At 45.6% G+C, this 115343-nt stretch carries 102 protein-coding genes and 3 tRNA genes (1 of these 105 running past the window's edge); 56 read left to right on the top strand and 49 right to left on the bottom strand.

What is annotated here, in order from left to right:
• The 3 genes in view from Q4549_RS12230 to Q4549_RS12220 are tightly spaced (at most 6 nt apart) and all read left to right on the top strand, a layout consistent with a single transcriptional unit that may run on beyond the window.
• Positions 1-8: the final stretch of a YdbH domain-containing protein gene (locus tag Q4549_RS12230; protein WP_303552127.1), read on the top strand. It extends 1678 nt beyond the left edge of the window; only the last 8 of its 1686 coding nucleotides appear in the window; its start codon lies off the left edge, out of view; its stop codon occupies positions 6-8.
• A gap of 2 nt (positions 9-10) precedes the next feature.
• Positions 11-166: a YnbE family lipoprotein gene (locus Q4549_RS12225; protein WP_174235933.1), complete on the top strand. Its 156-nt coding sequence runs from the start codon at positions 11-13 to the stop codon at positions 164-166.
• A 6-nt stretch (positions 167-172) separates the two neighbouring features.
• A complete protein-coding gene (locus Q4549_RS12220) occupies positions 173-499 on the top strand; it encodes a YdbL family protein (RefSeq protein ID WP_303552124.1) in 327 nt (108 codons plus the stop codon).
• On the opposite strand, the gene Q4549_RS12215 is transcribed toward Q4549_RS12220, so the two are convergent.
• From Q4549_RS12215 to Q4549_RS12205, 3 genes are all read right to left on the bottom strand, one after another.
• The gene (locus tag Q4549_RS12215) at positions 496-819 is read right to left on the bottom strand and encodes a hypothetical protein (protein WP_303552121.1); all 324 of its coding nucleotides are present in this window, start codon (positions 817-819) and stop codon (positions 496-498) included. The two genes, Q4549_RS12220 and Q4549_RS12215, sit on opposite strands and share 4 nt — an antisense overlap.
• The gene (locus Q4549_RS12210; RefSeq protein WP_137672456.1) at positions 816-1127 is read right to left on the bottom strand and encodes a DUF1820 family protein; all 312 of its coding nucleotides are present in this window, start codon (positions 1125-1127) and stop codon (positions 816-818) included. The genes Q4549_RS12215 and Q4549_RS12210 overlap by 4 nt, the downstream gene beginning before the upstream one ends.
• Before the next feature lie 260 nt (positions 1128-1387).
• The gene (locus Q4549_RS12205; protein WP_174235929.1) at positions 1388-1531 is read right to left on the bottom strand and encodes a hypothetical protein; all 144 of its coding nucleotides are present in this window, start codon (positions 1529-1531) and stop codon (positions 1388-1390) included.
• 281 nt (positions 1532-1812) lie between these two features.
• Between Q4549_RS12205 and Q4549_RS12200 the strand changes: the two genes are divergently transcribed.
• Both Q4549_RS12200 and Q4549_RS12195 read left to right on the top strand, forming a co-directional pair.
• A complete protein-coding gene (locus tag Q4549_RS12200; protein ID WP_303552118.1) occupies positions 1813-2202 on the top strand; it encodes a SirB2 family protein in 390 nt (129 codons plus the stop codon).
• Between the two features lie 13 nt (positions 2203-2215).
• Positions 2216-2446, top strand: coding sequence for a hypothetical protein (locus tag Q4549_RS12195; RefSeq protein ID WP_303552115.1), 231 nt, complete (start codon positions 2216-2218; stop codon positions 2444-2446).
• Here Q4549_RS12195 and Q4549_RS12190 read toward each other — a convergent pair.
• The 5 genes from Q4549_RS12190 to def form a co-directional block, all read right to left on the bottom strand.
• Positions 2443-3897 carry a TrkH family potassium uptake protein gene (locus Q4549_RS12190; RefSeq protein ID WP_137672611.1) on the bottom strand — a complete coding sequence of 485 codons (1455 nt, stop codon included), beginning with the start codon at positions 3895-3897 and terminating at the stop codon, positions 2443-2445. The two genes, Q4549_RS12195 and Q4549_RS12190, sit on opposite strands and share 4 nt — an antisense overlap.
• A gap of 15 nt (positions 3898-3912) precedes the next feature.
• Positions 3913-5289 (bottom strand): Trk system potassium transporter TrkA, encoded by a 1377-nt coding sequence (trkA, locus tag Q4549_RS12185; protein WP_303552112.1) that lies wholly within the window; start codon positions 5287-5289, stop codon positions 3913-3915.
• A 68-nt stretch (positions 5290-5357) separates the two neighbouring features.
• Positions 5358-6680, bottom strand: coding sequence for a 16S rRNA (cytosine(967)-C(5))-methyltransferase RsmB (rsmB, locus tag Q4549_RS12180; RefSeq protein WP_303552109.1), 1323 nt, complete (start codon positions 6678-6680; stop codon positions 5358-5360).
• Complete coding sequence (gene fmt, locus Q4549_RS12175) at positions 6673-7629, bottom strand: methionyl-tRNA formyltransferase (RefSeq protein ID WP_303552106.1); 957 nt, start codon at positions 7627-7629, stop codon at positions 6673-6675. Before fmt ends, rsmB begins: the two co-directional genes overlap by 8 nt.
• Before the next feature lie 26 nt (positions 7630-7655).
• Positions 7656-8156, bottom strand: coding sequence for a peptide deformylase (gene def, locus Q4549_RS12170; RefSeq protein ID WP_137672450.1), 501 nt, complete (start codon positions 8154-8156; stop codon positions 7656-7658).
• A gap of 101 nt (positions 8157-8257) precedes the next feature.
• Here def and Q4549_RS12165 point away from each other — a divergent pair, with 101 nt between their 5' ends.
• From Q4549_RS12165 to Q4549_RS12145, 5 genes are all read left to right on the top strand, one after another.
• Positions 8258-9334 carry a LysM peptidoglycan-binding domain-containing protein gene (locus tag Q4549_RS12165; protein ID WP_303514607.1) on the top strand — a complete coding sequence of 359 codons (1077 nt, stop codon included), beginning with the start codon at positions 8258-8260 and terminating at the stop codon, positions 9332-9334.
• A complete protein-coding gene (dprA, locus tag Q4549_RS12160; protein WP_303552104.1) occupies positions 9335-10438 on the top strand; it encodes a DNA-processing protein DprA in 1104 nt (367 codons plus the stop codon).
• A 2-nt stretch (positions 10439-10440) separates the two neighbouring features.
• Complete coding sequence (locus Q4549_RS12155) at positions 10441-10914, top strand: DUF494 family protein (protein ID WP_137672447.1); 474 nt, start codon at positions 10441-10443, stop codon at positions 10912-10914.
• A gap of 128 nt (positions 10915-11042) precedes the next feature.
• The gene (locus Q4549_RS12150; RefSeq protein ID WP_303514602.1) at positions 11043-11621 is read left to right on the top strand and encodes a type I DNA topoisomerase; all 579 of its coding nucleotides are present in this window, start codon (positions 11043-11045) and stop codon (positions 11619-11621) included.
• Between the two features lie 135 nt (positions 11622-11756).
• Positions 11757-12128 (top strand): hypothetical protein, encoded by a 372-nt coding sequence (locus Q4549_RS12145; RefSeq protein ID WP_303552101.1) that lies wholly within the window; start codon positions 11757-11759, stop codon positions 12126-12128.
• A 91-nt stretch (positions 12129-12219) separates the two neighbouring features.
• On the opposite strand, the gene glnG is transcribed toward Q4549_RS12145, so the two are convergent.
• The 4 genes from glnG to glnA form a co-directional block, all read right to left on the bottom strand.
• Entirely contained in the window at positions 12220-13629 is a 1410-nt protein-coding gene (glnG, locus tag Q4549_RS12140; protein ID WP_137672444.1) for a nitrogen regulation protein NR(I), read from the bottom strand.
• A gap of 12 nt (positions 13630-13641) precedes the next feature.
• Positions 13642-14697 (bottom strand): nitrogen regulation protein NR(II), encoded by a 1056-nt coding sequence (gene glnL / locus Q4549_RS12135; protein WP_137672610.1) that lies wholly within the window; start codon positions 14695-14697, stop codon positions 13642-13644.
• 75 nt (positions 14698-14772) lie between these two features.
• Positions 14773-15315, bottom strand: coding sequence for a DUF4124 domain-containing protein (locus tag Q4549_RS12130; protein ID WP_303514596.1), 543 nt, complete (start codon positions 15313-15315; stop codon positions 14773-14775).
• A 104-nt stretch (positions 15316-15419) separates the two neighbouring features.
• Entirely contained in the window at positions 15420-16826 is a 1407-nt protein-coding gene (gene glnA, locus Q4549_RS12125) for a glutamate--ammonia ligase (protein WP_137672442.1), read from the bottom strand.
• A 340-nt stretch (positions 16827-17166) separates the two neighbouring features.
• On the opposite strand from glnA, the gene typA reads away from it, so the two are divergent.
• Complete coding sequence (gene typA, locus Q4549_RS12120) at positions 17167-18990, top strand: translational GTPase TypA (RefSeq protein WP_303552099.1); 1824 nt, start codon at positions 17167-17169, stop codon at positions 18988-18990.
• 71 nt (positions 18991-19061) lie between these two features.
• On the opposite strand, the gene Q4549_RS12115 is transcribed toward typA, so the two are convergent.
• From Q4549_RS12115 to Q4549_RS12105, 3 genes are all read right to left on the bottom strand, one after another.
• Positions 19062-19892 (bottom strand): PEP-CTERM/exosortase system-associated acyltransferase, encoded by an 831-nt coding sequence (locus Q4549_RS12115; protein ID WP_303552097.1) that lies wholly within the window; start codon positions 19890-19892, stop codon positions 19062-19064.
• Positions 19893-20240: 348 nt separating this feature from the next.
• The gene (gene cls / locus Q4549_RS12110; protein WP_303552095.1) at positions 20241-21689 is read right to left on the bottom strand and encodes a cardiolipin synthase; all 1449 of its coding nucleotides are present in this window, start codon (positions 21687-21689) and stop codon (positions 20241-20243) included.
• Between the two features lie 108 nt (positions 21690-21797).
• Positions 21798-23357: a SulP family inorganic anion transporter gene (locus Q4549_RS12105; RefSeq protein ID WP_303514589.1), complete on the bottom strand. Its 1560-nt coding sequence runs from the start codon at positions 23355-23357 to the stop codon at positions 21798-21800.
• Between the two features lie 195 nt (positions 23358-23552).
• Between Q4549_RS12105 and Q4549_RS12100 the strand changes: the two genes are divergently transcribed.
• From Q4549_RS12100 to Q4549_RS12080, 5 genes are all read left to right on the top strand, one after another.
• The gene (locus tag Q4549_RS12100; protein ID WP_303552093.1) at positions 23553-24443 is read left to right on the top strand and encodes a virulence factor BrkB family protein; all 891 of its coding nucleotides are present in this window, start codon (positions 23553-23555) and stop codon (positions 24441-24443) included.
• A complete protein-coding gene (gene dtd / locus Q4549_RS12095; protein ID WP_303552091.1) occupies positions 24440-24877 on the top strand; it encodes a D-aminoacyl-tRNA deacylase in 438 nt (145 codons plus the stop codon). Before Q4549_RS12100 ends, dtd begins: the two co-directional genes overlap by 4 nt.
• 190 nt (positions 24878-25067) lie before the next feature.
• A complete protein-coding gene (locus tag Q4549_RS12090; protein WP_137672435.1) occupies positions 25068-26069 on the top strand; it encodes a LacI family DNA-binding transcriptional regulator in 1002 nt (333 codons plus the stop codon).
• Between the two features lie 194 nt (positions 26070-26263).
• Positions 26264-27607: a GH1 family beta-glucosidase gene (locus tag Q4549_RS12085; protein WP_303552089.1), complete on the top strand. Its 1344-nt coding sequence runs from the start codon at positions 26264-26266 to the stop codon at positions 27605-27607.
• A gap of 2 nt (positions 27608-27609) precedes the next feature.
• Positions 27610-28707 (top strand): ABC transporter ATP-binding protein, encoded by a 1098-nt coding sequence (locus tag Q4549_RS12080; RefSeq protein ID WP_303552087.1) that lies wholly within the window; start codon positions 27610-27612, stop codon positions 28705-28707.
• A gap of 63 nt (positions 28708-28770) precedes the next feature.
• Here the strand turns inward: Q4549_RS12080 and Q4549_RS12075 are convergent, their stop codons facing one another.
• Together Q4549_RS12075 and Q4549_RS12070 are read right to left on the bottom strand one after the other, a co-directional pair.
• Positions 28771-31185 carry a glycosyl transferase gene (locus Q4549_RS12075; protein WP_303552085.1) on the bottom strand — a complete coding sequence of 805 codons (2415 nt, stop codon included), beginning with the start codon at positions 31183-31185 and terminating at the stop codon, positions 28771-28773.
• A gap of 16 nt (positions 31186-31201) precedes the next feature.
• Positions 31202-34429, bottom strand: a complete 3228-nt coding sequence (locus tag Q4549_RS12070) for a GH116 family glycosyl hydrolase (RefSeq protein ID WP_303552084.1) — start codon at positions 34427-34429, stop codon at positions 31202-31204.
• Positions 34430-35311: 882 nt separating this feature from the next.
• Here Q4549_RS12070 and Q4549_RS12065 point away from each other — a divergent pair.
• On the top strand, positions 35312-36529 hold the full coding sequence (locus Q4549_RS12065) for a carbohydrate porin (RefSeq protein ID WP_303552082.1): 1218 nt from the start codon (positions 35312-35314) through the stop codon (positions 36527-36529).
• An 89-nt stretch (positions 36530-36618) separates the two neighbouring features.
• Positions 36619-37578 carry a MalM family protein gene (locus Q4549_RS12060; RefSeq protein WP_303552081.1) on the top strand — a complete coding sequence of 320 codons (960 nt, stop codon included), beginning with the start codon at positions 36619-36621 and terminating at the stop codon, positions 37576-37578.
• Positions 37579-37774: 196 nt separating this feature from the next.
• Here the strand turns inward: Q4549_RS12060 and Q4549_RS12055 are convergent, their stop codons facing one another.
• Entirely contained in the window at positions 37775-39046 is a 1272-nt protein-coding gene (locus tag Q4549_RS12055; RefSeq protein ID WP_303552079.1) for a DUF945 family protein, read from the bottom strand.
• Positions 39047-39152: 106 nt separating this feature from the next.
• Here Q4549_RS12055 and Q4549_RS12050 point away from each other — a divergent pair, with 106 nt between their 5' ends.
• The 3 genes from Q4549_RS12050 to Q4549_RS12040 all read left to right on the top strand — a co-directional run bounded on the left by Q4549_RS12050 (position 39153) and on the right by Q4549_RS12040 (position 41626).
• Positions 39153-39575: a hypothetical protein gene (locus Q4549_RS12050; protein ID WP_303552077.1), complete on the top strand. Its 423-nt coding sequence runs from the start codon at positions 39153-39155 to the stop codon at positions 39573-39575.
• Positions 39576-39681: 106 nt separating this feature from the next.
• Positions 39682-40593: a bifunctional GNAT family N-acetyltransferase/hotdog fold thioesterase gene (locus Q4549_RS12045; RefSeq protein WP_303514564.1), complete on the top strand. Its 912-nt coding sequence runs from the start codon at positions 39682-39684 to the stop codon at positions 40591-40593.
• A gap of 121 nt (positions 40594-40714) precedes the next feature.
• Positions 40715-41626 carry a LysR substrate-binding domain-containing protein gene (locus tag Q4549_RS12040; RefSeq protein ID WP_303552075.1) on the top strand — a complete coding sequence of 304 codons (912 nt, stop codon included), beginning with the start codon at positions 40715-40717 and terminating at the stop codon, positions 41624-41626.
• Positions 41627-41628: 2 nt separating this feature from the next.
• Here the strand turns inward: Q4549_RS12040 and Q4549_RS12035 are convergent, their stop codons facing one another.
• From Q4549_RS12035 to glpD, 9 genes are all read right to left on the bottom strand, one after another.
• Positions 41629-43902, bottom strand: a complete 2274-nt coding sequence (locus tag Q4549_RS12035) for an AsmA-like C-terminal region-containing protein (protein WP_303552073.1) — start codon at positions 43900-43902, stop codon at positions 41629-41631.
• Positions 43903-44034: 132 nt separating this feature from the next.
• A complete protein-coding gene (gene arnF / locus Q4549_RS12030; protein WP_303552071.1) occupies positions 44035-44466 on the bottom strand; it encodes a 4-amino-4-deoxy-L-arabinose-phosphoundecaprenol flippase subunit ArnF in 432 nt (143 codons plus the stop codon).
• A complete protein-coding gene (locus tag Q4549_RS12025) occupies positions 44457-44816 on the bottom strand; it encodes an EamA family transporter (protein ID WP_303552070.1) in 360 nt (119 codons plus the stop codon). Before Q4549_RS12025 ends, arnF begins: the two co-directional genes overlap by 10 nt.
• On the bottom strand, positions 44816-46465 hold the full coding sequence (gene arnT / locus Q4549_RS12020; protein ID WP_303552069.1) for a lipid IV(A) 4-amino-4-deoxy-L-arabinosyltransferase: 1650 nt from the start codon (positions 46463-46465) through the stop codon (positions 44816-44818). The genes Q4549_RS12025 and arnT overlap by 1 nt, the downstream gene beginning before the upstream one ends.
• Before the next feature lie 19 nt (positions 46466-46484).
• Positions 46485-47399: a 4-deoxy-4-formamido-L-arabinose-phosphoundecaprenol deformylase gene (gene arnD, locus Q4549_RS12015; RefSeq protein ID WP_303552068.1), complete on the bottom strand. Its 915-nt coding sequence runs from the start codon at positions 47397-47399 to the stop codon at positions 46485-46487.
• 2 nt (positions 47400-47401) lie between these two features.
• Positions 47402-49378, bottom strand: a complete 1977-nt coding sequence (arnA, locus tag Q4549_RS12010; protein WP_303552067.1) for a bifunctional UDP-4-amino-4-deoxy-L-arabinose formyltransferase/UDP-glucuronic acid oxidase ArnA — start codon at positions 49376-49378, stop codon at positions 47402-47404.
• Between the two features lie 48 nt (positions 49379-49426).
• The gene (gene arnC, locus Q4549_RS12005) at positions 49427-50413 is read right to left on the bottom strand and encodes an undecaprenyl-phosphate 4-deoxy-4-formamido-L-arabinose transferase (protein WP_303514542.1); all 987 of its coding nucleotides are present in this window, start codon (positions 50411-50413) and stop codon (positions 49427-49429) included.
• Positions 50403-51578 (bottom strand): UDP-4-amino-4-deoxy-L-arabinose aminotransferase, encoded by a 1176-nt coding sequence (gene arnB / locus Q4549_RS12000; RefSeq protein ID WP_303552066.1) that lies wholly within the window; start codon positions 51576-51578, stop codon positions 50403-50405. Before arnB ends, arnC begins: the two co-directional genes overlap by 11 nt.
• 220 nt (positions 51579-51798) lie before the next feature.
• Positions 51799-53340, bottom strand: coding sequence for a glycerol-3-phosphate dehydrogenase (glpD, locus tag Q4549_RS11995; RefSeq protein WP_137672416.1), 1542 nt, complete (start codon positions 53338-53340; stop codon positions 51799-51801).
• Between the two features lie 191 nt (positions 53341-53531).
• Here glpD and Q4549_RS11990 point away from each other — a divergent pair, with 191 nt between their 5' ends.
• The gene (locus Q4549_RS11990; protein ID WP_303552065.1) at positions 53532-54275 is read left to right on the top strand and encodes an MBL fold metallo-hydrolase; all 744 of its coding nucleotides are present in this window, start codon (positions 53532-53534) and stop codon (positions 54273-54275) included.
• Here the strand turns inward: Q4549_RS11990 and Q4549_RS11985 are convergent.
• Complete coding sequence (locus Q4549_RS11985) at positions 54272-55060, bottom strand: DeoR/GlpR family transcriptional regulator (RefSeq protein WP_137672414.1); 789 nt, start codon at positions 55058-55060, stop codon at positions 54272-54274. The genes Q4549_RS11990 and Q4549_RS11985 overlap by 4 nt on opposite strands.
• Before the next feature lie 230 nt (positions 55061-55290).
• Here Q4549_RS11985 and glpK point away from each other — a divergent pair, with 230 nt between their 5' ends.
• Complete coding sequence (gene glpK / locus Q4549_RS11980) at positions 55291-56805, top strand: glycerol kinase GlpK (protein ID WP_303552064.1); 1515 nt, start codon at positions 55291-55293, stop codon at positions 56803-56805.
• Between the two features lie 188 nt (positions 56806-56993).
• A complete protein-coding gene (locus Q4549_RS11975; protein WP_303514529.1) occupies positions 56994-57935 on the top strand; it encodes a LysR family transcriptional regulator in 942 nt (313 codons plus the stop codon).
• Here the strand turns inward: Q4549_RS11975 and recG are convergent, their stop codons facing one another.
• Positions 57936-60017 (bottom strand): ATP-dependent DNA helicase RecG, encoded by a 2082-nt coding sequence (gene recG / locus Q4549_RS11970; RefSeq protein WP_303552063.1) that lies wholly within the window; start codon positions 60015-60017, stop codon positions 57936-57938.
• A 95-nt stretch (positions 60018-60112) separates the two neighbouring features.
• Here recG and Q4549_RS11965 point away from each other — a divergent pair, with 95 nt between their 5' ends.
• The 3 genes from Q4549_RS11965 to Q4549_RS11955 all read left to right on the top strand — a co-directional run bounded on the left by Q4549_RS11965 (position 60113) and on the right by Q4549_RS11955 (position 61787).
• Positions 60113-60640, top strand: coding sequence for a RodZ domain-containing protein (locus tag Q4549_RS11965; RefSeq protein WP_303514523.1), 528 nt, complete (start codon positions 60113-60115; stop codon positions 60638-60640).
• 123 nt (positions 60641-60763) lie between these two features.
• A complete protein-coding gene (locus Q4549_RS11960; protein ID WP_137672409.1) occupies positions 60764-61285 on the top strand; it encodes a DUF2058 domain-containing protein in 522 nt (173 codons plus the stop codon).
• 187 nt (positions 61286-61472) lie between these two features.
• Entirely contained in the window at positions 61473-61787 is a 315-nt protein-coding gene (locus Q4549_RS11955; protein ID WP_137672408.1) for a DUF496 family protein, read from the top strand.
• A gap of 54 nt (positions 61788-61841) precedes the next feature.
• Here Q4549_RS11955 and Q4549_RS11950 read toward each other — a convergent pair whose 3' ends face one another.
• Complete coding sequence (locus Q4549_RS11950) at positions 61842-63575, bottom strand: PAS domain-containing sensor histidine kinase (RefSeq protein WP_303552062.1); 1734 nt, start codon at positions 63573-63575, stop codon at positions 61842-61844.
• A gap of 695 nt (positions 63576-64270) precedes the next feature.
• On the opposite strand from Q4549_RS11950, the gene Q4549_RS11945 reads away from it, so the two are divergent.
• The 4 genes from Q4549_RS11945 to Q4549_RS11930 all read left to right on the top strand — a co-directional run bounded on the left by Q4549_RS11945 (position 64271) and on the right by Q4549_RS11930 (position 67958).
• The gene (locus Q4549_RS11945) at positions 64271-64981 is read left to right on the top strand and encodes a hypothetical protein (protein ID WP_303552061.1); all 711 of its coding nucleotides are present in this window, start codon (positions 64271-64273) and stop codon (positions 64979-64981) included.
• 983 nt (positions 64982-65964) lie between these two features.
• On the top strand, positions 65965-66276 hold the full coding sequence (locus Q4549_RS11940) for a hypothetical protein (RefSeq protein ID WP_303552060.1): 312 nt from the start codon (positions 65965-65967) through the stop codon (positions 66274-66276).
• A gap of 29 nt (positions 66277-66305) precedes the next feature.
• The gene (locus Q4549_RS11935; protein WP_303552058.1) at positions 66306-66665 is read left to right on the top strand and encodes a hypothetical protein; all 360 of its coding nucleotides are present in this window, start codon (positions 66306-66308) and stop codon (positions 66663-66665) included.
• A gap of 990 nt (positions 66666-67655) precedes the next feature.
• The gene (locus tag Q4549_RS11930; RefSeq protein WP_303552056.1) at positions 67656-67958 is read left to right on the top strand and encodes a hypothetical protein; all 303 of its coding nucleotides are present in this window, start codon (positions 67656-67658) and stop codon (positions 67956-67958) included.
• Between the two features lie 58 nt (positions 67959-68016).
• Here the strand turns inward: Q4549_RS11930 and pntB are convergent, their stop codons facing one another.
• Positions 68017-69417: a Re/Si-specific NAD(P)(+) transhydrogenase subunit beta gene (gene pntB / locus Q4549_RS11925; RefSeq protein WP_137672404.1), complete on the bottom strand. Its 1401-nt coding sequence runs from the start codon at positions 69415-69417 to the stop codon at positions 68017-68019.
• A 13-nt stretch (positions 69418-69430) separates the two neighbouring features.
• Positions 69431-70990, bottom strand: coding sequence for a Re/Si-specific NAD(P)(+) transhydrogenase subunit alpha (locus tag Q4549_RS11920; RefSeq protein WP_137672403.1), 1560 nt, complete (start codon positions 70988-70990; stop codon positions 69431-69433).
• 415 nt (positions 70991-71405) lie between these two features.
• On the opposite strand from Q4549_RS11920, the gene Q4549_RS11915 reads away from it, so the two are divergent.
• Both Q4549_RS11915 and Q4549_RS11910 read left to right on the top strand, forming a co-directional pair.
• Positions 71406-71849, top strand: coding sequence for a hypothetical protein (locus Q4549_RS11915; protein WP_303552051.1), 444 nt, complete (start codon positions 71406-71408; stop codon positions 71847-71849).
• A 730-nt stretch (positions 71850-72579) separates the two neighbouring features.
• Entirely contained in the window at positions 72580-72705 is a 126-nt protein-coding gene (locus Q4549_RS11910) for a hypothetical protein (RefSeq protein WP_255437773.1), read from the top strand.
• A gap of 109 nt (positions 72706-72814) precedes the next feature.
• On the opposite strand, the gene Q4549_RS11905 is transcribed toward Q4549_RS11910, so the two are convergent.
• Positions 72815-73699, bottom strand: coding sequence for a LysR family transcriptional regulator (locus Q4549_RS11905; protein WP_303552049.1), 885 nt, complete (start codon positions 73697-73699; stop codon positions 72815-72817).
• 115 nt (positions 73700-73814) lie between these two features.
• Here Q4549_RS11905 and Q4549_RS11900 point away from each other — a divergent pair, with 115 nt between their 5' ends.
• The 6 genes from Q4549_RS11900 to Q4549_RS11875 all read left to right on the top strand — a co-directional run bounded on the left by Q4549_RS11900 (position 73815) and on the right by Q4549_RS11875 (position 79013).
• Positions 73815-74996: an MFS transporter gene (locus Q4549_RS11900; protein ID WP_303552046.1), complete on the top strand. Its 1182-nt coding sequence runs from the start codon at positions 73815-73817 to the stop codon at positions 74994-74996.
• Positions 74997-75055: 59 nt separating this feature from the next.
• On the top strand, positions 75056-76348 hold the full coding sequence (locus tag Q4549_RS11895; RefSeq protein ID WP_303552043.1) for a condensation domain-containing protein: 1293 nt from the start codon (positions 75056-75058) through the stop codon (positions 76346-76348).
• A gap of 141 nt (positions 76349-76489) precedes the next feature.
• On the top strand, positions 76490-76747 hold the full coding sequence (locus Q4549_RS11890) for a GrxA family glutaredoxin (protein WP_137672398.1): 258 nt from the start codon (positions 76490-76492) through the stop codon (positions 76745-76747).
• 174 nt (positions 76748-76921) lie between these two features.
• The gene (locus tag Q4549_RS11885) at positions 76922-77119 is read left to right on the top strand and encodes a DUF4250 domain-containing protein (protein WP_235836167.1); all 198 of its coding nucleotides are present in this window, start codon (positions 76922-76924) and stop codon (positions 77117-77119) included.
• Between the two features lie 58 nt (positions 77120-77177).
• Positions 77178-77771, top strand: a complete 594-nt coding sequence (locus tag Q4549_RS11880) for a hypothetical protein (RefSeq protein WP_303552040.1) — start codon at positions 77178-77180, stop codon at positions 77769-77771.
• Positions 77772-77981: 210 nt separating this feature from the next.
• On the top strand, positions 77982-79013 hold the full coding sequence (locus Q4549_RS11875; RefSeq protein WP_303514498.1) for a porin: 1032 nt from the start codon (positions 77982-77984) through the stop codon (positions 79011-79013).
• Positions 79014-79186: 173 nt separating this feature from the next.
• Here the strand turns inward: Q4549_RS11875 and argA are convergent, their stop codons facing one another.
• Complete coding sequence (gene argA, locus Q4549_RS11870) at positions 79187-80518, bottom strand: amino-acid N-acetyltransferase (RefSeq protein WP_303514496.1); 1332 nt, start codon at positions 80516-80518, stop codon at positions 79187-79189.
• A gap of 182 nt (positions 80519-80700) precedes the next feature.
• Here argA and Q4549_RS11865 point away from each other — a divergent pair, with 182 nt between their 5' ends.
• Positions 80701-81423, top strand: a complete 723-nt coding sequence (locus Q4549_RS11865) for a TetR/AcrR family transcriptional regulator (RefSeq protein WP_303514494.1) — start codon at positions 80701-80703, stop codon at positions 81421-81423.
• Here the strand turns inward: Q4549_RS11865 and Q4549_RS11860 are convergent.
• Positions 81415-81627 (bottom strand): hypothetical protein, encoded by a 213-nt coding sequence (locus tag Q4549_RS11860; RefSeq protein WP_137672393.1) that lies wholly within the window; start codon positions 81625-81627, stop codon positions 81415-81417. The genes Q4549_RS11865 and Q4549_RS11860 overlap by 9 nt on opposite strands.
• Positions 81628-81799: 172 nt before the next feature.
• Between Q4549_RS11860 and Q4549_RS11855 the strand changes: the two genes are divergently transcribed.
• Complete coding sequence (locus Q4549_RS11855; RefSeq protein ID WP_137672392.1) at positions 81800-82624, top strand: HDOD domain-containing protein; 825 nt, start codon at positions 81800-81802, stop codon at positions 82622-82624.
• A gap of 49 nt (positions 82625-82673) precedes the next feature.
• On the opposite strand, the gene Q4549_RS11850 is transcribed toward Q4549_RS11855, so the two are convergent.
• The 4 genes from Q4549_RS11850 to Q4549_RS11835 all read right to left on the bottom strand — a co-directional run bounded on the left by Q4549_RS11850 (position 82674) and on the right by Q4549_RS11835 (position 89297).
• Entirely contained in the window at positions 82674-85820 is a 3147-nt protein-coding gene (locus Q4549_RS11850) for an efflux RND transporter permease subunit (RefSeq protein WP_303552037.1), read from the bottom strand.
• Positions 85821-85857: 37 nt separating this feature from the next.
• Positions 85858-87021 carry an efflux RND transporter periplasmic adaptor subunit gene (locus Q4549_RS11845; RefSeq protein WP_303552034.1) on the bottom strand — a complete coding sequence of 388 codons (1164 nt, stop codon included), beginning with the start codon at positions 87019-87021 and terminating at the stop codon, positions 85858-85860.
• 18 nt (positions 87022-87039) lie between these two features.
• Complete coding sequence (locus Q4549_RS11840) at positions 87040-88443, bottom strand: efflux transporter outer membrane subunit (RefSeq protein ID WP_303552032.1); 1404 nt, start codon at positions 88441-88443, stop codon at positions 87040-87042.
• Between the two features lie 128 nt (positions 88444-88571).
• Positions 88572-89297, bottom strand: a complete 726-nt coding sequence (locus tag Q4549_RS11835; protein ID WP_303552030.1) for a gamma-glutamyl-gamma-aminobutyrate hydrolase family protein — start codon at positions 89295-89297, stop codon at positions 88572-88574.
• Positions 89298-89432: 135 nt separating this feature from the next.
• On the opposite strand from Q4549_RS11835, the gene Q4549_RS11830 reads away from it, so the two are divergent.
• On the top strand, positions 89433-90929 hold the full coding sequence (locus Q4549_RS11830; protein WP_303552027.1) for an aldehyde dehydrogenase: 1497 nt from the start codon (positions 89433-89435) through the stop codon (positions 90927-90929).
• A gap of 8 nt (positions 90930-90937) precedes the next feature.
• Here the strand turns inward: Q4549_RS11830 and Q4549_RS11825 are convergent, their stop codons facing one another.
• Positions 90938-91129 (bottom strand): hypothetical protein, encoded by a 192-nt coding sequence (locus Q4549_RS11825; RefSeq protein ID WP_137672386.1) that lies wholly within the window; start codon positions 91127-91129, stop codon positions 90938-90940.
• Between the two features lie 503 nt (positions 91130-91632).
• Between Q4549_RS11825 and Q4549_RS11820 the strand changes: the two genes are divergently transcribed.
• The 3 genes from Q4549_RS11820 to Q4549_RS11810 all read left to right on the top strand — a co-directional run bounded on the left by Q4549_RS11820 (position 91633) and on the right by Q4549_RS11810 (position 93168).
• Positions 91633-92172, top strand: a complete 540-nt coding sequence (locus Q4549_RS11820) for a hypothetical protein (protein WP_303552025.1) — start codon at positions 91633-91635, stop codon at positions 92170-92172.
• A 110-nt stretch (positions 92173-92282) separates the two neighbouring features.
• On the top strand, positions 92283-92708 hold the full coding sequence (locus Q4549_RS11815; RefSeq protein WP_303552022.1) for a pentapeptide repeat-containing protein: 426 nt from the start codon (positions 92283-92285) through the stop codon (positions 92706-92708).
• 91 nt (positions 92709-92799) lie between these two features.
• Positions 92800-93168: a VOC family protein gene (locus tag Q4549_RS11810; protein WP_303508196.1), complete on the top strand. Its 369-nt coding sequence runs from the start codon at positions 92800-92802 to the stop codon at positions 93166-93168.
• 125 nt (positions 93169-93293) lie between these two features.
• Here Q4549_RS11810 and speB read toward each other — a convergent pair whose 3' ends face one another.
• On the bottom strand, positions 93294-94214 hold the full coding sequence (gene speB / locus Q4549_RS11805; RefSeq protein ID WP_303552020.1) for an agmatinase: 921 nt from the start codon (positions 94212-94214) through the stop codon (positions 93294-93296).
• 200 nt (positions 94215-94414) lie between these two features.
• On the opposite strand from speB, the gene Q4549_RS11800 reads away from it, so the two are divergent.
• Complete coding sequence (locus Q4549_RS11800; RefSeq protein WP_303552017.1) at positions 94415-95551, top strand: efflux RND transporter periplasmic adaptor subunit; 1137 nt, start codon at positions 94415-94417, stop codon at positions 95549-95551.
• The gene (locus Q4549_RS11795; protein WP_303552014.1) at positions 95548-98634 is read left to right on the top strand and encodes an efflux RND transporter permease subunit; all 3087 of its coding nucleotides are present in this window, start codon (positions 95548-95550) and stop codon (positions 98632-98634) included. Before Q4549_RS11800 ends, Q4549_RS11795 begins: the two co-directional genes overlap by 4 nt.
• Positions 98635-98710: 76 nt before the next feature.
• Here Q4549_RS11795 and Q4549_RS11790 read toward each other — a convergent pair whose 3' ends face one another.
• Genes Q4549_RS11790 through Q4549_RS11760 form a run of 7 tightly spaced genes read right to left on the bottom strand, consistent with a single transcriptional unit; the run spans position 98711 to position 106128 of the window.
• Positions 98711-99253 (bottom strand): cupin domain-containing protein, encoded by a 543-nt coding sequence (locus tag Q4549_RS11790; RefSeq protein WP_137672381.1) that lies wholly within the window; start codon positions 99251-99253, stop codon positions 98711-98713.
• A 27-nt stretch (positions 99254-99280) separates the two neighbouring features.
• Positions 99281-100126 carry an ABC transporter permease subunit gene (locus Q4549_RS11785; protein WP_137672380.1) on the bottom strand — a complete coding sequence of 282 codons (846 nt, stop codon included), beginning with the start codon at positions 100124-100126 and terminating at the stop codon, positions 99281-99283.
• Entirely contained in the window at positions 100126-101052 is a 927-nt protein-coding gene (potH, locus tag Q4549_RS11780) for a putrescine ABC transporter permease PotH (protein ID WP_303516828.1), read from the bottom strand. Before potH ends, Q4549_RS11785 begins: the two co-directional genes overlap by 1 nt.
• A complete protein-coding gene (gene potG / locus Q4549_RS11775) occupies positions 101049-102188 on the bottom strand; it encodes a putrescine ABC transporter ATP-binding subunit PotG (RefSeq protein WP_137672378.1) in 1140 nt (379 codons plus the stop codon). The genes potH and potG overlap by 4 nt, the downstream gene beginning before the upstream one ends.
• Positions 102189-102248: 60 nt before the next feature.
• Positions 102249-103358 carry an extracellular solute-binding protein gene (locus Q4549_RS11770; RefSeq protein ID WP_303552010.1) on the bottom strand — a complete coding sequence of 370 codons (1110 nt, stop codon included), beginning with the start codon at positions 103356-103358 and terminating at the stop codon, positions 102249-102251.
• Between the two features lie 47 nt (positions 103359-103405).
• On the bottom strand, positions 103406-104764 hold the full coding sequence (locus Q4549_RS11765; protein ID WP_303552007.1) for an aspartate aminotransferase family protein: 1359 nt from the start codon (positions 104762-104764) through the stop codon (positions 103406-103408).
• Positions 104765-104796: 32 nt separating this feature from the next.
• On the bottom strand, positions 104797-106128 hold the full coding sequence (locus Q4549_RS11760; RefSeq protein ID WP_303552005.1) for a glutamine synthetase family protein: 1332 nt from the start codon (positions 106126-106128) through the stop codon (positions 104797-104799).
• 233 nt (positions 106129-106361) lie between these two features.
• On the opposite strand from Q4549_RS11760, the gene Q4549_RS11755 reads away from it, so the two are divergent.
• The 3 genes from Q4549_RS11755 to Q4549_RS11745 all read left to right on the top strand — a co-directional run bounded on the left by Q4549_RS11755 (position 106362) and on the right by Q4549_RS11745 (position 110180).
• Complete coding sequence (locus tag Q4549_RS11755) at positions 106362-107732, top strand: glutamine synthetase family protein (RefSeq protein WP_303552002.1); 1371 nt, start codon at positions 106362-106364, stop codon at positions 107730-107732.
• A gap of 51 nt (positions 107733-107783) precedes the next feature.
• Entirely contained in the window at positions 107784-109061 is a 1278-nt protein-coding gene (locus Q4549_RS11750) for an FAD-binding oxidoreductase (RefSeq protein ID WP_303551998.1), read from the top strand.
• Between the two features lie 147 nt (positions 109062-109208).
• Complete coding sequence (locus Q4549_RS11745) at positions 109209-110180, top strand: aldo/keto reductase family oxidoreductase (protein ID WP_303551996.1); 972 nt, start codon at positions 109209-109211, stop codon at positions 110178-110180.
• Positions 110181-110232: 52 nt separating this feature from the next.
• Here Q4549_RS11745 and Q4549_RS11740 read toward each other — a convergent pair whose 3' ends face one another.
• Positions 110233-111570 carry an MATE family efflux transporter gene (locus tag Q4549_RS11740; protein WP_303551994.1) on the bottom strand — a complete coding sequence of 446 codons (1338 nt, stop codon included), beginning with the start codon at positions 111568-111570 and terminating at the stop codon, positions 110233-110235.
• A gap of 177 nt (positions 111571-111747) precedes the next feature.
• Here Q4549_RS11740 and Q4549_RS11735 point away from each other — a divergent pair, with 177 nt between their 5' ends.
• From Q4549_RS11735 to Q4549_RS11710, 6 genes are all read left to right on the top strand, one after another.
• The gene (locus tag Q4549_RS11735; protein WP_303551992.1) at positions 111748-112227 is read left to right on the top strand and encodes a GNAT family N-acetyltransferase; all 480 of its coding nucleotides are present in this window, start codon (positions 111748-111750) and stop codon (positions 112225-112227) included.
• Positions 112228-112246: 19 nt separating this feature from the next.
• A complete protein-coding gene (locus Q4549_RS11730) occupies positions 112247-112693 on the top strand; it encodes a DUF3291 domain-containing protein (protein WP_303551989.1) in 447 nt (148 codons plus the stop codon).
• Between the two features lie 89 nt (positions 112694-112782).
• A complete protein-coding gene (locus Q4549_RS11725) occupies positions 112783-114324 on the top strand; it encodes a glutamate synthase-related protein (RefSeq protein ID WP_303551987.1) in 1542 nt (513 codons plus the stop codon).
• 151 nt (positions 114325-114475) lie between these two features.
• Positions 114476-114552 (top strand) — tRNA-Arg (locus tag Q4549_RS11720).
• Between the two features lie 29 nt (positions 114553-114581).
• Positions 114582-114657, top strand: a tRNA-His gene (locus Q4549_RS11715).
• 245 nt (positions 114658-114902) lie between these two features.
• Positions 114903-114979: transfer RNA gene (locus Q4549_RS11710), tRNA-Pro, on the top strand.
• Positions 114980-115343 lie beyond the last annotated feature (364 nt).

The following is a 115343-nucleotide window of genomic DNA, read 5'->3' as shown; positions in this document are numbered from 1 at the left end:
CACCTTAACCATGGTACTCGGCCTTGCGGCCTGTACTCCTAAGGTTGAAGTGGCGGTAGATAAACCAATTACGGTTAACCTCAATGTAAAAATTGATCATGAGATTCGAGTGCGTGTAGATAAGCAACTTGATGATTTATTTAGTGACGATAGCGGACTGTTTTAGGAGAGCATGATGAAATGGAATAGCTGGATATTAGTCTTACTGTTGAGCTTAAGCTTTTCTGTAGCGGCAATTGATTTAGATGACGCCAAAACCAAAGGCTGGGTAGGCGAGCAAAGCAACGGTTTATTAGGTGTAGTAAGTCACAGCGGTGAAGTGACAAGCTTGGTGGAGAGTATTAACCAAAAGCGCTTGGCTAAATACAAGCAGATAGCTAAAGAGAACGGCTTAACAGAGCAACAAGTGGCAACCTTGGCAGGTAAAAAAGCCATTGAGCGCAGTAATAGTGGCGCTTATGTGCAATCACCGTCGGGCGATTGGCTGAAAAAACCTTAGTGTTGGTGTAGGTAGTGAGTGATTTCGCTCACTAGCTGCTGATAGCAACGCAAAGTGTTCTCTAAATCTACTGCTAGTTGTTCGCTGTGTTTTAATTGTTGAACGCAGCGGTTTAGAGTCGGGCTAGCCACTAGCGCCGCTATTCCTTGCAACTGCAGTAACAATCCGTCAGGACATTGCTGATTACTGACTGCTAGTTGAAGTTGTGCTAATTCTTGATCGCTACCGGCGATAAAATCTGTCAGCCAATGTTTTAGTAGGTCTTGGTGACCAAATTGGGCTTTTAGTTTAAACCAATCAATGATTGAATCGTTGCTCATTGTTTAGGGGTATACAGATTTGAGGGGAAGGGGGTAATGGTGGCATCTTCATGAATTTTGGCAAGCCCTAGTTTATCTACTTCATCAATGCGCAATATATTGTGCATAGGCACAAACGTTTTCGACACTCCAGAAAACTCTGTTTTCAACTTCTCTACCGCAGGGTCAACGATCAGTTGAGCGCGCGCATCAAATACAAAATCTGCAAGCTCAACAAAACCCATCAGGGTGCCTTGATTAACCTGCCTAGCGTACAACTCGTAGGTTTTTCCATTACTAATAAAGCTTACTCGGTATAACTGCGACATTCCGTTACTCGCTGGGTGATAAGTTAACAGCTTTGATGCTTTATAAATCTACCTATAAATAGGCATTAAAGATATTAATTGTAACTACAATCGCAAGCCGAAAGCTAGCGCTGCTGCTGCAAATTCACAATCTTTACAAAGCGATTTAACTATTTGTTTTAGGTGGGCTTTATGGGTTTATGTTTTTTGTTATTAGGGGTGAAAACTGAGGCTTGTTAGTAAAGGTTTAAACAAAATCGGCAGCCTAGGCTGCCGATTTTTTATTTATCTTCTGAATCTATTGGATCAAACTCGGACATTTCATTTGGGTCTACACCCAATTCTTGGCAGGCATCTAAAAATGAGGCCCCAGTGTGGCACATCAAAATATCGATGGCAGGTAGCATATTTGGCGCTTCTGACATGACCGACTCCGGCATTTGTTAATGAAAAGATAATAAAGTAGCAACACTCTCCCATAGTTTAGCAGATCGCCCAAGAGAGCTAGATCACGTTATTTGTGATGAATTGGTGGCGAAATCGGCAAAACGGAAAGGTTAATGTGAGGTATGCCCTGTTATTGTTTTTATAATCAGGCACCTAGCTTTAGTTATTGAATTGTTACTGATGAAAAAAGTTTGTGGTATTAAAGCCAAGTTAATACACTGAGCGCTGTGATAATTGTTTACTAAAATAAGGATATGAAATGCTCGAGTACTACCCAATGGTAAAACACCTGCATATGACCTTGGCTATGCTCAGTATTCTCGGCTTTATTTTTCGTTGGATTTTAGCGCTTCTCAAATCACCCATGCTCAATAAAAAATGGCTGAAAATTACCCCACACATCATTGATACCTGCTTGTTAGTGGCTGCTATTTTATTGTGTGTTATGTTGCAGCAATACCCTATTGCTCAAGATTGGCTGAGCGCAAAAGTAGTGTTGCTGGTGGTATATATTGTGCTGGGTATATTTGCTCTTAAGCGCGCGCCAAATCAGTTGGTACGTTTAGTGGCGGGCTTAGCGGCAATAGCGGTATTTGCTCAATTGTTGGCCGTGGCGTTTAGCCGCTCGCCTCTTGGCATGTTTGCATAGGCTGGGCTGATTTATGTTACTTGGGGCGCTGCGTTCTTTATTGCTCACTTTGTGGCGCTTTTCTACCATCTACAGCATTGTAGTGATTACCTTGTTGTATTGCCGTATCGCTGGCGTTGATTTTGAAACAGTGGATACCGGCAGTAATCAGCACAAAATGATTATTATTGGGCTGTACTTTGTCTACCTAGGGGTTTGGTGGTGGGCGAACCCTTATCTCTTGCGAGGTCGTCGCCAAGCTTAACGATAGCGCCAGTAAGCAGGTAAAAATAGCACCAATACTGTGAGCACTTCTAAGCGGCCTAATAACATCCCCAATGATAACAACCATTTGGCCGAATCAGGCAGCAAATGGAAGTTATGGTCGGGGCCGATCACTCTTCCTAATCCTGGCCCTACATTGGCTAAAGCGGTCATTGCGCCAGACAGCGCAGTAATGGGGTCTAAACCCAGCAAGGCTAAGCCACTGGCGAGTAGAATTAAGGTGAAGAAAAAGGCGAAAATAAACGCTACCAGTGAGCGTACATGTTGCTCGCTAACTAATCGGCCGTTGTAGCGATGAGGGTATATACCATTAGGATGTACCAACTGCTTTAACTGGCGCGAGAACAAGCCGCTGGCCAGCTGAAAACGGAAAATCTTAATCCCGCCAGAGGTTGAACCAGAACACGCTCCCACCAGCATCAAAAAGATAAACAGTACGGTCGTAAAGTTACCCCAATGACTAAAATCAGTTAAGCCATAGCCAGTGGTCGTGACGATAGAGATAATATTAAAGATACTGATGCGCAATGCATCCAGCAGCGAAAATGTGCCGTGTAACCACAGCCATAAGCTCATCATTCCGCCCACTACTGCGATTAGAATGATAAAGCCTCTTACCTGCGCGTCGCGCCAAATATAGTGTATATCTTTATGGCGAAGTGTTTGCACCAATAGTAAAAATGGCAAACCACCTAATAACATAAAGGCGCTGCCCACCCAGTGGCTGGCATTGCTAAAGTGCGCCATTGATTCGTCTGAAGTGGAGTAGCCGCCGGTGGATATGGTGGTCATGGCATGGTTAATGGCTTCAAACCAATCCATGCCGGTTAAGTGGTAGGCCAGCGCGCATAGCATCGATAACAGCAGATAAACTTTGAGAATATTGCTGGCCACATTTTTAGTTTTAGGGGTATTTTTGTCAGACCAATCGGAGGATTCGGTTTGGAATAAACGCATACCGCCAACATTTAAAAATGGCAAAATGGCTACGCTTAAAACAATAAAGCCGATACCGCCTAACCATTGCAGCATAGAGCGCCATAGTAGCGCGCTTTTGGGCATCTCATCCAAACCTGCCAGTACCGTTGAGCCCGTGGTGGTGAGGCCAGACATGGTTTCAAAAAAGGCGTCGGTAAAGCTGATGTGGTCGATACGATACAGCGGCAGTGCCCCAAATACACAGGCCACTAGCCATACGGTGGTGGTAAGCAGAAACATGCCACGAACTGACAGTTTAAAAGATGGCTTTTTCCCCCAGCGAATCAGAGCAAAGGCCACGGTTTGGGTCACTATGATGGTGTAAAAGAATTCAACGTAACCGGATTCGTCGTAAGCCATGCCTAAAGCAAGCGGGGCTAGCATGAGTAGGCTGAGTTTAGACAGCACAATGCCTGTAACAAACATGATGGGCCGAAGATCGGGGGTAATCATCATGTGAAATTTAGCCTACAGGAAGAATGGGCTAGGTTGGAATAAACGCTCTACTTCAGGGATAAATTTCTTATCCACTAAAAACATCACCACGTGATCGTCTTGTTCAATAACAGTATGGTCGTGGGCAATAATGACTTCGTTCCCCCGCATTACTGCGCCAATGGTGGTGCCTGGAGGAAGTTTTAGATCGCCTACGCTGCGCCCGACCACTTTCGACGTGTTGCTATCGCCATGGGCAATCGCTTCAATCGCTTCTGCTGCGCCGCGTCGTAGCGAATACACGTTAACGATATCGGCGCGACGTACATGAGTGAGTAGCGCTGAGATGGTGGCTTGCTGAGGAGAAATGGCGATGTCGATGGTGCCGCCTTGCACTAATTCAACATAAGCGCCTCGTTGAATCAGCACCATCACCTTTTTAGCGCCCATGCGCTTAGCGAGCATGGCCGACATAATATTGGCTTCATCGTCGTTGGTTACCGCAATAAATACGTCAACTTGCTCAATGTTTTCTTCGCTCAGTAACTCTTGGTCTGAGGCGTCACCACAAAACACAATAGTATTGTTGAGCATTTCAGCCAGTTGTTCGGCGCGGCGTTGGTTTCGTTCAATCAGTTTAACGCTGTATTGGCTTTCTAGGCGCTTCGCGAGCGCTGCACCAATATTTCCCCCGCCTACAATCATTAAACGGCGATAGGGCTTCTCAAGCTTCTGCAGCTCGGCCATCACCTTACGAATGTGGTCACTGGCGGCAACAAAAAACACTTCATCATCGGCTTCAATCACCGTAGTGCCCTGAGGGCGAATGGCTCGACCTTGACGAAAAATAGCCGCCACACGGGTTTCGATATCGGGCATGTGGTCACGCAATACCGATAAGGCATTACCCACTAACGGGCCGCCGTAATAGGCTTTAATCGCCACCAAACCCACTCGGCCACGAGCAAATTGCATCACTTGCAAAGCGCCGGGGTAGTCAATTAAGCGGCTGATGTAGTCGGTTACCAGCTGTTCAGGCGCAATGAGATGATCCAGCGGCACTGCTTCGTTGCAGAATAGCGCGTCTTTCTCCGCGAGTAATTCTTCTGAGCGGATCCGTGCGACTTTGTTTGGGGTATTGAACAGAGTATACGCTATTTGGCAGGCTGCCATGTTGGTTTCGTCGCTGTTGGTGACTGCCACTAACATGTCAGCATCGTGAGCCCCTGCTTCGCGCAACACGCTAGGGTGGGCGGCATGGCCAAATACTACCTGTAAATCAAACTTATCTTGCAGCTCACGAAGGCGGTCTTGATTGGTGTCTACCAGGGTAATGTCTGATTTCTCACCCACTAAGTTTTCCGCTAGCGTGCCGCCTACTTGGCCCGCTCCAAGAATAATGATTTTCATTTGCTAACAATACCTTAAGCGTTTATTGCTATTTTTTAGTGTTACCGTTGTAAACGGTAAAGGCAAGCTTAACTGAGGCTTTTACGCAAACGCGCATAATAAAAACCATCCATGTTATTGTCGCCGGGTAAAAGTTGCCAACCGGGTTGTTCGGCTGTTTCATCAGGGTTAATTGGAATTAACTCTGCATCCTCAGTTTGTTGCAAAAAGGCGGCAATTTGCTGGCTATTTTCATCGGGCAATACCGAACAAGTGGCGTACAACATGATGCCGCCGGGTTTCAGTTCGTGCCACAGTGCCTGCAAAATCTCTTTTTGTAGCTTCACTAGCTCGGCGATATCGGCTTCTCGGCGCAACCATTTAATGTCTGGGTGGCGGCGAATAACCCCTGTGGCCGAACAAGGGGCGTCTAATAAAATGCGATCGAAAGGCTGTTTGTTCCACTCTTCAGGCTTACTGGCATCGGCGCAATGCAAAGTGGCCTTTAAGCCAATTCGCTCTAGGTTTTCGGTAACTCTATTGAGGCGCGTTTGCTCAGTATCTACTGCTACCAATTCGCTTAACTCGGGTTGTAGTTCCAAAATATGGCAAGTCTTTCCTCCAGGAGCTGCGCAGGCATCAAGCACTCTTTCACCGGCTTGTGCGTCTAGCAGGCTGGCGGCCATTTGCGCAGCGCCATCTTGAACTGAGGAGGCACCTTCAGCAAAGTTAGGAAGCTTGAATACGGCTTGCGCTTTTTCTAAACATAGTGCTTGTTTAGCTAAATCAGAGGATTGGCTGGCTATTTCTAACTCGCTGAGCTGAGTCTTGTAGTCATCACGTTGGCCCTGTAAGGCATTTACCCTAATCCACATTGGTGCATGTTGGTTATTGGCGTCTAATATGTCTTGCCAGCGGTTTGGATAAGCGGCTTTTAAGCGTTTGGTTATCCAGCTTGGGTGGCAATATTGTAAGCTGTCGTTGGCGGTAAGTTGTGGCTCTAACTGCTCACGTTGACGTTCTGCGTTTCGCAATACACCATTCACCAGTTTTTTTAAACTATGCAGCTTTAGTTGGCCGGTAGCAGATACAGTTTCTGATACCGCTGCATGGGCCGGAACGCGCATATAAAACAGTTGGTACAAACCCACCATTAACAAGAAATGGCCATTGCGAATTTTGCCTTTTAAGGGCTTGTCCATGAGCTGCTGCAGCACCGATTCAAAGCGCGGCAACCAACGTAATACGCCAAAACATAGCTCTTTCACTAAGGCATGATCACGAGCGACTACTTGAGGCAGTACGCGTGGCAACATTTGACTCAGTGACTGACCTTGGTCAACCACTTGAAATAGAATGTTAGCCGCAGCGGCACGGGCATTAATTTGTTTTACTTGTGGCTGTTCAGCCATTTGCACTCTCCAATTGAGTACCTACTTCAAACCACTCTTTGCGCGAATTTAATACGTCAGCTGCAGAGAGCGCTTTTTTACCTGGGAGTTGGATCTGTTCTAAACGCAAGGCATCTTTGCCGGTGGCTATAGTAATGCCGTGTTTATTGGCGCTAATAATTGTACCCGGCACCTGATGGCTAGCGTCGGCTACTACACTGGCTTGCCATACTTTAATGTTCTGTTCAGCTAGCGTGAAATAACTCACTGGCCATGGATTAAATGCTCGAATGCAACGTTCGATAAACTCAGCATCTTGTTGCCAATCAATACAGGCTTCAGCTTTGCTCAGCTTTTTAGCGTAGTTAGCATCTGCATCATCTTGTGGTGTTGCAGTCAGTTCGCCTTTGGCGATGCCATCTACAGCTTTAATGAGAGATTGTGGGCCTACTTCAGCGAGCCTATCGTACAGTGAGGCGCTGGTTTCATCACTCGCTATCTCTATTTGCTCTAATAGCAACATGTCGCCAGTGTCTAAGCCAATGTCCATTTGCATAATGGTGACACCTGAGTGGCTATCGCCAGCCCAAATTGCGCGCTGGATTGGCGCAGCCCCGCGCCAGCGTGGCAGTAACGAGCCGTGTACGTTGATGCATCCCAAACGGGGCGTATCAAGGATGACTTGCGGTAACAATAAGCCATAAGCCACTACCACCATTAAATCGGCGTTAAGCGCTGCCAATTGCTGCTGAGCGTCTTCACTTTTGAAGTTTTCTGGTTGGAATACTTCAATATTGTGTTGCTCGGCGAGTTGCTTAACCGGGCTGGCTTGCAGCTTCTTGCCTCGGCCTGCTGGGCGATCGGGCTGCGTGTAAGCCGCAATCACTTGATGTTGACTATTGATAAGGGCTGAAAGGTGGCGCGCTGCAAAATCAGGCGTGCCAGCAAAGATGATCCGCAATGGCGTCATGCTGTTTTCCACAAATTGGTTAAGGCTTACTTGCGGCGAGCAAGTTTTTCTAGCTTGGTTTTTACCCGCTGGCGTTTAAGCGGCGACAAGTAATCGATAAACAACTTACCTTTTAGGTGGTCGAGTTCGTGCTGCACACAAATCGCCAGTAAACCTTCCGCTTCAAAAATTTGCTCATTGCCGTCGACATCCAAAGATTTAACTTTGATTTTTTCGGCTCTAGGCACTTGCGCGCGATACTCAGGAACAGACAAACATCCCTCTTCGTTAAGCGCGTCGCCGTCGGCTTCAATAATTTCTGGGTTTATTAGCGCAAGTCGTTGATCTCGCTCCTCAGAGACGTCGATTACAACAATTTGCTGATGAATGTTGACCTGTGTCGCAGCTAGGCCAACTCCTTCCTCTAGATACATGGTTTCAAACATGTTTTCGATTATAGTTCTAAGATTATCATCAATATTATTAACGGGTTGCGCTATAGTACGCAAACGCTCGTCTGGAAAACACAATACTTCGAGTACAGCCATAGCTTCTGTCTTTAATTAGGTTTTGGTAGATTGGTGGTAATTCTAGTCATTTATGTGACTAAAAAACAGCTTTGGATATAGGGATGTCGCTGGGAGACACTATGAAAGGGAAAAAATTAGTTTGGCTTTGGGCCTCTTTGTTGTTGTTAGTTGGAGGCGCAATTGCTGACACTTTAAAATTAAAGGAGGATTTTCCCGAAGTTTACGTTGTAAAAAAAGGTGATACTTTGTGGGACATTTCTGCTTTGTATCTACACTCTCCTTGGTTGTGGCCACGTTTATGGCAATTTAACCCGCAGGTAGAAAACCCACATTTAATCTATCCTGGTGATCGTTTATCACTGGTATATGAAAATGGCGAGCCACGTTTAGTGCGCAAACGCATTGTTAAAGTTACGCCAAAAGCGCGTATCGAAGAAAAAGCTCCTCCGATTCCAACGGTACCACTGGCTTCAATTAGTGCCTTTTTGACACATGACCATATTGTTGATGAAGATACCTTGAAAGGCGCTCCTTACGTACTAGGCGACAATGATGCGCAATCGCGTATTGCTATTGGCCGTGCCATGTATGCGCGTGGAGAAACCAAGCCTGGGCAGTATTACGGTATTTACCGTGTTGGTAACAAATACCGCGATCCGGAAACCAAAGAAGAGTTAGGCCAGATTCTTACCTTTATCGGTATTGGTGTATCTGAACGCAAACATGAAGATAACATTACTCAGTTTAAAGTCACTCAAGTACTAAAAGAGATTAACCAAGGCGACATCATGTTGGAGCTGCCTGACCAAGATCGCCTACCTGCTTACTTTGTTCCTAACAACAAGCAGATAGAAGAGAGTGGTTATATTATCTCTGCGGCAACCGATACCTCTGTAATGAGCCGCTACGATGTAGTGATTATTAACAAAGGGACTCGTGACAACGTGGCCCCAGGCGATATGTTTGCCGTGGCTCAGCCGGGTAAGGTGATGATTGATAAAGTTAAGCGTAAATCTTATGAAGATACGGCCAACCATTTTGACCGCATGTTTAATAACGACGAGCAACGCGTTAGCTTACCTAACGAAAAAGTCGGCGAGCTGATGGTATTTAAGTCTTATGAAAAACTAAGCTATGCCATTATTACTGATAGTAAAGTGATTCTTCGTCCTAACTATTTGGTGGAGAACCTATAGTTGCTACCGAGTTTATCGGTAGTTCAATATCTACTGCTTGCAGGTGTGCCGAGGTTTTCGGTACAGCGCCTGCAAGCGGCTTTATCTCATTGCTCCATTGACCAACTGCTCAGTGCTGATGAAACTCAGTTACAGGCTTGGCAATTTAGCCCGCAACAAATTTCTGCCCTTCGTCAACCCAATCGAGCTCGTATTAACTTAGCGCTAGCGTGGTTAGAACAAAGCGATTGCCACCTTATAGGCTGCTTTGATGCCTTATATCCAGAGTGTTTACGCAATATTCAGCGCCCACCGCTTTTACTGTTTGTGCGTGGTAATCCAGCGCTCTTAGCTCAACCTCAATTGGCGATGGTGGGAAGCCGTCATGCAGGTTTATCGGGGCTTAATCATGCAAAAGATTTTGCCCAGCAGTTGGCTCAGCAAGGATTAACTATTACCAGTGGCATGGCCTTAGGCATTGATGCTGCCGCACATAAAGGCGCGCTGTTGGCTAGGCCAGACGCTACCATTGCCGTGGTGGCTACAGGACTAGATAGGGTTTACCCGAAGCGACACCAGCAGCTAGCGCACGAGATTGTGCAGCAAGGCGCTATAGTGAGCGAGTTTTGGCCTGGTACAGCGGCTAAAGCGAATCACTTCCCTCGTCGTAATCGAATTATTAGCGGTTTAAGCCAAGCCGTGTTGGTGGTGCAAGCAGGCTTGCCGAGTGGTTCGCTGTTAACGGCTAATTATGCGGCGGAGCAAGGCCGCGATGTGTTCGCGGTACCGGGTTCAATAGACGACCCTTTACACGCAGGCTGCCACCATTTGATTCAGCAAGGAGCTAAATTGGTCACTTCTCCGGTCGATATAATGGAAGAGCTAGGCGGATTTGGCGGTCAAAGCCCATTGGCTTTACCCGCGGTGGAGCAAAATATACAGGAACAAGATTTGCCTTATCGTCAATTGTTGGATAACGTATCTTATGAGACGACGTCAATTGATGAACTCGTCTTAAGCACTCAACAACCTGTTGATGCTGTACTCGCTCAGTTAACTGAGCTTGAGATATTGGGTGTTGTGGCCGTTGTGCCAGGTGGTTACGTCAAGCTGAGGAGGAACTAACTATGTTTGATATCCTCATGTATCTATTCGAAACTTACATTCATAGTGATGTAGAGCTGTTGATGGATCACGATGAGCTCACAGAAGAGCTCAGTCGCGCAGGGTTTCATAAAGAAGAAATCTATAAGGCATTAGATTGGTTGGAGCAACTTGCTGCCCTGCAAGATAGCGACAAGCAGCCTTATTTAAATCCTTCTGAGATTCCCTCATTAAGGGTGTATACCACACCTGAAATTGCCAAATTAGACGTGTCTTGCCGAGGCTTTTTGTTGTTCCTTGAACAAATGAAAGTACTCAATGCAGAAACCCGTGAAATGGTAATTGACCGAGTGATGGAGCTAGATGGGCCAGAACTTGAACTGGAAGACTTAAAATGGATCATTTTAATGGTGCTGTTTAATGTTCCAGGTAGTGAATCGGCTTATCAACAAATGGAAGAACTATTATTCGATTTGGGTGATGGTCCACTGCATTAGGGCTTAAGTACACCGCTGCCAAGCGGTGTTACGCCAACTTATCATCTCGATAGAGCTTTGCTTGCGTCGAATCAATAGCCTATTGGCGCTATTTTGTTATGCTTAGCAAAGTTCAACGAGGTGTAAGCATGTCTAAGATTGATCCTAAATTATTTTCCGCACACGAGCACGCCTTAGAAAAAGAATACGATGTTTGCCCCAAATGTGGTGGCGAGCTGCAACATCGCAATAGCAAATCGGGCCCCTTCTTAGGGTGTAGCCAATATCCAAGTTGTGACTACAGCCGAGCATTGCACCAACAAGATCATTCGCTAGAGAAAGTACTGCCTGGAACTGAATGCCCTAAATGTGGTGAGGAGCTGATGCTACGCCAAGGGCGTTACGGCATGTTTATTGGTTGTAGCGCGTTTCCAAGTTGTCAGCACATTGAGTCAGCACAACCGCAAGCAGAAAGCGCCCCCGAGATTACTTGCCCCTCTTGCAACAAAGGTAAGCTTGCTTCTCGCCAATCACGTTTTGGTAAAACCTTTTATGCCTGTAACGCCTATCCTAAATGTTCATATGCAGTAAATGATCAGCCCATCGCTAAGCCTTGCCCTGATTGTGGTTGGAAGTTATTAGTACTGAAGAAAACTGCAGCAGGAAAGCGAGAAGTGTGCCCGCAAAAATCTTGTTCTTACAAAAGCGCGCCTCTAGTTGAGTTATAAGTTTTAGTGTTCTGAACTTTAGGAAATAGCTCTTAATAGAGATAAGTTGCCTATAATCGAAGAAGCTTCGATTGAGCAGGTAGAAAAACTAAAGTGATAATAGATAACTTTTATACTTTACGAACAGACCAACAAGTGATGATTATTAGTATTATTGGCTCTTGGGACGTGAAGACTGCTGAGGCATTTATTAAGGACTATAAAGCCTACGCTAATGGCTTGTGCCATGACAATTGGGCTCACTTCGTTTACTTTGATGACTGGACCTTGGCCGTCCCAGAAGTTGAACCATTAATCCATGAGATGCTGGAATGGGCGATAATGCGAAATATGACTCATTCGGTACGTATCTACAAAAAAAACACATTAAAAGACTATCAACTGCAAAGGATGATAGGGCAGCAGCCAGAAGATCATATTAATCGCAATTTTTCTTCAGCAGCAGAAGGTTTTGAGTTTTTAGCTGAAAATGGCTTTACAGTAGGGCAAGCCTCAATCGTTGCCTAAGTGGTGGCAAAGTCTCTTATGATTTTTTCTATTCGCTTTTTTTTAGTAAAGCTTAACCAACGCGGTTAAGCTTTACTCGGCATGCTGCAACTTAAGCTTCAACATCTAGCTCTTTTAACTTGCGAGTTAGGGTGTTTCGGCCCCAGCCTAATAATCGAGCGGCCTCTTGCTTGTGGCCATGAGTATGCTCAAGTGCTGTGGTAAGCATGATGCGTTCAAAGTCTGGCATGGCTTCACCTAATATATCAATTTGCCCAGATACCAATTGCTGAGACACCCAACTTTTGAGTAGTGAGCGCCAGTTAGTATCGGCACTTTCCCCTTGCTCGGTAATAACTGGTTGGCTTAACTCTGGCGGTAAGTCTGCTGGTAATACTTCTTGACCGCTAGCCATCACCGTTAACCAGCGACAAACGTTTTCTAGCTGCCTTACATTACCAGGCCAAGCCAGTTGCATCATAAAGCGCTGAGTGTCTTTGTGTAGCAGTTTACTTTCTACATTCAGCTCTTTGGCGGCAATTTCTAAAAAGTGTTTGCCTAATGCGGGAATATCTTCACGGCGTTCACACAATGAAGGTAAATGAATACGAATCACGTTTAAGCGGTGGAATAAATCTTCACGGAAATCACCTTCAGCCACTTTTTTCTCTAAGTTCTGGTGAGTGGCTGCAATTATTCTTACATCCACCTGTACTGGAGAATGACCGCCAACCCGGTAAAACTGCCCGTCTGCTAATACCCGTAATAAACGGGTTTGAATGTCTAAGGGCATGTCACCAATTTCATCAAGAAATAGGGTTCCGCCATTAGCTTGTTCAAAGCGACCGTGGCGAATATTGTTGGCGCCGGTAAATGCACCTTTCTCATGGCCAAACAACTCAGATTCAATCAAGTCCTTTGGAATGGCTGCCATGTTAAGCGCAATAAAGCTGCCGCTGGCGCGTGGGCTATGTTTATGTAGGGCATGTGCAACAAGTTCTTTACCAGTACCCGATTGGCCATTAATAAGCACTGAGATACTGGAGCGCGATAAGCGACCAATCGCTCGAAACACCTCTTGCATAGCAGGTGCTTCACCAATAATTTCGGGTGCTGGAGAGCTAGGTTTGTTATTTGCCTTGCTGCCTTTTTGCTCCCTAGAAACGGTGACCGCACGCTCGGTTAGCGAAACGGCTTCGTCAATATCAAAGGGTTTTGGTAAATATTCAAATGCACCACGTTGGTAGGCATTTACCGCGCTATCCAAATCCGAATGGGCGGTCATGATAATCACCGGCATTTCTGGGAAATGGCTTTGAATTTTTTCCAGTAGGCTTAATCCGTCCATGCCTGGCATACGAATATCTGAAATGACTACGTCAGGTTGTTCATAGTCTAATTGCTGTAGCATCATTTCGCCGTCAGCAAAGCTTAGGCAATCATAGCCTGCCGTTTTTAACGCTTTTTCTAACACCCACCGAATAGAGCTGTCGTCGTCAACGACCCATATAGTTGCTGCCATGTTAGTACATCCTTAACGTCGTAGTGGAAGGTGAATGGTGAACTCGGTATGTCCTGGCCAGCTGGCGCATTCAATCTTCCCTTTATGCTGATTTATTAAATTCTGTGCGATTGATAAACCTAAACCTGTACCGCCTTCACGCCCGGTTACCATGGGGTAAAACAGGGTATCGAGTAGTTCAGTAGGTATCCCCGGGCCGTTATCTATAATTTTGATTTCTGCGGCCAGCTTAAAACGCTGCCCGGCAATTGTTGCTTGATGGGCGGTGCGGGTAACTATGTCTATCTTGCCACCACTTTCGCCCAGAGCTTGCACAGCGTTTTGTACAATATTGAGAAAGGCTTGTAAGAGCTGCTCGTGATCCATTTCAAAATCTGGAATGCTTGGATCGTAGTCTCGCTCAACACTTATCCCTGAAGGCAAATCAAGTTTGACCAACTGACGGACCTTTTCGAGTACCGAATGCACGTTGTGTAGCTCATGTAAGCCAGGGCGCTGTGGCCCTAACAAGCGATCGACCAGTTTTCGCAGCCGATCGGCTTGCTCAATGATAATGCCGGTGAATTCTTTGAGTTCTGGATTAACTAGCTCTTTTTCGAGCAACTGTGCCGCGCCGCGCAGCCCGCCTAACGGGTTTTTAATTTCATGGGCTAAGCCACGAACTAATTCTTTTGCGGCTTGTTGCTGGGCGTGTTGGTATAACTCTTGGGAAATTTTCTTCTGTTGGCCGATAGCGCGCATTTCTAGCATCAATAAGTTGTATTGCTGACTATTAATGCGCGTGGCCGAGAGCTCGACTAATGCATGGTGGCTATCAAACACTAAGGTCACTTCGTTATCGGTAAAGCTCTGTCCAGAGCTACACACGCTGCCAAGCTTGCTTAGGTCTAGAGAGCTGTGTTTAACCTGCATGGCAAGCGGCTCGTCAATAAGCCGCTTGGCACTTTGCCCGAGTAACTGTTCGGCAGAAGCGTTTACGTATTGAATTTTTAACTCAGCATCAAGCAGCACGATGGCGGTAACTTGATTTTCCAATACTAAACGTTCTAAGCCAGAGATCTCTAACACTACTCTCTCCTGAATGCGCGCACCAAGTTGGTGCTTCTGCACTGAGTTTAACCTCAAAAGGCAGAGAGTTGCTAGTTAGCCTCCCCCTGCTGCAGCTGCTCCAGCGCCAAATGCGTTAGCGCGGTGCAAAAATACGGTAATGGGTTTAGACGATGCAATTTCCTTGCCCGAATCATCAACCAACTGCACATGAATAGTATGAGCACCACGATCAATATTGGTGAGGTTAAAGCTCCCCATTTTAGTGATTTGCCCTTGGGGTACACCATCAAGCACCAACTTGTAGCCCATGCTATTTAACGGCAGTGGCGTAGTGGTTGCTGTAATCGAAATTTTGCCTTCGTTGTCGCGAATGGTTTGTTCATGACTTGGGCTGGTGATTTGTACTTGATACTTAACTGGTTTTTGTTTCTTTTTCAGGGGCGTACGCGGAGTTGCCAAGGGGCCATCGGTGGCTGGCGGAGCAACGTCTACCTGTAGTTCGGTAGCGCCAACTTGGGGGCGATCTGAAAAGTGGGTGATGCCATTCTCATCTACCCATTGGTAAATAGTGTCGGCGGCTTGAACACTTACTAGTCCGAAACTGATAAAAAAAATGATAGCAAACCATTTGCTCATTGATAATTCCTCCATTCAACCTGCTAACGGTGGGCAAAAACCTATTGAAAAGCAATAAAAAAACCCGCTTTAAAGCGGGTTTTTTAAGCTGTGTAACGTTTTGTTTATACGCTGTAGTACAATTCGAACTCAACTGGGTGAGTTGTCATGTTGATGCGTTCAACGTCAGCTGATTTCAATGCGATGTAAGAATCGATGTAATCGTTGCTGAATACGCCGCCAGCAGTTAAGAATTCACGGTCTGCATCTAGGCAAGCTAGTGCATTCTCAAGTGAGGTCGCCACTTGTGGAATTTCAGCCGCTTCTTCTGCAGGTAGGTCGTATAAATCCTTGTCCATAGCATCGCCAGGGTGGATTTTGTTTTTGATCCCGTCAAGGCCAGCCATCAACATTGCAGAGAATGCTAAGTATGGGTTAGCTGTTGGGTCAGGGAAACGTACTTCGATACGACGCGCTTTAGGCGAAGGTACTACTGGAATACGGATAGAAGCAGAACGGTTACGTGCTGAGTAAGCTAGCATAACTGGCGCTTCGAAACCTGGTACCAAACGCTTGTAAGAGTTGGTAGATGCGTTAGCAAAAGCGTTAATCGCTTTAGCGTGCTTGATGATACCGCCAATGTAGAACAATGCAGTTTCAGATAGGCCACCATATAGGTCACCAGCAAACAAGTTTTCGCCGTCTTTCCAAATTGATTGGTGAACGTGCATACCGCTACCGTTATCACCAACAACTGGCTTAGGCATGAAAGTCGCTGTCTTACCGTAAGCGTGAGCTACGTTGTGAACAACATACTTAAGAACTTGAGTTTCATCAGCTTTTTCAACAATTGAGTTGAATAAAGTGGCGATTTCGTTCTGACCAGCTGTTGCTACTTCGTGGTGGTGCGCTTCAACAGTTTGACCCATTTCTTCAAGTACTAAACACATTGCTGAGCGTAGGTCTTGTGAAGAATCAACTGGTGCTACTGGGAAGTAACCGCCTTTAACGCCAGGACGGTGACCAGTGTTACCGTCTTCAAAATGCTTGTCTGAGTTCCAAGACGCTTCATCAGCATCAATTTTGTACATAGAACCTGACATGTCAGTTTTGTACTTAACGTCATCAAACAAGAAGAACTCTGGCTCAGGACCGAAGTATGCAGAATCTGCAATACCGGTAGAACGCATGTATTCTTCAGCGCGCTTAGCTACAGAGCGTGGGTCACGGTCGTAACCTTGCATAGTTGCTGGCTCAAGAATGTCACAACGAAGGTTTAGAGTGTTTTCTTCTGTGAACGGGTCTAGTACTGCAGTCGCAGGATCAGGCATTAATACCATGTCTGATTCGTTAATGCCTTTCCAGCCTGAAATAGAAGAACCATCAAACATTTTGCCGTCGGTGAAGAAATCTTCGTCAACCTGGTGAGATGGAATAGATACGTGTTGCTCTTTACCTTTAGTATCGGTAAAGCGTAAGTCAACAAATTTAACCTCTTGCTCTTTAAGCAAAGCTAAAACTTCTGCAGACATGTTTTTAACCTCCGGTGTCATCAAAATTGATGGTTCAATCGATTTAATAGTATTTATAACGAATTAACGCTGTTGTGTTGCTTGAAGCTAAAACTGTGCCAACACATAAGATATTGATATATATGGTTGTTATGGGAAGGGGCATCAATTTAGTGCAATGCGATGCACTTTTGTGGTGCTGTTCTTGTCCATTTTGGTGCGTTAAGTTTCTAGCCGCACTTATCATACCCTAAGTGGGTAGGAGAAAAACCGTGATCAACTTAAAACTATGAGAAGTTGTCGTTTATATGTACAATAGCGCACTTTTTACTTTTACCTCATTATAAAAGGGCTGAGAGCCGTGCTAGATAAGTTAAGAAACATCGCCATTATTGCTCACGTTGACCACGGGAAAACGACCCTAGTTGACAAGTTATTGCAGCAATCCGGTACGCTAACTACTCGTGGTGATGCTGAAGAGCGAGTCATGGACTCTAACGACATTGAGAAAGAGCGTGGTATTACCATTCTTGCAAAAAATACTGCTATTGAATGGAACGACTACCATATCAACATTGTTGATACTCCTGGACACGCCGACTTCGGTGGAGAAGTAGAGCGTGTTATGTCTATGGCTGACTCAGTGTTGTTACTTGTTGATGCCCAAGAAGGCCCAATGCCGCAAACACGCTTTGTAACACAAAAAGCGTTTGCTCAAGGCCTTAAGCCAATCTTAGTGATCAACAAGATTGATAAACCAGGTGCTCGCCCTGATTGGGTTATGGATCAAGTATTTGATTTATTCGATAACCTTGGCGCAACTGACGATCAGTTAGACTTTAAAGTGGTTTATGCATCAGCGATTAACGGCTGGGCAACCATGGATTTAGATGAGCCATCAGACAACATGGAACCATTGTTCCAAGCAATTGTTGACAATGTTGCTCCTCCAGCTGCTGACCCAAGTGGCGATTTCCAGATGCAAATTTCTCAGTTAGATTACAACTCTTATGTTGGTGTTATCGGTGTAGGCCGTATTACCCGCGGTAGTGTTGTGCCTAACCAACAAGTGACTGTAGTGGGCGCTGACGGTAAAACCCGCAATGGTAAAGTTGGCCTTGTGCTAAGTTACTTGGGCCTAGAGCGTCAAGAAACACAGAAAGCTGAAGCCGGTAACATTATTGCTATTACAGGTCTTGGCGAGCTTAAAATCTCTGACACCATTTGTGATACCAACAACGTTGAAGCCTTAACGCCACTGAGTGTTGATGAGCCTACGGTTAACATGACTTTCCAAGTAAACAACTCTCCGTTTGCTGGTAAAGAAGGTAAATTTGTTACTTCTCGAAACATTCTTGAGCGTTTGCAAAAAGAAATGGTTCATAACGTTGCTTTACGTGTTGAAGAAATGGACGATCCGGATAAATTCCGCGTATCTGGCCGTGGTGAGCTTCACTTAGGTATCCTTATCGAAAACATGCGTCGTGAAGGTTTTGAGCTTGCGGTATCACGCCCAGAAGTAATTCTGCGTACAGTAGATGGCAAACTTGAAGAACCTTACGAAACAGTAACCATTGATGTTGAAGAAGCGCATCAGGGTAGTGTTATGGAGCAAATGGGCTTACGTAAGGGTGACCTTACTGATATGGCGCCAGATGGTAAAGGCCGTGTACGCATGGACTTCTTGATGCCAAGCCGAGGCTTAATGGGTTTCCAAACTGAATTCATGACGCTAACTTCAGGTTCAGGTTTGATTTACCATACTTTTGAACGTTACGGCCCACATAAGGGCGGTACGATTGGTCAACGTCAAAACGGCGTACTGATCTCAAATGCTACCGGTAAAGCACTGACCTACTCGTTGTATAACCTACAAGATCGTGGTCGTTTGTTTACTCAACACGCCGACGAAGTATACGAAGGTCAAATTGTGGGTATTCACAGCCGTGATAACGATTTAACAGTAAACTGTCTGAAAGGTAAGCAGCTAACTAACGTACGTTCTTCAGGTACTGATGAAGCACAAGTACTAACGCCACCGATTCTTATGACTCTTGAGCAAGCGCTTGAGTTTATTGATGATGACGAGCTAGTAGAAGTGACGCCTGAAAGCATTCGTATTCGTAAGCGTTTGCTTACTGAAAACGAGCGTAAGCGCGCGGGTCGCCCACCTAAGGCACAATAAGCAAGCGCTTATTACTTGATTGAAAAAAGGCAGCTTAGGCTGCCTTTTTTAGTTTTTGTAAAAAGTTTTTGTTAAGCGGGGGCGTTGGCGAGAAAGCCTATTTTAGGGTTAACGCTTTGTTTAATCAGCTCGAACAAAGGTTGATACAACAAGGGGAGTTGCTCTTGAAAACGCTCAAGAGTGATGTGGTAAGCGGCTCTAATACCGTGGTAATCAATATTTGGACTAATGCGCGTCATCTTAATGCCAAACAAGGACAAGCTTCGGGCGAGTTTGGGTTCAACCATCACGTAAGCGTGTTTAATACCACTTTGTTCTGCAACAATCGATGCTGCTAAATACAAACTCATGGTGATATAGGGAAAGGTGCGCATTTCTTTTTGACTAAACTCCGCCAAAGTAATACCTGATGGCCTAGCCCCACTCCTCGCGTCGATTTTTCTGCGACGAAACTGCGTATCCAAAGCAACTCGTGACACTTCACAAACACTTTCTCTGGCAAAGTTATCTGGGTGCAGTGCCTGATGAGTAATGGCCGAGCCACAGGCATCCAAAATAGGCAGGCTTTGCTGACCTTTTGGGTGCACCATTCTTAAGCAACCGGCATCAAGCCCGCTGGTTAAATGTTGTACTCGGCAATACTGTGAGTAGCTATCGTAGTTGTCTTTTTCCTGCTGCAGCTTATTGCTCGGTTCAAATTTAAACTCTTCACAATAAACACGATGGCGTAATTGATAGACCTTCTTCACTTCAGAATCGTTACTCGCGATACTCGCTTGAAAAAAACGTTGGTAGCGTTGCGCGAGTTCTTCGCCTTGGTGCTGAAGTGCTAATTGCTTAACAGAGGAGGCGCTTAGTTGCAACTTACGCGGAGCAATGGAGCTGGGATGTTGGTGACTCACATGAAAACCTAGATTAATCCTATAAATCGCCAAGCATAACGGGCGAAAATGTATAATTATGGGGGGATTGATTACATGCTCAAATGGCTATTTAGTCACTTTATTTAGATGTTTTTGTGATTGAAATGTGCGGTAGCTCAGTTTATAGGTGCTGAAAGCCTTATTCATACTATAAATGTATTGTAGTGGATGATAGTTGGGGGTTGGGCATTTAAGGCTTGTCAGCTAAGCCTTGCATTAATGTATTCTAGCCTTAGCTCGAACGATGACTTCCTGTAAGAGTATTGCGCTTGAATAAAAATTCAGTAGTGAATAATGTGCCTTGCTAGGAATTAGGCCGTTTGATTGCTACAGCAAAGGACTAAAAATATGGATAATATTTTCCATCAACCGTCGATAAACGGGACGTTTTCGCCAGGCAATGGCATCCACTTTACTGCTCTGTTGTAAGTAGTGTTGCATGATTCTGTATAAATCTTTGGCGTAATCTTTGTCATCAATAATCGATGTCACTTCAAAGTTAAGCCATAAACTGCGCATGTCTAAATTTACGGTGCCCACCAAAGCAACTTGTTGATCGATTAGCAGGCTTTTGGTGTGTAATAAACCGCCATTGAATTTGAAGATATTAACGCCAGCATCTAATAGTTGCTGATAAAAGGAATGGCTGGCGTACCGTACCAAAAAGGAGTCATTTCTTGCGGGTAAAATTAGGTTAACTTCTACCCCGCGATTAGCGGCTGTCACTAAAGCCATTTGCAGGCTTTCATCAGGTACAAAGTAAGGGCTGGTTAATACAATTTGTTGCTTGGCTAAATATAAAGACGAAAGCAGTAACTGAATAATATGGTCGCCAAAGATGCCAGGTCCTGAAGGCATAATCTGCATGAGCTGTTGGCCAGCAGAGGCGGCAGGGGAGACTAAATCCAATTGCTCGATAAGTGCTAAGCCAGTTTCCATTTCAATATCGTAAGCGACCACCGCTTGCAGGTTTACTGCCGCGGGGCCTTCGACTCTCAACATCAAATCAACCCATTGGCCAAGGCCGCGCTGCTGATTAAATAAGCGTGGGTCTACGAGATTCATAGAGCCGGTATACGCCACGTGTTGGTCAATGGCAGCAATTTTTCGGTGCAGCCTTAAATCTATCCGTTGTAGTAGCATTCGAATGGGGTTGGCGTGTAATGCTTCAATCACATTGACGCCAGCATGTTCTAGTTGGTTTTTTTTCTCGGAGCTTAAAAACTCTCTTGAGCCTACCGAGTCAGCCAGTAAGTATACACTTACTTTTCGTTGGGCAGCATGCGCCAAAGCGTCTAACAAGGGCTCGACTAATCCACCGAGTTGTACAATGTAAAACTCAAGGTAGATGGTGGTTTTTGCTTGGTGTATATCTTGCGTTATCTGGCTTAGCGTAGAGAGGGAATCTTCAAGGTTTTGTAATAAATTTCCTCCCAATATTGGCAAGCCAAGCAAGCGCCGGGTTAGTTTATTTAGGGGTTCTGCTTGTTCTGAACAGGAGCGCTCTACAGCGTGGGGGGAACGCTTGAACTGGTGTACACTTTGTTTGTACTTGGTTTCCATTACTCGCGCTCGTCTAGCGCGCAAGCGGCCCAAATAGCGCTCACCAAATAGCTGGTAGCAAATAATACCCAGTAAAGGTACTGCAAAAATCAGTAGTAGCCAAGTAAGGGTTACGCCTACTGGGCGGCGTTTTAACATCACTTGCAGGGCCACTGCAATAATCAGCAAAACATAAATGAGCAAACCTAAGTCAGACAAAAATGAATCTAGCACTGTGGCCCCTAACCCTGCACAACCTCTGTTTAATCTAGCATGCGAGCACAAAAAAAGCCGTTAACTCACTCGGAGTTAACGGCTTTATCTTGAAGAGGTTTAACGCGCTTAGTTGTCTAGCGTATCGCTGGCAACTTTGTAGCTAGGATCTTCAATCAAGTTCACTTCAACCGCGCTGCCTGCTTTAGTTAGTAACTTGCGACATTCAGGGCTAAGGTGCTTAAGGTGCAGAGTTTTACCGGCTTTTTCGTAACGCTCAGCCAAGGTATCAATGGCTTCAATTGCAGAGTGATCACTCACTCGCGATTTAGCAAAATCAATCACTACATCTTTTGGATCGTTGGCTGGGCTAAATAAGTCTAAGAAGTTAGCCGCAGAACCAAAGAACAATGGGCCATCTAGTTGATACACCTTGTGGTCTTCATCATCGCTAGACGTAGTCACGTAGATGTGTTTTGCGTGGTTCCAAGCGAATACCAAAGCCGACACAATTACACCAATCACTACGGCTACTGCCAAGTCAGTGAATACAGTGACAACCGATACTAATACAATCACAAAGAAATCTGCTTTTGGTACCTTGTTAATCATGCGCAAACTGGCCCACTCGAAGGTACCTAGTACAACCATGAACATCACACCAACTAGAGCAGCTAAAGGAATCATTTCAATTAGCGAAGAGCCAAATAAAATGAAGCCTAATAAGGCTAAAGCAGCGGTAATACCAGACAGCCGACCACGACCACCAGAGCGAATGTTGATCATGCTCTGACCGATCATTGCACAACCGCCCATACCGCCAAAGAAGCCTGTTGTTACATTAGCCACACCTTGGCCAATACATTCTTTGTTACCGTGACCACGCGTGCCTGTCATCTCATCAACTACCGTTAAGGTTAGTAGAGACTCAATCAAACCAATTGCCGCCAATACTAGAGCATAAGGGAAGATGATTTTTAGGGTTTCTAAGTTGAAAGGCACACTTGGAATAGAAAAGCTTGGCAGGCCGCCGGCAATTGTCGCATTAGCGTCGCCAGTCATACTACGTACAAAATCTACTACGGTGCGGGTATCCAAATTAAGCACATGCACTGATACCGTTACCCCCACAATGGCGACTAGAGAAGCAGGTACTGCACTGGTAAGCTTCGGTAAAAAGTGGATTACTGCCATAGTAATCGCCACTAGGCCTAACATAATCCATAGTTGGCTACCTTGCATCCATTCCATTTCACCAAAGGCATTAGGCACTTGAAACTGCCCTAATTGCGCTAAGAAAATCACAATGGCTAAGCCATTAACAAAGCCTAGCATTACTGGGTGGGGTACCATGCGAATAAACTTACCGAGATGGAATACCCCCGCAAGCACTTGCAGGATCCCCATTAATACCACGGTGGCAAATAAATACTGTACCCCGTGGTCTGCGACTAGGGCGACCATTACTACCGCAAGTGCGCCAGTGGCACCAGAAATCATCCCCGGGCGACCACCAATTACAGCGGTAATTAAACCCACCATAAAGGCCGCGTATAAACCGACTAAAGGTTCTACACCAGCAACAAAAGCGAAGGCTACTGCTTCGGGAACAAGCGCAAGCGCTACAGTTAAACCAGAGAGTAGGTCGTTTTTAACCGTAGCTCCCCGAAATTTAGGAAATTCAAACATGGTTCTTAGGATCCAAAAAAGAACAAAACGAAATGGGGCGGGAGTCTAGCACTTTATGTGATTCAGTTCAAAAAAACATCAGCTTTTGTTTAGCTTTTTTTTGTTAAATAAGAGGCTTAAGCCCTTGTTAAACTTGAGTTGAGCGCATATCTGAGTCATTCTTTAGCCATAAAAAACAAAGGAGTGAAATTAATCATGAGTGGCCGTTTAAAAACGCTTGATTGGCAAGGTTATTTTGCCACCGCAAAAAGCTTTAGCCATTTTCTGATTCAGCGTATCAAACAAGAAAAACTCACGATGATTGCCGGCTCACTTGCTTATGTCACGTTGCTGTCGTTGGTGCCTTTGGTGGCGGTTACTTTTTCAATTATCAGTGCTTTTCCGGTGTTTGCTGGATTTCAAATTCATATTGAAGATTTTGTCTTCAGCAACTTTGTGCCAGCCTCTGGCGAGGTGGTTAAAGAGAATCTGCGCGGTTTTGTGGAGAACGCTTCAAAAATGACCGCGGTAGGAATAGCCGCATTGGCGGTGGTAGCACTGATGTTGATTTCTACCATCGACAAAAGTTTGAACATGATTTGGCGAGTAAAGGTGAAGCGACGCTGGAGCAGCGCATTTCCTATGTATTGGATGATTCTTACTTTAGGCCCCTTGTTAATGGGAGGCAGCTTAGCCTTAAGTTCATATATTTTCTCTATGCAGTTGTTTGCCGATGAAACATTGTTGGGAATATGGAATCAACTGTTACGTATGGTGCCTTTGTTGTTTTCCATTGGCGCGTTTTGCTTGTTGTACTTATTGGTGCCTAACCAATCAATTCGTTTTAAACATGGTTTAACCGGTGCGGTTGTCGCCGCTTTGCTATTTGAGTTGGGCAAGCGTGGTTTTGCCTTATATGTGGCTTCATTTCCTTCTTACCAAGTGATCTACGGTGCCTTAGCAAGTATTCCCATATTATTTGTATGGGTTTATGTGAGTTGGGTAGTGGTATTGATAGGCGCAGAGATCACCGCCGCCCTTGGCGAGTTTTCACAACAGCAGCAACAAGCACAACAGATAGATAGCAACATAGAGGAGTCGTTATGATTGCTTTAATTCAACGGGTTCAGCAGGCCAGTGTCACAATTAGTGGTGAAACAAGTGGCAGTATTGGCCCTGGTTTATTAGTTTTGCTAGGCGTTGAACAAACCGATGATCAAAGCAAAGCGGTGAAGCTTTGTGAAAAGGTTATTAAGTACCGCATTTTTGCCGATGAAAACGGTAAAACTAACCTGAATGTGCAGCAAGCTGGGGGAAGTTTATTGGTGGTGTCGCAATTTACTTTAGTGGCCGATACCGATAAAGGCTTGCGCCCCGGGTTTTCTAAAGGGGCTACGCCGGAGCAAGCTAAACATCTTTACGAACATTTTGTAAGTACCTGTAAAGACCGCGGCCTAGCCACCGAAACCGGTGTCTTTGCAGCCGACATGCAAGTGTCTTCAGTAAATGACGGGCCAATGACTTTTTGGCTTCAAATCTAATTTTCACCAATGAAATCGAAACTTTGCGGCGGCTCACATATCAGATTTGCTGCCCCCAAAGGCAATTGACATAAATAACTGCAATCAGTCATATTAAGAGAAAGCGCTTTCACGGGAATAGGTTAACTCTGACTGTGCCCAGAGAAACTATAGTGTCAGCGCTTACTAATACAGCGAGGCTAAAGTAATAATGGCAACGATCAAGGAAGTCTCTGATCTAGCGGGTGTATCGCAAGCAACCGTATCTAGAGTGATGAATGGCAATAACAAGGTATCGGAAATTAACCGAGAGCGTGTTATGGCTGCGATGGATAAATTGGGTTATCAACCTAATTCATTTGCTCAAGCTCTGGCGACCAACCGCTCTTATAGCGTGGGGATTGTAGTGGGTACCTTATCTGGTCCGTTCTATGGTCCCATGATGCACAGTATTGAATCGGTATTGCGAAACGAAGGCCAGCACCTTATCGCTACCAGTGGCCACGATGATTTAGAACAAGAGCGAGATGCGATTCGCTTTTTAAATTCTCGTCGTGTCGACGCAATTTTGCTGGTGGTACAGGCCATGGGTGACGATGAGCTGATCGAAATGTGTCAGCGTAATCCTAATATTTTTGTATTAAACCGCTATGTGCCGGAGTTAGCCAATCGCTGTATTTATTTGAACAATGAATTAGGTGGTTATTTGGCGACCAAACATCTTATCGATTTAGGTCATACAAAAATCGCTTCGATCACGGGCCCATTAGTTCACCTTGATGCGCGAGAGCGTTTACAAGGTTACCGTAATGCCCTTAATGAAGCAGGCATAGAATACGACGCACAGTTGGTCGTAGAAGGTTTGTACCAAGAAGATGGCGGCAACAAAGCGGCGGCTAAGTTATTCCAGCGTGATGTTGAGTTCACCGGAGTGGTGTGCGGTAACGATAACATTGCTATTGGCGTATACGACATTTTGTCGCTAGACAATGAATCACCAGCGGAGCGAATTTCGGTGGTGGGCTACGATGACATGTTTTATTCGCGCTATTTGCGACCAAAGATGACCACTATTCGTTTTCCAATTGAAGAAATGGGCACTATCGCAGCAAATATGGTGTTACAGAATTTATCAAATGTAGACCTAGTAAAAGGTGTGCAGTTAGAGCCACAACTTATAGTGCGAGAATCGTCGGCACCTCCCGTCGGTTAGCTTACCTACCCAATTTAAGGAGTTGAATATGACCTGTCCCAGTTACTCTTAATCGACTCCTTGCTTGATGTTAGCTATGCGTTTTTGTGAATGTATAGCTAAGGTCGATCAGCAGTAAATCTGCTGGCAGTCTCTTTTTTATCCCATGAATATAATGATATGCGTCAGTAAAGGCGTAGTGTTGAGGTTGTGTTATGTCTTTTGAATTTCCCGAGTCGTCTCCTTTTCGTCGTAGTGATTTTGTATTTGGTGTGGCTACCGCTGCGTTTCAAATTGAAGGCGCGAATAAAGAAGATGAACGTTGTGAGTCTATTTGGGACCGTTTTTGTGCCACTCCCGGAAAAGTGGCTAATGGCGACGACGGCACGGTAGCATGTGATCACTACCATCTTTGGGAACAAGACCTAGAGATGATCGCCGAGTTAGGTGTTGACGCTTACCGTTTATCGATTGCTTGGCCGCGTATTATGCCAGTAGAAGGGCAAGTAAACAGTAAAGGAATTGAGTTTTATAAACGCTTAATTGCCAAGCTTAATGAATTAGGCATTAAGCCATTTGTTACCCTTTATCACTGGGATTTACCTCAGTATTTAGAAGACCGAGGTGGTTGGTTAAGTCGCGAAACAGCCTATAAATTCGCTGAATTTGCCGACATCATGACAAAAGCCTTAGGTGATTCAGTATTTAGTTATGCTACCTTTAACGAACCACTATGTAGTGCCTTTTTAGGTTACCGCTTTGGTCAGCACGCCCCCGGTTTAACAGACGATAAACTAGGTTTTCAAGCTGCTCACCATATATTGCTAGCTCACGGTTTAGCACTGCCAAAAATGCGTGAAAACGCCCCTAAAGCAGAGCACGGTATTGTACTTAACTTTACCCCTGCTTACCCAGCAGACCCAACCAACGCGGCTGATGTATTAGCTGCCGATTTTGATGAGCAACAAGGCATTCATTGGTTCTTACAACCAATTGTTGAAGGGGAATACCCAGCAGCGATTCGCCAGCAGCAACCATTATGGTGGCCGACTATTTTACCTGGCGATCTGGCCTTAATTAGCCAACCCATCGACTTCTTAGGCATTAACTACTACACCCGCCACGTGATTAAAGCCACTGAAAATGGTCCGCGCCAAGTGGTGTTGCCAGATGTAGAGCGTACAGATATGGGTTGGGAAGTGTGCCCTGAAGCACTCACCGCTTTATTGGTAAAACTTAATCAGCGCTATACCTTGCCGCCGATCTTCATTACCGAAAACGGCATGGCCGGTGCAGACAGCCTGAAAAATGGTGAAGTGATCGATCAACAACGTTGTGACTACTACCAATCACACCTAGACGCGGTGGCTGTGGCAATGGAGCAGGGTGTGGATATGCGTGGCTATTTTGCTTGGAGTTTAATGGATAACTTTGAGTGGGCCTTCGGTTATGAGAAACGTTTTGGCATTGTTTATGTTGATTACGCAAGCCAGCAACGAGTGCTTAAGCAAAGTGCTAAATACTTCCAACAATTTTTACAACAACGCGCAGGAGCATAATTATGGCGTCACTGTCATTTAAAGATCTACGTAAGAGTTACGGCAAAGTTGAAATTGTAAAAGGTTTCGACTTAGAGATGAGTGATGGTGAATTTGTGGTATTACTCGGAGCCTCTGGGTGTGGTAAATCCACCATTTTGAGGATGGTGGCCGGCTTAGAAACCATTTCTTCGGGTCAAATCTGTATGGATGAAAAATGCCTTAACGACGTTGACCCAAAAGATCGCGATCTTGCCATGGTATTTCAAAGCTATGCGCTTTACCCCCACATGACAGTGTACGAAAACATTGCCTTTGCGCTTAAAGTTCAAGGGGTTAAGAAAGAAGAGATTAAAAAGTCGGTGGATTGGGCAGCCGAAATGCTGCAGTTAACCGACTATCTTCATCGTAAACCTAAACAACTTTCTGGTGGGCAACGCCAGCGAGTCGCCATGGGGCGGGCTATGGTGCGCACGCCTAAGCTATTTTTGTTTGATGAGCCTTTATCTAACCTCGACGCTAAGCTTCGCGGCAAAATGCGTGCAGAAATAAAAGACATGCACCACAAATTGGGTGTAACTACATTATATGTTACGCATGACCAGGTAGAGGCGATGACCTTAGCAGACCGCATCGTGATCATGAACAAAGGGGTTACCGCACAAATTGGTACGCCTTATGAGGTGTTTACTCAGCCTAAAAATCAATTTGTAGCGAGCTTTATCGGTTCACCGTCTATGAATATGATCCCAGCGACTGCTAAACAGCAAGACGGCGAGTGGCTATTGGAATTAGCTGGCCAGGTGATTAAAGCCCCAGAGAAATTTGTAGGCAAGCTACAAGAAGGTCATGCACTAACGCTAGGCATTCGCCCTAACGATATTCATTTACATGAGAAACAGCTAGAAGCTAGCCACGTTATAGCGGCCAAAGCTACCTTCTCTGATAGTGAATTATTAGGTGCGACTATGCACGTGAAAGCAGAAATGGGCGGGCAGAATATTGTGATTGAAGCTCCAGCGGAGCATGGTCAATTGCCCAAGTCTCTAGAGATATTTTTAGATGCCACCTTCGTGCACTTGTTTGATGCAGAGACGCAAAGGTCTTTAGCTCTTCCATAGTAAGTCGTTATTTTAAATACAAAAAAGCCAGCATGATGCTGGCTTTTTATTGCTGTACTCGGTTTAGCCTAGTACCACTTCTACTTGATGCTCGCCTTCACTAAAGACAGGTAGCACTTTTCCATCGATCGCGTCACCATTTACGGTAACACTTACCACACCCGAGCTTACGCCGTTAGGGTTGCTAACCTTAATGTTGTATTGCGCGCCACGGTAACGGCGTTTCACACTAAAGCCAGGCCATGCCGTTGGAATACAAGGGTCTACTTCTAGCCCCGTTAGCGTGGGTTTAATACCCAAGATGTATTGGGTACCAGCTACATAAGTCCAGGCAGAGGTGCCCGACAACCAGGCGTTGCGACCCATACCAAATTGTTTGTGTTCCGCGCCTAGAATATTTTGCGGGTAACAATAAGGTTCGGATTGGAATACATCCAAGTTATCGTTGTGGAAAGCAGGGTTAATTTGGTTGTAGTACTCAAAGGCACGGTCGCCGTTACCAGCTATGGTTTCGGCCATCATTACCCAAGGGTTTGAGTGTAAGAAGATACCGCCGTTCTCTTTAGCACCCGGTGGGTAAGTACTTACACCACCCAGTTGTGGATCAAAACCATTGTAACCAGGGCCAGACAACATAATGCCGTACTTGGTGTTTAGCTTGTGATTAACAGCGTCAAGGCCGGCTAGCATGCGGTCGCCTTCAGCAAAGCCAGAGATGACCGGCCACGACTGTCCGTTGGTGTATAAACTACCATGTTGGTTTTTATGCGAACCAATCGGTTGGCCTTCGTTGGTAAAGTAGCGCACCCACCATTCGCCGTCCCAAGCATGCTGATTAACGCGTTGCTTCATTTCTTGATAGTAGCCATTGAGCAAATCGTAGCTGCTCTGGTCATCAAAGGTTTTAGCAATGTCTAACAACTCTTTTAGCGCTTTGCCAAATAAGTTAGCAACAAACAGAGACTCAGCGCCTGTTGGCAAGTTAACAGTATCGTTCCAATCAGCAAAACCGAGTAGTGGTAGGCCATGTTCACCTACATTATTCCACGTAAAATCAACGGCTTTAAGCAAGTGTTGATAAACGCTGGCTTGCGGGCGATCTTCAGGTTCTAGGGTTTTGCTGTAATAAGAAATAGGCTTGTTTAAGAAATCCAGATCGCCGGTTTCTTTTAAGTACTGGGCAACCGTAAGTACGATCCACAAATGGTCGTCACCGTAGTAGTTAGGGCACTCTGGCTCTTCGCGTGAGTCGCCTTCGTTGGCTTCCATAGTGAGTGGGAAGTACTGGTGCATGGCCGAGCCGTTGGCGAGTTGAACCGATAATAAACGCTCGGCAAATTCGCGTGCTTCTTGCGGCATGTGCGACATCACACCAATTAAATCTTGCGATGAATCCCTAAAGCCAATACCGCGAGCGCCGTAGCCCAACTGGTATAAAGACAGGTAACGAGACCAGTTTTTAGTGGTGTGACATTGGCGAGGATTATGTACGTTGAGCATTGAGTTCATGGCTGTATCTGGGGTGTCTACCTGCATCACTTGTAGGTAGTCTTCCCAAAATCCAGATAGCTCAACAAAGGCTTGGTCTACAGCGCTTTCTTGGCGATATAAATCAATGCTTGGTTTGGCGTCGGCCAAACTGCTTACTTGGCCTAACTGAGTAATTACTCGCTCGGTGCTACCCGGCGCAAGTTCGCCCAAGTTCACCAATAGCGCGCCTACGTTATCACCGCGGTCACATTCAGAGTTGCCTAAGCTAGGCTCCATTAGTGATAAGGGTTTTGACCAAGAGCCAAATTCGTTATCGCCCAAAAATGCACGGCGGTCACCCTCCCAAGAATCAACTGGGCGGTTACAGCTTAAGTAGTTCACGGCGCTATCACGCTTCATGAAAGCATATTGCTCTAATACTACGTGGCCAGTGCTTTCTGGGTGCGCTTTTAGCGCCATAGTTTGCGGTACCCAATCGGCGTTCACTAGCTGTTTTAAAGCATCAAAGTGGGTGAACTCGTAAACCGGAACTACATCTACCGCTTGGGTTTGCTCACTAATGTTAGTGACCTGGATATCTTGAATTAAGGTGCTAGAACCTTGAGGAACAAAAATCTTAAGGTCGATACGCAAACCTTGAGCTTCAACTACCCAGCGGGTGTAAGACAAACCAATGCGACATTCAAACTTATCTAAGGCTTCTAACGTTGGCGTAAAGAACGGAGAAAACAGTTGGTAACCTTGCGCAGTTTTGCGGCGAATATACACCGTTGAGCCTTTAAACTCAGACTGTGGCAACTGGGCAATGTATTTAGTAATACGGTTTAAGGCGGGATCTTGTTTACACACAACGGTGCCGCCAGTGGTATCCACTAAACCGCCAAAGTCGAGAGTTCCCACGTAGTTCGCCCATTTTATCGGCGTTTTCGGCGTAGTTAGTACGTATTCCTTGTTTTGGTCATCGAAGTAACCGTATTGCTTGCTCATATTTACCTCAGAATTGTTAAGCTGAATGCTGTTCGGCGTTGGTCAAAGGCTTAACCAAGGCTAAAGAAAAGATCATGCCGGGGCGGAAGTAGCGACCTGCGGTGTACTTAAGTCCGGTATGGTGTAAGGCGTAGAACAGCGTTTGGCTGTTTAACTGAAATTGTTGGCATAAGGCGGCACTGCGCAGTTTGAACTCATTAAACTGACGTGGAATATCTGCAGCAATACGCCCATCTGAATAGAGTAAACCTAAGTTTATTAGCGCCTGATGAAGCTGCTCGGTTTCGTCGTCTTTCAAGTGGGAGAACTGCTTACTGTTAAAGCGGCAGCTAGCATTAAACCCTTCTGGAGCGGCAAACGGAATGCGTGCATCTTGATATAGATTGCGATAAGTCGCGCTTAGTAAATCAGCGGCTTGCTGCTGCATATCTAAAGCTGCCATCGCCGTGACTAAGGAGTATTGCACGCCAATCCACACATCGTGAGCTTGGAAATTATCCCACTCTTTAGGTTCACCTAAGCGTGTGACTAAGTTGGCTGCGCCTACTCGCGCGCTGTTAATTTGGTAGTTGTGGCGATAAACATAGGCCAAACTGCGGCGCTGTTGTTGCTCGCTGGCAATGGCGGGTAACTGCAGCATGCGACAGTAACTGTCGGCTAACAATTGATCGGCAAAGCTATCATCGCTATCTAATTGTAACTTGGCGTGCCAAGAGCTTTGCCAAAAGTCGCCTAACGCGAGGAGTGCTAGTTTTCGTATTTGGCGACGCGTTTTGGGGTTGTCTTGAGTAGTAGGCCAGCTAAGTGGTGCGCAGTGCTCGGCCCACAACTGCTGCACATTTTCGGCTAAATCGCCTAACTCTGGCAGGCTCGGTTCGTTTAACCATTGGTTAAGCCGTTCCACTAACTCCACTGAACAGGGTTTGTTCTGCAGTTTGAGCTGCCCAGCAAAAGGAGACTGCTTTAAGGCATCACTTAAGGCCTCGAGCTGTTGTTCTTTAATGTCGCGTATTTGCAGCGGTGTCACATAGAAGTGAAAGTAGCCTGCCTGCTCGTCCCATAAGCTGCTGTGAAACTGCTTACGTGCGCATGACGCTAGGTAGCGGTACTCCTGCGGGATCCCGGTTTTGTTTAGTAGTTCTGCAATGGTGGCGTAGGCTTCTAAGCTGGCGATCCACAGTGAACCGCAATATACCGAAATACCGTGTGAAGATAGGTTATCAAAGGTATCGTCGGTGCCGCGAGTAAGTGGGAAGCATTGGCCGGGTTCTACCATTGCTTGCAAGTAATGCATGGCCGCTTGGCACGCTTCCCAGCAATCGCTTAATAGGGTTTTGTCATCATGAAAACGATAATGACGTAGCAACATTAAGATGTATTTAGGCGCTAAATCCTTCCATTCCTTAACATTGTGCCAATCGTAAGCATCAGGTTTGGCGTCAAAAGGGCTGCCTAAATCGTGAATCACTGCTCCTCGCACCGCACGTGGGCCTTCGGTTTTGTCATTCGGTAAATCGGCGTGAGGTAAGCCTACATATTCATGGTGGCGGCGAATATGCGAGTTCTCTGCTAATACGGCTTGCGAGAAATGACGCATTACCGCGCCATCTAAACGCGGAAAACACTGTAGTAATGAAAACGAGCCATAAAAATACACATCCAAGGAATTGAAGAATGGGTAATCGGCACATTCTCTTACTAAAAATTTATCATCGGCATCCCAAACGGTAGCTTCAGCTAGAAACGACAGGGTGTTTAGAGCCAGAGTCCGTGTCTCGGTTTGTCCTTGCGGCCCAAGCGGTAAGCTAGCTAGGCTATCGTCAGGCATTAATTGTTCGCTGACACTAGCTAATGATTCCGTTAACTGAGGTTCTATCTCTATAGCATGCTGGCAAATAGCCAATGCTCTGCCTTCGCTTTGTGGAAATTGTTGGGTGTACTTTTTAAGGCTAGTTAAGCCCGGTAAACGAATATGGGGGAAATCTAATACCAGAGAGAAACATACTTCGACTTGCTCGCCAGGGGCTAGCTCGCCGCTAATGCAAAGCGCTGCTGAACTGAGTTCGCGGCCGCTGTATATACCGCGGTCAAATGATTCTCCTAAGCGTCCGCTGGCTAAGCCTCCGGCCACTACATTGGCGGTACTATCTGTGTAAAAATACGGCTTAGCGCTTACCCAACAACCAGTTGGCGCGGAAACGGATAAACAACTTTGGCCGTCAAAGTCTATGCCTGGATTAGCGTTACCGCTCATTTCTACGGCGCAGTGTTTAGCGTCATTTTGCCAGCGATGCAGTTGGCTTGTTTGGCCGTTAGCCCCGCGGACCAATTTACAGGCTGAATCTTGAACGCCCGGGCGCTGTTTAATCGCTTGAAAGCCGCTTAAGTTTTCTAAACAGCGAATTAAGCTAAATGCTTGCCTAGTTTGGCTTTGGTTACGCAATACGATACGGGTGTAACTCACCGGTAAGGCTGCCCAATCCTCGTGATTAGGGACCACCGGGCTATAGTGAAACTTTGTTACTTGGATCGCTTGCTGGTCAACAAATTGTTGCTTGGCGACTGGATACAGCGCTTGATAATTGACTTGCTTGCTCGGGCAAGTGGCTATGCCGTGGTAGGCATTTGCTTCCCAATCTCCATAGAGTGCTTGTTGGTGGGCTGCTTTAAGGCCAAGTGCGCCGTCATAGAAATCCAGTAACCAACTAATGTTAAGCGCTGCGCCAGTCACTTGGTTGCTTAACAGTTGCTGAGTTTTGTCTGATAACTCTACATTCCAACGTTGTAAATTAGCTTGGTTCCATTGGTAGAGGTCTGGCTCTTGAATAAGGTTTTGCAGGTGCGCAAGCTGTTGTTCTGTATCATCATCAGCTTTAAACAGTGGCTGTTGTAGGTGATTACTTAAGGCGAAAAACTTCTGCTTTTGCTGAAAGTTGCTGTGATTCACTATCACCAGTTGCTGCTCATTTGCATCGCGTTGGCTCAGGAAAAACTCTTCTAATCGCAAACCATCACGCTGGCTGTCGGCTAGATGCAAACCCGGTAACATATGAAACAGTGGCGTTGTTCCCGCTGGTGTTAGGGTGTACGCACTACCAATACCGCCTACCGCGATCCCCGTGTCTGCTGGGGTTGTACTTAATGGAACATACCAGGGTTGTACAAACTCGTCGGCCAACCCTGGACTCATCAAGTCACTGACCTGACCAAAATAACTGGATTGAGCGGTGTAACGATGCAACATTGGAATGACCTCAACTAAATACTATTGATGTGTAAGCGCTTTCACATGGCATGTTAACAGGTAGCCTTAGCTTGTTTAGTGCATCAATTCGAAAAAGTGATCGGCCTCAATAAAAGATTTCGTAATAGGAAAGCTATGAAAGAAGCCAAGGCAATTTAGTCAATAAGTGTAGTTTGCTTGTTCTATAGAAAGGCTCAAGGCCTTTATTGATAGGCTGTCTGGAGGCTAGGTACAATCAGTTGACGTATGAAACATTTCCATTGCAGCATTGCGAGGCCTGTGAAAATACTAAAAAACATTAGCTAGTTATTTTATTGCATCAGCGTGTTGACTTGTTCGATGAGAAAATAAGGATTGGGGCTAAATTAAGGGTACCGCCGCTAATATTTGCTTCAGTATTTTCATGGACCTTAATGCCTTATTTGTTTTTCCTTATCAACTCAAAGCTTCATTTTAGCTAATTAACAATAGGTATTGAGACATATTGATGCACTAAAAAGTGTAAAAAACATCAGATGAAAATAATTATTTGATTCATCTCACATAGTTTAGTTTTTGTAACAAAAGTGAATATGCGAAAAAACATCATTTGTTTCATAAGTATACAGTGCCTTATTCATTGGGCTTAATAACTGTTAAATAACAACGTGTTACCCGTGAAACTGCTTTCATGTTCTATAGCTTTATTTCACTATATTTCATGAAACTATAGGTTCTGATTTTGTTTAAATTGTGATCTTTGTTTTTTGCAAGCGCTTTCATTAGTGATGTTGGTCACTTATTTATCTAATTTTGAGTCTTATACTTCTTAACCATGGCTAGTTCGCCATATATAAAAAATGCTTCCAATAAAATTTCAAGATTCACACGGAGTTGAACAAAATGAAAATGAAAGCGCTTACAATTGCAATTGCAGTCGCGTCAGCGGCAACCTCTCTTAGCTCGTTCGCGGGTACCCCTAATTTTTCTGGTTACGGCCGTTATGCTTTAGAAGCATCGGGCGACGAAATTGTTCAGCTAAAAGGCGAACACGGCGAAATTAACGGTGTTGGTCGTCTTGGTAACGAAGACAACTGGATGGAGTTTATGCTTTCTCAAGGTTTTGAGAATGGCGACGCTAAATTCGATATGAACGTTATGCTTAACACCCCTGGTTACTCGCCTACTTGGGGCGATACCATTGGTTTAGCCCAGTTCTACGGTGGTGGTAAAGGTATCTTTGCTTCACAACCAGACGCTTATGTTTGGGCTGGTAAACGTTTCTACGGTCGTGAACAAGGTGGCTTGAGTGATTACTTCATGCTAAGTGCTGATGGTTCTGGTGCTGGTGTTGATAACTTAAACCTTGGTTTTGCTCAACTTGATTTAGGTTGGACACAGGGTGGTGGTGGTACAACTGCTTCAAACAAAAAAGGTTCAGTTAACTCTTTAGCCTTTAACTTGCACGATATTAAAGTGAGTGAGCAAGGTGCTCTTAAATTCCGTGGTAACTACGCGTTTACTACTGGTGATTTAGATGATGCAGCTAACCCTGATCGCATCGAAAATAATGATGCATGGCAAGTATTTGCTTCTTACCGTCAAGGTTTAAGCAATGGTTGGTTCCAAGTTGCTGCTCGTTACGAAACTGACGCTGCTGCGTTGATTTCTGCTAACTCAGCGGGCCAAAACTGGTCAAACTATGAAGATAAAAAAGCTGCTTCTTACGGTGCTTTCTTAGACGGCGCGGTTAACTTTGGCGAAATGACTGCCATGGAATACAACGCCAACTACTTGTTAGTTGATTGTAAAGAAACAGGCTGTTCATTCGATGAAAAAGTTGAATATGCAGTATCTGTTCGTCCTCAGCATCACTGGACTGAGTACATGGCAACTGCTTTAGAAGCTGGTGTTCACTTTACAGAGCGCACAGATGTTGGTGGTTCTAAGAACAAGAGTGATGCATGGAAAATTACTTTGTCTCAAAACTTCCAAGTGGGTCACTTCATGTGGTCTCGCCCTGTAGTTCGCTTCTACGCTGTAACAGGTGAAGTGGATACGGAAGGTAAAGATAAGGTTGATGTAACAAAAATTGGTGCCATGGTTGAAGCTTGGTGGTAAACCCAGCTAAGCTGAGTGCTGTTTAATTAGGTACTCAAACCAAGGAGTGGGCGCTAAGGTGTTAGCGCCCGCATTTAAGAGGTGGAAATTTGAAAAAAGTATTAACGGTAGTTGTAGCTTGTGTTTTAGCTAGCGCGTGTTCAAGTTCTAGCAATGACAAGCCTTTAGAAGTCACTGACCCGTTTCGAACTTGGGGCGCTCAATTTGCCGATGAGGCAAAAATTGCAGCTAACTTACAATCTTCAAGTGTTTCTCCAAAGCTACCCTCACAGCTGCAATATCAATTATTGTCTTTAGACAGAACCAATCGTATAGATGTCACCGAAAAGTCACCAGTAGTTCAATTTCCTCAAGGTAACTCTTATACAGCAGCCTTATTGATTCCAGATGATATCTCTCAATTTACTTTTCATTTAGACAGTCTTGTAGCGCGTACCGTATTTGTACCTACCGCGATTTTTTATGATCAAGGTTTGAATGAGGTGCTTCGAGTTGAAAGCACTACATTAGACCCGGAAGGCTTTTTATCTATGCAGCAGGCCATCACACCTGAGCAAGCGAAACAAGCACGTTACTTATTGGTTTACAGTAAAGCCACTGAATATGGCGGTAAAACTGAACTGATTGATCCTAAAGTTGTTTATGAAGAAAAAACCGGTGGTGGTTTACCTTCGGCCTTTAAATATTATTCAAAACATTCGCCGATAGGTAACCTAGATATTCGTTTTAGCGAAGTGTTATTCAGCTCGTCATATGTCACTTCGGCTGAACCCAAACAAAATTTAACGCCCGTTGAAGCTGCTCCAGTTAAAGCAGATGCAGCGGCCGCTACTGCAGTAGCCACTACCACCGCGGTAGTTGCTACTAAAGCGCCAAGCGCAGATATGCTAAGTGATACAGAGAGCTTTTATCTGGATCAAATTAGTAAAGCAGTAGCACAGGATGACCTTACTAGGGCCTTAAACCTAGTCGAGGAGGCAGAGCGAGCTGGTTCGACAAAAGCGCAGTCTCATTTTATGCAGCAATTGAAGAAACAGCAGCAACAGTAGTGCAATACCAGTGTGTTTTTTTCTAATCCCTGTTTATGCGGCGTTATCGCCGCATTTTTTTGTCCCGAGCTTATGGTTTAGTGCTGCTTACTTAAGCGAACACTGCCAACTTTAAACCGCGTGAACCATTCAATAAGATCTTATCGTGTAATCGTCGCTAGTTGATTTAAGTGGCTTCGAGTTGGTGTTCTCACCCCTAATTAACTGGCATGTTGTTCATGGTGAACTCATTGTCGTTGAAGATCAGTTCGCTGCGATCTCGGCCTTCCTCATGTAGCAAGTATCCGGCATTGCGTAGAGCAAGAATATACGCGGACAAAGGGCTTTGGTTAAACAACTGGTCGCCAACATCTATGGCCAAATTTAAATCTATGTAGCGTAGTAGCTGTATCGGACTGCTCACTTCGCCGAGTTTGAAAGGTAGCAGCTTTGCTTTGCCTGCTAGGTTTATATCGCCCTGTAAGGGTAAGCTGTTATAACTCGAGTCGACCTCAAACACTAAGGTATCTAACTGCCATTCAATGCCATTTGATACTGCTTGCTGCACCAATACATCTAGCTCATCAGAACTCAACGAGGTGTATTTTGACTGGGCCAGCTGAATTAAGCTCTGCATCGGTACGCCACCTAAACTAGAGCGCAGTAGCAATTGGTCTAGCTGAAATACCTCAGCCCCTTCTCTTAAAATGAAACTATTTAACTCAGTATTTAGACTTAAATAGGCATTCTTCTTAATTTCACTAAAGCTGTTGTTTACCGAAAGGTTCTGCAACTTCAGCAGGGTTTCACCTTGGCCTAATTGAAGGCGTAGTTGTTCGACTGACCAACTGGCATTTTCTACTAATGTCCATTGCTGACGCTGGCTAAAAGTTTCGCTGGCTTCCACTTTACCTAGGTGAATGTGGTCACCATTTTGTTGGCTATCAAGTAATTCCATTCCTTGCCAGCTTAGCGTTGCCTCACCTTGCTGAAAGGACAAATCGCTAACCGTAGAAATGCTCATGGGCTTAAAGTTGAGTGCTAACTCCGTGTAGTTATGTTCAAAAGTATCTACCCGTAATTGCTGTTGTAACTTTTGGCTGAGCAAGTTAGCTTGCCAAGTTCCTAAATGTGGAATTGCTGCAAGATTTAAGTCACTTAACCATTGCTGATAACTTGCTTGCTCGGGGTCAACTTGCCACTTTCCTTCAAGCCATAACGGCCAGATGCTAACTTGCTGAATGACGTGAAGCTCAATTGGCTGGGGATCTAAACCCAGCTGGCTTAGGTTGCCTGTAAGTTGCCATTGTTCTTGTTGCTGAAACCAGCTGCTGCTCAATACAGTTTGGCTTATTTGCCACTCATTCTGCTGATTGAAGTCCGCCACGATTTGCTTCACCTGCTGGCGGTATTGCGTATGGCTTAGGTACTGAGCACCACAAGTTATGGCAACGAGTGTGGCTAGCGCCATTATGCTTTTTTTTAACACTGAGCAAATTCCTAAGGACTAGATTGGCTGATTTTTCATTGTATATTGATCCGTTGGGCAATAGTAAACTGATGGCCATTTTAGACTGAGCAAATGGTTTTTAACTATGACGCAGTTTTTGGCTGTAGTTGCCGACTTATACACACCACTGCAGGTACTATTATTAGCGCTTATCGCTTTTCGATACTTAAAGCAGGAGCAACAGCAAAAGCTTCAACATGGTCTTTTCTTGTTGTTAGTCGGCTTAGCAAGCACTTACGGGCTGATGCTAATAGATCTCTATTATTCATGGTGGCCACGCTGGGGTTTGGACTATAGCACCCATACAGCGCTAGCTTTTTGTCTACAAGTGTTACTTCATTTGGCTAGGCCTAGTCGGCGTTTGGTTTCTTGGTCTGTCTATTTGGCTTATTTAGCGTTGATGTGGTGGCTGAACTACCACAGTGTGATGGACATGCTAACTACCATGTTAAGTGTTGGTTTATTGTTGCGATTAGGTGCAATATGTAAAGCTAGCACTCCAGGTTGATGATAATACTTGGTATTGAGTGATGAATTTTTAATGATGATAAGTGTCATAATAAGACACAGCGCTGCAGCCGTGGGTTTGGCTGATAAGCAATAAGGGAATAGCTATGTTTAAGGTGATTTGCCCAGATGCATCTGGTGAAATGGATAAGTATTATCAATTTCGTTGGGAAGTATTGAACAAACCTTTGCAACTACCACTCGGTAGTGAGCGAGATGCTTATGATGATCACAGTATTCATCGCATGATTCGTGATAGCCGAGGCGATCCTTTAGCGGTTGGTCGCTTGTTTTTAAGTGATAATAAAGAAGCGCTTATTCGTCATGTAGCGGTTTGCCCCGAGCAACGTAAACACGGTTTAGGAACGTTGTTGATGTTGGCGTTAGAAGAGGCAGCCCATGATGAAGGCGTAGAGCGTATTGTGGTAAATGCCCGTGGTGACGCTCAGGCTTTTTTTACTAGCTGTGGCTTTGAACCTGCTGGCGACCCTACCTTTGATAAAGTAAAAGTAAAAGTGCAACAAATGGTGAAAGAGCTGTCTCCAGAGCACCGTTTTGTTCGTCAACCTAAGTTATGTACTGCTTTACAGTTAATGTTTAACCAGCAAATTCCCTTAAGCGAAAAAATGGGCGTTCGACTACATCAATATACCGGCAACGAACTGACTACCAAGTTACCTATTGCCGGAAACGGTAATCCGCACTCCACCATGTTTGCTGGCAGCATATACAGCCAGGCGGTATTGTCGGGTTGGGGAATGATTTGGTTGATGCTGCAAGAACATGGCTTTGCTGGAGATATTGTATTAGCTAAGGGTGAGATAAAACACCGTAAAGCGATTGACCAAGACGCTATTGCCAAGGTCAAGAAAAGCCAAATGAAAGGCAGCTTGTTACCCTTGTTAGAGGGGAAAAAATGCAAAATGACAGTCACTGTGCAAGTTTGCCATAACAATAAAACCGCCGCTGAATTTAAAGGTTTTTATGTTATTTTGCCGAAAACTCACCTTGATTCTTAAGTTCGTTCCTTCCTATAAAAGGATCTAGCTAACCCTTTCTTCTCAGGCAGTTTCCTTTTAGTGCTAACGAGGTATATTAGAGTATTGAATATACCTCGTTGAGTTCATCAGGAAAGTTTATATGCAGCATCTGTATCGCTTTAGTCTTAAACAGCTGTCGGTGTTTGTATGCATTGCCGAAACCCACAGTGTTAGTGCCGCCGCACTGCAACTATCCATGACTCAATCCGCTGCTAGTATGGCTTTAAATCAACTGGAAACCGGCCTGGGACAACGTTTGTTTGAACGCCAAGGCAAACGACTACGACTAAATCATTGGGGCCACTGGTTGCGCCCACGAGCCAAGCGAGTGTTAATGGAAAGTCAGCACATTATGCAGGGCTTTGCTGGGCAGCAAGTGATAAGCGGAGAGCTTACTGTTGGCGCTAGCCAAACTATCGCGGAATACTTTTTAGCGCAAATCATCGCTAAGCTAGATAAAGACTATCCTGACTTGGTGATTCACCCACAAATCAGCAATACCGAAGTGGTGCTAGCGGGTTTGCTCGACTATCGTTTGCAACTTGGCATTATAGAAGGGCATTGCAGCGACAGCCGAATTGCTCAGCAAGTTTGGTGTGAAGACCAGTTAGTAGTAGTGGCGGGTAAGCAGCACCCTCTAGCGTCTCATGAAGAAGTGAACTTAGCCAAACTTAGTCGAGCAAGATGGGTATTACGTGAAGCGGGCTCTGGAACGCGAGATATTTTCAACGGGGCGATTCATGGCAAAATCACCAAGCTAAAAGTGTGGCGAGAATATAGCCATGTGCCGAGTTTAATCGCGCTGGTGGCTAATGGCGCGTATTTAAGTTGTTTGCCACTACGCAGCGTGGAACAGGCGATTCAAGTCGGCGAGTTAATTGCCTTAAATACACCGAGCTTAGATATGCGTAGAACCTTCAATTTTGTGTGGCGTAAAGACAGTAGCCAGAACCCTTTGCGAGATTGTTTTATCGAACAAGCCCAGCATCAGCCTTTAGCCATACAACTCTAAACCTATTGGCTTACTTGCCCCGCTAGAGGATAACGGCACTGAGGAATACTAGGTGCTCTAACAAAATCTTGTTGGTCTACTGAGTAACGGCGAGGTGAAAGATAATGATCGAAGCTCACTGCGGGTTGGTTCCATTGACCAGTGATGGAGTGCACTAAACGCCAGCAAGGCTGATCGGCCACGACCAGTTTTAAGTCGTTAAAACGTTGTTTAGCTAAGTCTACTTCACCAGCTAAAGTTAGCTGGTAACGCAAGCCCGGCAGTGGCTGGGGAGCAATGCGCAGTTTTCCCTGCTCAAGTTCAGCACTTAAAGCTAGATTAGTAAATTGGGTAATCCCTTGTGGCAAGCTACGCGGGTTTTGCCAAAAGACAGGCCAACCGGACGCGATAAGTGGGTTGGGATCTTCATAGTATTGACGTGGGCTCTCGATAATTTGATCTAAAGTTACTTCTAAATCGGCACCTGGCAGTTGCAATAACTGGCTATGAAAGTCGATTGAACCATCGATATTGGCGCCAAAGTCGCTCAGTTTTCCACGTAACTTTCCGGCCAATTCTAAATCACCCACTAAACTAAAATCGCGATTGTTTGCCAAGCGGGCTAGTGGACTTACGTCGAGTAACAAGCCTGATAACTCGGCTTGCCATGGCTTGTTTTCTTGGTCTAATAACGCTTGCCCTTGCAACTCAAATTGACCTAAAGGTAGTTCTCCATAGAGGTTGAAGTAACCTATCTGTTGATCTGACCCTAAATCCATACTCACATGGCTTAATACCATGCCGCGGTAAGCTAGCTCTGGTGCTTCTACAAATACTTGGCTTCGAGCCTGCCAAATATCATCTACCGATTGCCATTTACCGTCTTTTATTAACTCTAATTGACGCAACTCTACGTTAAGGCCGGTGGCAGAAAAGGGTAATTGGTCGGCGTAAGAAAGTAATTTAACTTGCTGTAGCTCCAACTGTTCAATATTGAATTGTTGTAGTGGAGCACCGAGCTCAGTGCCTGTGCCGGGCAGCACCGAATCTTCGCCCGAATCTGTTGGGGCTTGTGGTAACCAGTTGGGCTGTATAGGTATTTCGTTATTGGCTAGTACCAGTTGATGCAGGGTTAAAGCTTGTTGCTCCCATATATAGCTTAGCGATAAGCTGAGTTGGCCTTTAAATAACTGACTCCGCAAGGCCGCCAAGGAAAATTGCCCTTGCGCCACGCGTCCACTCGCAGTGAGGTCGTTAAACTGAATATGGTCTATGCCAAATTCGTCGGCAATAAATGCGTAATCGGCCTCAAAGGCTTGTTGATCAAATGGCCAGGGGCTTTGAAAGTTTTCAACTTCTGCGGTGAATTTATTAAGTACCAAGTTGTGGCCATTGACTTGCGACACCAAACTAATTTGGTTCAGCAATAAGTTATCTACTTGAATGCTATCAAGCCAGTCTAACTCAGGCAGAATGAGGGGCTCTTGCGGCTCTGAATTAGCGCCTGTTGAGCCAAATTGCTGATTCGCAAAATGCTCTAAGCGCAGGCTATTTAAGGCAACTTCGCGAATGCGTAATTGTTTATTACTCAGTTCTGCAGAGGCATATACCGAGCCTTGTAAAAGGTCGGCACCAATATGGTCAATCACCAACTGTTCTTGAGCATAGGCCAAGCTTAACTGTGGCATGGCGATTTCTTGCCAAGGCGTGACCAACAATTGTGCCGAGCTATGTAAGGTAAATTTCCATTGTTTAGGGCTGGGGTTGTCTAAGTCAATTTGCCAATCTTCAATGGCCAGTTCAAAGCGTTCTAAACGATAGGGTTGCTCAGCGTCTTGCCATATAAAATCACTGTCTTTAACAATAACCTGTTGTAGCTCTACACTATCAAGCCAAGCTAGAACTGGGTTGCTTGATTGTTGCTCGGTGGCTATTGGTTCGGCTGGGGCGTCGAATAATTGCTGAGTTAGGGCAATCTGTGCCTGTTCAATCGATAAGCTATCAAGGCTAATATTGCCCTGTAACAAAGGCATTAAGGCAAAATTAAGCGTTGCTTGTTTAGCTAAAATAGCTGCCTGCCCAGACTTCGCCAGTTCTAGATCAAATGCTTGTAGGCTTAAAGGTTGCTTCAAGGACCATTGGGTATTTTTATAGTTGAGCTGCCAATCGCTTTGTTGGTTAAACCAATGCAAAAAATCACTTTTGTAGCGATCTGGGTGAAAAGAAAACAAGAAAAAGACCGAAGTTGCCAGTAGCAGTAATAATAAGATGGCAAGTAGGTCAAAAAAGCGTTTCATGTTGGCGCAAACTCCATGCGACTAATTTAAGGCAATAGTAATACAGATAGACATAGCAACAATACTTGAGTATTCGCACATTTAATAGCGCAGGCTTCACCCCTTTTGGCTAAAGCCGCAGTATTGCTGGCGTTAGGTATTACTTTTTGTGTTAGTTCGAGGAAATACCAAGACAATGCCAGCCAAAATAAAGACGATGCCTAAGGCTTTCACCCAACTAAAGGCTTCGCCAATCCACGGCAAAGCAATAGCAGAAAAATAAACGATCACGTAACTTAAGCTTAATAATGGATATGCCACTGAAAGAGCTAATCGTTTTAACGCCAAAACCCAACATACCATCGACAGCGCATAAAAGCCTAAGCCTGCTAATACACTAACAAAATAAGCAAGGTAATCGCTCAGTACATTGAAGTATTGCTGGGTATTCCATAGCTCATTTAAGACCGAAAAATGAAGAGTGAGCTGGCTCATTCCCCATTTCATAGCAAGCTGGGCCAGCGAGATAAACACTACGCTTAGCAAAGCTAAGGCCACGCTTCTTGGCTCAGTTTTTAAAGCCATTGGCTTGCCCCTCCAAGAATAGCGACACCCAACATAATTAAGGTGACCCCGCACCATTGGCGAGGGCTGACCGATTCGTTAAAGGCAAATTTCGAAATGAGTAACATGATCACAAAGTTACTGCTAAGTAATGGGTAAGCAACGGATACATCCCACTGGCTGAGTACACCTAGCCAAAACACTGCACCTAAGGCCAAAAACATAATGCCCAGTAGCAAAGGTTTAGACAGTAATTTACTCACCGTACTTAACTCAGGTTGAGCAGCAAACAACAGCGCCGCGCGTTTTTGCCAATATTGGCTCAACGAGCTGCAACTAATGGATGCCACCACCAATAACCACTCAAGCATTATTGGTTTAACGCTTGGTAATAAAGCACGGTGTAGCGACCTTTATCTATGCGTTGAGTAGTGTGTGGTAACTCACCGCCCATATCGGGTTTATCGCGATAATAAATCATCACTGGTGCATGTTGTCGTTGTTGCTCAATAAATCTAGCTAGCGCTTTAGTTTCAATGTAGCGGTGCTGAGCATCGGGATACTCTAGGCCGTATCTTACTTCACCTTTTTGACCCACTAAGTAAACATCTTCACGCTTAAAGTACCAATTAAACGCCGACATAGTGTCTGGGTAATCTGCCACTAATACAGTATTGGGCTCTACCAAGTGAGAGATTTGCTGCATAAATTTAGCGGGCATTTTTGAGTAGATGCTGACATTAGGAAAGGTTGCCCATGCCAACATAAATAATCCCAGCGGCATTAACATGTAGCTGGCCACTTTGCTGTTGAGGCTATTGGCTTTTATCGCTACCACGGCCATTGCAGACCAGAAACCGAAAATACTAAACAGTAACCAAGGGCGGTAAGACTCATCTGCATCTAAGGGCAGTTTTCCAGTGAAGTGTAATACTAGAGTGGTTATGGCGAGTAAGGCAAATAAGGCCGCGTTTAAGTAGCTTCCCCACTTCAAACCTTTACAGGATTTAGCAAAAGCTTGCTGAATACCAAAGGCAAATAAAATCGCTAGCGGTGCCATAATTGGCAGAATATAAGTGGCTAGCTTGCCCTTAGCTAAAGAGAAAAACACAAAAGGTAATACTGCCCATAACAAGGCATAACGAAGCAGCGGAGAATGCATTTGTCCTTTTAGGTGGCTAATGGCGCTGGGTGACCAAAATAACCATGGCAGTACGCCAGCGGCTAAAAATGGCAAGTAATACCAGATTGGCGCAGAGTGCTGGGCATTTTCGGCGGAGAAACGCTGAATATGCTCTACCCAAAAGAAGTAATGCCAATAATCAGGTTCAGCGGCATGTACTGCTAAGGCCCATGGCAAACAGGTGAGCAAGGCAAGCAGCATTACCCACCAGCCCCATTTTAATAGCACCTTAAACTGTTTAGTCCATAACATGTATGGCACAACTACCAGCACCGGCAAAGCCAATGCCAAAAAGCCTTTGGTTAATACTGCACAGCCGCAATAGAAACCAGCCAAACCATAATATTTAGCGCGTTGCCGCATTTCTTCGCTACGAATGGCAAAGTAAAACGCAGTAAAGCTGGCGGTAAGCCAGAGGTTCAGCATGCTGTCTAACACACTATAGGTGCCCACCCCCGACACCATAAACATACTCATATAGATGCCTGAGGTTAACCAAGCTACCGGCCGTGAGGCAAAGCGGGCTAACAACAAGAAAATACAAAATGCTGCACCTAAGGCACTAAAGGCCGACGCCGCGCGCACCGCAAAATTGGTTTCACCAAACACCAACTGCGATACCGCATTCATCCAATAACCCATTACCGGCTTTTCGAAATAACGTAAATCGTTAAAACGCGGCACTACCCAATCACCGCTGCTCACCATTTCACGTGAAATTTCGGCGTAGCGTAGTTCGTCGGGTGACCATAAATCACGCATACCTAAAGGTAATAGGTAGAGCAAAATAAAGAAGATGGGCACCCAAGTGGCTAGGTTGATTCGTAAGTGGCGCATGCTAATGGTTAGTCCTGATTTAAGGCGTTTGAGGGCGAATAAGCGACGCTTGATGGCTTAACCAACCTTCGCGTCCATCCATTTCTATATTAAGAATGCTATCTTGTGGCCAAGACACATAATCTTGGTCAAGCAAGTCACACAGTGGCACAAATTCAATGTTTTGTTGCTTGGCGGCAATAATTAGTTGCTCAAACATTTCAGCGCAAACAATGCCTTCTACTTCTGCATGAATGGTGTACACGTTTAAGCTATCGGCTTTAATTCGATCTAGAATGGCTTGGTTATAATTACTTTCGTCTACGCCATCTTGACCAATTAACTCGTCGTAGGTGGGTAAGGTCACTGGAATTTGTGGCGCCATGCCTGGTTTAGGAACAAAAATAGATTCGCCTCGGCAGTCGCTATTGTAACGAAACGGAAACGCTTCTTTTTCATCAAGAGTTGTGTCGGTACATCGCCAACCTGCTACTGCACTGCATTGCACATCTTTGCCGGTGATGCCCGCCAGCATTTGATAGCCTTTGCGAATTTCATTACCTAATTCACTTTGCGACATGCTGTCGGTTTTCATTTGCCACTTGTGATGGTCCCAAGCGTGCAGGCCAATTTCATGGCCGGCTTGATCAGTATTTTTTATCACCGATGCGAGCTTTTTGCCTATCACTGGGCCGGGCCAAAAAGTACCACGGAAAATGATATCCCAGCCGTACAAGCTAGCGGCTTTAGAGCGGAGCATTTTCTTCAAAAAGGCCGGACGTAAAAGGCGCCAAATATGGCGCCCCATGTTGTCGGGTCCAACGGTGAAGAAAAATGACGACTTAATGTTGTGGCGTTGAAAAATGTCTAATAACTTGGGCACGCCTAAACGCGTGCCACGAAAGGTATCTACATCAATTCTTAAGCCAACTTTTATCGTATCTTTCGAACTCATTGTTACTCGTCAACGGCTGTTTTAAGGAAGAAGTCTAAGGTTTCTTCGATGGTATCTTCCATCATGATACTCGGCTCCCAATCAAGTAAGCGCTTGGCGTTGCGAATACTTGGACGGCGATGTTGAACATCTTGGTAACCATCACCATAGAAGGTTTTACTTTCTACTAAGTGGTAACCGGCAAAGGGTGGGAATTTTTCGCGCAGTGGGTGTGCGTCAAACTTAGCCACTAGGGTTTCAGCCATTTGTTTAATACTGGCTTCGTTGTCTGGCGAACCAATGTTAATGATTTGGCCGTCACACAAGCCGTCTTTGTTTTCGATAATACGGAACAAGGCTTCAATAGCTTCAGAGATATCAGTGAAACAACGTTTCTGTTCACCACCATCAATCAGCTTAATTGGCGTACCTTCAACCAAGTTTAGAATTAGCTGAGTAATCGCTCGGCTAGAGCCAACACGCGCTGAGTTCAAGCTATCTAAACGTGGGCCCATCCAGTTAAACGGACGGAACAAAGTAAACTTAAGGTTGTCTTTTTTGCCGTAAGCCCAGATCACTCGGTCTAATAACTGCTTCGAGGTTGAGTAAATCCAACGCTGGCGGTTAATTGGGCCAGTAATGAGTGGAGAACTGTCTTCGTTAAACTCTTCATCAGTACACATACCGTATACTTCTGAGGTCGACGGGAAGATGATGCGTTTATTGTATTTCACACATTCGCGAACAATTTTAAGGTTCTCTTCGAAGTCCAGTTCAAATACACGTAACGGGTTACGGGTGTATTCAATAGGGGTGGCAATCGCTACCAGTGGTAGCACAATGTCACACTTCTTAATGTGGTATTCAATCCATTCGTTATGAATGGTGATATCACCTTCTACAAAGTGAAAATCAGGGTGCTCTAAATGCTGCTCAATTTGGTTAGCACTCATGTCCATTGCGTAGATTTCGTATTTACCGTCATCTAATAAACGCTTGGTTAAGTGGTTACCGATAAAGCCATTTGCGCCTAAAATCAGTACTTTTTGGCGACGTTTTGCGGCAATTACTGCACTGGCTTGTGGGCCAAAACGCATGCCCGCTACCAGGTGCATTTCGCCAGCCAGTTGCTCACCGTTTAGGTATAAACCGTTTTCGGTTTGGCCAGCATTAACCACTAAAGAGCCTTGAGTACAGGCAATGGTTAGCGGCGCAGTGGCCACAATGGTACCTGGCGTTGCATCAAACTCTTGTTCGCTAGCAGTGGTGCTCCAGAAGATTACTTTGCGCTCACCTAAGAAGGTAAAGGCGCCAGGGAAGGGTTCAGTTACCGCACGACAAAGGTTGAAGATAGTTGAAGCGTTGTCGGCCCATTTAATTTCACCATCGGCCGGCGTTCTGCGGCCAAATACGGTGGCTTGGCTTTCATCTTGTGGGGTAAGGGTGTGTTTACCCGCCACTAGCTGTGGTAACGCCTTAGTTAGTAATTGGCTGCTTAGCTCGGTGAGTCGGCTATGCAAGGTTGCAGCAGTATCGTCACTATTAATACTTAACGATTGCTGAGCAACAATATCACCAGCATCGGCTTTGCTTGTCATGGCGTGTAGGGTTACGCCAGTTTCGGTTTCGCCATTTAATAATGCCCAGTTTACTGGCGCCCGGCCACGATAGCGTGGTAACAAAGAACCATGCAGGTTAAAGCCACCTTTAGGGGCTAAATCTAATAAGGCTTGGCTAATCATTGAACGATAGTAGAAAGAGAAAAATACCTCTGGCTGCATCGCTTTAATTTTTTCTAACCATAGCGGGTGGTTTACATCTTCTGGGGCAAATACTGGGATGCCGTTACGGGCAGCTAGTTTAGCAACCGATTCAAAAAAGACGTTTTCGTTACCATCGTCTAAGTGAGTAAATACTGCGGCAATTTCTACGCCCGCATCGAGAAGACTTTTAATGCCAGCACAACCAATGTTGTGATAAGCAAACACCACTGCTTTCATGGTTTATTCCTTAGAAATAATTGGTAAATGAGTTTCGCGTTTCGTTACTTATTCAGGCTTGCTATCGCGCGCCTGTTTGGTGGCTTCGCCTACCAACACATCTTGAACGTAATAACGCGGTCGTGCTCGCACGTCGGAATAGATGCGGCCAATGTATTCGCCCAGCAAACCTAAACCTACAAATTGAGCACCAATAAAGATAAATAATAGAGCAAATAGCGGGAATACCCCGTCTACGCCCCACTCAGCGCCGTAAATTAGGCGCATGAAGAGTAAAACCAGGCCAAATAAACCACCTAAAGCCGCAATGGCTCCGCCCACAATGCTGAGCATTCTTAGCGGTGCAGTGGTCATGCTGGTTAGCAAATCGAACATCAGATTGATTAAACCCATAATGTTGTATTTTGATTCGCCTTGTTGGCGCTCGCTGTGTTCAACATCAATTTCGATGGTGTGGCGAGCAAAGCCGTTGGCTAAAATGGGAATAAATGTACTGCGTTCATGGCACTGTAACATCGCGTCCACTACGTGACGGCGATAAGCGCGCAGCATACAACCGTAGTCGTTCATTTCTACGCCGGTTGAGCGTTTTACAATCTTGTTGATAAGCATTGATGGGTAGCGACGAAGGCGGCTGTCTTGGCGGTTTTTACGCACAGTGCCTACCGAGTCATAACCTTCTTCTGCTTTGGCCACCAGGTTAGGGATCTCTTCTGGCGGGTTTTGTAAGTCGGCATCTAGGGTAACGATTAAGTCACCACGTACATGCTCAAAACCGGCCATAATGGCGTTATGTTGGCCATAATTACGGTTTAGAATAACACCTACAACATGGCTGCCCTCTGCGGCTGCGGCCGCTTCAATTTGGTCGGCACTGTTGTCTTTACTGCCGTCATCAACCAATAGAACTTCGTAATCTTTGCCCATGGTATCTGCGGCTGCGCAGGTTCGTTTAATCAGCTCTTGTAAGCTATCGGCTTCGTTGTAAACCGGAATAACGATAGATACGAATTTGATTTCTTGCTTATGCCTCATGAGAAGATCCAATAAGTTGAGTGATTGTTGTTACCACACGCTCAACATCGCTTAACTGCATGCTAGGAAATAGCGGCAGAGAGCAAATACGTTGGCTGTTAAATTCTGTATTGCTTAAATCCGGGTTTATTTCGCCGAATCGACTTGTGTAATTTTCACGATAGTACTTTTGACTATGGCAGGCTTTAAAGTGAATGCCCGCGCCAATAGCGTGTTGTTTTAACAAACTAATGAGCTGGTCGCGGTCAAAGCCACACACATCTTTATCAACCCTTACGATCATTAAATGCCAACAGTGAGTATGTGAATAGTCGGGAACGCTCAATGGCGAAATACCATCCACTTCACTCAACAGTTCTCGGTAATGTGCCACTAGCTGCTGACGCTGTTGAGTAATCTCGGATAAACGCTGCATTTGGCCTAAACCAAGCACCGCGCAAATATCGGGCATGTTGTACTTGTATCCCGGTTCAATCACTTCTGCTTGAGGGGCTCTACCTTGGGTTTCACGGTCAAAGGCGTCAACACCTAAACCATGAAACTTTAAGCGGCGAATTCGCTCAGCCAGTTCAGCGTTATTGGTAGTAAAAATACCACCTTCTGCAGTGGTTACGTTTTTAATAGCATGCAAAGAGAAAATACAGTTACCGGTTTTACCAATGGGCCTGCCTTGGTACTCACAACCAATAGCATGGGCTGCATCTTCGACCACGGGAATGTTGTATCGTTCAGCTAAGGCATAAATAGCATCTAGATCGAGAGGAGCTCCAGCGTAGTGAACGGGCACTATCAGCTTGGTTTTATTGGTGATTTGCGCTTCAATGCGGTCGGCGGTGGTCATCAAAGTATTTGCATCAACATCTACAAATACCGGCTTGGCGCCCATTAGGGTAATCAGGTTAACGGTGGATACCCAAGTCATTGACGGGGTAATCACTTCATCGCCAGGGCCTATGTCTAATGCGACCAAAGTGAGATGAAGGCCTGCGGTGGCGCTACTCAAGGCCACAGCGTGTTCAGCGCCAGTGTATTGTTTTACCGCGGTTTCTAGCTCGGCATTTTTCGGACCGGTGGTAATCCAGCCTGATTTAAGTACGTCGACTACCGCATCTATTTCTTGCTGCTCAATCGCCGGGCGGCTTAGGGGCAAAAATTCCTGATTCATTATTTCTAGTCAGCATATCCATACTAAAGTGGATGAAGTCTAACTGTGCCGGGCGTGTAAAGAAAGGAGCAAAGCGTAGGTGAATGTATGGTTTTGGTAAAAAATGCTGTTTAAAGCGTTATTTTTAGGATTGATTTGTAGTGTTTCAAACATGCTTTGGTCAAGCAATGATAAAAAAGCTCAAGAAGTTCTAAAGACCTTCTTGAGCAAGATTCGGTCTTTAATCAACGTTTACCGAATCGACAGTACCGTTCTCTACAGCGGTTAAGGAAAGCTTGCTCGCCAAATAGTTCTGCAGGGTTTGCTGCTGCTCGGCATCAAACTTCAAACCTTGTTTAGTTCGGCGCCACAATATGTCATCAAGTTCACTGGCCCATTCATTGTTGCGCAGGTAATCCACTTCTATTTGATAGAGGTTGCCACCAAACAACTCGCCTAATCCCTGCTGTTGCGCATCGTGTAACAGTTGCTTGGCGCGATTACCGTATTGCATACACCAGCGAGCGATCAGCTCCGCTGGCAGGTCTGACTCGGCTTGCTGTAATTTAATAAAACTCTGAATGCTGCTATGGATTGCCCCGCCAGGTAGGAACGACGCTTTGGTCCAAGCGGGGCCCAAATCTTTTATACGCGGAGCCAGCATCTCTAAGGCTGCTTCGGCTAGTTTACGATAGGTGGTAAGTTTGCCACCAAATACTGATAGCAGTGGCGCGCCATCACTTTCATCGCTCAGCTCTAAAGTGTAATCACGAGTCACTGCAGACGGGTCGTCTGATTCGTCTTGGCATAAAGGGCGAACGCCCGAGAAAGTATGTAGCACATCACTAGGGGCAATTTGCTGCTTAAAGTGCTGGTTTACCACATCACAAAGATAATTGACTTCTTCGTCTGAGATAGCGACTTCAGAAGGGTTGCCCTTATATTCCACATCAGTGGTGCCAATGAGCGAGTATTCCTGTTGATAGGGGATGACAAATACAATCCGTTTGTCGCTGTTTTGCAATATATAAGATTGCTGTTCGTTGTGAATTTTGGGCACCACAATATGGCTGCCTTTCACCAAACGAATAGTGCGTGGCGGTGTTTGCTGCATGTGTTGTTCGATAAATTGTTGAACCCAAGGGCCTGCAGCATTCACTAGGGTTGCACAGCGATATTGTTGCTGTTTTCCACTGTGGGTATTTTGTACATCTACTAACCAGTGTTGGCCATCTCGTTTTGCGGCAATCACTTTATGGCGGGGCGCGATATAAGCGCCATGCTTTTCGGCGAGTAAAGCATTGCTGATCACTAATCTGGCATCGTCGACCCAGCAATCAGAGTATTCAAAGCCCTTGGTAATGTCTTTTTTCAGCACACTGTTTTGGCCAAAACTTAATCCTTGGCAAGCGGGAAGCGTGCCGCGTTTCGCCAAGTTGTCATAAAGAAACAAACCCATACGAATTAGTAACCATGGGCGCAAATGCGGGCGATGCGGTAAACGAAAACGCATTGGTTCGACTAAATGAGGAGCCATTTTCAATAATACTTCTCGTTCTTTCAGTGCTTCGCTCACCAAGCGAAACTCATAATGCTCTAAGTAGCGTAAACCACCGTGTATTAACTTAGAGCTGGCAGAGGAGGTGGCACTGGCGAGATCGTTTTGTTCAAACAAGGCGACACGTTGGCCACGGCCTGCTGCATCTGCAGCAATACCTACTCCGTTTATACCACCGCCTATCACAATTAAGTCATAGCTATATGGGTCGTTTGTTTGTTCCATTACTCGCGATCCTCATGAAGTAAAGTTCGTTTTCTTTCGTTATCGAGCATAATAGAGCATAACTAGATCGAAAAACAATCATTGTTGCAAAAAAGTTGAGTTAATTGTTCGTGCGTGTTTTGCCTGCTGTTTGTTTGCATGGAGTTTTTGCTCTAAGCTGTTACATTCTATTAACAAGTGGTCGGGGCAGCATGAAGATTCATCAGCTTGAAGGTTATATTCAAAATATTTTTTTGGTTGAGTACCCAGAAAAGCTGTTGCTATTAGATGGCTGCTCACGTGCCGATGTCTCAATACTTAAGCGTTTTATCACCGAGCAACTGGCTCGTCCTTTTGAACAACTTAAATTGGTGATGGTCACTCACATGCATCCTGATCATGCCGGCGGAGCGAGTTACCTCCAGAAGCACTACCCGCTTGAGTTAGCTACTGGCGATGTTGCAGGCGAGTGGTATCAGGGCTTTAGAGGCAGAGTGATGCACTTAATGGATTTGGGGCTTGCTTATTATGTTGGGCAGCGTCATCAGCGCGAACGCGTTAACCTTTGGTACTCCCCATTGTTAAGCACCAAATACCGCTTGAAAGATGGTGACCAGCTCCCCGGGTTTAATGATTGGCAGGTGCTATTTACCCCTGGGCATACCGATCGCGATTTGTCTTTGTACCACCCAGAAACCCAAACTTTGTATGTGGCCGATACTATTTTAAGGGTAAAGCAGAAGCTGATTTGTCCTTTTCCAATAAGCCAGCCTGCGGACTATAGAGCGTCTCTTGAGCGCTACCGGCAATTGGCGGTGAGCAACTATTTACTGGCTCATGGCGAGGGAGGGGAAATTAGCAGTGACGAACTGCTTGCGCTGCAGCAACTTTGTCCTGCAAAGCCTACCCGCTATAAGCAGTTTTTAGGTGATTTAATCCGCAAAAAATTTGCCTAGTTAGCGCTGCTTGGCTGCGACGGAGGGCATAGGGTAAGTTGTACTTCTTCGCGCTTTAAAATGTCGGCAATGTCGGTGGGTACTGGCCGGTCGGTATAAAGCTGGCCAATTTGGGCAATGTTGCCAATGTTAATCATGGCGTTGCGACCAAATTTACTGTGGTCTGCCGCCAGTATCACGTTGCGCGAGCTGGCAATAATGGCTTGAGTGACACGTACTTCGTGGTAGTCAAAGTCTAATAAAGAGCCGTCTAAATCGATTCCACTAACGGTGATTACCCCGTAATCCAAGCGAAATTGCTTAATAAAATCAATGGTTGCTTCGCCCACTATGCCACCATCTTTGTTACGTAAGGCTCCGCCTGCCATTATCACATTGAAATCATCTTTCACCATCAGCAATGCTGCAACATGTATGTTGTTAGTAATAATGCGCAAGTCACGATGATTAAGCAGTGCTCTGGCGATGGTCTCAGCGGTGGTGCCAATGTCTAGAAACAGTGACGCACCGTTAGGAATTTGCTCGGCAATTTTTTGCGCAATGCTTTCTTTTTCTACGTGCTGTTTAATCTTACGGGTAGAGTATGAATCGTTTACCACGCTGCTGGTTAGCAAAGAGGCACCGCCATGGTGGCGATGAATCAGCTTTTGCTCGGCGAGAACGTTAAGGTCTCGGCGAATGGTTTGCGGACTCACATTGAGCGATTCAACGAGTTCTTCTGTTGCGACAAAGCCTTGAGTTTTGATAACTTGAAGTATTTGCTGGTGGCGCTGGGTCTGCTTCACTACTGGGGTTTCCGTAAGTAAGGACTATTTTTCTAGACAGGCTTAAGTCTACTTAAAAACTAAATATTGTCACGATTAACAAAGTGATATAGGCGAGGTTACTACAAGTTTTTACTGAGCTATTGGGTTGCCAAATTTAAGCGCTTGTCACGAAATGGTTAAAAAAATGTTCTAAAATGTTCGTTTTCGAGCATAATGAATGCAAATATTTAAGTGGAACGAATCTATCAATGGACACTGCGCGTTATATTGTGGCGCTCGATCAAGGCACCACCAGCTCTCGAGCCATCATTTTTAATCAACAATCAGAAATTGTAGGTAGCGTTCAGCGCGAATTTAGTCAGTTTTTTCCTAAATCAGGTTGGGTTGAGCACAATCCAATGGAAATTTGGGCCAGCCAGAGTGCGTCGCTAACCGAGGTGCTGGCAAAAACTGGTATTCGCAGTGACCAAATTGCAGCGATTGGTATTACTAACCAACGCGAAACAACCATTGTATGGGACAAAAATACCGGTCAACCGATTTACAATGCCATTGTGTGGCAGTGTCGTCGTACTACCGAATTGTGTGAAGCGTTACGCGAGCAAGGCTGGGAAAATTACATCCAAGACACTACGGGCTTGATTCTTGATGCCTACTTCTCTGGGTCAAAACTTAAGTGGATCCTCGACAATGTAGAAGGCGCACGTGACAAAGCCGAAGCGGGCGATTTGTTGTTTGGCACAGTAGATAGCTGGTTAGTGTGGAAACTCACCAATGGTCGAGTGCATGTTACAGATTATACCAACGCCTCACGTACTATGATGTTCAACATTCACACTTTGGAATGGGATCAAAAACTGCTGGATATGTTGGGCGTGCCTAGGCAAATGCTGCCTGAAGTAAAAGCCTGTTCAGAAATTTATGGGCAAACCAATATTGGGGGAAAAGGTGGAACCCGAATCCCCATCGCCGGGATTGCCGGAGACCAGCAAGCTGCCTTGTTTGGTCAACAGTGCTACCGAAAAGGCATGGCAAAAAATACCTACGGCACCGGATGTTTCCTATTAATGAACACCGGCGAAAAGCCAGTTAAATCAACCCATGGTTTGCTAACCACCATCGCGTTTTCGATTGACGGAAAAGTTAATTACGCCTTAGAAGGCAGCGTGTTTATGGGCGGGGCAACGATTCAGTGGTTACGCGATGAAATGGGCTTGATTCGAGATGCCTCGGATACGGAGTATTTCGCGTCTAAAGTCGACGACACTAACGGCGTATACTTGGTGCCGGCGTTTGTGGGCTTAGGCGCTCCTTATTGGGACCCTTATGCTCGTGGAACTATTGTAGGCTTAACTCGCGGGGCTAACCGAAACCATATTATTCGTGCAGCGCTTGAGTCGATTGCTTACCAAAGTCGTGACTTACTAGAAGCTATGCAAGCCGACGCAGATATTTCGCTCAAGCAACTACGGGTGGATGGTGGCGCTGTAGCCAATGATTTCTTATTGCAGTTTCAAGCTGATGCATTAGGCACTGAAGTGGTACGCCCTTCGCTGATCGAATCAACTGCCTTGGGTGCTGCTTATCTCGCTGGCTTAGCGGTGGGCTATTGGGAGAGTATTGAGAGTTTGGCCGAAAGCCATACCCCCGATCGCTGCTTTACCCCAGACGGAGATGAAGAGAAACGTGAACGGCTATACAAGGGCTGGAAGCGCGCAGTGAACTGCAGCCGAAATTGGTATGACAAAGAGCTAGACAGTTAACCGCTGCGTTTAAACAATAAACCGTCATTATTGGCGGTTTTTTTATGCCTTTCGTTCCCATTGCGTTTATGTGCGCTTGCTCAGTAAATACCTAGCTTATTCGAATTATGATGAGCTTAGCGGGTTTCACTGCTACTGTTATGAGTAATTACTAACAGTTTCTGCCACCAATAGCCGCGGGGTAACCAGTGACCAATAGTTCATTTGAATCACTCGATTTAAACCTACTCAAAGTGTTTGTTATTTTAGCCCAAGAGCTAAATACTCGGCGCACGGCTGAGCGAATGAACGTAAGCCAACCGGCAATTAGTCGCTCCTTGCAAAAATTACGAGAACACTTTGGTGATGAACTGTTTGTTCGTGCTCAGCATGGCTTAATTGCCACCCCTAAAGCGGAACAGCTTTCGCTAAGTTTACCTAGCATATTGGCCGAATTAGCCAATGTGGTGGACCACCATAACGATTTTAATCCGGCTGAACTAGAAGGCTTGATTAAGGTGGCTATGCACCCGATGTTACTAGCCTCTGTTGCCAAGCGACTATTTGTGGTGTTACAGCAACACGCTCCAGAACTACGCTTGCAAGTGGCAACTTGGGGCGCCGATACCTGTGAGTTAATTCAGCGTGGGCAAATTGATTTTGGTTTGTGTTTATTACCGGTAGAAGGCTCTAAGGAGTTGGTACAACGTAGATTATGGCGCCAGCCCATTTATGTTTATGCCAAAGAAGGTCATCCCATAGAGGGAAATACGGTGTCTCCACAGGATTTCGCCAAATACAGTACTGCGCTAATTCATGTGCCTGGCTGGAGTGCAGCGCGCAGTGAGGCCGAAAAATTTCTCGCTAATCATGGAGTAGAAATCACCATTGGTTTTCGCTCAGAGTTGCCAGGTTCTATTTTGGATGTGCTGCGGGTGAGTGACTTTATGTATCCCAGTGTTACTTATTATCCTCCCGAAGATATACCGGGTATTAAACGGTTTGAATTAGGCGAGGACTTTTTAGATTTAGCGGTAAAATATGATACTGGCTATGTGTTTCATTATCGTAATCGACAAAACCCTTTATACATGTGGTTGCAAGAGGTACTGGTGGAACACTGTCGAGACGAGACTTATAGCCTCACTTAGTTAGGCTTGAGCAAACTGCTCGCGATCAGCTAACCAGCGCGCAATAAGCGGCTCAACGCAGGCGGGTGTTTGTTGTAGCAACTGTTTGGCCAAGGCTTGCGCTTCGCCTATCATGGCTTGGTCTCTTACTAAGTCAGCAATTTTAAACTCTGCTAATCCGGTTTGCTTGGTGCCTAGTAGCTCACCGGGGCCGCGGATCTCCATGTCGCGCTGAGCAATCACAAAGCCATCGGTACTGTCGCGCAATACACTTAAGCGTGAACTGGCTGTTTTAGACAGCGGGCTGTGGTACATCAATACACAGTGGCTTTCTACCTCGCCGCGACCCACGCGGCCACGCAATTGGTGCAGTTGCGCTAAGCCTAAACGCTCAGGGTTTTCAATAATCATTAAACTAGAATTGGGTACATCCACCCCCACTTCAATCACGGTAGTGGCCACTAATAAATCGAGCTGGTGGCTTTTAAACTGTTCCATTACCCACTGTTTTTCTTGGGGTTTCATGCGGCCATGTACTAAACCAATTCGCAGATCGGGCAGTTGCTTTTGCAAGGTGTCGGCAGTGTCTTCGGCGGCTTGGCACTGCAATACTTCCGATTCCTCAATCAAGGTACACACCCAATAAGCTTGCCGGCCATCGGTATGACAGGCTTGATAAACTCGCTCAATCACTTGTTCGCGGCGGGTATCGGGCAGTGCCACGGTTTTAATGGGAGTTCGCCCCGGTGGCAGCTCATCAATAATTGAAAGCTCCAGATCTGCATAAGCGGTCATCGCCAAAGTGCGGGGGATAGGGGTTGCTGTCATTATCAGTTGGTGTGGCAGGGTATTGCTACCATCTATTGCTGCGCCTTTTTCTCGCAGGGCCATACGTTGATGAACACCAAAACGGTGTTGCTCATCAATAATCACTAAGGCTAAGTTAGCAAACTGCACTTGCTCCTGAAAAATAGCATGAGTGCCCACCACCATTTGTGCTTCGCCATTGGCGATTCTTGCCATCGCTTCGGCGCGAGCTTTGCCTTTTTGTTTACCTGCAACCCAATCTACCTTTATGCCTAAGGGCTCAAACCAACTGGCGAAGGTGAGCGCATGTTGCTCGGCCAAAATTTCGGTAGGCGCCATTAAAGCAACTTGATAGCCGTTGGCTAAGGCTTGTAAGGCTGCCATAGCCGCCACTAAGGTTTTGCCGCTGCCTACATCACCTTGTACTAAGCGCATCATGGCATGTGGCTGCTGAGTATCGGTTTTTATTTCTGCGACTACACGCTGTTGGGCATTGGTTGGTTTAAAGGGTAATTGAGCGAGAAACTGGCGCTCTAGCTCGGTTGCTAAGGGCAGGGCTATGGCTGCTTGGCGTTGTTGCTCTTGGCGAAGCTTTAACATGCTTAGCTGATGTGCTGCCAGTTCTTCAATGACCAATCGTTGCTGAGCTGGATGGCGACCTTCTTCTAACAAAGACAACTCGGTATCGGGTTCCGGGCGGTGCAATTGCATAAGTGCTTGGTTTAGATCTAAACCATGAGGCCGTAACGCTGGCGGCAGCCAATCCACCAATGGGTATTGTTTAAGCAGAGCAAAGGCTTGCTCACTGAGCTTACGTAAATTGAGCTGTTTTAAGCCCTCGGTAGTGGGGTAAACCGGGGTGAGTTTCTCATCCATCAATGGCGCACTGGGATCGGCCACAATGCTGTATTCGGGGTGGATCATTTCCCAGCCATGTTTACCGCGCTTGGCTTCACCAAAACACCGCATCCACAAACCTTGTTGCATGGCGGCTTTTTGGCCGTTGTTAAAGTTAAAGAAACGCAGCGTTATGCTGCCGCTGCCGTCACTAATTCGGCAGGTTAACATTCGTCGGCGGGCGTGAATGGTTTCTACTTTGGTGATCTCGCCATGCACCGATACGTGCGCACCGTGCAATAAATCATTAATTGGCCAAATGCGTGTGCGGTCTTCATAGCGGTGTGGCAAATGCAGCAGCAAATCGCCCACATTTCGAATCTGCAGGCGTAGGAGTTTTTCGGCAAGTTTGTCGCCCACGCCCTTGAGTGCGGTAATGGGTAAGCTGCTTAATTCCACTTAAACCACTGTAAATATGATCATGTACCAAGAGTATATATGAATTTTTCAGCTATTATTACTAATCAAAGGTTTAAGCGTATTTGAGGCGACTAATGCTGAGATTCTTATGTAATATCGGTTTGGCCATATTATTGGTAATAGGCTTAATTGAAGCGTGTATTGCTGATCAAAGCGCCCAGCCTGCGCGCTTACATAAACCTGAGCAACCGATTGAACGCCCCATTCCTAGTCACCCTATTGAACACCCAATGCGGCCTATTTTACCTATTCGCCCACCTACGCAGCTGCCTTATCGTTGGCAAGGTTCACGCACTTATTACTGGGTTGCACCTAGCGATCAATGGCAGCCAGAAACATTACGCCCCGATCAGGTGATAGAGCTAGAGATTGAAGCTGATGACCGCGCAGAGTTATTGGTGATTGATGGTCGCGACAAAGTGGTGTTTGACGGTTGGCTAGGTATGGGGGATTTGCGAACATGGCAGGTGATGCACCCGGCGTCGCTGTATTTCTCGCAAATAGAAGGTTTTAGCTTACGGTTGAATGGCAGCGACATTGATTTGTCGGGCTACCCGCAAGACCAACCTTTGTCTCTTACCCTGGCGCCAGAAGAGGAATAAGCCTTAAGCTGTGTTACTGCCAGCGTGGCTAATGGTTCTAATTAGTAGCTGCTTGGCGTATTATCTAGGCCACTGGCATTGCAGCCAAACCACTCATTAATAGATTGAAGGTATTCATTTCTCATGGCCAAGTTATCACTGCAAGAGCAAATGCTTAAAGCAGGTTTAGTCGACAAGAAAAAAGCCAAAAAAGTAGGCAAAACCAATAAAAAATCACGTACTTTAGCCAAAGAAGTGAAAGCCGCCGCAGAGCAATCGCGCACAGAACAGCAGCAACGAGACGCCGAACTGGCTCAGCAGCAAAATGCCGAAAAAGCCAAAAAGGCGGTAGCTGCGCAAATTAAGCAGCTGATCGAAATGAACATGCTAGACAGAAAACGTGGTGACGAAGCCTATAACTTCAATCATGGTAGTTTGATTAAGAAAATCTACGTGACCGATGAGCTGCGCAAGCAACTCAGTAATGGCCGTTTAGCGATTGTTACGCTAGGTGAAGCGTATGAAGTAGTTCCTACCATTGTGGCTGAGAAAATAGCCCAACGCGATGAAAGCGTGGTGGTGCTAATTAACGACCCAAGCCAAGATGTAATTGATGAAGATGATCCTTATGCCGATTATCAAATCCCAGATGATTTGATGTGGTAAAGGAAAGTTAGATAGAACAAAGCCGCTAAGTAGCGGCTTTGTTGTTTTAAGGCTAGGCTGAAATAGCCACGCCGTTTGATCTAGCTTCGGTGAAACCACGCTTTGTTTAAATAAAGATTGCCGAAAATATTCAAGCGAGTAAGTTAATCATAAGTGTGCATTTAAGGTTTAACACCACTTAGGAGAAATGATGGAAAAGCAAGCTGTAGGTAGTGTATCCAAGGTATTGGAGTTTGTTTCTATGAGTCGCAGACGCAACAAATTAAAGCGTGAAATGGTGGATATTGATAAGAAAATTCGCGATAACCGTAAGCGTGTAGATTTGCTCGACAATTTGGAAAACTACATTCAAGACAACATGAGTGTTAGCGATGTTAAAGCAATTATCGAGAACATGCGTGCCGACTACGAAGACCGTGTTGACGAATACACTATTAAGAACGCTGATTTGTCTAAAGAACGCCGTGATTTAGCTAAGAAATTGAAAGACGCAAAAGGTTAATTTACCGCTGTGTTTTTTATAGTAAGCCGCTAACCTTAGCGGCTTTTTTGTGGGCTAATCCAAAGGCAAGCTCACCACAAACCGAGCGCCTTTACCTTTCACACTTTCGCAGTGAATATTGCCGTTAAAGCGCTGAGTAATAATGTTATAGATAATACTTAGCCCTAACCCAGAGCCACCGTGACCGCGATTAGACGTGAAAAAGGGTTCAAATATCTTATTTACTTGTTCAGGCTCTATGCCTTCGCCACTATCTTCAAAGTACAGCTCCAAGTATTGGTTTTTCACCATGAAATGAATTTTGATTTCGCCGCTATCACTGTTGGCAAAGGCATGAATCATTGCATTGTCGATAAGGTTGGTGATGATTTGGGCAATGGAACCTGGATAGGTGAGCAAGCTTAAGGTTTCATCACCGGAGAGAAATACTCTAATATTTTTCTTGTTGGTTTTTGGTGTCATTGCATTAACGACATCGTGTAAATATTGCATTAATACTATCTGGCGTTTTTCATCGTGTGACTGATCAACCGCAACCATCTTAAAGTTGCTCACCAAATCTGATGCCCGTTGTAAGTTGCGAAGGATTAACTCACTGCTTACGTTGATATTCTCGCAAATATTGTGAAACTTACTTTTACTGATATTGCCACTGAGTACTGCTTGATCTAAATCGTTCGACAACTCAGTTAAGTGACTAGAGCTAGTCACTGCTATACCCAGTGGAGTATTGATCTCGTGAGCGACCCCTGCCACTAACCTGCCTAATGCCGACATTTTCTCTGTTTCTACCAGTTGGCTTTGGGTGGTTTTAAGTTCCTCAATCACTTTTTCCAGTTTAGAGTTCGATTCACTTAGTTGCTCGGTACGTTTAGTCACTCTTTCTTCAAGTTCCGTTTTGGCGCTATGTAACTGTTGTTGAGTTTGCTTTAACAGGGTTATGTCATCGTAAGTTCCCACTAAGCCCACCACCACATCGTTTTTGGTGATGATCGGACGCTTCGATGTTCGCAGCCAGATTTGAGTACCATCTTGGTGGGTTTGCGGCTCCTCTGAGCTAATCATGTGTTTACGTGTTTCCATTGTATGCGCATCGTCTGAGCGATATAGCTCGGCTTGTTCAGGAAAGGTGTCGAAGTCATTTAAGCCAATAATATTTTCGGGCTTATCTATAGAAGCATCAGTGGCAAAGGCTTGGTTGCAGCCTAAATAACGAGAGCTGCGGTTCTTCCAAAATACCCGCTGTGGCATGAGGTCGAGAACGATCTGATAGGTGTCGAGCTTAACCGACGCCACTTTATGCCTATGGTGGCTGAGCAGTAGGTTATTCAGCACCCAGTAACTCGCTGGAAAGGTGCTAAGTAAGTTGGGCGCAGTTTCTGCTTGTACCCCGAGAACACCAATTAGAGTCTCGGCCTCAAAAAATGGAACCAGCTGAATACTGCAGTCTTGTTGGGTTGAAGAAGAAAAGCCAAGCTGTTGGTCTAGCTCATTACAGCTTACAGCACACTCTTGCTTACTCTGGCTTAACTCACGTAAATAGTTGGGAAGCTGGGCTTCAGCAGAGGTCGATTTAGCCTGACTCAGCCTTGCTGTGGGCTGGTGATAGCGGCAACTGCTTAACTGTAACTCGTGATTGTCTTTGTCATTATAAATATGGCTAAGGCTTAAATAAGGGCTATCGAGTAGTTGGCTCAAGGTATCTAAGGCTTGGTTAAAGTGGGCAGACTTAGTGAATTCGACAGCAGAGTCTTGGGATATTTGAGTAATAAATTCGAGTTCTAACAAAGCTCTTCCCTTGTTTCAGATTCGCTTAGCTAAAAATAGTTGAGGGAAGGAGAGATAGGCAAATATTAAGCTGAAGATTGATACGAAGAATTTTTAAATCCAGGGTCATTGTTCATACCAAGTTTGCAGTGACCTAACTTTAGATTCAAAGGAAGAAGTGCCGCTAAGGCTTTTATGGGGATAAAGCCGCAGCACTCATTACCGTGTTTGAGAGGGAGGGTGGATAGTGTCTTTACCTAAACAAAATAGGCAAAGTTGCTTGTTTGTTGCACTACAGCAAGAAAGTAAGCAATTGCGTTTTTGTTGCTTGTTACTGGTTAAATTCATCTTTTTCATATCACTCTACCCGTTGTTTCGACCGAGTTAGGTTAATGCGAAAAGACAACTTTTTGTGCCACTTTGCGCACGAAGCCTTAAATTCACGATTTTGTTAATTCTTGTATAAGGGTTTGTTTCTCTCCCCACCTTAGTAGATTACTAATGATGAAGCGGTGTCGGGATATGGAGACAGATCTCAGTTTGCATACTTTATTGATTTTTTTGTTACTTGATTGTCCCTAGTCATTAAGTAGCACTTTATTTTTTGCTTTTATGTGTTTTTAGTTATTGTTATTAATGGCTTTTATGACATGCCATTAGTCCTTAGCTAATACAAAGTTTTTATTTAAAAAATCAATAGAAAAGGAAGTTAGTTGATGAAGTCATGGCACGGAGAAGCAACCGTCGGTTTAGATTTTTATGCAATCGGCCACGAAGCGATTTACATGGGCTCGGAGTCAAATGAGGGCGAGGGGGAAGATATCGCAAAAAACTTAAGCGAAGGAATTACCCCAGCAAAGGCTATGCCTAAAGATACTGAAACATTGTTATTAACAACGATAACACGAGTTTCAGCTGATTCAGCTAGATATGAAATAACGGTTACCAACAAAAACGGCAAAGATGAAAACGATGAGACTATGCAATTTAGTGGTCAGGCTTCGTTTGATGACGCATATGGTCATTTAAAGTCATCTCTTGGAGAAAACTTTGAAGAATGCGAAGATAATTATAGTATTCCTAGAGCCAGTTATGGGTCGTTATGGGCTTTAACTATATTTGGCTTTTTAACATGGTTGTTTTATAGCTTGGGCGATAGTTTAGCGGCGGAAGGGGATGAGTTAAGAGGCAAAAAAGCCAAGTTTTTAGTTTCGGTGGTCGATACTCTCGGTCAAACAGGGGTTGCCATTATTGGTGGTAGTCTGATGTTAATTACCGCTATTTATTTGGTATCGAGAATTCGAAACCCTCCTGCTTATAAGGTTTTGCATACCGGTAAATATAAAGCCTCAGGCCCAGTGCGCGTTACTTTTAATTACGCCATTTTAGCCCTTGTCTGGTTTTTCTTAGTACGAGCTTTTATTTAGTAATGTAACAGTAGATAAACGTTAAGGCTGTTTTTGAACCAGCCTTAGCGGGATGTACTAAGTTTTGATTGGCTAAAACTTAGTACTCAAAAGAAACTCCGCCCGCATCCCCTTGATTCCTTGGTTGCTCGTTTGCAAGTGCACCTCGGAAACTCGCTGTGCTCAAACAGTTCTCGGCTTCATCACTTGTTCACTCCGCTACTCGGCGGAGATGATGGTGTTTTGAAAGAGAACTGCGAGCTTGAGTTTTTATTAGTCTTATTTTGAGCCAATGCTTGGTGTTGATTTAGGTTTCGCCTTGCCGGCGATGAACTAAGCTTTGCTCGGCTAAAGCTTAGTAGCAAAAGAAAGGCCACCCCGCATTCCCTTTTACCCTGCGTTTCTCATAAATTAGCGTGCCTTCGGAAACTCGCTTCGCTCAAACAGTCCTCGGCTTTATCGCTAATTTACTGCGATACTCAGCGGGATTGATGGGGAGGTAGAGCCGTCAGCGTCGGCTCTTGATCTCAATTCCCCTTCATCATCGCCGAGCAACGCAGGATGAAGATGATGTTAGGGCAGCCTTTCTTTTTCCTCTACTTTTCTTTGGCTGTTCAAAGAAAAATGGAGTCGCCGTCAGGGCGAAATCTGAATGTAAAGCACCCTCTAGATATTCAATGTTTGTGAGTGCAATCGCGAGAACAATTGGTCTTGTTACTCGACCTTACACCTGTGTTTGTTGTACGCAACGGTTTCGCTTTGTCGGCGACACTCGGGAATGATGAGTACAGAGATCGGTCAGTGTCGGCTTTTTATCTTTATTACCCTTACATTATCGCGGATTAATTCATTACTAATAATTTATTTAGCTTTTATATAACTGACTTATTTATCGTATCATGTTAACTTATTTGTCATTAGCGGTTTGGGGAGCCTAATAGCGTGGTTACTAAATAGACGAACGCTAATTAGTATGCTCTATTTTGATGTAAGGAATTAACTATATGGATATACCGTTATCATTTTTGGTTGAAAGTTTAGGTTTGCTCATTGCTGCTAAGCTCCTAAGTGTCAATTTGAATTTTGTTACCGCTCCCCTTGTTATTCTTCTTGCTTCTGTGGCCACCTATTTCTTGCCGACTCTATTGGGAGTATTGGTTGGCTTCATCATTTACATCGGATTAATTAAACAGTTTGATGGTAGTTGTGATTATTTAAAAATAATTGGCCTATTTGTGATCGGATTAGTTGTACAGAAAGGACTTTACCAATTAGTTATCTACCCAATTTTGTTCGATTCAGTGGTACCCGCATAAAACTCGAGTTTTTCAGAAAGGAAATTGAAGTGAAGTATATTATATTAGTGGTAGTCGTGGCAGGTGGTATATTTTTGTATAGCAAAAAGCAGCCTCCTACAGTTGTTGTGAGTAACCATCAAGAGCTATTTTTAAAATTAGATTCCAGTTCAGTATCAATTGATGAAGTGAAAGAAGGTGCATATTCTTTTTCAAAGTTTTTTTGTAATGACGAGGAGTATCAAACTTCTGGCGGCAAAAGTGTGACGTCTTGTCTTGCAAAATATGAAGACTTTAAAGAGATGTGTGCAGATCGAATATTCCCAGATTCTTCAGCAAGCTTTTCAGATAAAAAGCAGGTTATGGGTTTATTGTCTCGTTATACAAAGTGCGTTGGTGCTTCGACGTAACAGGTTATTTTACCGTTCTAAAGCTACTCGCTGATTTCAGTTTTTATAAATTACATTTGAGTCAGTGCTTGGTGTGGGTTCAGATTTCGCCTTGCCGGCGATGAACTAAGCTTTGCTCGGCTAAAGCTTAGTAGCAAAAGAAAGGCCACCCCGCACTCCCTTTTATCTTGTGTTTCTCATAAATTAGCGCGCCTTCGGAAACTCGCTTCGCTCAAACAGTCCTCGGCTTTATCGCTAATTTACTGCGATACTCAGCGGGATTGATGGGGAGGTAGAGCCGTCAGCGTCGGCTCTTGATCTCAATTCCCCTTCATCATCGCCGAGCAACGCAAGCGAGCTGCGGGTATAGGCAAAACCTGTTTGAGCGAAGCGAGTTGTTTTGACGCCGCTGTGAGTGAGCAACGCAGGATGAAGATGGTGTTAGGGCAGCCTTTCTTTTTCCTCGTACTAAGCTTTAGCTTAACAAAGAAAAATGATGCCATGGTTAGGGGGGCGGGATCAGTTCCGCAAGTACTTTTCTTATGTAAGAGCTTAACTAAAAGGGTTCGCTCTTGATCTCAATTCCCCTTCATCATTGCCGAGTAGCGCAATGATGAAGGGTATAGGCAAAACCTGTTTGAGCGAAGCGAGTTGTTTTGACGCCGCTGTGAGTGAGCAACGCAGGATGAAGATGATGTTAGGGCAGCCTTTCTTTTTCCTTAGTTTTTCTTTGGCTGTTCAAAGAAAAAGGAAGTCGCCGTCAGGGCGAAATCGGGCTTAAAGGTTTAGTTTATTCTGACTAAGCCCATTCTTTAACAGCGTTAGATTTTGATCTTTGTTATAACAGGTAAGTCAATCCTAATAGAAGTCATTATATATTGAATCATGAAAAGGTTTAGTAGGTTTATTGATGAGCATCCAATAGTTTCTTTTATCGGTTATCTATTGTGTTACCAAGCCTTATCTCGGCTAGTGATTGAGGTATTTAACCCGATATGTGGCAGTTTTATAATGAGTAAACGGCAGAACACCGTTGCTAGCTGTGACTGGGGAGTTCCAATTCCGTTTGAGTGGTTTTTGAATATATTTTTTGGCTGGGGGCCAATATTGGGACCTTTCATATCGGCGTTAATACTGTTTGGTATGTATTTTCTATTTTGGAAATCATGGTTCTCTGGGTTATCAAAAAAAGACGAAACGATAGTTAAACCTATGACTCCTTACGGTACTTTAGCCAAACACAAAGAGATTTTGTTAGCGTCTGGGGCTTCCGATAAAGATGCAGAGAAAGCTATTGCTAAGTACAGAGAGTAGTTTTTAAGCACAAAAAAGCCGCTCTAGGAGCGGCTTTCATATTCAACAAGCTATTTGCTTAGATATGAGAAAGGATCTTCTGAACCGTTTCTTTAGCATCACCAAACAACATGTCAGTATTTTCTTTAAAGAACAATGGGTTTTGCACACCAGCGTAACCGGTCGCCATTGAACGTTTAAATACCACCACTTTCTTAGCGTCCCATACTTCAAGCACTGGCATACCCGCAATTGGGCTGCCTGGCTCTTTAGCTGCAGGGTTAACCGTGTCGTTAGCACCAATCACTAGCACTACGTCGGTAGACGCGAAGTCTTCGTTAATCTCGTCCATCTCCATTACGATATCGTAAGGAACTTTGGCTTCGGCTAACAATACGTTCATGTGGCCAGGTAAACGACCCGCTACTGGGTGAATAGCAAAACGTACTTTAACGCCTTTATCACGTAGCTTTTGAGTAATTTCTGCTACAGGGTATTGGGCTTGCGCAACCGCCATACCGTAACCAGGAGCAATAATCACTTCGTTGGCATCTTTTAGCATTTCGGCTACGTCTTCAGCTTGCGTTTCAGTGTGTTCGCCTTGGTCTACGTCGCTGGCCACTACTGTGCCACCTTCGGCGCCAAAACCACCTAAAATTACGCTGATGAACGAGCGGTTCATGGCTTTACACATGATGTAAGACAGAATCGCGCCCGAGCTACCTACTAATGCACCGGTAACAATCAATAGATCGTTGCCTAACATGAAGCCTGCTGCTGCCGCTGCCCAACCAGAGTATGAGTTAAGCATTGATACCACTACTGGCATATCTGCGCCGCCAATGGCCGATACAAGGTTGTAACCAAATACAAAGGCGATAAGCGTCATAATCACTAGTGGCCACATAGAGCCGCTGTCCATGTACATGCTGCCTAAGTAGATTGATACCACAATCATGCCTAGGTTTAACCAGTGAGCGCCAGGAAGCGCTTTAGGGGCACTGCTGATAATGCCGCGAAGCTTACCAAAGGCCACAACTGAACCGGTGAAGGTTACCGCACCAATAAAGATACCGAGGAATACTTCTACGTCGTGAATGTTCTTAGCAACGGGGTCGATAAGACCGGTTACCGCATCCATTAACGAGCTGTGGTCGATGGCGCTTGAAAAACCAACCAATACCGCAGCCATACCTACGAAGCTGTGCAGCACCGCTACTAGCTCTGGCATTTCAGTCATTTCAACTTTAAGTGCTAAGCGAATACCAATGGCTGCACCAATTGCCATGGCAAGGGTGATGATCCAGCTACCGCCGGTAACCTGAGTGCTGGCTAGGGTTGCGATTACCGCAATCGCCATACCGATAATGCCAAATATGTTACCGCGTTGAGCGGTTTCTTGCTTACTTAAGCCGGCGAGGCTGAAGATAAACAATAGTGCAGCCACTAAATAAGCTGCAGATACAATACCTTGAGACATGTGACTATTTCTCCTATTTGTCTTTGCGGAACATTTTCAGCATCCGCTGAGTCACAGTAAAACCACCGGCGATGTTGATGGTGGCGATAAGCACGGCAATACCCGATAGCAATAATACTACCCAGGAGGTGTCGGCTTTCATTTGTACTAAGGCACCCACAATGATGATGCCACTAATGGCGTTAGTTACGCTCATTAATGGTGTATGCAGTGAATGGCTCACGTTCCATACCACGTAGTAACCAACAACACAGGCCAACATAAATACGGTGAAGTGCTGTAAGAAGTCTGCTGGAGCAGCATCGGCTACCCAAGCAAAGGCGGCGAGGCCAGCGGCTGCAATCAATGGTTTTACCCAAGGTTTAGCAGGCTTTTCTTCTACCACTACTTCTGGGGTTGGCGCTGGTGCTTCAACTTTAGGCTGGGCACTCACTTGAATGGCTGGTGGTGGGAAGGTGATTTCGCCTTCTTTCACTGAGGTTACGCCACGCAATACTTCGTCTTCGAAGTTGATGTTAATTTCGCCGTCTTTCTCTGGGCAAAGTAACTTAAGCAGGTTAACTAAGTTGGTGCCGTACAACTGGCTAGCTTGCGCTGGCAAACGACGCGAGATGTCGGTTAAACCAATAATGGTTACGCCATGTTTAACGGCAATTTCACCAGGCTCGGTTAACTCACAGTTACCACCAGTAGCGGCGGCCAAATCTACAATCACACTACCTGGTTTCATCAATTCAACCATGTCAGCCAAAATCAGCTTAGGTGCTGGGCGACCAGGAATTAATGCGGTGGTAATGATGATATCGACTTCTTTGGCTTGTTCGCGGAACAAGGCCATTTCGGCATCAATAAAGGCTGCGCTCATTTCTTTGGCGTAACCGTCACCGTCGCCAGTGTCTTCTTCTTCGTAATCTAACTCTAGGAACTCAGCGCCCATTGAGTTGATTTGCTCTTTAACCTCAGGGCGAGTATCAAAAGCACGAACAATAGCGCCTAGGCTACCTGCGGTACCCAATGCGGCTAAACCGGCTACACCTGCGCCAATAATTAATACTTTGGCTGGTGGTACTTTACCTGCAGCAGTAATTTGCCCGGTAAAAAAGCGACCAAAGTGGTTGGCTGCTTCAATAACCGCGCGGTAACCGTCTACGTTGGCAAGTGAACTACGCGCATCTAAAGATTGAGCACGAGAGATCCGTGGCACCATGTCCATGGCTAGCAAGTTAACCTTGGCGGCTTTAAACTTTTCTAGCAATTCAGGATTTTGTGCAGGCCATGCAAAACTGGCTACGGTTGCACCTTCTTTTATAAGGGCAAGTTCGTCAGTGGTATCGTTGCTGCCATCTAAAGGCGCATTCACTTTAAAAATGAGGTCGGCTTGAAAAGCCTGCTCTTTAGTTACGATATCTGCGCCGGCTTCTGTGTAAGCTTCGTCATTAAAGCTGGCCGCTGTTCCTGCGCCGCTTTCCACTGCCACAGAGAAGCCGAGTTTTAGCAACTGCTCTACGGTTTTTGGGGTGGCGGCTACCCGGCTCTCCTGGTCGAAGATCTCCTTAGGTATTCCGATTTGCATAGTGTGTTCCTGCTATTGGTTTTTATGTTGAGTTGCTATTTGGGCAACACGTCGCTGCATATTAAATATTTGTTAGTTCCTGCAAGTTAACTAACTTTACGCATTTGGTGTGATATGAAAGAAAACTACGGCCTAACAGTCAAGTAACTTCGCACAAAAGTATCGCTTATTTCTAATGGTCAAACCAATTTGTAAAGTTTATCGGTGTGATAGGTTATGCCTAGGTGTCATTAGGTTAGTAAAATGTAACGTCGTTCCTGTGTGATTCCAGAGTAGTGGCATGGAAATAGCTAGATACAACTACGTCTACTACTCTTTAGTAAAGGCTTTATGCCTAAGCAGAACGATTGCTTGATAAACCCTTAGCAATAAAAGAGGAAGTAGCTACATATACTAAGGTAGGTTGGAGGTCGTTATGGCTATTGCATTATCGTTAATTGTAACAATGTTGATGTGGGTAAATGTGGTTTATGCTAACACTGCGCTTAAATTTGATTTCAGCGTTGAGAACGAGCTCGAGCAACCCCAAGCAACTAAAAATTTATTTAGTGATATTAATTGGTTACAAGAGCAACAGTTTAATACTTCGCAAACCAATTCTGCCCAACCAGCGACTTCCTCTGAGCAACAATCTACTTTTTTACGCTACCAACAAGTGCCGCAATGGCGGGCCAATTGGCGCGGTGGCTTACGTTGGCAGGCTCAGCAAAACTTAATGTTTCGTGCCAAAGGTAACCGCATGTCTGGCCATTTAACCCTGTCGAATAAAACCCTATGTGCCATTTGCAAAACGCAAATCGATACCACTGTGTGGAAAAACGGCCATGTGCAATTACAGTTGCGTTCTTACTTCGAATAGCTTTGTCCTTGGCAATTATCAGGATATAATTTCTACTGGTAAAATTATTGGGGACTTAAATGGGCTATGTGCTGTTGGCCTTATTGTTGGTAATCGTTCTTCCTGCCGTTAGCTTTTTTCTTGGATACATCCATCTTTATTTGGAATATGGGGTCGTTGTATCGGCAACAATTATCGGACTGTGGTTGTTTTTCGATTTTGTGAAAATAAAAAAGCGCTAAGTCCAGTCTCCGCGGGGCTTAGCGATAACACATTATTTAAGTTTTTTGTCATTAATGATTTATTTGAATAAATATTCACATGTATTGAGGCTAGTAAACACTAACTTGTAAGTGATTGATTCATCTATTGTTATTCTCTGGCTATTTAAACAAATATAGCCAAATCTAATTAAACCAAGATCCCTACATATCAATTAGCTATAAGCCATTCTTTGGCGTTTTTTTGTTTTCGTTAAGTTGTTGATTTTATTAGTTAAAAATATTGTCGTTTTTGGCCGACATCTCCAAAGTGGTAAATTAGTACTTCACATTTCTGATAAAAGCCGATAGATTACCTCCCGCAAGACTGAGCTAGATCAAGAAAGAGTGGGCTAAATAGGATTTTTACCGATTATTTCTTGTGCAATTTTTATTCACTAGCTAGCCTTACTTACGCAAGTGGCAATAAGCAAAACATAAGCAGAAATAATACTTTTTTAAACTTGCAACAACCTAGGAGACTTATCTAAATGGAACAAGACCAACAGCAAACGATGCGTTGTTTTGCAACGGGTAAAGGCTTTTTTGTACGCCTGCCTATCAGTGAAGACATTGAAGCAAAAGAACCAGAATCAGATGTTGAAGCGGCCGAGTAAACTACGCTGTAGTTGCCTTTTAAACTCGTGACTTAATATTTACGCTTGTTACATCCTATAAACCGCTAGCCTAAACGCTAGCGGTTTTTTTATGCCCAAAGACAATTTGCTAATGTGTGTTTTGAATGTGTTGACGCAGGTGCTGCAGAAAAGCGCTGATATTGGGGTTTTCAAAGCGATGCGCTGGATAATAGGCACACACGGTGCGTTGCTCCGACAACAAACCCGGCACAACTTCAACTAATTTACCGTCTGTTAACTGTTGCTGAACTAAATCTTCGGAGACTAATACCACTCCCATATGGTGTACCGCTGCCTGAATAGCTGCCAGCGGGTCGTGAGTGATGAAACGAGAGGCTTGGTTTAATATTGTGCCGTCGTTAAATTTTACCCCTCCAGAGCGTATTTGCCCTTGTACTAATAACAGCGGAAGTTGCTTGAGTTGCTTGGCATTTTCTACTGGGCCATAAATAGACAAAAAACGTGGGCTGGCGAAGCACTTCACTGCGTAGTCAAATAAATGCAGCATGCGATAACTGGTACTGTCGAAGTTGTCGATTTGCCGACTGATGACGATATCTAAGGATAGGTCAGGAATCACTCCTGGCTCTATTTCTGATAGCTCTACTGTTAAATGTGGATGCATGGGTAAGAAGGTGGCGATAATGGGGGTAACAAAGAGGCTACCCGACACAGCAGGAGAGCCAATGCTTAAGTTGCCAGTTAATCCTTGGGTTGAGGGACCCAGTTGCCGGCGCATAGTGTCGAACTGACTTAACCAATCACAGCTTTGCAGATAAAACTGTTGGCCTTGTTCGGTGGTGCGCACCCGCCGAGTGGTGCGTAATAGTAGTTGGCAGTGTAGCTGAGACTCTAACCATGATATGCGCTTGCTACAAGACGATGTGGTTATGTTGAGCTGGTGAGCCGCTTGCACAAAGCTATTGCTTTCTACTACTGCTACATAGGTTTGCACTACATTTAGCCAATCCATTACTGCGCTCCTGTTTGATTGTTTCCTTCAGGGAAATAAATTATGTCTTTAATGAATGATTATCCGCGCTTAGCAATAAATTACAATAAACTCGCTGATGTATTGGAGTTTGTTAGTGACCTATTCGCGTATCCCCCTGTTGTTCTCTATTGCCTTTATTGCCTGTTCTCAATTAACCAACGGCTTACTTACCCCTGCGCTACCAGAAATGGCGCAGCACTTTGCGGTAGACGAGCATTTAGTACAGCGGCTTATTGTGTGTTTCATTTTAGGTTTAGGCATCTCTCAGCTGTTTTATGGTCCGCTAGCCGACAGTTATGGACGTCGTCGTATATTCTGGCTGGGGCAAAGTATTTTCTTGCTAGGAAACCTGCTTACTTTTTTAGGCTTAAATAACCTTAACTTGTTGTTGGCGGGAGTGATGATTCAAGGATTGGGCGCTGGCAGTAACCAAATTTTGGCGCGCTGCTTAATTAGCGATAGCTACCGCGGAAAACATCTCAAAAATGGTTTTGCTTGGCTAGGTATGGCTGCGTCGGTGATTCCGGTTCTTGGGCCCGTAATTGGCGGTATAGTTACGGCTTACTGGGGCTGGCACTATCTGTTCATTATTATCGGCATCGCTGGCGCGAGTTTAATGATTATTGCCGCTAAGTTGCTGCCTGAAACCCAAGCCGAGCCCGGCCCGCCGTTACAGGTTAAGCGAGTGGTTAACGATTACCTAACGCTAGCCAGCGATAGCAATTTTGTTCGTTACTCCAGTTACGGGTGGATCGCTAGCATTGGTTTGATGTACATGATTAGTAGCGCTCCATTTATCTTGCAGCACGATTTTGGCTTAAGTGCCGACGACTTTGGTTTAATGATGATTATTCCTGCCGGCGGGCTCGCCCTTGGTAGCGCCTTCACTCGACGATTCACTGGCCGTTGGCCAGAGCAGCACTTACTGGGATTTGCGTCTTGCTTGCCGTTTGTCGCGGCCCTTATTTTGGCTACTCAAGCGCACTCTTTAGCATGGGTGGTAGTGGGTATGGCGATGATAAGTGTGAGTGTCGGGGTTATTTATCCTATCTCACAAGCTGGCTTGTTTGGTTTGTTTCCAAGCCAAGCGGGCGCGGTATCAGCGTTAAGTGGTACCACTCAAATGACCTTAACCGCTATTGCGGTGGGCGGTTTAACGACCTTATTGGTGCCAAGTCCCGATGCGATGGCGATCATATTTAGCATCATGGGTGTGGGTTTAATGCTAAACATGGTGATCCAGATACTAAAAGTGAAAGTCCCATCTATGCAATGATGAGCCTTGTTAGTCACTTAGCTGCAGTTGTAGTTAAGTAAATCAACAAAGGAGCATTGATGACGATTCGTCCTTTAGGTGTAACTGAAGCTTTATTTGCCGAACTTACTAGCACCGGCGCTATGTTAGTGGTGAATGCAGTAAGTGTGAGAGGGCAAATCAACCCGGCTCACATTACGCATATTCACCAGTTATTGCAGCAGCGCCACCCATTGCTATCAGTATGCCTTTCTCAAGTTGATGAACAATGGCAATGGTTGCCGAGCTCAAAACCGCCGAGTGTTGAGGTGATTGAGTTTAACGGCGACGACGCCGCGTTCCCGCAATTTCTCACTGAACATATGCAGCAGCAAACCAATACTCCCTTAAGTGCGTCTGGCTTGCTTTGGCGGGTGAGGGTGCTGATAGGTGCAGAGCAGTCAGCTCTTATTGTAAGTATGCACCACAGTATTTGTGATGGTTTATCGGCCACGGCTTTATTAGCCGAGTGGTTAGAGCGGCATCAACAAGTGGCTGAGCAGCAGGCGCCGCAATTTGTTCCCTTTGCTATTCGCCAATGTGTACACCATGCCATTCCTGATATTGATTTATCGACAGGTGAAAGTCCTTTTTGTGCACCGATTACACCTGAGCAAACAAGCGCTTGGCTTAGCCAAACCAGCCCACAAAGCTTGCAGCAAAATAAACTGGCGCTGCTGGCCTTTAGCCAGCAACAAACTACTCAGCTTCGAGATTTGGCGCGAGAGAATCATGTGAGCTTGACTATTTTGCTGTACACCGCAGCAGTTGAAACGGCCTTAGCATTAGCTAAATCAAACACGACTTTGGTTAGCGCAGGTGGAAATGCTAACGTGCGGCCAATAGTTGCGCCTCCGGTAGATGAGCATGAGCTAGCGTGTTACGTATCGATGTTCTCTTTTGCGGTAGATTGCTCCGCAGAGCAAACCTTTTGGCAACGCGCCCAGCAAGTTAACGCGCTATATCAGCAGCAAGTCAATACCGGGCTGCATTTAGTCTCTTGTAGCGATGAATGGTGGCAAGCTCAAGCGCCGCGCCGAGCGGATGAAGATATGAAGCAAGTGGCGGGGCGCTTTAACTGCTTACACTTGTCTAACCTCGGCAATATCGCCCCTTTATTTGCCCAGGCAAGCGCTACTGCATTGGTTCCGCAGCAATATTACTTTACCGCTGCTCAGCATCTTATTGGCGCTATATTCTGGTTGGGTTCGCAAAGTTTGGCCGGTGCGTTAACGGTTACCATTAATTGTGTAGAACCGATGATTAGCACAGAAATGCGCAATAACTTTGTTGAGCAGTTTAAGCAGCGTTTGTTGGCGATGACTGATGGGTAGAGCAATGAAAGAAACTAATCAGTACGCAGGTCTATAGAGTTTGATAGTTGTTGCCTATCGCTAACAACGAAATATTCAATTTTTTAATTTAATGCTTAGCCGTTATAGTAAGCCCAATTCACGTTATTCTGGAGTTTAACAATGTTTGCAGTAATTTTTGGTCGTCCGGGTTGCCCTTATTGTGTTCGTGCAAAACAGATTGCTGAACAACTTAGCGAAGCACATGAAGACTACAGCTTCCGTTATGTTGATATTCATGCTGAAGGTATTTCTAAAGCTGATTTGGAAAAAACCGTAGGCAAACCTGTAGAAACAGTACCGCAGATTTTTGTTGATGAAACACACGTGGGCGGCTGTACAGAATATGAAGCATTAATGCGTGAGCAATTTGATATCTAATTGCTAAGTAAGATGCTGTTAAAGCCTGGCCTTGGTCAGGCTTTTTGCGTTTTAAGGCTGGGTAAATAAAAACGTACAGCAGTTTAGGCAAATGCTAGGTTCAAAATTTGTCACCCTTGCTGCTTTTTTAGCTAAGCTCAAATTAACTCAATACCATTTAATACTCGGGAGAGAATGATGGATGCTAGCTACATGTTAAACCTAGAAGCCAACATATTATTGGGCATTGTGAACGAAAAGTTACGCCTAGAGTGCGATAGCTTGGAAGATCTCGCCTTAACGTTTGGCCTTGAAGAGCGATCTTTAGCGCGCCGTTTAGAAACTATTGGTTATCACTATAATGCGATAAGTAACCAGTTTAAGCAGATTTGATCTTGGCTTAAGTGACTGAATGTTAGACACTGTTGATGTGTCTAACAGGAGGTTACCGATGCTAAAGACAGGATGTTTTTTACTTGCGTGGAGTATTTCGCTACCGGCTCTGGCCGATCTTAGTATTGGAGCGGGTTACACCTTTGGTGGTGAAATGACCGACCTTGATACAGAAGAAACCTACTCGGTGCGTTCTGCACCTTCTTATATGGCGGCTTTTGATTTTGCCACCACCAGTGGTGAAAACCGCAAGCGCGAAACCTACGACAATTACGTTGGGGCTTTAGTCTCTTGGCAAAACACCGAGATGAACGACAACGCTAACACCGACGTTGACGTATTGTATGCTCACCTAACCGCCTCTCGCCGTTGGCAGTATGAGAATTTTGAAACCTTTGCTAGTGGTGGCGCCGGTCTTACCCATTTTGCGGCAAGCCCTGGCAGCGACACCCAGCGTTTTTCTATTAGTATTGGTGGTGGTTATTTTTATCACCTAACTGAGAACCTCGATTTAAAACTAGAGGGTCGCCTATATGGCACCTTTGTAAACGATGGCACCAAAATAGAATGTGGCCCAGGATGCCAAGTGACCTTTGTTGGCGGTTATTGGTCGCAATTGGGTCTTAACATGGGCTTGAACTACCGTTTCTAAGCGTTTGAATAAACCGTATTTTACTCTGTACGTGTTTAATTAACTTGAGCATTAACTAAATAAAATGCTTAATAATTAGACATTTGCAGAGCTTTCCTTAAAGTTCCGCTGTCATTAATCTTTAATATTTCAGTCACCTCTCTGTCATTTACCAACCCTAAGATTTGTTCAACTTTTACTTGATACAGTTCACATTTTTTAGGGATTAAAATGAAAAAGCTTACTCTTATTGCTATCGCAGTTGCCGCTGCTTCTGGTTCAGCTAACGCTGCTAAAGTATACGAAGACGAGAAACACGCTGTAGACCTATATGGTCGTATTTACGCGGGTTACACTGCTGGTGACGACGCTGGTAAGTCTGATAACTTTGGTGCAGACCAATACGTACGTTTTGGCGCTAAAGTTAAATCTATGATTGGCGCATCAAACTACGCTTTAGGTCGTTACGAGCTACAAATGGAAAACAACGGCGAAGGTGACAACACTTCAGCAACTAAAGCGCGTTTAGCTTACGCTGGTTTTGGTGGCGACTTCGGTGAAGTTACCTTTGGTCGTAACTACGGTGCTCTAGAGTTAGTCGCTGACTGGACTGACTCAAGCTACGTTAACCCATACGGTAACTCTGCTATCGGTATCAGCTCTAGCCGTGAAGAAGGTATTGGCCGTTCAGACAGCGTTCTTAAATACGCGGGCGAATTCAGCGGTTTCGATATCCACGCTTCTTACAAGTTTAACGACAACCAAAAAATGGACGATGCTGATGGCAACCAAACGGTTGACGCAGACAACTCTGCTTACGGTATTGCTTTAGCTTACACTTTTGATTTTGGTCTTGGTCTAGGTGCGGGTTACAACATTGCTAACAATGGCGAAGCAAAAGACAGCAAGCTAGCGTTATTGGGTGTTAACTACGATGCTAACGGTGTTTACGCAGCAGCTAACTACTCGATGGGCGAAAACAACAAAGCATTTAAACTTCACGGTTCAGACGCTAAAAACGAGCACACTGGTTACGAGCTAGTTGCAGGTTACAAGTTCACTAAAACCTTCCGTGCGCAAGCAATGTGGAACAAAGCTGAAGTTGAGCCACAAGGCGGAGCTAAGTACGACAACGTTGATTACTACACAATTGAAGGCCGTTACGACCTAACTAAGCAATTGCGTATCGTTGCTGCTTACCAAATCAACAACATCGACAATGCTGAGAACGAGTTCCACTTCGCAGCACGTTACGACTTCTAAGACAGTTACAACACACGCTAAGCGCCTAACTTAGCGTGTTCCTTATTTTCTTGTGTATGTTTGTCTTTTGCCAGCGCCTTTATGGCGCTGGTTTTTTATTTTCTACAGATATACTCAGCATAAAAAACCACTCACAGTGGAGTGGCTTTTTAGTATGCGTGGCAGACAGCGAGTTAGCGCTCTACATCCATAATTAAAATTTTAGAGCGTCGCTGCAGGTTATAAATAGCCTGTTTCTCGGTGGGTAAGTCTTCGAAATCAGCGGGGCTAAAACCACGCTCCCTGAACCAATGAATACTTTTGGTTGTGAGCACAAATAATTTTGCTAAACCCTGTTGACGGGCTCGATTAACAATGGCTTGAAGTAGTCGATCACCTCGGCTCGCTTGGCGGTATTGCGGGTGGCTAACTAAACACGCTAGCTCACCAATGTTTTCATTATTGAAGGCGTACAATGCAGCGCACCCAATGATCATGCCGTCGCGCTCAACAATGGTAAATCGCTCAATTTCCATTTCTAGCAACTCGCGGGAGCGCCTTACCAGTATGCCTTCTTCTTCCAACGGGCGAATCAGCTCAATGATGCCATTAATGTCATCCAATCTCGCTTCTCTAACTCGCTCATAACTATATTGCACCAGCTGAGTACCACTGCCGTCACGGGTATAGAGCTCTTTTAGCAATGCGCCGTCTTGCTGGTAACTCACCAAATGACAGCGGTCGATGCCTCGGTCACTGCATTGAATGGCCGCCCGCAAATAACGCAGAGTATCTTTGTCGGTATCACGTAAAAAAGGCTCTGAGCGCATTAGCTCGTTGGCGGCATCGGGCAATAGTTCGCTAATCAACTGGCCTTTGTCATTGTGAATACCTTGCTCGGGGCTGAAGTAAATTACTTTATCTGCTTTCAAAGAGACCGCTATTTCCGTGGTGATATCTTCCGAGCAAATGTTAAATAGCTCGCCGGTTACCGATACTCCTAATGGAGACACCATGACTATTTCGCCATGATCTAGTTGGCGCTTAATACTTTGGTGGTTAATACGGCGCACTTTTCCGGTATGCAGAAAATCAATGCCATCTTCAATACCAATTGGTTGTGCGACTACAAAATTGCCACGAACCACATTGATATGAGCTTGATGCAAAGGAGAGTTAACCAAGCCCATCGATAGCTGGGCTTCAATATCCATTTGGATTTGACCTACTGCTTGTTTGATGATGTTTAAGCTACGCTCATCGGTGATTCGCTGCTCGCCAGCAAACATGCAGCTGTGGTGGTGCTCCTCGATTAAACTGTCTATTTGCGGGCGGGCGCCACACACCAACACAATTTTCACACCAAGAGTTTTGAGCAAGGCAATATCTTGAATAATGTTATTAAAGTTGGCGCTAGTGCTAGCTTCTCCGCTTAACATCACTACAAAGGTTTTGCCGCGATGGGCGTTTATGTAAGGAGCCGACTGGCGAAACCAGCTGACTAAATCTTCGGCAGAGCGGTTCAAATTCTTCTCCGTGAATAACTAAACGTAAGATTTGACTTAATAGTCAAATATTCGGTTATTGTTGCATATCCATCAACATTGTCGAGCAATAAGTTTTTCTCGATGACAAATCTTATACATATGTTATGGCCAATTCAGTTGTGTACTATCGCGAGGTAGAGTATAAGCTGCTGTAACATTTAATGACTACCTCAGTATATGTTGAGGTAGCAGGTAAAAATGGAATAAATTTATTACGAGAGGTATTTATGGATAACTATGTCGTACCTGAGCATTTGGCCATGCGTAAGCAACCTAGCCAAGAGCGTACCAGACGACTAGTGGAACACATCTTAGACAGCACCTTGTCTTTGATTCAAGAGCAAGGGATGGCTGCAGTAAATACCAACTTGATTGCCCAACATGCAGAAATCGATATTGCTTCGTTGTACCGCTTTTTTAAAAATAAAGAGGCCATCTTCTTTTCGTTGGCTATGCGCTGGTTTAAAAAGGTTCAAATTGTGGTGGAAGATGTCAACTTCCAGCAAACCTTAGGCAATATCGTAGAGTATCCAGATAGCGCCCAAAGTAAGATAAATGCCCTAGACGAAACAGAAGTGATGCTAGTGAGTTTTCATGAATTGTTTACTCATGATAAAGACTTTAAAGCGCTTGAGAGCTGGCACCGGGTGATAGTGATTGAGCAAACTAAGCGTTCATTTATCAGTCACGGCTCGAAGTGGGATGATGAAGCCTTAACCAGTGTTTGTTTGTACCTGTACGGACTGACTCGCAATTTTATGGCGGGTACCATTGGCTTTTCGGCAGAAGAGCATCACCACCAGTTCACTTGGTTTCAAATCATGCTGAATCAATTACGCAAAATGGTACTGCTAGAAAAAGTACCAGAGAAGTTTTTACGCTAAGGCGTTGCTCACAATATGTGCTTGGTTGGTAGTGGGGTATTCTTGCTCATCAACTAGGCGCTCTGCACCCAAGCAATGTAACCAAGACCCATAATCTAAGGTTTTGTTTCCTAATATTAATTCTTTTAAGACCTGTTCTGATAAACCTTGAGTAATAGGTTTACAGCTGGGCCAAGATTTCCTGTCATTTTGTGCGATCGTCACTGTATTTTCTACGCCTATAAGGTCAAACTGTTCTGCATATAAGATTCAGTGTGGGTCAATTTGGCGATAAACAAGCTCACTTGTTTAGTCTATGTGAATTAACGCTCAATTTTTGACCAGGTAAAGAGTGAAAGCATGCAGTGCTTCACACTATTTTTTAGGAGAGTTGTCCATGGAACTGGAAGCCTTTTTCCAGCAGGTAAAAAAACTGCCAGTAATGCCGCAAATTATGCAGGAATTACTGACAAGCATTAATGATGAAAATGTCGATCTTCACCATTTGGGTAAAAAGCTGGCGACCGATCAATCCTTGGGTGCTAACGTATTAAAAATGGCTAACTCAGCCGCGTTTCGTGGGGTTAAGCAAATTGACTCTATTGAAGCGGCCGCGATCCGCTTAGGTTTAAAACGGGTTCGCTCACTGGTAGTGGCTGCGGGCCTAAATGGCATGATGCCGAGCAAAAACTTCGACCAACAACAGTTTTGGGGACAAGCCATGTACGTGGCGTTGTTAGCGCAAGCATTAGCTAAAAGTACCCATGTTGAACCTGAAACAGCCTTTACCTGTGGCATGTTACACAACTTTGGTGAGCTGCTGATTGCCAGTGCAACGCCTGAAGAAGCTGGGTTAATTGAGTTGTGCTTGGAAACGGGCGAAACGCGGGTGTCGGCACAGCGCAAAACCTTAGGTTTAGACTATGCGCAAATTGGTGGCGAATTAGCGCGTCGCTGGAATTTCTCGCCGGTGATTACCGATGCCATTGAACAGCAGTTAAATCCTATGGACTTTGATGAAGTGTCTAAACCCGCGGTGTTAATCCGGTTGGCAATATTCGCGCATCATGCCTTAAACGCTGGTCTCAGTGCCGAAATGGTAGGTAAAAACTTACCTGAGCCGCTATGTGAAGTGGTTGAGTTGGATAAATCTACCGTGGCTAGCTTTATTGAAGAAGCGGTAGAACAGGGTGAAGCAATGGTTGCTACCACGACCGCCTAAATTCAAACAGTTTATTAAAAAAGGGGTTAGCTTAGCTAACCCCTTTTTGTTAGTTGGTGGTTTTTTCAAAGCCTTTTAACCACCACAGTTTAAAGCGGCGTAAGCCCGCCTTGGCATCTTCCAGCAGTAAGTAGTTAACCGGCACAATCAGCAGGGTGATGCTAGTAGCGAAAATAATCCCAAAGCCAAGTGACACCGCCATGGGAATCAAAAACTGCGCTTGGGTACTCTTTTCAAAAATTAACGGCATTAAACCGGCAAAGGTGGTGAGCGAAGTAAGGATTACCGCTCTAAAACGGGCCACGCCGGCTTTAGTTACCGCGGTCATTAAATCTACGCCTGCTTTACGTTGGCGGTTTATATAGTCCACTAATACCAAGCTGTCGTTCACAACTACTCCGGTGAGCGCCAGCATGCCCATCATACTCATAATGGTTAGTGGCATGCCCATAATCATATGACCAAGTACTGCACCAACTGCTCCGTAAGGAATAATCGACATCACCACTATAGGTTGCCAGTAAGAACCAAAAGGAATCGCCAGCAGGCCGTAAATAACAAACAGTACAAACAATAAGCCCAAGGCCAAACTGGTAAAGGATTCTCGTTGCTCTTTGGCTTCGCCTTCTAAGCTGAAGTTAACCTGCGGGTAAGCCACTAAGGTTTGGCTTAACCACTGCTGCAGTTCGGCTTTAATCACCTCAATATTCGCCTGCTCTTTGTTTACATCGGCGCGAATGTTTTGGGTTCGCATACGGTCGATGCGAGTAATGGTTGCCGGGCTTTGTGAGGGAATCACGCTAGCTACTTCGCTAAACGGCAGCTCTGCGCCATCGGGAGTGCGAATTAACATGTTATTTAAGTTGTATTGAGAGCGCCGTTCATTGGCGGGGTAGCGTACATATACTTTCACGTCTTCGCGACCGCGTTGAATACGTTGTACTTGGTAACCAAAAAAAGCACTGCGTACTTGTTGAGCAAGGTCGTTTAGGGTTAAGCCAAGTGCTTGCGCTTGGGGTTTAATGTTTAACTGCAGCTCTAATTTCCCATCGGCTAAGCTGTCTTCTACATCAAACACCGCTGGGTACTCTTGCAGCTTTTGCTTGGTGAGATCGGCCACTTGCGCCATTGCTGCAAAATCGTTGCTACTAAACTGCACATCTAAAGGTGAACCACCGCGACCAATTTCAGCACGAAAAGTGAGGCTTTCTGCGCCCGGCAACGACCCAATAAGCTGGCGCCATTCACGCACCAAATCACCACTACTCATTGTATTGCTGCGCGACTCCGGAGGCTCTATTTCAAAGACGACTCGACCTTTGTTACTTTGGCCGCTGCTCGAGCCACCGCTGGATCCACTGGTGGCTAAAATGTTGAGAATGATACTGTCGCCGCTGTCGGGGTCGCGATACTTGTCTTGCAGGTTTATGGCGGCATCTAACATGCGATTAATGTAATTGTCGGTGGTATTAAATGCTGTACCTGCTGGCATCACTAAGGTGGCGCGGGCGGTTTCGCTGGGGACTCTCGGGAAGAAAATAAAGCGCACCCAGCCGGCAGTGGCTAGCGACAGCACCACCACAAATACGCTTATCGCAATAGCGGCAGATAATACTCGGCGAGATAAAGCGCGTTTTAACAGTGGTTGATAAAACCTAAGAATGGCTGCTTCAAAGCCATCTGCAAGTTTATTTTGCCAGTAACTAAAGCGGCTTTGGGTTTGTTTGTTCACCGGTTTAATGTGTTTTAAGTGAGCCGGCAAAATCAGTTTCGACTCCACTAAAGAGAACATCAGTACTGGAATAACAATCAGCGGAATTTGTGCAAAAATTTTGCCCCTCACTCCATCTATCATCATTAGCGGGAGAAAGGCCGCTACCGTGGTAAGTACGCCAAAGGTTACCGGTATCGCGACTTCTTGGGTGCCCTTAATCGCGGCATGTAAGGGTTCCTCTCCGGCTTTTAAGTGGGTGTAAATGTTCTCGCCCGTCACAATGGCGTCATCCACCAAGATCCCCAGCACCATGATAAAGGCAAATAGAGAGATAATATTTATCGTTACATCCATGGTAGGCATCATTAACAAGCCGCCCATAAAGCTAATGGGGATGCCAATACATACCCACACGGCAATGGCGGGGCGAAGGAATATCGCCAAGAGTAGCGCCACTAAAATACAGCCCTGAATGGCACTATTTTTAAGGGTGTTTAAGCGCGCTTTCACCACTTTGGCGCTATCTCGCCAATAGTTTAGTGCCAGCCCTTGTGGCAAATAAGGCTGTTTATTGGTGATGTATTGTTTTACTGCATCGGAGATGGCAATCGCACTTTGGTCACCTACGCGATAAACCTCTATCATCACTGTGGGCTGTTTATTAAAGCGGTTAATAATCGTCGTTTCTTCAAAGCCGTCCACCACTGTTGCAATATCAGATAGCTTAATGCGAGTACCATCGGCGCGGCTAATGATCAGTAGGTCGGCAAATTCATCGCCCACATAAGCTTGGCCTTTGGTACGCAGTAAAATTTCGCCGGCTTGGGTTTTCACTGAACCGGCCGACAAATCTAAAGAGGCTTGGCTAATTATTTGCGCCACTTTGCTCAGCTCTAAACCATATTCACGGAGTTTTTGCTCTGACACCTCAATGGAGATTTCGTAGGGCGCTACCGAATCTAACTCTACTTGGGTTAGCTCCGGGAGTTGCAACAATTCGTCACGAATGGATTCGGCCACTAAGCGCAACTCTTTATGCGCAATGTCGCCAGATACCGCCACGGTAATGGTTTCACGTTTGCGTTGGCTTAAGCTTACTACCGGACGTTCTGCGTCACTGGGGAAAGTATTTACCGCATCAATGCGCGATTTAATATCGCTCATTACATCGCGAGTATCGTAGTGAGAGTTGATTTCAGCACTCACTCGCGCAGCACCTTCTTGCGAGACTGAGGATATTTGCTCGATGCCTTCAATGTCACTAATCGCTTCTTCAATGCGAATGGCGAGGCTTTCTTCGCTTTCTTCTGGGCTTGAACCGGGCAGCGATATGCTTACGTTCACCATGTCCAGTTCAAACTCGGGGAATACCTCTAAGGGCAAACGAAACTTTGCCGAGTAAAGACCTAAACCAACAATTAACACCATCAGCAAGTTGGCGGCAACATGGTTGCGCGTAAACCAGGCGATTAATCCATGCATAATAACATCCTAGGTAGAGCAGCTAAGAGGTGCATGGTTAGGCTCCTATCGGCTTGGCAGGAGTGCCGCTTATCACTCGCCCGAGTGGGGTGGTGACTAAGGTTTGTCCGGCACTTATACCGCTTTCTACAATGTAGCTATCTTGGTCTTGCCAAATAATGCTTACGGTTTTGCGTTGCAATAAACCGTCTTCCAAGATAATCACCTGTTGGCCGGAATACAGGGCGCTGCGCGGTATAATAAATACCTGCTCTAGGGTTTTACCTTGAATGGTGGCTCGAACAAATTGACCAATTTTAAGAGAAGGTTTGTTCTCGTTGGCTGGGCCGTAAGGATCATTAATTTGTGCCACTAAGTACAATTGACGACTGGCACTGTCGAGGGCGGCTTCACTGCGCTCAACCTGGGCGTTCCACTGATACTCATGTGCGCCAAAGTTAGAGCGTAAACTCACTTGAGGTTTAACCACATCAGCGTTTGAACGACGGAAGTTTTCAGGAATATTCAACACACTTTGCTCATTCAAACTCAGTGGCAAGCGTACTTCTAAATAGTCGATGGCGTAGCTGCTGGCGAGCGATTTACCGCTGCTCACGTACTCACCCAGTTCCGCACTTTTTTCTAAAACTCGCCCAGCATAAGGGGCACGAATAATGGTGCGCTCTAAATCTAATTTGGCCTTGGTGAGCTTAGCCTTAGCCGAGGCTAATCCCGCTTCTTGAGCAGCTAACTGTGGTTTGCGTAGTACCAAATCGTTGGCGGGTTTACCTTTGCCTAGGCGTTTCCAGTCGCGTAAGGCTTGTTCCACTTTGGCCTGTTCTTCGGCCAGCAATAGCTGAGTTGATTGCAACTCAGCTTCAGCAATGGTGATGGCATTTTGGTAGTCGCGGGCATCTATTTTTACCAGTACTTCGCCTTTTTCAAAAAAAGCCCCTTCACGAAAACTGTCTGATACGTAGGTAATGCTGCCGGCAACCTGGGCAATTAAACTGGCTTCGGTATGTGCTTGTACGCTGCCGTAGGAGTTAACTTTTGCTTGATAGCGTTGGGGGGCTAATGGCATCACTTCTACAGCCAGCTCAGCTAACTGGGCCTGAGGCTTGCGCTGAGCCTGAGGTTTGTTTGCCTTAATGTATTGGCTTATTAGCAAACCAATGATGATCACCAATAGAGGCAAGCTAAGACGTATCAGTTTGGCCATATTAGGCATAACTCCCTGTTAAAATAATGGCTCTGAGGCAAAGGCCTCTCGCGTAGTTTGGGCTTGGTTTAAGCCTCCACCTAGTGCCAGGTAAAGCTCAATACGGTTTTGTAACTGCAAGTTTAAGGCGTTAATGGCACTGCTACGCGCATCAAAGGCGCGGCGTTGCGATTCCAACACTGTGACATACTCATTTAAACCTGCCAGATAGTTTTCAAAGGCCAAAGACTCGGCTTGTTTAGAATCTTCTGCAGCAGTGGCGAGTAGTTGGGCATTTTGATACAGGCTGGGTTCAAGGTTTAAGCTTTGCTCAACTTCGGCAAAGCTATTTAATACTTGCTCTACATAAGCAGCATTGAGAGATTGAGCTTTCGCGTATTGCTGCAGTTGTTGATTCTCACGGCGGGCCGCGTCGAAAATGGGGGCTGTCACCCCAGCAAATAAAGACCACACCAAAGATTCTGCATCCAATAGTTGCCCTAGTTGGTCACTTTGGCCGCCACCACTGGCGGTAAGCGTTAGGCTAGGGAAGCGATCTCGATACGCGGCATACACCCGTAAATCGGCAGCCGCCAGTTGGTATTGCGCCGCTTTAATATCGTGCCGTCGATTAAGCAACTCAGAGGGAACACCCGCTGGCATTGCCGCTAGTGGCACATCTAATACACCGTCTACTTGAATAAGGCCACTGGGGTAGCGGCCCAACAACAACTCCAACTCTCGTTGGGCTTGGGTGAGTTGGGTGGTTCGCGAATTTAACTGGGCGCGAGCAGCGCTTAAATCTGCCCTGGCAAGGTATACATCTAACGCGCTGTTAAGGCCGCCTTGGTAGCTCTCTTCAATAATTTGCAAATTGGCTTTTAAATTATCGTAACGCTCGGCAATTAGTTGCTTTTGTAGCTGAGCTTCTATCACGTTATACCATTGTTGAGCTGTGTTGGCGGCTAAGCGAATTTGAGCTTGCTGCCATTGTTCAAAGCTAACTTTGGCATCTAATACTGCAGCTTGTTGGCGCGCATCTAGCTTGCCAAGCCAGTCGATTTCCCAACTAAAATCTAAGCCTACTCTAAACTGACTGGCGCTATCGTTATTAGTGCCGCTACGTTGGCCACTTACAAAGGCGTCAATGCTGGGCCACTGCTGAGCATTTTGAATTCGAATTTGATAAAGCTGCTGGTCTAGAGCAAAACCTTGTTGTTGCAGTTGCGGGTTACTGCGTAATGCTTCTTTAAGTAGCGGTTGCAATGAAGGAGGGAGTGCTTGCTCAAAGCGTTGCTCAGTAAACTCGCCTTGCTGAAATTGACTGGTCCAACTGCTTGCCGCCAACTCACCAGAGGGCTGGTGCTTCGGGGTATCGGTCATGCTGCAACCGGTTAAGGTGGCAAGTAGTGCTGGTATCCAAACCCATGCAGCCAAGCGCATTGCTGTTCCTTTGTCTATTTCCCTACAGATGGTGTTATTTAACGTTGCTTAGCCAGTGATGTCGAGTGCAGATTATTGCTTTTACCTTAATTTACAGTCGCTTTGGTTTTTATTCCAAAGCTAGGTGCTTATTGCAGCTTATACATTTGCACAATCCAATCGAAAACCGAGTCCGCATTGAGCGGACGTTTCAAACTTGTTTTAGCTAGAACGAACTGGGTAGGGGATAAGATCATTTGTCGTTTATCTATTAGTGCTGCGGCGTAGTCTGGCGCAAATTCGGGATGACCCTGAATAGCCAAGATATGCTGGTCTATTTGGTACATAAAGTTAGGGCAAAAATCGCTGCTGGCCAGTAACTCTGCTTGCGGAGGCAATTGAGTCACTTGATCTTGGTGGCTGACTAAAATACGAAACGGTTCGGCTTTGGCTGTGTCTTCATCCTCAAGCGAGGGGCTGACCCAAGACGGTTTTTGTAACAAGTTGTTGGCCGCGACACCTAAGCCCCATCCTTTGGCCGATTTTTCTACTTTGCCACCTAAAGCACGGGCGATAATTTGATGCCCAAAACAAATGCCCGCCAAGGGGCGTTGTAATTGTTCACACTGCTGAACCCAGCTTATTAATTGCAAAATCCATGGTTGTTGGTCGTAGGCGTTATGGCGGCTGCCGGTAATTAAAAATCCGTCAAACTGATTCAATTTTGGTAATTCGTTGTTGAGCACGTCAAACACATCGAATTGTAGCTTGCTGTCTTGAGCCAATAAATGCTGCTTAAACATGTCGGGATATTCGCCAAATTCTTCAACTAATTGGCTGTCAACTCGGTCGCAATTAAGAAGCGCTATTTGCATAGTAAAAACCCAGAAAAAGCAATGTTTATAAAAACCAGCTGTTAAATAAACTGTATCAAGTATGGAATAATTATCTATATTTGTGTAGCTTTGTTAAATATAACGTAACGAGTGGCGGCATAAACCGGAGGGAACATGGTTCAGCATAACTTACAATATTGGCAACAACAGGCACTAGATTTAGACTTCCCAAAACAAGCATTTATTAACGGTGAATTTGTTGATGCTGTGTCAGGTAAAACCTTTACCAGTATTAATCCGGCCACTGGTGAAATTTTAGCAGAGCTGGCGGAATGTGACGCTGCAGATGTTGAATTAGCCGTGCAAGCTGCTCGCAATGCCTACCAAAGTGGGGTGTGGTCAAACCTTGCTCCCGCAGAACGTAAACAAGTATTACAGGCGTTTGCACAGCTAATAGAGCAGCACCAAGCGCAACTCGCCTTGTTAGAAAGCTTAGACATGGGCAAGCCCATTGGTGATGCCTTGTCTTACGACGCGCCCGCCACCGCACGCTGTATCGCTTGGAATGGAGAGGCAATAGACAAGGTCTACGACGAAGTCGCTCCTGTTACCAGCGATGCCCTGGCCTTAGTCACGCGTGAAGCCTTAGGGGTGGTGGCTGCTATTGTGCCGTGGAATTTCCCGCTAGTAATGGCTTCATGGAAAATTGGCCCCGCTCTCGCCACCGGCAACTCGGTTATTTTAAAACCTTCAGAAAAGTCACCCTTAAGCGCACTGTACTTAGCCAAATTAGCCAAACAAGCAGGTATACCAAACGGCGTATTCAATGTATTGCCAGGCTACGGCCACACTGCAGGCCAATCCCTAGCGCTACACATGGACGTAGATTGCATCACCTTTACTGGCTCAACTGCGGTAGGTAAGAAGCTGGTGCAGTTTTCTGGTCAATCAAACCTTAAGCGCGCATTTATGGAATGTGGCGGTAAAAGCCCCAACCTAGTGTGTGCCGACGTTGCCGATTTAGACAAAGCGGCCGCCACTGCAGTAGCCGCAATTTTTTATAACCAAGGTGAAGTATGTACCGCAGGCTCGCGCTTAATTGTGCATCGCAGTGTGCATCAAGCCTTAGTAGAAAAAATGTTGGCCTTAGTGGAGCAGTGGCAGCCGGGCAATCCTTTAGATCCCAATACCAGCATGGGGGCAATGGTTGACGAAGGCCAAATGCAACGGGTACTCGGCTTTATAGAGGTGGCTAAAGCGCAAGGAGCCAAGCTGCTATGTGGTGGCCAGCAAACACGTAAAGAAAGCGGTGGCTTTTATATTCAACCGACTATTTTTGACGATGTTGATGCCAATTTAGACATTGTAAAGCAGGAGGTGTTTGGCCCCGTGTTAGTGATTCAAGTGTTTGATGAACTAGAGCAGGGCATTGCCTTAGCCAACGATACCGAATACGGCTTAGCAGCAGGATTGTGGACTGCCGACATTAACACCGCAGTGCGCACTTCACGCGCTTTACGAGCAGGAACGGTATTTGTAAACAATTGGGATGGTGGCGATATGACCATGCCATTCGGTGGCTTTAAGCAATCGGGGAATGGCCGAGACAAATCGTTGCACGCACTCGAAAAATACACCGAACTTAAATCAACCTGGATAGACTTAAGTTAGTGACAAGGCTATTTGCCCGATTCGTGAGTGTCGGGCGTTTCAATAAAGTGGTCCAAGATAAACTGCTGGTCGAGAGGGTTTAAATCAAATCGAAACGCAACTTCGTTGAGAGAACGAGCATCATGACAATGATGCTCGCCAATGTACTTAACCGCTCGAATCAAATCAGTTCCCTTGGGCAGCAAGTAACAATCGCTCATCGCTAGCCCTCCTACATGGGTACTTAAAGTATAGTTGCCCCCGCTAAAACTAAGGTGTATTCGCCCTTTTTCGCCAAGCTTTTGTGCAAGTTTGTTAAGGCGAGCAATGCTTGCGTTTTATCTTATTGAAATTGGCTTGCCGACCTTAAGCAAGTATTGACTGACACAAAGGGGATAAGCTCACTATTTGGGTCAACAAGGGCAATGTTAGCGCCCTCGGTTATTAGAATATTTGCGCCATACAAGCCGCGAAATTTCTCGTTGTTTTGGTCTAGCGAAAAGCCGGAATGGGTAGCACTTTAAGGTGGAATTCTTTGTCTATTTCTTGATATTTACTGTTTTTTCACACAGCCTTTTTGAGATTCCTCCTTTCCACAAACACTTGCATCCTTTCGTGCTGAGTTTTTTGTTATTTCTTGTCTTAGGTGGCTGATGATGCGAAGGAAAAGTGATAATCTGGCTTTCAATAAATGCGTGATAAGAGGAATTTTAGGGGAAATTGTATGTCCACAAGTTCTATTAGCAGAAGAATAGAATCTAGTATTAATAGTTTTCAACAGAATGACTTTGAAAGCGCGTTAGTTCATTATTTTCCCGCACTTGATAAAACTGCAAAAAAGCGATTCCCAAAAGATGCTGTGGGAAAAAGGATAAAGAAATTTCTAGATGATGAGCTAGACATAATTACATACATAGCAACCCAGAATATTTTCCGAATCAACGTTGATGGCGTAAGCTTTCCCGAAGCAATTTATAAGTTCGGGAGGACATCTATAGCTCATGAAGGTGAACTTGATCCGAGGCTAAACTTTGACAATACAACAGGTATGTCTATTGGGGAGCAATGGAACTTACCACCTAGTTTTATAATTGGCTTGATTCTTTCGGTAGTGTTAGCGCCTGAAAATAATACGGAGCAATTAAACGGAAGTTATGGGGTTACAATTCATGGTGACAAACTCGACCTCGGCCAGCAGTGGGGAAATCGTTCAGGCTTTCGCTCCTACATGGAGCACAAGTTTGGCCGTGCAATCTTTGAATAAAATTCCTAACAAAAACATCAAGGTGACGCCTTACACTCGGCGGTTTTGGTATGGAGTTCAGTGCGCTTGGTAAGTCTATCATGGCGCACCTTATGTTAGGCGTTAACTGTATGGGTAAGACAAACAAGGTCCGGCTGACTGTTCGGGATGACAATGGAAACCACCTTCAAGCTGCACATGTAGAAGTGTTGGGCTGTGATTATGAGGGGGCTGATTTATCAGGCTTATCTTACATTGCTCAAAAGGGGCTCAGAGGTAAGTGTTTTCGGCATTCCATTCTCTATTGGGCGAATCTTTCAGATTCTGATTTTAGCGGCTGTGATTTTCGAGGTGCTGATTTGAGAGGTGCAGTTCTGATGGGTACAAACTTAAGTGACTGCGACTTTCGTGGGGCGAACCTTGGGAATGATCAAATGGGTGGAGAGACCCAAATTGATGGAGCCAATTTTGAAGGCTCAATCTATGATCGCTCAACCGTATTTCCTGAAGGTTATAGCCCTAAAACTGCACAAATGCAGTATCAGGAAAACAGTTAACAAGAAAAACCATTGGGACAAGTTAAACAGCGCGGCTTTGCCGCTAACTTGCTCCCTGTTTTAGGCGTTATGTCCAATTGGAGAATCGGTAATGAAACTAGGGAAAGGTATACCTCAATTGCCATCTGGAGATATAAAAGTTACTGCGGAATTTTTTGAATCTAAGATTGGATTTAAAGTAGAAGCAATATTTCCAGATCATGGACACTTAATTCTTACCCGAGATGACGCAGAGATTCATTTTTGGAGCGCAGAAAGTGAAAATCACGCCCGAACTATTGGTTCTGATAGTAGCTGTTATATTAGAGTGGAAAACGTATCAGAACTTTATGCGGAGCTGAAAGAGCGAGATGCTCCATTCCGGTACGAATTAACCGAACAGCCTTGGGGTATGAGTGAAATGCAAATTGACGACCCCTACGGGAATGCAATTCGGTTTGGCGAACCTGTCGCTAAATAGCGACATAGCAATCACAGGCAATGGACGCGAAAAAGACCGCGCCAATGCTGTAAGCGTTAATTCTTCAATTCCGCGAAAGCCAAAGTCCACTTTTCATAGCTTAACTCATTGCTTCCAATAGCGAATTAACGATGCCTAACAGCCCATAAGTGCAGCAGCTCAATCGCAATGGTTGCGGCCGCGAGTGCCGTTACTTCGCTGTTATCGTAAGCGGGTGCCACCTCTACTACGTCCATTCCGACAATGTTTACGCCTTGCAAGCCACGCAGGATTTGTAGGATTCGGTTAGTGCTTAATCCACCACCAACTGGTGTGCCGGTGCCCGGTGCAAAAGCGGGGTCTAAGCAGTCAATGTCAAAACTAAGGTATAAGGGTTTGTCGCCGATGCGTTGGCGAATTTGCTGAACAATTTGCTCAATGCTTAAGTTATTGGCTTGGTCGGCGTTAATTACTTCAAAGGGATGATTGGCTTTCTCGTAATCGGTTCTAATGCCTAGCTGTAGGGAATAAGCGGGATCGATTAATCCCTCTTTAGGCGCGTGATAAAACATGGTGCCATGGTCGTAACGGCTACCTGCGCTGTAGGTGTCGGTGTGTGCGTCGAAGTGCAGCAACGCCATTTTACCGTGGTGTTTGGCATGTGCACGCAATAGCGGCAGGGTAACAAAATGGTCACCGCCTAAGCTCAGCATGGTTTTGCCCGCTTTAAGTATGCTGGTGGCATAGTCTTCTACTCGCTGGGTAAACTGGGCTTGCTCGCCACAATCAAATACTAAATCGCCTGCGTCCACTAAACCGATACGCTCTAATAACTTAAAATCCCAAGGCCAACGTGTCTCTTCCCAGGCTAGATTTACTGATGCGCGGCGCACCGCATCTGGCCCTAAGCGGGCACCAGAGCGGCCAGTGGTGGCTAAATCAAAAGGGAGGCCGGTAATCACCACATCAGCCGAGCTAAGCGCTGGGCGATGATCTAAGGCTTGGCGTAAAAAAGTATTCGCATTTGAATATAAAGAATAGTCTGGGTGATCAGCCAAGGTACTCATAAAAACATCCGTTGTTATAAAATAATTAACAATTTATTTTGTAGTAGGCTGATTATAAGCGCAAGTGTTTTGTATTTTACTACATTGGCCGGTTTTTTATATGAATCTTTTTGTGAATAGAATGCGCAAACACTAGACACTAATGAGCACACTTCCTACACTGAGTAGAGCTTTTACCACTAAGTCACACGGACGTTAATATGCATAGGTCGTTATTTTCATTCACCTTTTTGTTTACCTCTCTTTTTGTAGGGGCGGTGTTAGTGAATGCTTCTTCTAATTTGGCCCATGCCGACGATTCTACAAGCCTTGCCAACGAGCCTATTAATATTGCACAAGTGAAAGCTTTTGTGCCGGTTCTTAGCGACAATTATGCCGTAGAGCGGCAGTTTGTAGGGCAAGTAATTGCTAAGCAACGTGCTGATATTGGCTTTGAACTTGCGGGTAAAATCTCTAATATTTATGTAGATGAAGGTGAAAGGGTTGAGCAAGGCGCTATTCTAATGCAACTTGATACCGAGCTACTCGAGATTGAGTACATTGACCTTCAAGCACAGCTGCAACAACTCGCCGCCGATGCCTCATTGGTTAAAGCGAATTTAAAACGAGTAAAGTCGCTGAATGATGACGGCTATGCCTCGGCGCAAAATGTTGATGAACTGGTCGCACAGCAAAAATCCTTGTGGGCCAATAAAGCCCGTATTGATGCCTCTATTAAAGCTAATCGCACCCGTATTGAAAAATCTACCTTGGTCGCGCCTTACAGCGGCATTATCGATCGCCGTACTGTGTCTGAGGGGGCAGTAGTGGGGGCATCTCAACCGGTACTAACGGTACTGCAAAAAGGCGCTAACGAGGTAAAAGTAGGGGTGCCGGTTCGTTTGCTAGAGCAAGTTGATATGGTGAAACCTAAGTCGGTTACTGTGGCTAAACGCCACTACGCCGTAGACTTGGTGGCTGCTGGTGGCCAAGTTGATCCGGTTACTCGCACTGTTCAGTTACGCTTTGCCTTGCCTGATAATGATAATTTAGTGAGTGGCCAACTGGCTTACTTAAATGTGGTAGAAACGGTAGAAGAGCCAGGTTACTGGATTCCGGTGACCGCCATTACCGACGGCATTCGAGGTTTGTGGAATGTATACGCCATTGTGGCGCAAAGTGACGGGAATTTTAAATTAGAGCGGCGTGATGTAAGCGTTCGTTATGCTACCGAAGACCAAGCCTTTGTGCGTGGTGCCTTGCAAGCGGGCGAAGCCATTGTAGCGACCGGCATGCACCGTTACGTGCCGGGGCAAACCGTTAATCCGAGCGGTGCCTTGGAAGAGGCAAGCCAATGATAGGCGCTCTTTTTAACAATGGGCGCTTAATTGCCCTGTTAATCACGCTAATTATTGTGGCGGGAATGGGCGCGGTAAGCACCCTGCCACGCAGCGAAGACCCTAAAATTACTAGCCGTTTCGCCAGTATTGTTACTCAATACCCTGGCGCTTCCGCCGAGCGCGTAGAAGCCTTGGTGACCGAGCTTATCGAAAACAAAATTCGTAAACTTCCCGAGATTAAGCGAGTGCAGTCGTCGTCTCGCCCGGGCTTTTCGGTACTTCAAGTTGAATTAAAAGACGCCGTAATTGATGTTGTACCGGTTTGGGCAAGGGTACGAGATTTGGTGGGCGAGTTGCCGCCGCTGTTGCCTGATGGCTCCTCTGAACCGGTCGTTGATGATGACCGTGGTTATGCCTTTACCAGCTTAATTGCACTGCGCTGGACGGGGCCGGGCGACACCGACTTAGCCATTTTAGGCCGTTATGCCAAAGAGCTACAAAACCGCTTACGTAACGTGTCGGGGACTGACTTTGTAGATTTGCAGGGGCAGGGTGAAGAAGAAATTCTTGTTGAGATTGAGCCCTATCAAGCAGGGGCCATGGGGCTTACCACTGATCAAGTATCGCAAATTATTGCAGGGGCCGATGCCAAAGTATCTGCCGGTGAACTCACTAACGAAAATACCCGCATGCAGTTGGAGCTTGAGGGCGAACTCAACTCTTTAGAACGGATTAAAAACATCCCGGTTAGCAGTGCCGAAAATGGTTATGTTTACCGTTTGGGTGATTTGGCCACCGTGACCCGCCAGCTAAAATCTCCACCAGAGCAAATTGCCGTGGTTGAGCGTGACTACGCGATTGTGGTGGGTGTGCGGATGTTGGCCGAATACCGAGTGGATCAGTGGAGTGCTCGAGTTAATCAAACCCTTGATGACTTTAGAACCATTTTGCCCACCAATGTAAGCGCCGACATTATCTTTGAGCAAGACGGTTATACCGCTAAACGGCTTGGCGAGCTGGTGGTAAATGTACTGATTGGTTTTGCCATTATTGTGGTGGTATTGCTGCTTACCTTAGGTTGGCGCTCAGCCTTAATTGTGGGCTTGTCTTTACCTTTAACGGTAATGTTCACGCTAGCGTGTATGAAGTTTTATGGTTTGCCGATCCACCAAATGTCGGTAACTGGCTTGGTGGTGGCGTTGGGGATTATGGTTGATAACGCCATTGTTATGGCTGATACCATTGCTCAAAAACGTCAGCAGGGTAAGAGCGGTTTGCAGTCGGTGAAAGAGTCGCTAAGCCACCTTTGGCTGCCACTGTTAGGCTCAACTTTAACCACTATTTTGGCCTTCTTGCCAATTGTATTAATGCCAGGGCCGGCTGGCGAGTTTGTTAGCGGTATTGCCTTAAGTGTGATTTTCTCGCTGATTGGTTCTTACTTTATCTCCCATACCCTAGTGGCCACCTTTTCTGGTCACTTTTTACCTTCGCAGCAAACCGCGGATCATTGGTATGAGAAAGGCATCCAGTTTCCTGCCCTCAGTCGTGGTTTTCAGGCTGTTTTACACGCTAGCTTACGCTACCCTAAAATTGCAATTTTGTTGGTTACGGCCTTGCCGTTATTTGGCTTTTACAGTGCTGGCAGTTTAACCGAGCAGTTCTTCCCGCCGTCTGACAGAGACATGTTCCAAATTGAAGTTTACATGGCGCCGCAGTCGAGTATTTACGCCACCGAGCGTTTAACCGAAGAGCTCACTGAGCACCTTTACGCAAAACAAGGCATTAAGTCGGTGAGTTGGTTTGTTGGCAATAACGCGCCCTCATTTTATTACAACTTAATGCTGCGTCAGCAAGGGGCAAAAAACTACGCCCAAGCGATGATTACCACCGATGATTTTCGCGCCGCCAACCGCTTGATTCCAAACTTGCAGGCCGAGTTTGATTTGCTCTACCCTCAGGCGCAAATTCTGGTAAGAAAACTTGAGCAGGGCCCTCCGTTTAATGCGCCTATTGAGCTGCGCGTTTATGGGCCGAACTTGGATCAGCTTAAAGAGCTTGGTGATGAATACCGACGCATTCTTTCAGAAATCCCTCATGTTACTCATACCCGCGCCACCTTGTTAGCGGGCACACCTAAGGTGTGGCTAAAGGTAAATGAAGAGGCCTCTCGTTTAAGCGGTGTCGCGCTTACTCAAATTGCTGGGCAGTTGCAGGCGAATTTACAAGGCCGAATTAACGGTAGCGTATTAGAAGCCAGCGAGTCTTTGCCGGTGCGGATCCGTTTAGCCGATGACCAGCGTCAGCAATTAGAGAACTTGGGTGACATTACCCTCACCAGTGAAATTGCCGGCAATATTCCTTTGGCCTCTTTGGCAGAACTAGAGATTAGGCCAAGTCGCGGCGAAATACCGCGGCGTAATGGTCGTCGAGTAAACGTGGTAGAAGGCTACTTGCGTACCGACATTTTGCCTGATCAAGTGCTAGAGGTATTTAGTCAGCGTTTAGAAGAAGAAAACGTTCCATTGCCTGCTGGTTACTCGATTGAGTTTGGTGGCGAAGGAGCCGAGCGTAACGAAGCCGTTGGCAACTTATTAGCCAGTGTGGGGATTATTGCAGTACTGCTGGTCACCGTGGTGGTGGTGTCGTTTAACTCCTTCCGCTTGAGCTTTCTAATTATGATTACTGCTATTCAAGCAGCGGGTTTGGGTTTGCTAAGTGTTTATTTAGGCAGTTTCCCCTTTGGTTTTACCGTGATTATTGGTTTGTTAGGTTTGGTGGGTTTAGCGATTAACGCCGCCATTGTTATTGTGGCCGAGTTGAAATCTGATCCCAAAGCCTGTGCTGGCGAAGCTGAAGCAATTTGTTTTGGAGTGCTAAGCTGTACTCGTCATATTAGCTCTACCACTATTACTACCGTGGGTGGCTTTTTACCCCTGATATTAGAAGGTGGCGGTTTTTGGCCTCCGTTTGCGGTGGCCATTGCTGGCGGCACGGTATTAACCACGATGTTATCGTTCTTCTTTGTGCCAGTGGTGTTTTCACTGATTGCCAAAGGTAAGCGTAAAATTCCATCGGTAGGTGAACCTACAGTAGCGCACTAATTTGCTATAAATAAAGACAAACAAAAAGCCGCTAATAGCGGCTTTTTTGTGGCAATAATTTATCTCAATGCTGGGGCTAGAAGGTTGGCGGAGTCGCGGCGCTAATTAACTCACATTCATCTTTGCTTTTATTGCGGAAGCGGTGCGGTTTGCGGGTTTCAAAGTAGTAGGAGTCGCCGGCTTTTAATACTTTAGATTTGCTGCCAACGGTAATCTCAATTTCCCCACGAATCACAATCCCGCCTTCTTCGCCTTCATGTTGAATAAACTCGGTGCCGGTATCTGCGCCGGGTGGGTAAATTTCGCGTAAAATAGCCAACTGACGGCCATTATGTTTGCTGCCGACCAATAGCATTTTTACCATGCCATCACCTAAATCGGTGAGTTCGTCTTCGCTATAAAAAATCTTATCGTCGCTTTCCATTTCTAAGGTGAAAAACTCGCCCATAGAAATAGGAATTGCATCAAGGATTTTTTTCAAAGAGCCTACCGAAGGGTTAACTTGGTTCTGCTCAATTTGCGAGATCATACTGTTAGTGACCCCGCTTAATTTTGCTAATTCTCGTTGCGAAATGCCGCGCATTAAGCGAATACTTTTCAGGCGTTTTCCAACATCCATTAAGTTTGTTTCCTCAATTTCTAACGCCTATTTAGCATTGCCGGTTCTTAATTCCTGCAAGCGACGTTTCTCTGCTTTGGCCATAATCCACCAAGCAATAAAAGTAGCGACAGATACTACACCAATTATCAGTGTGGCTAGGGCATTAATTTTGGGACTTACCCCTAACCTTACGCTAGAAAACACCACCATTGGTAAGGTTGTTGCGCTTGGGCCCGAGACAAAGCTCGCAATGACTAAGTCATCTAAGGATAAGGTAAAGGCCAATAACCAACCCGCCACAATCGCCGGTAAAATGGTGGGTAAGGTAATCACAAAAAATACTTTTAAGGGGGTAGCCCCTAAATCCATGGCGGCTTCTTCAATGCTTTTATCTAGCTCACGCAGGCGCGAACTCACCACTACCGAGACATAAGCAGTACAAAAAGTAACGTGGGCAATCCAAATGGTTAACATGCCGCGTTGGCTAAATAAATCAAACACTTGCCCCAAAGAAATGAATAGCAGTAACAGGCTTAAACCGGTGATAACTTCTGGCATAACTAAGGGGGCAGTAATCATAAAGGCAAAGCTGGTTTCGCCTCTAAACTTGTTATAACGGGTCATCACAAAAGCGGCTAACGTGCCCAGTACCACCGCGGCGGTGGCCGACATAAAACCAATTAGCAAGCTAAGCGTAATGCCGTTCATTAGCAGGGCGTCGTCAAACAAGGCGCCGTACCACTTGGTAGAGAAACCACTCCATACCGTGACTAAACGGTTGGCATTAAACGAGTAGATGATCAGGCTTAAAATAGGCAAATAAAGAAAAGATAAGCCTAAGCCGAGTATCGCCCACTTCCACTTGGTTTTGTAAACGGGGATAGCGTCCATTAGCCGGCCTCCATTTCACGTTTTTGATAGCGATAAAAGAACATAATCGGCACCATTAATAGCAGTAACATCACCGAGGCAACGGCTGCAGCCACTGGCCAATCGCGGTTATTAAAGAACTCTTGCCAGAGAATTTTACCAATCAAAATGGAGTCTGGGCCGCCTAATAATTCAGGAATAACAAACTCGCCCACGGCTGGAATAAATACCAACATCGAACCGGCAATAATGCCGGCCTTGGTTAATGGCAACAGCACTTTAAGCAGCACGGTGGTGGTAGACGCACCTAAGTCGCGAGCGGCTTCTACTAAGGAGTAATCGACGCGCATTAAGGCGGTATATAAAGGCAAAATCATGAACGGTAAATAGGTGTATACAATGCCAATGTACACCGCAGTATCGGTATGCAATATTCGCAAAGGTTCGTCGATAATCCCGGTGTACATCAAAATATTGTTTAAGAAACCGTTGTTTTTAAGAATGCCAATCCATGCGTAAACACGGATCAAAAAGCTGGTCCATGAGGGTAAAATAATTAGCATTAACAATATATTACGATTGGCGGGGCTAGAGTGAACAATTGCCCAAGCCATGGGAAAGCCAATGATTAAACACAACAAGGTTGAGATGGAAGCAATCCGTACCGACTGCAAGTAAGAGCTAATGTACAGGCTGTCTTCAATTAAGTAAGCGTAGTTGCCTAGGTTTAGCAGTATTTGCACCTGCTCCTCGGCCATTGTCATCAGCTGAGTGTAAGGTGGAATAGCAATAACCGCTTCGGCAAAACTAATTTTGAAGACGATAAAAAATGGCATCAAAAAGAATAGAAATAACCAAAAGTAGGGCACGGCGAGTATCGCACAGCGACCACTGGGCGTAAGGCGAGTGAGCCACTTTTTGAGTTTGGCTGATGATTGAGTGGTCATATTTTTAACACCACGCAGCTATCGGCTTGCCAGCATAGATAAACTTGGTCTTCCCAGGTGGGCATGTTGTTGCGATGGCGACTGCTGTTAGGCATGGCTGCCGTTACCCGCTTACCGCTGGCCAAGCGTACGTAATAAATTGACTGGTCACCTAAGTAGGCAATGTCTTCTACGGTGCCTTGGCACACGTTGTTAGTACGTCCTTTTAGGGTTTTGAAAATACTCATTTTCTCGGGGCGTACCGCCACCATAAATGGCACGCCAGGGGCTGATGATACACCGTGGTTGAGACTAATAGGAAAGCCCAGTTCTTGGCTATCAATGGTGGCGCTGTCGTTATCGTTGTCGCGTAATACACCCTCAAACACGTTCACCGAGCCAATAAATTCGGCGCTAAAACGCGAGTTGGGATATTCGTAAATTTCTTCTGGTTCGCCCACTTGAATAAACTGACCGCGATTCATAATCGCAATCCGGCTAGCCATGGTCATGGCTTCTTCTTGATCGTGGGTCACCATTACGCAAGTTACGCCTACTTTCTCAAGAATATCCACTACTTCAAGCTGCATTTGCCCGCGAAGGTTTTTATCCAGTGCGCCCATTGGTTCATCTAGTAGCAGCAATTTAGGGCGTTTGGCTAAGCTTCTGGCAAGCGCTACGCGCTGACGTTGACCACCAGACAGTTGATGAGGCTTACGCTTGGCGTAGTTTCTCATGCGCACTAATTCCAGCATTCTGGCCACGGTGTCGGCTATTTCGTCTTTTGGGAGTTTGTCTTGTTTCAAACCAAAGGCGATGTTTTGTTCTACGGTCATATGCGGGAACAAGGCATAAGACTGAAACATCATATTGACGGGGCGTCGATGCGGCGGCACGCCAATAAGATCTTGGCCGTCGAGAATAATGCTGCCCGAGCTGGGTTTTTCAAAGCCGGCCAGCATTCTTAACAGCGTTGATTTACCACAACCTGATGCACCTAGCAGTGCAAAAATCTCACCTTTGTTAATGGTAAGGCTTACGTTATCTACCGCGATGGCTCCATCGTAATCTTTGCTAATACTTTCAATGTGTAACAAAGGCTCCGGAGCCTTTTCTCCGTCTACCGGAAGCTTTGAAATGTGTGACACCGCAGCCATTGCGGATCCTCCATCAAGAAACAAAAACGTGCTTGCCACCCTTAGGTGGCAAGCGACTCGCTAGTTTTGAAGAAACTTAGTCCAAGAGCGAGTAAGTGTGCGTGACACTTTCGCTGGCGTTACCTTTGCGCCATACAGCTTGGCTAGGGTTTCGTCACTTGGATAAATACCTGGGTGCTCAATAATTTCGGGATCAATAAACTCCTTCGACGCTGGCGTTGGGTTGGCATACCACACGTAGTTAGAGATTTCTGAAATCACCTTAGGCTGCAATAAAAAGTTAATGAATTTATGCGCGTTATCTTTATGTGGCGCATCTGCTGGAATCGCCATGAGATCAAACCACGCTAAAGCGCCTTCCTGCGGGATTACATATTCCACCTCTACGCCATTGTCGGCTTCTGCCGCGCGATCTGAGGCTTGTAGCACATCGCCAGACCAACCAATAGCCACACAAATGTCCCCATTCGCTAAGTCATTTATGTATTGCGAAGAGTGGAAATAAGTGACGTAAGGGCGAACTGCTTTTAGCAGCTGGTAAGCTTCGCCGGTGTCTTTGTAATCGTTAGGGTCAACACTATTTGGGTCTTTACCCACATAGTGCAGCGCCGCTGCAAACAGCTCAGTTGGGGCGTTTAAAAATGCCACGCCACACTTTTGCAGTTTTTCCATATTCTCTGGTTTAAACACTAAATCCCAACTATTGGTGGGAGCGTTTTCGCCAAGCACTTCTTTAACTTTGTTTACGTTGTAACCTAAGCCTGTGGTTCCCCATAAATAGGGCACTGCATATTGGTTGCCCGGATCTGCAGTGTCATCAAGCATGTCCATAATTTTAGCATCTAAATTGCTATAATTAGTGAGTTTTGTTTTGTCTAATTTGATAAACGCGCCTGCTTGAACTTGGCGAGCTAAAAAGTCTGAGGTAGGAACCACAAGATCGAAGCCAGTTGATCCCGATAGGATTTTAGCTTCTAGCACTTCGTTTGAGTCAAATACGTCGTAAACCACCTTAATGCCCGTTTCGGCTTCAAACTGAGCAATGGTATCTTCGGCGATATAATCTGACCAATTGTATACATTAAGCACTTTTTCTTCTGCTGCCTGCAGGTTCATTGCGCTGGCAGTTAACAGGGAAGCTATGGTTAGCTTCAGGCTAGCTTTGTTCATCAATGTTCTCCAATTCCATGTGGTGTTTGCTCGTACTGCTTCGCGGATTAACTCAATGCCTGCAGAGTGTCATCCAAACTTTGTTTTGCCAGTGTGATTAACTGATCTATTTGTTGTTTAGTGATAACCAATGGAGGGGAAATAATCATGGTGTCGCCACAGGCGCGCATAATTAATCCATTGTTAATGCATATATCGCGACATACGCCGCCAGCGCCAACATCCTTGCCGTAGCGCTGATTGGTGTTTTTATTGGCGACTAACTCTATGGCGGCCACCATGCCTTTACTGCGTGATTCACCCACTAAAGGATGCTCGCCCAATTCTTGCCAGCGTTGGGCAAGGTAAGGGGCGGTGTCGTTACGCACAGTGTTAACGATGTTTTCTTGCTGCATGATGCGAATGTTTTCAATAGCTACAGCACAAGCCGCGGGGTGACCGGAATACGTAAAGCCGTGGGCAAACTCGGTATCGGCGTCAATTAAGCCTTGTGCCACTTTATCCGACACCATTACTGCGCCCAGTGGCAAGTATCCTGAGGTAATGCCTTTGGCTAAGCACAACAGGTCGGGTTTAATGTTATAGGTTTGGCTGGCAAACCATTCGCCAGTGCGGCCAAAGCCGCAAATCACTTCATCTACTATCAGTAAAATTTGGTACTTATCGCAGATCCGTTGAATCTCTGGCCAGTAGCTATCGGGGGGAATAATCACTCCGCCAGCTCCTTGAATGGGCTCGGCGATAAAGGCGGCGACCTTGTCTTCACCTAATTCGAGGATTTTTTGCTCTAACTGGCGAGCGCGCTCTACACCAAAGGCCTGCGGATCTTGGCCTTGGCCCTCTTCAAACCAATAGGGCTGGTCGATATGGCAGATGTTGGGCAGCGGTAAGCCACCTTGGGCGTGCATAAAACCCATACCGCCAAGGCTTGCACCCGCCATAGTGCTGCCGTGATAAGCATTGTTGCGGCTAATGATTTCGAGCTTGTTCGGCTGGCCTTTGCTAGCCCAATAGTGGCGAACCATACGCACCACGGTGTCGTTACATTCTGATCCTGAGCCAGTAAAAAATGCTCGATTTAATCCCTCGGGCGTAAGCTCAGCCAACAGTTTAGACAGCTCTACCGCAGGGCTATGAGTGGTTTGAAAAAACAAGTTGTAGTAGGGCAGTTGCTGCATTTGTTTGGCCGCCGCATCAACCAACTCTTGGCGACCATAGCCTAAATTTACACACCATAGTCCGGCCATGGCATCGAGCAACTTGTTGCCTTCATTATCGTATACAAAAACACCTTCGCCTCGTTCTATCACTCTAGCTCCTTTCTCATTTAACTCCTTAAAGTTAGTGAAAGGGTGCAAGCAGTGGGCGCTGTCTTGTTGTTGTATCGTTAATGTTGCTGTGCTCATTTTGCCTCCTAATGGCCGGGGTAACTCATTGTTTATACGTTGAGCAATAAAAACTCACGTTCCCATGAACTAATCACTTTGAAATAGGTTTGGTATTCTTTGCGCTTCACCGCCACGTAGCAGTTAACAAAACGCTCGCCGAGAATATCTTTGAGTTCGTCACACTGCTCTAGCTTAACCAGCGCTTCTTCTAAGGTGCCGGGCAAGGTGTAGCTGTCTTCACTAACGTCTCCGGTTTCTTGGGCAGACGGTACGAGTTTGTTTTTCATGCCTATGTAGCCGCAGGCCAAGGTAAGCGCCATTGCCAAATAAGGGTTGGCATCGGCGCCGGCAAAGCGGTTTTCTACTCGGCGGTTTTGCGCATCAGACAAGGGGACACGTAATCCTACGGTGCGGTTGTCGATGCCCCATTGCAGATTAATCGGTGCTGAGTCACCAAACATTAAACGGCGATAGCTGTTCACGTTGGGTGCGTAGAAGGCAATGCTGGCGGGAGTGTATTGCTGTAGGCCAGCAATAAAACTTAAAAATTGCTCGCTGTTGCTGCCATCACTATTGGCAAACAGGTTGTTGCCATCAAAGTCTTCCAAACTCTGGTGAATGTGCATGGCACTGCCGGGTTCATCTTCCATAGGTTTAGCCATGAACGTGGCATAAGTATCGTGTTGCAGCGCGGCTTCGCGCATGGTGCGTTTAAACAAAAAGACTTGGTCACAGGCGAGTACTGGCTCGCCATGATCAAAGTTAATCTCCATTTGTGCGGCACCGGATTCATGCACCAAGGTATCTACATCGAGGTTTTGCGCCTCACAGTAGTCGTACATATCTTCAAACAGCGGATCAAATTCGTTTACCGCATCAATACTAAATGATTGGCGGGCTGTTTCTGGGCGACCATTACGGCCAATGGGCGGCTCAAGGGGGTAGTCCCAATCTACGTTTTTCTTCACTAAGAAAAACTCGAGCTCTGGGGCGACAATGGGCTTCCAACCTTCTTTCTCATATAAGGCCAGCACTTTTTTTAGCACCGAACGCGGCGCCATACCAATTAACTCACCATCGGCGGTGTAGCAATCATGAATTAGCTGAGCGGTGGGTTCTTTTGCCCAAGGCACAAAACGCACGCTGTCGGTGTCGGGTTCAAGGTTCATGTCCTTTTCAGTCCAGTCGAACAGTTCATCGTCGTCTGGCCAGTCACCAGTTACGGTTTGGTAGAAAATTGATTCTGGAAGGCGCATACCGCCTTCTTTGAGGTATTTGCTTGCGGGGATAATTTTACCGCGGGCGTTACCGGTAATATCGGGGATGAGGCATTCAACTTCGGTTATCTTGTTATCCGCAAACCACTTCCTGACGTTATCCATAATCACCTGTTATTTATTGTTAAGTAAACTAGGGCATATATCGACGCCCTCGGCTTTTTGCTCCGTGCTAATTAGAATTGTCACGATTTGGCGATAAAGTCAACAAGGTGTTAACTAAAACCTAAATATAGCGTCTTTTTTGGCTTATAAGGCAAAATTATTTGCATTATACTTAACACTATGTTGTAAATCTAAGGGCTGTAAGGGACGCTTTTACTGAGGGACTGTTAATTATGTTGAAACACCAGCCGCAGGATCGAGCAGATAGTTTGCTTGAGCAAGTACACCACTTTTTGGCCGCTCATCCGCATCTAGAAAGCATTGATTTAATGCTTTCAGATATGAATGGGGTGATCCGAGGTAAACGTATTGAAGCGGCATCTTTGGAAAAAATAGCCAAAGAAGGTATGTGTTTGCCTGCATCGGTGTTTGCCTTAGACATATGTGGTGAAACAGTTGAAGAAACAGGGCTAGGTTTTGAACAGGGTGACGGCGATAGAATTTGTCACATACTGCCGCACAGTTTAAGTGTTATCCCATGGAAGAAAAACGCCGCGCAAGCTCTTGTCACCATGCATGAAGTGGACGGCCAGCCTTTTTTTGCCGACCCTCGTCAGTTATTAACTAAAACACTTAGCCGCTTGCAGCAGCGCGGTATGTTCCCTTGTGTTGCTATAGAGTGGGAGTTTTACTTACTGGATGCGCGTAGTGAAAATCGCCAGCCGCAAGCGCCTTTATTACCTAAATCGCAACAACGCATGCAGCAAACCCAAGTTTACTCCCTAGATGAGCTAGACGAGTTTTCTGAGTTTATTCGAGACATTCAAGACTACTGCCATACCCAAAACATTCCCAGCGACAATGTAATTGCCGAATATGCACCCGGCCAGTTTGAAGTGACCTTGCAGCACCAAGAAGATCCGCTTTTAGCCTGCGACCAAGCCATTTTGCTTAAACGCGCCATTAAGGCGGTGGCTAAACAACATGGTTATTTAGCCACGTTTATGGCCAAGCCCTATGCCGAGCATTCGGGTAATGGCTGCCATGTGCACATCAGCATGTTAGATGAATTGGGCAATAATCGGTTTGCTAAAGATAGCGCGTTGTTGGAACACGCCCTCGCGGGTTTACTCGATACCATGCCACAAGCCATTGCCTTACTGGCACCTAACGCCAACTCTTATCGCCGTTTTCAACCTGATATGTTTGTGCCACTGCAGGCAAACTGGGGCTGGGATAACCGCACTGTTGCCTTACGTATTCCTTCTGGTAGTAAGGCGAATACACGTATTGAACACCGCGTAGCAGGCGCAGATTGTAATCCTTATATCGTTATGTCGGCTTTATTGGCGGGTATTGATTATGGTATTGACCAGCAGTTAGATTGCGCCGAAGCGGTTAGTGGTGACGCCAGTAAAGCTAACGCGCCGGCTTTACCTACCTATTGGCAGCAAGCCTTAAAAACTTTTTCCCACTCTACATTATGGTCTCTCTTAGGTGAGGACTTTAGCCACGTTTATCACGCTAATAAGCTCAGCGAATGGCATCGCTTTGAAGCACAAGTCTCGCCCCTAGAGCAACAGTGGTATCAACAAATGGTGTAGCGCTTAGCTAGCAGGGAAGCAGCAGTTTATTTTTAGATCAAAGGTGAGTACATGAAAGCGCAACATGCAAATTCCTATTATGCGGCGAGTGCGAATCTGCAGCTTGATTATCCGCAACTGAAGGGAGACCAGCAAGCAGATGTATGTGTGGTGGGTGCAGGCATAACCGGCGCGACTACCGCCCTAGAGTTGGCCAGCAAAGGTTATAAAGTCATCTTATTAGAAGGTGAGCGAGTAGGCTGGGGCGCCTCGGGTCGCAGTGGCGGCCAAGCTATTTTTGGCTGGGCCTCGGAGCAGTCAACGCTTGAAAAGCTAATGGGTAAAGATGATGCCAAAAAGATGTGGGATTTATCGGTAGAGGCTTTAGCCGTTACCAAGACCAATATTAATAAGCACAAAATTGATTGTGATTGGCAAGATGGTCAAATTCATGTGGCAATTAAAGATCGCCATGTAACAGAGCTGAAAGCATGGCACGAGCAACTCAGCAGCGATTATGGTTATGACCAACTAGAATATTGGAACCGTGACAAGCTAGAAAGCCAGCTCGCTAGTCCGCGTTATTTAGGCGGCATGTTCGACCCCAATAGCGGCCATTTGCACCCACTAAATTATACCTTGGGTTTAGTTAAAGCCGCTGAATTAGCAGGCGCCGAGATTTATGAAGACAGTAAAGTCACCAAGATTGAACATGGCAGTAAAGTAAGCATAACCACCGCCAGCGGTAGGGTGACTTGTTCCCATGTGGTGCTGGCGTGTAACGCCTATATGGAAGGGCTGAATAGCAAATTAGAAAGCCGAGTGATGCCAGTGGGTACTTACATTTGCGCGACCAAGCCCTTAGGCGAGCAGCGAATTCGTGAGTTAATTGCTAACAATATGGCAGTGTGTGACATTAATTTTGTATTGGATTACTACCGCTGTTCAGGTGATCATCGCATGTTGTTTGGTGGCCGAGTGAGTTACTCCGGCATAGAGCCTCGCGATCTCGCAAAAACCATGAAGCAACGTATGGATTGGGTATTCCCGCAATTGGCAGATGAACAAGTCGAGTTTGCGTGGGGAGGCAATGTGGGCATAACCATTAACCGCGCCCCGCACTTTGGCCGTATTGCCCCTAATGTGTATTTTGCTCAGGGCTTTTCTGGGCATGGCATTGCCGCTACAGGATTGGCTGGCCAGCTAATGGCTGAGTCGATTATGGCAACGTCTGAACGCTTCGATATTTTTGAAAAAATCTCCCATATGCCTTTCCCTGGTGGGCGGTTGTTACGCACGCCGGCTTTGGTATTAGCCATGAGCTACTATCGCTTACGCGATCTTCTTTAAAGTTTAATGCAGTGCTTACTTGGTTTAGCACTGCATTGTTTTACTGCTTCGAACTATAGTGCGTAAATTCTGCCTATAAACCTATTAGCCAATGAAGATTTATCGTTATACTTGCTCAATATTCGTAACAATAAAGGCATGCGACAAATGGCTGCATCTCCAATTAATTTAGTTTTACCTAAGGCGAGCCGCCTCGTTTATGGCTGTATGGGCTTAGGCGGTAACTGGGACAACTCTCCAGTAAACCAAGACCATGTAAATCAAGCGAACGCGGCAATTGATGCTGCTTTAGAGATTGGCATTAACTATTTCGACCACGCCGACATTTACACCATGGGTAAAGCCGAGCAGGTATTTGGTCAGGTATTGGCGCAGCGCCCAGAGTTACGTGAGCAAATTATTTTGCAAACCAAATGTGCGATTCGCTTTGGTGATGATAAGTGGTGTGGTCGCTACGATTGGTCGGCAGATTATATTCGTCAAAGTGTTGAAGACTCGTTACGTCGTCTACAAAGTGACAGCATTGATGTGATGATGCTACATCGCCCTGATCCGCTGGCAGAAATGGATGAGGTGGCGGAAGTATTGCAAGCGCTTAAAGACAGCGGCAAAGTACAACATTTTGGTGTGTCTAACATGAGCGGTGCTCAAATTGCACATTTGCAATCAGTACTCAGCTTCCCGCTGGTGGCTAACCAACTAGAAATGAGCTTGTCTAAGCTTGATTGGTTAAATCACAACATTGCGGTGAACGACGAGCAAGTGAAAGGGCATAGCTTTGCTGCGGGCACCTTAGAATATTGCGCGATGAATAAGGTGCAAATTCAAGCTTGGGGCAGTTTAGCGCGCGGTTTGTTTAGTGGTGCCGACCTATCTAATGCAACTCAACAACAGCGCGATACCGCGCAGTTAGTTCGCCAGTATGCAGACCAGTACTCGACCTCTCCTGAGGCCATTGTATTGGCGTGGTTAATACGCCACCCTGCGGGTATTCAGCCAGTGATTGGCAGTGTTAATGTTGATCGCATTCGCGCCTGTGCAGATGCCACTAAAGTTGAGCTAAGCCGCGAGCAGTGGTACCAGCTTTACGTGACTTCGCGTGGTCAGGCCTTACCATAGGCGGATGACTTACGTTGAAAGGCCGAGTTGATGCTCGGCTTTTTTATGCCTTTCAGGCCTGTTTTAAAGCGAGTTCAGCCTTAAACTGTTGCACTAATTTTACCAGCCACCATGCGACTAACAGGCTGAGTAATACCGTAGATAAGGGCATCACCAGCCAAATGCCATTCACTCCAAACAAGAATGGTAGAACCAACATAAAGGGCAGTTGAATAGCCATGTTGCCAAGCGAAATAAAGGTGGCACGGCTGGCCCGGTTGATTGACTGAAACACCACTGCACCGGTAAATACTAAGCCATCTAAGGGCATAGCCCAAAGATGCAGGCGAATGCCGCTTACGGTGGCGTCTAGCAAGGCTGGGTCATCGTTATTAAACACTCCCACGCTAAACTCGCTAAATCCATTCATCAGTAGTACGGCTGCCACCCCAGTCCCTAAAATAATGCTAAATCCTAAGGCCATTACTTTAAGTACGTTGTCATACCGCTTGGCGCCATAGTTATAAGATATTAGCGGCTGCATGCCATTGGCAAAACCTTCAGCGATAAAGTAATAAATTACACTCAGGTAAAGCACAATCGCGTAAGCGCCAGTTTCGGTTATGCTGCCGTAGCGTAAAAAGAGGTAGTTATGAATCAGCGTAATAAAAGCGGTATAAACAGTGGTGAAAAAGCTACTCAAGCCTAAATTAGAAATGTTTGCCAAGTAGCGGGTATTTAGCCTAAAACCACTAAACTGAAAACGTAAGTTACTATAGCGCGAGCCAAAATAAGCGAGGGCTAACAGCATCACAATCGCTTGCGCACCCAAAGTTGCGTAGGCAGCGCCCGCTAATTCCCAGTTCCATTTTACAATGAACAAGTAGTCGAGGCCGATATTGGCTAATGCGCCTATTACCATCAAAATGGTGGCAAAATTGGGTGAGTTATCGTTACGGATCAAAATAGGCAGTGCGCAGCTAAACAGCACCACTAATGCGCCGTTACCCAGTATGCCTAAGTAGCTTTCTGCCAATTGTTGAATATTACCGCTGGCGCCTTGCCAAGTAATTGGGTTGGCCCCCAGCAAGGCTAAAATAGCACTGAATATGAGCGCCATTAACACCATTAGTAACAAGGCATGGTTAAACAAACTTTGTACGCGTTGCTTGTCTCCTTCGCCGCTGGCAATCGAAATGAGTGCTCCTGCACCCACCCCTACCATTAACCCTAAACCGGTAACCAAGAAAATAATTGGCCAGGCTAAGTTAATGGCTGCTAAGCCTTCGGCACCCAATACTTGGCCAATAAATATTCCATCTACAATTAAGTAAATGCCGCTCACGATCATTGCGACCACAGAAGGGATGGAATAACGCCAAAATTGTTGAGTAATATTTTTACTGAGCATGAGCTGTCACTTGTGTTCTAAACGCTGGGTAAAGCTAAGGTGTGAAAGTGGAACCATCATATTCGCTTTACCTAAGCAGGCAAGAGGAAAACTGCGAATTAAGGTATATGCTTAACTGATTGTACATAGCTTAAGGCTTTAGCTGGTTTAAGCTGCGGTTAATCTTAAGGAAACTAGATGGATAAAGGCTTCACCGTTCGCTTGGCTGAGCTTGATGATGCTGCGGCCATTAGTGTTTTAGTCAGTCAACTTACTCGGCGTTTTTTGGTTGAGGACTTTAGCCCCGCTGGCGCAGCTCGCTTGCTAGATGCCATGAGCGAACAGGCGGTTCGTTCATATCTTCAACAAGGCTTTCGTTATCATCTTGCTGAGCAAACATCAGAAAATAGTACTGAGCTGGTGGGGGTAGTGGCTATGCGAGACAATCAGCATTTGTATCATCTGTTTGTCGCCGAAAGCGCTCAAGGGCAAGGATTAGCGTCGTGCTTGTGGCAACACGCTAAAGCGTCTTGCTTAGCCAATGGCAATTGTGGCGAGTTTACGGTAAATGCATCGCTTAACGCGAAGGCGATTTATCAGGCATGGGGTTTTGTGGCTGAACTAGAACGCCGTGAAACCAAAGGGATCATTGATGTTCCAATGCGTTTAGTTCTTTAACATACAACAGGATAAAAACATGCATCTAGCTCAGCTTAATATTGCCACTGCTAAAGATGAATTGGATTCTCCTCGCTTGAAAGAGTTCGTAGATAACCTTGAACCGATTAATGCTCTGGCTGAAGCCAGCGAGGGGTTTATATGGCGATTAAAAGACGAGACCGGCAATGCAACCGAGATTCAGGCTTTTAGCAATCCCAGAATCATTGTGAATATGTCGGTATGGCAGTCGGTAGCCAGTTTACAGGCATTTATGTTTAAGACTCATCATGTAGATTTTATGCGCCGCCGCAGTGAGTGGTTTGATAAATCACCGCTGGCGACCTATGTATTGTGGTGGGTTGAAACAGGGCATCGGCCAACGATAGAAGAAGCGTTAGCGCGATTAGAGCACTTGCGAGAACATGGTGAATCTGAACATGCTTTTAGTTTTAAAAGTAAGGTCAAAGCGCCAGCGACTAAGTAACTAAGCCCTCATGCCAGCCAAAAGCGACTAAGCTGATTGAATGCAAAGCAGCGTAAATTAGCTTGGGCAAGTAAGCGTGAGGAGTGTGTATGAGCAAAGCAATTATTGCCGATAACAAACCTAAAAAGGTAAATTTAGTAAAAGGTGACCAATATTACTTTTGCAGTTGTGGCCGCTCTAAAGCCCAGCCCTTTTGCGATGGCAGCCATGCCGGTACAGGCTTAAGCCCCAAAGCTTTTAAGGCAGAACAAACCGGTGATGCCTATTTATGTGCCTGTAAAACCACCGCTAATAGCCCCTTTTGCGACGGTAGCCACAAGCAAATAAGCAGTGAGCAAATCGGCAAAGAAGCTCCGCAAGCTAGCGCGGTTAATGCTGCGCCTAGTGCGACTCCTACAACTGAAGAACCTACCGTGGCGTTTATTCACCAGTTAGCTCGCGAGGGTTTATCCCAACTTGGGCATCACGGCGCCATGACCTCGATGGGAGTGCCGAGGCATTTATTGCCGCACTGGGATGATATTCAAATTATGGTGGCGCAAATGGCTACCAAACCCTTGTTAGAAGACCATCCTGTTTCTACGGAGTTGGTTATTGGTCCAGAGGCCAAAAAACCGCTGCGTTTAGATATCCCCTTATTTGTGTCCGATATGAGCTTTGGTGCGTTATCTGAAGAAGCCAAAATTGCTTTAGCCAAAGGGGCTGAATTAGCCGGCACTGGGATATGTTCTGGCGAAGGTGGTATGTTGGCTGAAGAGCAGCAACAAAACTCACGTTATTTTTACGAACTAGCTAGCGCCAAGTTTGGCTATAAAGAGTCTTTGTTAGCAGCAGTGCAAGCTTTTCATTTTAAAGGGGGACAAGGGGCGAAAACAGGCACTGGTGGGCATCTTCCGGGTAATAAGAACCAAGGTAAAATTTCCTTGGTAAGGGGCATTCCAGAAGGTGTATCGGCGATTTCGCCGCCTACATTTCAAGATATGCACAGCGTGAGTGATTTTAAGCATTTCGCAGACCGAGTGCGCGAGATGAGCGGCGGTGTTCCAGTTGGCTTTAAGTTAAGTGCTAATCATATTGAGCGTGATATTCAGTTTGCTTTAGATGCTAGTGCCGATTACATCATTCTCGATGGGCGCGGCGGTGGCACGGGCGCAGCCCCAGAAATATTTAGAGACCACATTAGCGTACCCACTATTCCAGCTTTGGCTAGGGCACGCCGCTACTTAGATCAGCAAGGTGCAAGCGGCAGAGTTACGCTCATTATTACCGGCGGTTTACGTTTGCCAATGGACTTTGTCAAAGCCATGGCTTTGGGCGCTGATGGTATTGCTATTTCTAATAGCGCGATGCAGGCGATTGGTTGTGTTGCGGCTCGAATTTGCAATACCAATAACTGTCCGGCAGGCATTGCTACTCAAAATGCCGACTTGCGCCAACGTTTGAACGTTGATAAATCGGCTCAACAATTGGCTAACTTTTTTGATGCCTCGGTGGCATTAATGACGGTGATGGCCAGAGCGTGTGGTCATGAGCATTTAAATCAGTTCAGTAAAAAGGATTTGGCAACGTGGCATCGAGAAATGGCGCATCTTAGTGGCGTAGCTTATGCGGGCTTTAGCCCCATCACGTAATCGTGCAGCTGGCGATAAAAAGTACTAAAGAGGGCATAAATTTGGCGGCTTTTTCAGCACTTGTAAGAAAAGCCAGCAAATACATTTTTTTTTATAAAATGTCTTTACAGAAGGGGGCGAAAACCCTAATATACGGCTCCTCCAGCGTTGAGCACCCGTAGCTCAGCTGGATAGAGCGTCGCCCTCCGGAGGCGAAGGTCACAGGTTCGACTCCTGTCGGGTGCGCCATTACTTCGGAAACGCTTGAAAACTCTATGGTGGGTATAGCTCAGTTGGTAGAGCCCCGGATTGTGATTCCGGTTGTCGTGGGTTCAAGCCCCATTACTCACCCCATATTCAGGTTAGCGAAATTCGTTAATCTAAAGCGCTAAAGTTAGGCACTGGATTTATCCAAAAGTAACTTAATCGGTGATAGTGTTTTTAGTAACGCATCATCGCGAAGCTCATAAAGAGTGGGACCAGAGGGTTAGCCTCTATAAATACTAAGAAATCGGTGATTAGCGCAGCTTGGTAGCGCATCGTCGCGAAGCTCATAAAGAGTGGGACCAGAGGGTTAACCTCTATAAATACTAAGAAATCGGTGATTAGCGCAGCTTGGTAGCGCATCTGGTTTGGGACCAGAGGGTCGGGAGTTCGAATCTCTCATCACCGACCACATTCAAAGCCTCGTCAGAAATGACGAGGCTTTTTTGTATCTGCATTGTGCCCATGTTTTGAGGTAAGCAAGCAGGGAGTTCGCCTTTTAACCTTGCTCATCACCGACCACCTTAAAAAAGCCTGCTCATTGAGCAGGCTTTTTGCTTTCTAGGGCTTAGGTAATTTCTTTACCTAAGAGTCGGGAGTTCCCTTTTAACCTTGGCTCATCACCGACCACATTCAAGGCCTCGTCAGAAATGACGAGGCTTTTTTGTATCTCAATTGTGCCCATGTTTTGAGGTAAGAAAGCAGGGAGTTCGCCTTTTAACCTTGCTCATCACCGACCACCTTAAAAAAGCCTGCTCATTGAGCAGGCTTTTTGC

The organism is Agarivorans sp. 2_MG-2023, from assembly GCF_030548085.1.
In the GTDB taxonomy this organism is placed as follows: Bacteria; Pseudomonadota; Gammaproteobacteria; order Enterobacterales; family Celerinatantimonadaceae; genus Agarivorans.
This window is presented reverse-complemented; position numbering and strand designations above follow the sequence as displayed.

Excerpts from the sequence above, each read along its gene's own strand:
- Q4549_RS12225 (WP_174235933.1), top strand. The coding sequence starts at position 11 with ATGGTACTCGGCCTTGCGGCCTGTACTCCTAAGGTTGAAGTGGCGGTA.
- Q4549_RS12220 (WP_303552124.1), top strand. The coding sequence starts at position 173 with ATGATGAAATGGAATAGCTGGATATTAGTCTTACTGTTGAGCTTAAGC.
- Q4549_RS12215 (WP_303552121.1), bottom strand. The coding sequence starts at position 819 with ATGAGCAACGATTCAATCATTGATTGGTTTAAACTAAAAGCCCAATTT.
- Q4549_RS12210 (WP_137672456.1), bottom strand. The coding sequence starts at position 1,127 with ATGTCGCAGTTATACCGAGTAAGCTTTATTAGTAATGGAAAAACCTAC.
- Q4549_RS12205 (WP_174235929.1), bottom strand. The coding sequence starts at position 1,531 with ATGTCAGAAGCGCCAAATATGCTACCTGCCATCGATATTTTGATGTGC.
- Q4549_RS12200 (WP_303552118.1), top strand. The coding sequence starts at position 1,813 with ATGCTCGAGTACTACCCAATGGTAAAACACCTGCATATGACCTTGGCT.
- Q4549_RS12195 (WP_303552115.1), top strand. The coding sequence starts at position 2,216 with ATGTTACTTGGGGCGCTGCGTTCTTTATTGCTCACTTTGTGGCGCTTT.
- Q4549_RS12190 (WP_137672611.1), bottom strand. The coding sequence starts at position 3,897 with ATGATTACCCCCGATCTTCGGCCCATCATGTTTGTTACAGGCATTGTG.
- trkA (WP_303552112.1), bottom strand. The coding sequence starts at position 5,289 with ATGAAAATCATTATTCTTGGAGCGGGCCAAGTAGGCGGCACGCTAGCG.
- rsmB (WP_303552109.1), bottom strand. The coding sequence starts at position 6,680 with ATGGCTGAACAGCCACAAGTAAAACAAATTAATGCCCGTGCCGCTGCG.
- fmt (WP_303552106.1), bottom strand. The coding sequence starts at position 7,629 with ATGACGCCATTGCGGATCATCTTTGCTGGCACGCCTGATTTTGCAGCG.
- def (WP_137672450.1), bottom strand. The coding sequence starts at position 8,156 with ATGGCTGTACTCGAAGTATTGTGTTTTCCAGACGAGCGTTTGCGTACT.
- Q4549_RS12165 (WP_303514607.1), top strand. The coding sequence starts at position 8,258 with ATGAAAGGGAAAAAATTAGTTTGGCTTTGGGCCTCTTTGTTGTTGTTA.
- Q4549_RS12155 (WP_137672447.1), top strand. The coding sequence starts at position 10,441 with ATGTTTGATATCCTCATGTATCTATTCGAAACTTACATTCATAGTGAT.
- Q4549_RS12150 (WP_303514602.1), top strand. The coding sequence starts at position 11,043 with ATGTCTAAGATTGATCCTAAATTATTTTCCGCACACGAGCACGCCTTA.
- glnG (WP_137672444.1), bottom strand. The coding sequence starts at position 13,629 with ATGGCAGCAACTATATGGGTCGTTGACGACGACAGCTCTATTCGGTGG.
- Q4549_RS12130 (WP_303514596.1), bottom strand. The coding sequence starts at position 15,315 with ATGAGCAAATGGTTTGCTATCATTTTTTTTATCAGTTTCGGACTAGTA.
- glnA (WP_137672442.1), bottom strand. The coding sequence starts at position 16,826 with ATGTCTGCAGAAGTTTTAGCTTTGCTTAAAGAGCAAGAGGTTAAATTT.
- Q4549_RS12105 (WP_303514589.1), bottom strand. The coding sequence starts at position 23,357 with ATGTTTGAATTTCCTAAATTTCGGGGAGCTACGGTTAAAAACGACCTA.
- Q4549_RS12100 (WP_303552093.1), top strand. The coding sequence starts at position 23,553 with ATGAGTGGCCGTTTAAAAACGCTTGATTGGCAAGGTTATTTTGCCACC.
- dtd (WP_303552091.1), top strand. The coding sequence starts at position 24,440 with ATGATTGCTTTAATTCAACGGGTTCAGCAGGCCAGTGTCACAATTAGT.
- Q4549_RS12090 (WP_137672435.1), top strand. The coding sequence starts at position 25,068 with ATGGCAACGATCAAGGAAGTCTCTGATCTAGCGGGTGTATCGCAAGCA.
- Q4549_RS12085 (WP_303552089.1), top strand. The coding sequence starts at position 26,264 with ATGTCTTTTGAATTTCCCGAGTCGTCTCCTTTTCGTCGTAGTGATTTT.
- Q4549_RS12080 (WP_303552087.1), top strand. The coding sequence starts at position 27,610 with ATGGCGTCACTGTCATTTAAAGATCTACGTAAGAGTTACGGCAAAGTT.
- Q4549_RS12075 (WP_303552085.1), bottom strand. The coding sequence starts at position 31,185 with ATGAGCAAGCAATACGGTTACTTCGATGACCAAAACAAGGAATACGTA.
- Q4549_RS12070 (WP_303552084.1), bottom strand. The coding sequence starts at position 34,429 with ATGTTGCATCGTTACACCGCTCAATCCAGTTATTTTGGTCAGGTCAGT.
- Q4549_RS12065 (WP_303552082.1), top strand. The coding sequence starts at position 35,312 with ATGAAAATGAAAGCGCTTACAATTGCAATTGCAGTCGCGTCAGCGGCA.
- Q4549_RS12050 (WP_303552077.1), top strand. The coding sequence starts at position 39,153 with ATGACGCAGTTTTTGGCTGTAGTTGCCGACTTATACACACCACTGCAG.
- Q4549_RS12045 (WP_303514564.1), top strand. The coding sequence starts at position 39,682 with ATGTTTAAGGTGATTTGCCCAGATGCATCTGGTGAAATGGATAAGTAT.
- Q4549_RS12040 (WP_303552075.1), top strand. The coding sequence starts at position 40,715 with ATGCAGCATCTGTATCGCTTTAGTCTTAAACAGCTGTCGGTGTTTGTA.
- Q4549_RS12035 (WP_303552073.1), bottom strand. The coding sequence starts at position 43,902 with ATGAAACGCTTTTTTGACCTACTTGCCATCTTATTATTACTGCTACTG.
- arnF (WP_303552071.1), bottom strand. The coding sequence starts at position 44,466 with ATGGCTTTAAAAACTGAGCCAAGAAGCGTGGCCTTAGCTTTGCTAAGC.
- Q4549_RS12025 (WP_303552070.1), bottom strand. The coding sequence starts at position 44,816 with ATGCTTGAGTGGTTATTGGTGGTGGCATCCATTAGTTGCAGCTCGTTG.
- arnT (WP_303552069.1), bottom strand. The coding sequence starts at position 46,465 with ATGCGCCACTTACGAATCAACCTAGCCACTTGGGTGCCCATCTTCTTT.
- arnD (WP_303552068.1), bottom strand. The coding sequence starts at position 47,399 with ATGAGTTCGAAAGATACGATAAAAGTTGGCTTAAGAATTGATGTAGAT.
- arnA (WP_303552067.1), bottom strand. The coding sequence starts at position 49,378 with ATGAAAGCAGTGGTGTTTGCTTATCACAACATTGGTTGTGCTGGCATT.
- arnC (WP_303514542.1), bottom strand. The coding sequence starts at position 50,413 with ATGAGGCATAAGCAAGAAATCAAATTCGTATCTATCGTTATTCCGGTT.
- arnB (WP_303552066.1), bottom strand. The coding sequence starts at position 51,578 with ATGAATCAGGAATTTTTGCCCCTAAGCCGCCCGGCGATTGAGCAGCAA.
- glpD (WP_137672416.1), bottom strand. The coding sequence starts at position 53,340 with ATGGAACAAACAAACGACCCATATAGCTATGACTTAATTGTGATAGGC.
- Q4549_RS11990 (WP_303552065.1), top strand. The coding sequence starts at position 53,532 with ATGAAGATTCATCAGCTTGAAGGTTATATTCAAAATATTTTTTTGGTT.
- glpK (WP_303552064.1), top strand. The coding sequence starts at position 55,291 with ATGGACACTGCGCGTTATATTGTGGCGCTCGATCAAGGCACCACCAGC.
- Q4549_RS11965 (WP_303514523.1), top strand. The coding sequence starts at position 60,113 with ATGCTGAGATTCTTATGTAATATCGGTTTGGCCATATTATTGGTAATA.
- Q4549_RS11960 (WP_137672409.1), top strand. The coding sequence starts at position 60,764 with ATGGCCAAGTTATCACTGCAAGAGCAAATGCTTAAAGCAGGTTTAGTC.
- Q4549_RS11955 (WP_137672408.1), top strand. The coding sequence starts at position 61,473 with ATGATGGAAAAGCAAGCTGTAGGTAGTGTATCCAAGGTATTGGAGTTT.
- Q4549_RS11945 (WP_303552061.1), top strand. The coding sequence starts at position 64,271 with ATGAAGTCATGGCACGGAGAAGCAACCGTCGGTTTAGATTTTTATGCA.
- Q4549_RS11940 (WP_303552060.1), top strand. The coding sequence starts at position 65,965 with ATGGATATACCGTTATCATTTTTGGTTGAAAGTTTAGGTTTGCTCATT.
- Q4549_RS11930 (WP_303552056.1), top strand. The coding sequence starts at position 67,656 with ATGAGTAAACGGCAGAACACCGTTGCTAGCTGTGACTGGGGAGTTCCA.
- pntB (WP_137672404.1), bottom strand. The coding sequence starts at position 69,417 with ATGTCTCAAGGTATTGTATCTGCAGCTTATTTAGTGGCTGCACTATTG.
- Q4549_RS11920 (WP_137672403.1), bottom strand. The coding sequence starts at position 70,990 with ATGCAAATCGGAATACCTAAGGAGATCTTCGACCAGGAGAGCCGGGTA.
- Q4549_RS11915 (WP_303552051.1), top strand. The coding sequence starts at position 71,406 with ATGGCTATTGCATTATCGTTAATTGTAACAATGTTGATGTGGGTAAAT.
- Q4549_RS11910 (WP_255437773.1), top strand. The coding sequence starts at position 72,580 with ATGGAACAAGACCAACAGCAAACGATGCGTTGTTTTGCAACGGGTAAA.
- Q4549_RS11905 (WP_303552049.1), bottom strand. The coding sequence starts at position 73,699 with ATGGATTGGCTAAATGTAGTGCAAACCTATGTAGCAGTAGTAGAAAGC.
- Q4549_RS11895 (WP_303552043.1), top strand. The coding sequence starts at position 75,056 with ATGACGATTCGTCCTTTAGGTGTAACTGAAGCTTTATTTGCCGAACTT.
- Q4549_RS11890 (WP_137672398.1), top strand. The coding sequence starts at position 76,490 with ATGTTTGCAGTAATTTTTGGTCGTCCGGGTTGCCCTTATTGTGTTCGT.
- Q4549_RS11885 (WP_235836167.1), top strand. The coding sequence starts at position 76,922 with ATGATGGATGCTAGCTACATGTTAAACCTAGAAGCCAACATATTATTG.
- Q4549_RS11880 (WP_303552040.1), top strand. The coding sequence starts at position 77,178 with ATGCTAAAGACAGGATGTTTTTTACTTGCGTGGAGTATTTCGCTACCG.
- Q4549_RS11875 (WP_303514498.1), top strand. The coding sequence starts at position 77,982 with ATGAAAAAGCTTACTCTTATTGCTATCGCAGTTGCCGCTGCTTCTGGT.
- Q4549_RS11865 (WP_303514494.1), top strand. The coding sequence starts at position 80,701 with ATGACTACCTCAGTATATGTTGAGGTAGCAGGTAAAAATGGAATAAAT.
- Q4549_RS11855 (WP_137672392.1), top strand. The coding sequence starts at position 81,800 with ATGGAACTGGAAGCCTTTTTCCAGCAGGTAAAAAAACTGCCAGTAATG.
- Q4549_RS11850 (WP_303552037.1), bottom strand. The coding sequence starts at position 85,820 with ATGCATGGATTAATCGCCTGGTTTACGCGCAACCATGTTGCCGCCAAC.
- Q4549_RS11845 (WP_303552034.1), bottom strand. The coding sequence starts at position 87,021 with ATGGCCAAACTGATACGTCTTAGCTTGCCTCTATTGGTGATCATCATT.
- Q4549_RS11840 (WP_303552032.1), bottom strand. The coding sequence starts at position 88,443 with ATGCGCTTGGCTGCATGGGTTTGGATACCAGCACTACTTGCCACCTTA.
- Q4549_RS11835 (WP_303552030.1), bottom strand. The coding sequence starts at position 89,297 with ATGCAAATAGCGCTTCTTAATTGCGACCGAGTTGACAGCCAATTAGTT.
- Q4549_RS11830 (WP_303552027.1), top strand. The coding sequence starts at position 89,433 with ATGGTTCAGCATAACTTACAATATTGGCAACAACAGGCACTAGATTTA.
- Q4549_RS11825 (WP_137672386.1), bottom strand. The coding sequence starts at position 91,129 with ATGAGCGATTGTTACTTGCTGCCCAAGGGAACTGATTTGATTCGAGCG.
- Q4549_RS11820 (WP_303552025.1), top strand. The coding sequence starts at position 91,633 with ATGTCCACAAGTTCTATTAGCAGAAGAATAGAATCTAGTATTAATAGT.
- Q4549_RS11815 (WP_303552022.1), top strand. The coding sequence starts at position 92,283 with ATGGGTAAGACAAACAAGGTCCGGCTGACTGTTCGGGATGACAATGGA.
- Q4549_RS11810 (WP_303508196.1), top strand. The coding sequence starts at position 92,800 with ATGAAACTAGGGAAAGGTATACCTCAATTGCCATCTGGAGATATAAAA.
- speB (WP_303552020.1), bottom strand. The coding sequence starts at position 94,214 with ATGAGTACCTTGGCTGATCACCCAGACTATTCTTTATATTCAAATGCG.
- Q4549_RS11800 (WP_303552017.1), top strand. The coding sequence starts at position 94,415 with ATGCATAGGTCGTTATTTTCATTCACCTTTTTGTTTACCTCTCTTTTT.
- Q4549_RS11795 (WP_303552014.1), top strand. The coding sequence starts at position 95,548 with ATGATAGGCGCTCTTTTTAACAATGGGCGCTTAATTGCCCTGTTAATC.
- Q4549_RS11790 (WP_137672381.1), bottom strand. The coding sequence starts at position 99,253 with ATGGATGTTGGAAAACGCCTGAAAAGTATTCGCTTAATGCGCGGCATT.
- Q4549_RS11785 (WP_137672380.1), bottom strand. The coding sequence starts at position 100,126 with ATGGACGCTATCCCCGTTTACAAAACCAAGTGGAAGTGGGCGATACTC.
- potH (WP_303516828.1), bottom strand. The coding sequence starts at position 101,052 with ATGACCACTCAATCATCAGCCAAACTCAAAAAGTGGCTCACTCGCCTT.
- potG (WP_137672378.1), bottom strand. The coding sequence starts at position 102,188 with ATGGCTGCGGTGTCACACATTTCAAAGCTTCCGGTAGACGGAGAAAAG.
- Q4549_RS11770 (WP_303552010.1), bottom strand. The coding sequence starts at position 103,358 with ATGAACAAAGCTAGCCTGAAGCTAACCATAGCTTCCCTGTTAACTGCC.
- Q4549_RS11765 (WP_303552007.1), bottom strand. The coding sequence starts at position 104,764 with ATGAGCACAGCAACATTAACGATACAACAACAAGACAGCGCCCACTGC.
- Q4549_RS11760 (WP_303552005.1), bottom strand. The coding sequence starts at position 106,128 with ATGGATAACGTCAGGAAGTGGTTTGCGGATAACAAGATAACCGAAGTT.
- Q4549_RS11755 (WP_303552002.1), top strand. The coding sequence starts at position 106,362 with ATGTTGAAACACCAGCCGCAGGATCGAGCAGATAGTTTGCTTGAGCAA.
- Q4549_RS11750 (WP_303551998.1), top strand. The coding sequence starts at position 107,784 with ATGAAAGCGCAACATGCAAATTCCTATTATGCGGCGAGTGCGAATCTG.
- Q4549_RS11745 (WP_303551996.1), top strand. The coding sequence starts at position 109,209 with ATGGCTGCATCTCCAATTAATTTAGTTTTACCTAAGGCGAGCCGCCTC.
- Q4549_RS11740 (WP_303551994.1), bottom strand. The coding sequence starts at position 111,570 with ATGCTCAGTAAAAATATTACTCAACAATTTTGGCGTTATTCCATCCCT.
- Q4549_RS11735 (WP_303551992.1), top strand. The coding sequence starts at position 111,748 with ATGGATAAAGGCTTCACCGTTCGCTTGGCTGAGCTTGATGATGCTGCG.
- Q4549_RS11730 (WP_303551989.1), top strand. The coding sequence starts at position 112,247 with ATGCATCTAGCTCAGCTTAATATTGCCACTGCTAAAGATGAATTGGAT.
- Q4549_RS11725 (WP_303551987.1), top strand. The coding sequence starts at position 112,783 with ATGAGCAAAGCAATTATTGCCGATAACAAACCTAAAAAGGTAAATTTA.